General features: G+C 69.1%; 98 protein-coding genes, 1 tRNA gene, 1 pseudogene and 3 riboswitches (1 of these 103 running past the window's edge). Of the genes and pseudogenes, 57 read left to right on the plus strand and 43 right to left on the minus strand.

Annotated features, from left to right (window positions below):
• Positions 1–289 precede the first annotated feature (289 nt).
• The 3 genes from metE to ASD69_RS14635 all read right to left on the minus strand — a co-directional run bounded on the left by metE (position 290) and on the right by ASD69_RS14635 (position 4,733).
• Positions 290–2,569 carry a 5-methyltetrahydropteroyltriglutamate--homocysteine S-methyltransferase gene (gene metE / locus ASD69_RS14625; protein ID WP_056179391.1) on the minus strand — a complete coding sequence of 760 codons (2,280 nt, stop codon included), beginning with the start codon at positions 2,567–2,569 and terminating at the stop codon, positions 290–292.
• Between the two features lie 209 nt (positions 2,570–2,778).
• A riboswitch (cobalamin riboswitch) is annotated at positions 2,779–2,995 on the minus strand.
• Between the two features lie 76 nt (positions 2,996–3,071).
• Complete coding sequence (locus ASD69_RS14630) at positions 3,072–3,470, minus strand: acyl-CoA thioesterase (protein ID WP_162250663.1); 399 nt, start codon at positions 3,468–3,470, stop codon at positions 3,072–3,074.
• Between the two features lie 216 nt (positions 3,471–3,686).
• The gene (locus ASD69_RS14635; protein ID WP_056179398.1) at positions 3,687–4,733 is read right to left on the minus strand and encodes a ribonucleotide-diphosphate reductase subunit beta; all 1,047 of its coding nucleotides are present in this window, start codon (positions 4,731–4,733) and stop codon (positions 3,687–3,689) included.
• A 69-nt stretch (positions 4,734–4,802) separates the two neighbouring features.
• Between ASD69_RS14635 and ASD69_RS14640 the strand changes: the two genes are divergently transcribed.
• Complete coding sequence (locus ASD69_RS14640) at positions 4,803–5,156, plus strand: four helix bundle protein (RefSeq protein ID WP_056179400.1); 354 nt, start codon at positions 4,803–4,805, stop codon at positions 5,154–5,156.
• 46 nt (positions 5,157–5,202) lie between these two features.
• On the opposite strand, the gene ASD69_RS14645 is transcribed toward ASD69_RS14640, so the two are convergent.
• Positions 5,203–7,548 (minus strand): ribonucleoside-diphosphate reductase subunit alpha, encoded by a 2,346-nt coding sequence (locus tag ASD69_RS14645; RefSeq protein ID WP_235567237.1) that lies wholly within the window; start codon positions 7,546–7,548, stop codon positions 5,203–5,205.
• Between the two features lie 368 nt (positions 7,549–7,916).
• A riboswitch (cobalamin riboswitch) is annotated at positions 7,917–8,210 on the minus strand.
• 127 nt (positions 8,211–8,337) lie between these two features.
• Here ASD69_RS14645 and ASD69_RS14650 point away from each other — a divergent pair.
• From ASD69_RS14650 to ASD69_RS14670, 5 genes are all read left to right on the plus strand, one after another.
• Positions 8,338–11,118 carry a DUF2339 domain-containing protein gene (locus ASD69_RS14650; protein ID WP_056179403.1) on the plus strand — a complete coding sequence of 927 codons (2,781 nt, stop codon included), beginning with the start codon at positions 8,338–8,340 and terminating at the stop codon, positions 11,116–11,118.
• Positions 11,115–12,497 (plus strand): DUF3999 domain-containing protein, encoded by a 1,383-nt coding sequence (locus tag ASD69_RS14655; RefSeq protein ID WP_056179406.1) that lies wholly within the window; start codon positions 11,115–11,117, stop codon positions 12,495–12,497. Before ASD69_RS14650 ends, ASD69_RS14655 begins: the two co-directional genes overlap by 4 nt.
• A gap of 192 nt (positions 12,498–12,689) precedes the next feature.
• Positions 12,690–13,865, plus strand: a complete 1,176-nt coding sequence (locus tag ASD69_RS14660; protein ID WP_056179409.1) for a phosphoglycerate kinase — start codon at positions 12,690–12,692, stop codon at positions 13,863–13,865.
• A gap of 2 nt (positions 13,866–13,867) precedes the next feature.
• Positions 13,868–14,518 carry an HAD hydrolase-like protein gene (locus ASD69_RS14665; protein ID WP_056179412.1) on the plus strand — a complete coding sequence of 217 codons (651 nt, stop codon included), beginning with the start codon at positions 13,868–13,870 and terminating at the stop codon, positions 14,516–14,518.
• A 223-nt stretch (positions 14,519–14,741) separates the two neighbouring features.
• The gene (locus tag ASD69_RS14670; RefSeq protein WP_056179417.1) at positions 14,742–14,972 is read left to right on the plus strand and encodes a DUF6289 family protein; all 231 of its coding nucleotides are present in this window, start codon (positions 14,742–14,744) and stop codon (positions 14,970–14,972) included.
• 538 nt (positions 14,973–15,510) lie between these two features.
• Here ASD69_RS14670 and ASD69_RS14675 read toward each other — a convergent pair.
• Positions 15,511–16,098: a GNAT family N-acetyltransferase gene (locus ASD69_RS14675; protein ID WP_082576496.1), complete on the minus strand. Its 588-nt coding sequence runs from the start codon at positions 16,096–16,098 to the stop codon at positions 15,511–15,513.
• A gap of 71 nt (positions 16,099–16,169) precedes the next feature.
• Between ASD69_RS14675 and pyk the strand changes: the two genes are divergently transcribed.
• The 3 genes from pyk (at position 16,170) to ASD69_RS14690 (ending at position 19,639) form a co-directional block, all read left to right on the plus strand.
• Positions 16,170–17,636 carry a pyruvate kinase gene (gene pyk / locus ASD69_RS14680; protein WP_056179421.1) on the plus strand — a complete coding sequence of 489 codons (1,467 nt, stop codon included), beginning with the start codon at positions 16,170–16,172 and terminating at the stop codon, positions 17,634–17,636.
• Positions 17,637–17,808: 172 nt separating this feature from the next.
• Positions 17,809–18,819: a class I fructose-bisphosphate aldolase gene (locus ASD69_RS14685; protein ID WP_056179423.1), complete on the plus strand. Its 1,011-nt coding sequence runs from the start codon at positions 17,809–17,811 to the stop codon at positions 18,817–18,819.
• 295 nt (positions 18,820–19,114) lie between these two features.
• The gene (locus ASD69_RS14690) at positions 19,115–19,639 is read left to right on the plus strand and encodes a hypothetical protein (protein ID WP_056179426.1); all 525 of its coding nucleotides are present in this window, start codon (positions 19,115–19,117) and stop codon (positions 19,637–19,639) included.
• Between the two features lie 363 nt (positions 19,640–20,002).
• Here the strand turns inward: ASD69_RS14690 and ASD69_RS14695 are convergent, their stop codons facing one another.
• Both ASD69_RS14695 and cysK read right to left on the minus strand, forming a co-directional pair.
• Entirely contained in the window at positions 20,003–20,647 is a 645-nt protein-coding gene (locus ASD69_RS14695; RefSeq protein WP_343123760.1) for a DUF6498-containing protein, read from the minus strand.
• Between the two features lie 10 nt (positions 20,648–20,657).
• Positions 20,658–21,614: a cysteine synthase A gene (gene cysK, locus ASD69_RS14700; protein ID WP_056179432.1), complete on the minus strand. Its 957-nt coding sequence runs from the start codon at positions 21,612–21,614 to the stop codon at positions 20,658–20,660.
• Between the two features lie 284 nt (positions 21,615–21,898).
• Here cysK and ASD69_RS14705 point away from each other — a divergent pair, with 284 nt between their 5' ends.
• A complete protein-coding gene (locus ASD69_RS14705; protein ID WP_056179435.1) occupies positions 21,899–22,996 on the plus strand; it encodes an efflux RND transporter periplasmic adaptor subunit in 1,098 nt (365 codons plus the stop codon).
• A 49-nt stretch (positions 22,997–23,045) separates the two neighbouring features.
• Positions 23,046–26,171: an efflux RND transporter permease subunit gene (locus ASD69_RS14710; RefSeq protein WP_056179438.1), complete on the plus strand. Its 3,126-nt coding sequence runs from the start codon at positions 23,046–23,048 to the stop codon at positions 26,169–26,171.
• A gap of 34 nt (positions 26,172–26,205) precedes the next feature.
• Here the strand turns inward: ASD69_RS14710 and ASD69_RS14715 are convergent, their stop codons facing one another.
• The gene (locus ASD69_RS14715; RefSeq protein ID WP_056179441.1) at positions 26,206–26,595 is read right to left on the minus strand and encodes an Imm10 family immunity protein; all 390 of its coding nucleotides are present in this window, start codon (positions 26,593–26,595) and stop codon (positions 26,206–26,208) included.
• A 68-nt stretch (positions 26,596–26,663) separates the two neighbouring features.
• On the opposite strand from ASD69_RS14715, the gene ASD69_RS14720 reads away from it, so the two are divergent.
• Positions 26,664–27,224 (plus strand): GNAT family protein, encoded by a 561-nt coding sequence (locus ASD69_RS14720; protein ID WP_056179444.1) that lies wholly within the window; start codon positions 26,664–26,666, stop codon positions 27,222–27,224.
• A 373-nt stretch (positions 27,225–27,597) separates the two neighbouring features.
• Positions 27,598–28,377, plus strand: coding sequence for a TrmH family RNA methyltransferase (locus ASD69_RS22755; RefSeq protein WP_056179997.1), 780 nt, complete (start codon positions 27,598–27,600; stop codon positions 28,375–28,377).
• A gap of 532 nt (positions 28,378–28,909) precedes the next feature.
• Here the strand turns inward: ASD69_RS22755 and ASD69_RS14730 are convergent.
• From ASD69_RS14730 to ASD69_RS14750, 5 genes and pseudogenes are all read right to left on the minus strand, one after another.
• A pseudogene (locus ASD69_RS14730) lies at positions 28,910–29,230 on the minus strand (RebB family R body protein); the annotation flags it as partial.
• 169 nt (positions 29,231–29,399) lie between these two features.
• Positions 29,400–30,800, minus strand: coding sequence for a M28 family peptidase (locus tag ASD69_RS14735; RefSeq protein WP_157499222.1), 1,401 nt, complete (start codon positions 30,798–30,800; stop codon positions 29,400–29,402).
• 449 nt (positions 30,801–31,249) lie between these two features.
• On the minus strand, positions 31,250–31,657 hold the full coding sequence (gene mscL, locus ASD69_RS14740) for a large-conductance mechanosensitive channel protein MscL (protein ID WP_056179452.1): 408 nt from the start codon (positions 31,655–31,657) through the stop codon (positions 31,250–31,252).
• Positions 31,658–31,702: 45 nt separating this feature from the next.
• Positions 31,703–32,416 carry a fumarylacetoacetate hydrolase family protein gene (locus tag ASD69_RS14745; protein ID WP_056179454.1) on the minus strand — a complete coding sequence of 238 codons (714 nt, stop codon included), beginning with the start codon at positions 32,414–32,416 and terminating at the stop codon, positions 31,703–31,705.
• Between the two features lie 8 nt (positions 32,417–32,424).
• Positions 32,425–32,736 (minus strand): hypothetical protein, encoded by a 312-nt coding sequence (locus ASD69_RS14750; protein WP_056179457.1) that lies wholly within the window; start codon positions 32,734–32,736, stop codon positions 32,425–32,427.
• Between the two features lie 121 nt (positions 32,737–32,857).
• Between ASD69_RS14750 and ASD69_RS14755 the strand changes: the two genes are divergently transcribed.
• Positions 32,858–33,175 carry a Rieske (2Fe-2S) protein gene (locus tag ASD69_RS14755; protein WP_235567238.1) on the plus strand — a complete coding sequence of 106 codons (318 nt, stop codon included), beginning with the start codon at positions 32,858–32,860 and terminating at the stop codon, positions 33,173–33,175.
• Between the two features lie 184 nt (positions 33,176–33,359).
• On the opposite strand, the gene ASD69_RS14760 is transcribed toward ASD69_RS14755, so the two are convergent.
• The 4 genes from ASD69_RS14760 to thiS form a co-directional block, all read right to left on the minus strand.
• Entirely contained in the window at positions 33,360–35,207 is a 1,848-nt protein-coding gene (locus ASD69_RS14760; RefSeq protein WP_056179464.1) for an SLC13 family permease, read from the minus strand.
• 130 nt (positions 35,208–35,337) lie between these two features.
• Positions 35,338–36,078, minus strand: a complete 741-nt coding sequence (gene trmB / locus ASD69_RS14765) for a tRNA (guanosine(46)-N7)-methyltransferase TrmB (protein WP_056179467.1) — start codon at positions 36,076–36,078, stop codon at positions 35,338–35,340.
• Between the two features lies 1 nt (position 36,079).
• Complete coding sequence (locus ASD69_RS14770; protein ID WP_056179471.1) at positions 36,080–36,874, minus strand: thiazole synthase; 795 nt, start codon at positions 36,872–36,874, stop codon at positions 36,080–36,082.
• Between the two features lie 694 nt (positions 36,875–37,568).
• A complete protein-coding gene (gene thiS, locus ASD69_RS14775) occupies positions 37,569–37,769 on the minus strand; it encodes a sulfur carrier protein ThiS (protein WP_055903698.1) in 201 nt (66 codons plus the stop codon).
• Positions 37,770–37,982: 213 nt separating this feature from the next.
• On the opposite strand from thiS, the gene ASD69_RS14780 reads away from it, so the two are divergent.
• The 9 genes from ASD69_RS14780 (at position 37,983) to ASD69_RS14820 (ending at position 45,765) form a co-directional block, all read left to right on the plus strand.
• Positions 37,983–39,800, plus strand: a complete 1,818-nt coding sequence (locus tag ASD69_RS14780; protein ID WP_056179475.1) for an autotransporter domain-containing esterase — start codon at positions 37,983–37,985, stop codon at positions 39,798–39,800.
• Positions 39,801–39,879: 79 nt separating this feature from the next.
• Positions 39,880–39,950 (plus strand) — tRNA-Gly (locus ASD69_RS14785).
• Between the two features lie 319 nt (positions 39,951–40,269).
• Positions 40,270–40,599, plus strand: coding sequence for a metalloregulator ArsR/SmtB family transcription factor (locus ASD69_RS14790; RefSeq protein ID WP_056179477.1), 330 nt, complete (start codon positions 40,270–40,272; stop codon positions 40,597–40,599).
• Positions 40,596–41,078 carry an SRPBCC domain-containing protein gene (locus ASD69_RS14795; protein WP_056179481.1) on the plus strand — a complete coding sequence of 161 codons (483 nt, stop codon included), beginning with the start codon at positions 40,596–40,598 and terminating at the stop codon, positions 41,076–41,078. Before ASD69_RS14790 ends, ASD69_RS14795 begins: the two co-directional genes overlap by 4 nt.
• Before the next feature lie 20 nt (positions 41,079–41,098).
• Positions 41,099–41,512, plus strand: coding sequence for a GFA family protein (locus ASD69_RS14800; protein ID WP_056179484.1), 414 nt, complete (start codon positions 41,099–41,101; stop codon positions 41,510–41,512).
• Positions 41,513–41,866: 354 nt separating this feature from the next.
• A complete protein-coding gene (locus ASD69_RS14805; RefSeq protein ID WP_056179488.1) occupies positions 41,867–42,337 on the plus strand; it encodes a RimK/LysX family protein in 471 nt (156 codons plus the stop codon).
• Entirely contained in the window at positions 42,334–43,245 is a 912-nt protein-coding gene (gene rimK, locus ASD69_RS14810) for a 30S ribosomal protein S6--L-glutamate ligase (protein ID WP_056179491.1), read from the plus strand. Before ASD69_RS14805 ends, rimK begins: the two co-directional genes overlap by 4 nt.
• Before the next feature lie 485 nt (positions 43,246–43,730).
• The gene (locus ASD69_RS14815; RefSeq protein ID WP_056179494.1) at positions 43,731–44,411 is read left to right on the plus strand and encodes a response regulator transcription factor; all 681 of its coding nucleotides are present in this window, start codon (positions 43,731–43,733) and stop codon (positions 44,409–44,411) included.
• Between the two features lie 4 nt (positions 44,412–44,415).
• Complete coding sequence (locus ASD69_RS14820) at positions 44,416–45,765, plus strand: HAMP domain-containing sensor histidine kinase (protein ID WP_056179496.1); 1,350 nt, start codon at positions 44,416–44,418, stop codon at positions 45,763–45,765.
• Between the two features lie 21 nt (positions 45,766–45,786).
• Here ASD69_RS14820 and ASD69_RS14825 read toward each other — a convergent pair whose 3' ends face one another.
• The 4 genes from ASD69_RS14825 to metF all read right to left on the minus strand — a co-directional run bounded on the left by ASD69_RS14825 (position 45,787) and on the right by metF (position 49,086).
• Positions 45,787–46,473, minus strand: coding sequence for a hypothetical protein (locus tag ASD69_RS14825; RefSeq protein WP_056179499.1), 687 nt, complete (start codon positions 46,471–46,473; stop codon positions 45,787–45,789).
• Positions 46,474–46,498: 25 nt separating this feature from the next.
• Entirely contained in the window at positions 46,499–47,413 is a 915-nt protein-coding gene (locus ASD69_RS14830; protein ID WP_056179502.1) for a branched-chain amino acid transaminase, read from the minus strand.
• A 94-nt stretch (positions 47,414–47,507) separates the two neighbouring features.
• Positions 47,508–48,152 (minus strand): hypothetical protein, encoded by a 645-nt coding sequence (locus tag ASD69_RS14835; protein WP_056179504.1) that lies wholly within the window; start codon positions 48,150–48,152, stop codon positions 47,508–47,510.
• Between the two features lie 109 nt (positions 48,153–48,261).
• On the minus strand, positions 48,262–49,086 hold the full coding sequence (gene metF, locus ASD69_RS14840; RefSeq protein ID WP_056179507.1) for a methylenetetrahydrofolate reductase [NAD(P)H]: 825 nt from the start codon (positions 49,084–49,086) through the stop codon (positions 48,262–48,264).
• A 143-nt stretch (positions 49,087–49,229) separates the two neighbouring features.
• Between metF and ASD69_RS14845 the strand changes: the two genes are divergently transcribed.
• The gene (locus tag ASD69_RS14845; RefSeq protein WP_056179510.1) at positions 49,230–49,913 is read left to right on the plus strand and encodes a GNAT family N-acetyltransferase; all 684 of its coding nucleotides are present in this window, start codon (positions 49,230–49,232) and stop codon (positions 49,911–49,913) included.
• A gap of 401 nt (positions 49,914–50,314) precedes the next feature.
• On the opposite strand, the gene ahcY is transcribed toward ASD69_RS14845, so the two are convergent.
• Positions 50,315–51,745 (minus strand): adenosylhomocysteinase, encoded by a 1,431-nt coding sequence (gene ahcY, locus ASD69_RS14850; RefSeq protein ID WP_056179513.1) that lies wholly within the window; start codon positions 51,743–51,745, stop codon positions 50,315–50,317.
• A 67-nt stretch (positions 51,746–51,812) separates the two neighbouring features.
• Positions 51,813–51,892: riboswitch (S-adenosyl-L-homocysteine riboswitch) on the minus strand.
• A 158-nt stretch (positions 51,893–52,050) separates the two neighbouring features.
• Here ahcY and ASD69_RS14855 point away from each other — a divergent pair.
• On the plus strand, positions 52,051–54,579 hold the full coding sequence (locus tag ASD69_RS14855; RefSeq protein WP_056179516.1) for a prolyl oligopeptidase family serine peptidase: 2,529 nt from the start codon (positions 52,051–52,053) through the stop codon (positions 54,577–54,579).
• A gap of 47 nt (positions 54,580–54,626) precedes the next feature.
• Here the strand turns inward: ASD69_RS14855 and bchE are convergent, their stop codons facing one another.
• From bchE to metK, 3 genes are all read right to left on the minus strand, one after another.
• Positions 54,627–56,180, minus strand: a complete 1,554-nt coding sequence (gene bchE / locus ASD69_RS14860) for a magnesium-protoporphyrin IX monomethyl ester anaerobic oxidative cyclase (protein ID WP_056179518.1) — start codon at positions 56,178–56,180, stop codon at positions 54,627–54,629.
• Positions 56,181–56,201: 21 nt separating this feature from the next.
• A complete protein-coding gene (locus ASD69_RS14865) occupies positions 56,202–56,432 on the minus strand; it encodes a DUF3955 domain-containing protein (RefSeq protein WP_200943998.1) in 231 nt (76 codons plus the stop codon).
• 236 nt (positions 56,433–56,668) lie between these two features.
• A complete protein-coding gene (gene metK, locus ASD69_RS14870) occupies positions 56,669–57,892 on the minus strand; it encodes a methionine adenosyltransferase (RefSeq protein WP_056179524.1) in 1,224 nt (407 codons plus the stop codon).
• Positions 57,893–58,088: 196 nt separating this feature from the next.
• Between metK and ASD69_RS14875 the strand changes: the two genes are divergently transcribed.
• The gene (locus ASD69_RS14875) at positions 58,089–59,849 is read left to right on the plus strand and encodes a lysophospholipid acyltransferase family protein (protein WP_056179527.1); all 1,761 of its coding nucleotides are present in this window, start codon (positions 58,089–58,091) and stop codon (positions 59,847–59,849) included.
• Positions 59,846–60,670: a UDP-2,3-diacylglucosamine diphosphatase gene (locus ASD69_RS14880; RefSeq protein WP_056179530.1), complete on the plus strand. Its 825-nt coding sequence runs from the start codon at positions 59,846–59,848 to the stop codon at positions 60,668–60,670. The genes ASD69_RS14875 and ASD69_RS14880 overlap by 4 nt, the downstream gene beginning before the upstream one ends.
• 302 nt (positions 60,671–60,972) lie before the next feature.
• Here ASD69_RS14880 and ASD69_RS14885 read toward each other — a convergent pair whose 3' ends face one another.
• The gene (locus ASD69_RS14885; RefSeq protein ID WP_157489415.1) at positions 60,973–61,275 is read right to left on the minus strand and encodes a hypothetical protein; all 303 of its coding nucleotides are present in this window, start codon (positions 61,273–61,275) and stop codon (positions 60,973–60,975) included.
• Positions 61,276–61,867: 592 nt separating this feature from the next.
• On the opposite strand from ASD69_RS14885, the gene ASD69_RS14890 reads away from it, so the two are divergent.
• From ASD69_RS14890 to ASD69_RS14925, 8 genes are all read left to right on the plus strand, one after another.
• Entirely contained in the window at positions 61,868–63,769 is a 1,902-nt protein-coding gene (locus ASD69_RS14890; RefSeq protein ID WP_162250660.1) for a TonB-dependent receptor, read from the plus strand.
• Positions 63,766–64,488 carry a VTT domain-containing protein gene (locus ASD69_RS14895; RefSeq protein WP_082576499.1) on the plus strand — a complete coding sequence of 241 codons (723 nt, stop codon included), beginning with the start codon at positions 63,766–63,768 and terminating at the stop codon, positions 64,486–64,488. The genes ASD69_RS14890 and ASD69_RS14895 overlap by 4 nt, the downstream gene beginning before the upstream one ends.
• 83 nt (positions 64,489–64,571) lie before the next feature.
• Positions 64,572–65,480: a hypothetical protein gene (locus tag ASD69_RS14900; protein ID WP_056179539.1), complete on the plus strand. Its 909-nt coding sequence runs from the start codon at positions 64,572–64,574 to the stop codon at positions 65,478–65,480.
• 92 nt (positions 65,481–65,572) lie between these two features.
• Entirely contained in the window at positions 65,573–67,534 is a 1,962-nt protein-coding gene (locus ASD69_RS14905; RefSeq protein WP_056179540.1) for a hypothetical protein, read from the plus strand.
• Positions 67,531–68,583 carry a ferritin-like protein gene (locus ASD69_RS14910; protein ID WP_056179543.1) on the plus strand — a complete coding sequence of 351 codons (1,053 nt, stop codon included), beginning with the start codon at positions 67,531–67,533 and terminating at the stop codon, positions 68,581–68,583. Before ASD69_RS14905 ends, ASD69_RS14910 begins: the two co-directional genes overlap by 4 nt.
• A complete protein-coding gene (locus tag ASD69_RS14915; RefSeq protein WP_056179546.1) occupies positions 68,580–68,969 on the plus strand; it encodes a VOC family protein in 390 nt (129 codons plus the stop codon). The genes ASD69_RS14910 and ASD69_RS14915 overlap by 4 nt, the downstream gene beginning before the upstream one ends.
• Before the next feature lie 108 nt (positions 68,970–69,077).
• Positions 69,078–70,127: a metal-dependent hydrolase gene (locus ASD69_RS14920; RefSeq protein WP_056179551.1), complete on the plus strand. Its 1,050-nt coding sequence runs from the start codon at positions 69,078–69,080 to the stop codon at positions 70,125–70,127.
• Positions 70,128–70,334: 207 nt separating this feature from the next.
• A complete protein-coding gene (locus ASD69_RS14925; protein WP_200943999.1) occupies positions 70,335–70,784 on the plus strand; it encodes a PEGA domain-containing protein in 450 nt (149 codons plus the stop codon).
• Positions 70,785–70,848: 64 nt separating this feature from the next.
• Here the strand turns inward: ASD69_RS14925 and dusB are convergent, their stop codons facing one another.
• From dusB to ASD69_RS14965, 8 genes are all read right to left on the minus strand, one after another.
• On the minus strand, positions 70,849–71,847 hold the full coding sequence (gene dusB / locus ASD69_RS14930) for a tRNA dihydrouridine synthase DusB (RefSeq protein WP_056179554.1): 999 nt from the start codon (positions 71,845–71,847) through the stop codon (positions 70,849–70,851).
• Between the two features lie 82 nt (positions 71,848–71,929).
• On the minus strand, positions 71,930–72,265 hold the full coding sequence (locus ASD69_RS14935; RefSeq protein WP_056179558.1) for a YegP family protein: 336 nt from the start codon (positions 72,263–72,265) through the stop codon (positions 71,930–71,932).
• Between the two features lie 92 nt (positions 72,266–72,357).
• Entirely contained in the window at positions 72,358–73,452 is a 1,095-nt protein-coding gene (locus tag ASD69_RS14940) for a PepSY-associated TM helix domain-containing protein (protein WP_056179561.1), read from the minus strand.
• 28 nt (positions 73,453–73,480) lie between these two features.
• Complete coding sequence (locus tag ASD69_RS14945; protein ID WP_056179566.1) at positions 73,481–75,604, minus strand: TonB-dependent receptor; 2,124 nt, start codon at positions 75,602–75,604, stop codon at positions 73,481–73,483.
• Positions 75,605–75,799: 195 nt separating this feature from the next.
• Positions 75,800–76,765, minus strand: coding sequence for a ribokinase (locus tag ASD69_RS14950; RefSeq protein WP_056179568.1), 966 nt, complete (start codon positions 76,763–76,765; stop codon positions 75,800–75,802).
• Between the two features lie 3 nt (positions 76,766–76,768).
• Positions 76,769–78,145, minus strand: coding sequence for a nucleoside transporter C-terminal domain-containing protein (locus ASD69_RS14955; protein ID WP_056179571.1), 1,377 nt, complete (start codon positions 78,143–78,145; stop codon positions 76,769–76,771).
• Between the two features lie 141 nt (positions 78,146–78,286).
• Positions 78,287–79,423 (minus strand): GGDEF domain-containing protein, encoded by a 1,137-nt coding sequence (locus tag ASD69_RS14960; RefSeq protein WP_056179574.1) that lies wholly within the window; start codon positions 79,421–79,423, stop codon positions 78,287–78,289.
• Positions 79,424–79,530: 107 nt separating this feature from the next.
• A complete protein-coding gene (locus ASD69_RS14965; protein ID WP_056179579.1) occupies positions 79,531–80,106 on the minus strand; it encodes a TMEM165/GDT1 family protein in 576 nt (191 codons plus the stop codon).
• A gap of 440 nt (positions 80,107–80,546) precedes the next feature.
• On the opposite strand from ASD69_RS14965, the gene ASD69_RS14970 reads away from it, so the two are divergent.
• The 5 genes from ASD69_RS14970 to ASD69_RS14990 all read left to right on the plus strand — a co-directional run bounded on the left by ASD69_RS14970 (position 80,547) and on the right by ASD69_RS14990 (position 85,986).
• Positions 80,547–81,515, plus strand: coding sequence for an aldo/keto reductase (locus ASD69_RS14970; RefSeq protein ID WP_056179582.1), 969 nt, complete (start codon positions 80,547–80,549; stop codon positions 81,513–81,515).
• A gap of 225 nt (positions 81,516–81,740) precedes the next feature.
• Positions 81,741–81,875, plus strand: a complete 135-nt coding sequence (locus ASD69_RS22760; RefSeq protein WP_235567239.1) for a hemin uptake protein HemP — start codon at positions 81,741–81,743, stop codon at positions 81,873–81,875.
• Positions 81,876–82,087: 212 nt separating this feature from the next.
• Positions 82,088–84,403, plus strand: a complete 2,316-nt coding sequence (locus ASD69_RS14980) for a TonB-dependent hemoglobin/transferrin/lactoferrin family receptor (protein WP_235567221.1) — start codon at positions 82,088–82,090, stop codon at positions 84,401–84,403.
• 52 nt (positions 84,404–84,455) lie between these two features.
• Positions 84,456–84,986 carry a hypothetical protein gene (locus tag ASD69_RS14985; RefSeq protein ID WP_056179588.1) on the plus strand — a complete coding sequence of 177 codons (531 nt, stop codon included), beginning with the start codon at positions 84,456–84,458 and terminating at the stop codon, positions 84,984–84,986.
• Between the two features lie 55 nt (positions 84,987–85,041).
• A complete protein-coding gene (locus tag ASD69_RS14990; protein ID WP_056179591.1) occupies positions 85,042–85,986 on the plus strand; it encodes a DUF6607 family protein in 945 nt (314 codons plus the stop codon).
• 138 nt (positions 85,987–86,124) lie between these two features.
• On the opposite strand, the gene ASD69_RS14995 is transcribed toward ASD69_RS14990, so the two are convergent.
• From ASD69_RS14995 to ASD69_RS15005, 3 genes are read right to left on the minus strand one after another with little or no spacing between them, the layout of a single operon-like run.
• Positions 86,125–87,402 (minus strand): PDZ domain-containing protein, encoded by a 1,278-nt coding sequence (locus ASD69_RS14995; protein ID WP_056179594.1) that lies wholly within the window; start codon positions 87,400–87,402, stop codon positions 86,125–86,127.
• Between the two features lie 35 nt (positions 87,403–87,437).
• Positions 87,438–88,304: a hypothetical protein gene (locus tag ASD69_RS21995; protein WP_056179597.1), complete on the minus strand. Its 867-nt coding sequence runs from the start codon at positions 88,302–88,304 to the stop codon at positions 87,438–87,440.
• On the minus strand, positions 88,297–88,893 hold the full coding sequence (locus ASD69_RS15005; protein WP_235567222.1) for a sigma-70 family RNA polymerase sigma factor: 597 nt from the start codon (positions 88,891–88,893) through the stop codon (positions 88,297–88,299). Before ASD69_RS15005 ends, ASD69_RS21995 begins: the two co-directional genes overlap by 8 nt.
• Before the next feature lie 100 nt (positions 88,894–88,993).
• On the opposite strand from ASD69_RS15005, the gene ASD69_RS15010 reads away from it, so the two are divergent.
• The 6 genes from ASD69_RS15010 to gcvH all read left to right on the plus strand — a co-directional run bounded on the left by ASD69_RS15010 (position 88,994) and on the right by gcvH (position 93,472).
• On the plus strand, positions 88,994–89,950 hold the full coding sequence (locus tag ASD69_RS15010; RefSeq protein ID WP_056179603.1) for an SPFH domain-containing protein: 957 nt from the start codon (positions 88,994–88,996) through the stop codon (positions 89,948–89,950).
• Positions 89,951–89,959: 9 nt separating this feature from the next.
• Entirely contained in the window at positions 89,960–90,394 is a 435-nt protein-coding gene (locus ASD69_RS15015; RefSeq protein ID WP_056180002.1) for an NfeD family protein, read from the plus strand.
• Between the two features lie 34 nt (positions 90,395–90,428).
• Positions 90,429–91,004, plus strand: coding sequence for a hypothetical protein (locus ASD69_RS15020; protein ID WP_056179606.1), 576 nt, complete (start codon positions 90,429–90,431; stop codon positions 91,002–91,004).
• 231 nt (positions 91,005–91,235) lie between these two features.
• A complete protein-coding gene (gcvT, locus tag ASD69_RS15025) occupies positions 91,236–92,357 on the plus strand; it encodes a glycine cleavage system aminomethyltransferase GcvT (protein ID WP_056179609.1) in 1,122 nt (373 codons plus the stop codon).
• Between the two features lie 8 nt (positions 92,358–92,365).
• Complete coding sequence (locus tag ASD69_RS15030) at positions 92,366–92,986, plus strand: 2-hydroxychromene-2-carboxylate isomerase (RefSeq protein ID WP_056179611.1); 621 nt, start codon at positions 92,366–92,368, stop codon at positions 92,984–92,986.
• Positions 92,987–93,076: 90 nt separating this feature from the next.
• Positions 93,077–93,472, plus strand: coding sequence for a glycine cleavage system protein GcvH (gcvH, locus tag ASD69_RS15035; RefSeq protein ID WP_055903584.1), 396 nt, complete (start codon positions 93,077–93,079; stop codon positions 93,470–93,472).
• A 490-nt stretch (positions 93,473–93,962) separates the two neighbouring features.
• On the opposite strand, the gene ASD69_RS15040 is transcribed toward gcvH, so the two are convergent.
• A complete protein-coding gene (locus ASD69_RS15040) occupies positions 93,963–94,604 on the minus strand; it encodes a hypothetical protein (protein ID WP_056179614.1) in 642 nt (213 codons plus the stop codon).
• Positions 94,605–95,091: 487 nt separating this feature from the next.
• On the opposite strand from ASD69_RS15040, the gene ASD69_RS21310 reads away from it, so the two are divergent.
• Positions 95,092–95,517 carry a histone gene (locus ASD69_RS21310; RefSeq protein ID WP_082576505.1) on the plus strand — a complete coding sequence of 142 codons (426 nt, stop codon included), beginning with the start codon at positions 95,092–95,094 and terminating at the stop codon, positions 95,515–95,517.
• Between the two features lie 853 nt (positions 95,518–96,370).
• Here the strand turns inward: ASD69_RS21310 and ASD69_RS15050 are convergent.
• Positions 96,371–97,768, minus strand: a complete 1,398-nt coding sequence (locus ASD69_RS15050) for a serine hydrolase domain-containing protein (RefSeq protein WP_056179619.1) — start codon at positions 97,766–97,768, stop codon at positions 96,371–96,373.
• 72 nt (positions 97,769–97,840) lie between these two features.
• On the opposite strand from ASD69_RS15050, the gene ASD69_RS15055 reads away from it, so the two are divergent.
• From ASD69_RS15055 to ASD69_RS15065, 3 genes are all read left to right on the plus strand, one after another.
• Positions 97,841–98,434, plus strand: a complete 594-nt coding sequence (locus tag ASD69_RS15055; protein WP_056179621.1) for a LemA family protein — start codon at positions 97,841–97,843, stop codon at positions 98,432–98,434.
• 120 nt (positions 98,435–98,554) lie between these two features.
• Entirely contained in the window at positions 98,555–100,450 is a 1,896-nt protein-coding gene (locus ASD69_RS15060; RefSeq protein WP_056179624.1) for a M48 family metallopeptidase, read from the plus strand.
• Between the two features lie 767 nt (positions 100,451–101,217).
• Positions 101,218–101,496 (plus strand): hypothetical protein, encoded by a 279-nt coding sequence (locus ASD69_RS15065; protein ID WP_157489418.1) that lies wholly within the window; start codon positions 101,218–101,220, stop codon positions 101,494–101,496.
• An 86-nt stretch (positions 101,497–101,582) separates the two neighbouring features.
• Here ASD69_RS15065 and ASD69_RS15070 read toward each other — a convergent pair whose 3' ends face one another.
• Positions 101,583–103,169, minus strand: a complete 1,587-nt coding sequence (locus ASD69_RS15070; RefSeq protein ID WP_056180005.1) for a choline dehydrogenase — start codon at positions 103,167–103,169, stop codon at positions 101,583–101,585.
• Positions 103,170–103,428: 259 nt separating this feature from the next.
• Here ASD69_RS15070 and ASD69_RS15075 point away from each other — a divergent pair, with 259 nt between their 5' ends.
• The 5 genes from ASD69_RS15075 to ASD69_RS15095 are packed head-to-tail and all read left to right on the plus strand — an operon-like array spanning position 103,429 to position 107,817.
• Positions 103,429–104,763 carry an MFS transporter gene (locus ASD69_RS15075; protein ID WP_056180008.1) on the plus strand — a complete coding sequence of 445 codons (1,335 nt, stop codon included), beginning with the start codon at positions 103,429–103,431 and terminating at the stop codon, positions 104,761–104,763.
• Complete coding sequence (locus ASD69_RS15080; RefSeq protein WP_082576506.1) at positions 104,760–105,902, plus strand: NAD-dependent epimerase/dehydratase family protein; 1,143 nt, start codon at positions 104,760–104,762, stop codon at positions 105,900–105,902. The genes ASD69_RS15075 and ASD69_RS15080 overlap by 4 nt, the downstream gene beginning before the upstream one ends.
• The gene (locus ASD69_RS15085) at positions 105,899–106,786 is read left to right on the plus strand and encodes a metallophosphoesterase (RefSeq protein ID WP_082576507.1); all 888 of its coding nucleotides are present in this window, start codon (positions 105,899–105,901) and stop codon (positions 106,784–106,786) included. The genes ASD69_RS15080 and ASD69_RS15085 overlap by 4 nt, the downstream gene beginning before the upstream one ends.
• A gap of 54 nt (positions 106,787–106,840) precedes the next feature.
• Positions 106,841–107,407, plus strand: coding sequence for a DUF922 domain-containing protein (locus tag ASD69_RS15090; RefSeq protein ID WP_056179632.1), 567 nt, complete (start codon positions 106,841–106,843; stop codon positions 107,405–107,407).
• A 56-nt stretch (positions 107,408–107,463) separates the two neighbouring features.
• A complete protein-coding gene (locus ASD69_RS15095) occupies positions 107,464–107,817 on the plus strand; it encodes a DUF1304 domain-containing protein (RefSeq protein WP_056179636.1) in 354 nt (117 codons plus the stop codon).
• A gap of 282 nt (positions 107,818–108,099) precedes the next feature.
• Here ASD69_RS15095 and ASD69_RS15100 read toward each other — a convergent pair whose 3' ends face one another.
• The 3 genes from ASD69_RS15100 to ASD69_RS15110 form a co-directional block, all read right to left on the minus strand.
• On the minus strand, positions 108,100–108,477 hold the full coding sequence (locus ASD69_RS15100; RefSeq protein WP_056179640.1) for a hypothetical protein: 378 nt from the start codon (positions 108,475–108,477) through the stop codon (positions 108,100–108,102).
• Between the two features lie 82 nt (positions 108,478–108,559).
• Positions 108,560–109,027: a hotdog fold domain-containing protein gene (locus tag ASD69_RS15105; protein ID WP_056179641.1), complete on the minus strand. Its 468-nt coding sequence runs from the start codon at positions 109,025–109,027 to the stop codon at positions 108,560–108,562.
• Positions 109,028–109,189: 162 nt separating this feature from the next.
• On the minus strand, positions 109,190–111,667 hold the full coding sequence (locus ASD69_RS15110) for an acyl-CoA dehydrogenase (protein WP_056179644.1): 2,478 nt from the start codon (positions 111,665–111,667) through the stop codon (positions 109,190–109,192).
• Positions 111,668–111,894: 227 nt separating this feature from the next.
• On the opposite strand from ASD69_RS15110, the gene ASD69_RS15115 reads away from it, so the two are divergent.
• Both ASD69_RS15115 and ASD69_RS15120 read left to right on the plus strand, forming a co-directional pair.
• On the plus strand, positions 111,895–112,485 hold the full coding sequence (locus ASD69_RS15115) for a TetR/AcrR family transcriptional regulator (RefSeq protein WP_056179647.1): 591 nt from the start codon (positions 111,895–111,897) through the stop codon (positions 112,483–112,485).
• Between the two features lie 96 nt (positions 112,486–112,581).
• Positions 112,582–113,967 carry the 5' portion of a phosphoenolpyruvate carboxykinase (GTP) gene (locus ASD69_RS15120; protein WP_235567223.1) on the plus strand. It continues 348 nt past the right edge of the window, so the window shows 1,386 of its 1,734 coding nt (coding positions 1–1,386); the start codon lies at positions 112,582–112,584; its stop codon lies beyond the right edge, outside the window.

Here is a 113,967-nt window from a genome sequence, read left to right on the forward strand (position 1 = left end):
CCCTAGCCCCCCTTTTTCAAAGGGGGGAACTCGTGCGAAGGGCCGCTTTCGAGCTCGACATCAAACCGCCGTAGTCGCCGACTCGCGCAAACCCTGCGSCGCCTGCACCATCTCCATCGCCCCCTTTGACAAAGGGGGCGGGCGCCTTGTGTGAATCGATGTCGATTTGTGGCTAGCGGCGCCGGGGGATTTGCTGTTGCTGTTGGCACCGGGCAAAAGCAAATCCCCCCCTAGCCCCCCTTTTTCAAAGGGGGGAACTCGTGCGAAGGGGCCGCTTTCGGGCTCGACGTCAAACCGCCGCAGTTGCCGACTCGCGCAAAGCCTGCGCCGCCTGCACCATCGCCTTCAGCGCGGTGCGCACCTCCGGCCAACCGCGGGTCTTGAGGCCGCAGTCCGGATTGACCCACAACTGCGCGGGCGTGAGCACGTCCAGGGCTTTGTCCAGCAGTTCGCGCATCTCGTCCACGCTGGGCACGCGTGGCGAGTGGATGTCGTAGACGCCGGGGCCGATGCCGTTGGGGTAGCGGTAGCGCACGAACGCCTCCAGCAGCTCCATGCGCGAGCGCGAGGTCTCGATCGAAATCACGTCGGCGTCCAATGCGGCCACCGCCTCGATGATGTCGTTGAACTCGGCGTAGCACATGTGGGTGTGGATCTGGGTGGCGTCGTCGACGCCGCTGGCGGCCAGGCGGAAGGCTTCGCCTGCCCAGGCGAGGTAGGCCGGCCAGTCGGCGCGGCGCAGCGGCAGGCCTTCGCGCAACGCGGGCTCGTCGATCTGGATCACCGCGATGCCGGCCGCCTCCAGGTCCAGCACTTCCTCGCGCAAGGCCAGGGCGATCTGGCGGCAGGTGTCGGCGCGCGGCTGGTCGTCGCGCACGAACGACCACTGCAGGATCGTGACCGGCCCGGTCAGCATGCCCTTGACCGGGCGCGGCGTCAGCGACTGCGCGTAGCGCGCCCAGTCCACCGTCATCGCGCGCGGGCGGGCGACGTCGCCGTACAGCACCGGCGGTTTCACGCAGCGCGAGCCGTAGCTCTGCACCCAGCCGTGGGCGGTGAAGGCGAAGCCGGACAGTTGCTCGCCGAAGTACTCGACCATGTCGTTGCGTTCGAACTCGCCGTGCACCAGCACGTCCAGGCCCAACGCTTCCTGTTCGCGCAGGCACAGCTCGGTCTCGCGCTCGAGGAAGGCGCGATAGCCGGCGTCGTCCAGGCGCCCGGCCTTGTGCTCGGCGCGCGCCTGGCGCACCTGCGAGGTCTGCGGGAACGAGCCGATCGTGGTGGTCGGGAAGTCGGGCAGCTTCAGACGCTGCGCCTGCACCCGCGCGCGCTGCGCATAGGCCGAATCGCGTTGGGTCATCGCTGGCACCACCGCGGCCAGCTTGGCGCGCACCTGGGTGTCGCGCAGCAGCGGCGAGGCCAGGCGCGCGGCGCGCGCGCTCGCGGCCGCGCCCAAGGCGCCCGCCGCACGGTCGTCGTCGGCCAGGGTGTCGGCGAGCAGGCGCAGTTCCTCGAGCTTCTGCTTGGCGTAGGCCATCCACTGCTGCAACGGCGGCGGCAGCTTGCGTTCCAGGCCCAGGTCGATCGGCACGTGCAGCAGCGAGCACGACGGCGCCAGCCACTGCGCGCGCGTACCGGCGCGGCGCGCCAGACTGAGCGCCGCGTCGAGATCGGCGCGCCAGATGTTGCGGCCGTCGACCACGCCCAGACTGAGCGCGCGGTCTTCGGGCAGCTTGGGCAGCAGCGCTTCGAGCTGGCCGGGCGCGCGCACCAGATCCAGGTGCAGGGCCTGCACGGGCAGGGCGGCGGCCAGTTCGGCGTTGTCGCCCAGCCCGCCGAAGTAGCTGGCGAGCAGGCGCGCGGGCGCATCGACGCCGGCCAGCGCGTCGTAGGCGCGACGATAGGCCCGGCGATCGTCGTCATCGAGATCCAGCGCGAGGCAGGGCTCGTCCAACTGCACCCATTGCGCGCCCGCCGCCTTCAATCGGGTCAGCAGTTCGGCGTAGGCCGGCAGCAGCGCGTCCAGCAACTCGCGTGGATCGCCGCCGTCGCGGCGCTTGCCGAGCTTGAGCAGCGACACCGGCCCCAGCAGCACCGGCCGTGCCTGCAGGCCAAGCGCCTGCGCTTCGGCGAGCTCGGCCAGCGGCTTGTCGCCGCGCAGCGCGAAGCGCTGATCGCACTCGAACTGCGGCACCAGGTAGTGGTAGTTGGTATCGAACCACTTGGTCATTTCCAGGGCGCGCAGGTCGTGGCGCGCGTCCTGCAGGCCACGCGCGAGCGCGAAGTAACCGGCCAGGGGATCGGCATCCAAGGTATCGCGATAGGGTGCGGGCACCGCGTCGAACAGGACGGCGGTGTCCAGCACATGGTCGTAGAGCGAGAAGTCGTTGCAAGGCACGACGTCGGCGCCGGCGTCGCGCGCCAGCGTCCAGTGGCGTGCGCGCAGCGTGAGTGCGGTGTCGTGCAGATCGCCGGCCGCGATCTCGCCTTTCCAGAACGATTCCAGGGCTTGCTTGAGCTCGCGTCGCGCGCCGATGCGCGGGAAGCCGAGGTGGGTAACGCTGATCATTGAAGTCTCCTGCGATGCGTGTGGGCATGAGCAGGGCAACGAAGGAAGGCGGGTACGCACGCGCGACCGCCCGCCGCGGATGCGGCGACGCCGGAGCACGACCTGCCTTCGACCTTCGCCCCCGCGGGCGAACCGGTCCCGTGGAGGGCGAGGGCGAACGGCCATGGCCGCACGCACGCGCCGACCCGCGGGGCCGGAGTCGGACGGAGGGCGGACCCTCCGGTCATGGCAGGTCTTCGGGCTTGGGGCATGGCGTGGTTCGACGCCGCCTACTGTCCGTCGCTTCCCGGGCTCGCACCCAGTGCCTGACGGAGGTCGTTCCCTATACCGCTGCGGGGCAGCTCCGGAATTGGACGCGAGTCCGTACCGGATTCCCTCTAGCCGTCGCCGGCGCGAACCGGCGGCGTCTTGTCGCATCGCTTTATCTTTATGAAGCGATGGTCACCATGACGGCTGCCAAAGTACGCCTAGGAGCGGGGCCCGTCAATCGACGTTCGCGGGTTCAGGCCGCAGCGGATTCCAGCGCCGGCACCGGCGTCGGCACGCCGTCGCGATCGAGCGCGATCATGGTGAAGCGCCCGCGCGTGGCCAGTTGCGATTCGCCGCTGAGCAGGTCCTCGCAGTGCATCTCGACCTCGACCTGCATCGAGGTGCGACCCACCGAGACCACGCGTGCGATCAGCTCCACCAGCGCGCCCTTGGGCACCGCGGTGTGGAAGTCGATCTGTTCCGAGCGCGCGGTCACCACCGTGCGCCGCGCGTAGCGCGAGGCGGCGACGAAGGCGGCCTTGTCCATCCAGGCCAGGGCCTGGCCGCCGAACAGGGTGCCCAGGTGGTTGGTGTGATCGGGGAAGACGATTTCGATGATACGGGCTTCGGTCATGGGTTTGTTTCCCGGCAGAGCGAGGAGAGCGACGTCGTAGCGAACAGTTCCCTCTCCCGCTTGCGGGAGAGGGTTAGGGTGAGGGGCGCTTTTGCTTTAGCGGCTAGGAATCAAAGCAAAGGCATTCGCGCCGTTGGCGCTCACGCCCTCACCCCAACCCCTCTCCCGCGAGCGGGAGAGGGGCCTTAAGCAGGTCGGAGAGGTTTCGGCGCGCGGGTATCTCACCCGCCTGAATCAAAACGCCTCGTCGAACGCCACTTCGCCCTGTACGCCGACCTGATACGCCGAGACCCGGCGCTCGAAGAAGTTGGTCACTTCCTGCACGTCCTGCAGGTCCATGAAGCCGAAGGGGTTGGTGGCGCCGAAATGCTTGGGCATGCCCAGCTGGGCCATGCGCTGGTCGGCGCAGTACTCCAGGTACTGGCGCATGTCCTTCAGCGACAGGCCGACCACGCCGCCGGACAGCACGTCCTGGGCGAACTGGAGTTCGCAGTTCACCGCGTCCTCGAACATCTTCACCACCTGCGCGCGCAGGTCGGCGTCGAACAGGTCGGGCTCTTCCTCGCGCGCGGTGCGGATTACCTCGAACGCGAACGCCATGTGGCAGCTTTCGTCGCGGAACACCCAGTTGGTGCCCGAGGCCAGGCCGTTGAGCAGGCCGCGCGAGCGCAGGTAATAGACGTAGGCGAAGGCGGCGAAGAAGAACAGACCCTCGATGCAGCCGGCGAAGCAGATCAGGTTGAGCAGGAACTGGCGGCGCTGTTCGCGCGTCTCGATGCGCTTGAGGTCCTGCACTGAGTCGATCCAGCGGAAGCAGAACTCGGCCTTGGCGCGGATCGAGGGAATGTTCTCGACCGCGTCGAAGGCCTTGGCGCGCTCGTTCGGGTCGGGCAGGTAGGTGTCGAGCAGGGTCAGGTAGAACTGCACGTGCAGCGCTTCCTCGTACAACTGCCGCGACAAGTACATGCGCGCCTCGGGCGCGTTGATGTGCTGGTACAGGTTCAGCACCAGATTGTTGGCCACGATGCTGTCGCCGGTGGCGAAGAATGCGACCAGGCGTTCGACCAGATGCCGCTCGGCCGGGCCGAACTTGTGCTTGAGGTCGTTGACGTCCTGCGAGAAATCGACCTCTTCGACGGTCCAGGTGTTACGGATGGCGTCGCGGTACATCTCGTAGAAATGCGGATAGCGCATCGGCCGCAGGGTGAGATCGAAACCGGGGTCTAGAAGCTTAGGAGTGAGCGGAGAGGAGTGAGGAGCGAGCGGGGAGGTGACTGACATGGACATAAGGTTTTTCCGATTTCAGGTGTGCGAGAAAAAGCTCAGGCTCCGAAGACGACGGAGGAGCCGATGCACTACCAAGAGACTGTGATTTGGAACAAGTCCATGAGGCTGGCTGAAGTTGCGTGCCTGGTTTCGATGCGACTACCGGCTATGGAGCGATACGGGGTTCGATTGCAGATGACTCGTGCGGCGATATCCGTGCCGAGCAACGTAGCCGAAGGTTGGACCCGAGAGTCCAAGAGGGAGCGTGGCCAGTTCTTGGCTATCGCACAGGGCTCTCTGGCTGAGCTGAATACTCAGCTGTTGATCAGCGAACGGGTCGGCTGGTTGCTTGCGGCAGACCTCGTCGAGATAAAAGGACTCGTCGACGAGATCAGCCGCATGCTGACCGTCCTGCGCAGAGCATCCAGACCGAACTGATCGCGTCATAGCTCACTCCTCACTCCTACGCACTCGCTTCTCGCTCTTACTGGCAGGCTTCGCAGGACTCGGGGTTTTCCAGCGAGCAGGCGATCGCCTCGTCCTGGGTGTACTCCGGCTTGGGCGCGGCCACCGGCGCGCTGACCGTGCTCTTGGCGATCTTGGTGGCCGGACGCGAACGCAGGTAATACGTCGTCTTCAGGCCCTTCTTCCAGGCGTACATGTACATCGAGCTGAGCTGGCCGATGTTCGGGCTTTCGATGAACAGGTTCAGCGACTGGCTCTGGTCGATGTAGGCGCCGCGCTCGGCGGCCATGTCGATCAGCGAGCGCATCGGCAGTTCCCAGGCGGTGCGGTAGACCTGGCGCAGCGACTCGGGCACTTCGTGCACGGACTGGATCGAGCCTTCGGCCATCTTGATGCGGTCGCGCATCTCGGCGGTCCACAGGCCGAGCTTCTTGAGCTCCTCGACCAGGTACTTGTTGACCACCAGGAAGTCGCCCGACAGGGTCTCGCGCTTGAACAGGTTGGACACCTGCGGCTCGATGCACTCGTAGCAGCCGGCGATCGAAGCGATGGTCGCGGTGGGCGCGATCGCGATCAGCAGCGAGTTGCGCAGGCCGTGCTCGGCGATGCGCGTGCGCAGGGTTTCCCAGCGCTCAGGCTGCGACGGGGTCACACCCCAGGCTTCGAACTGCAGCTCGCCGACGCTGGCGCGGGTGTCGTCGAAGGACGGGTGCTTGCCGTGCTCCATCGCCAGCTCGTTGGAGGCCGACAGGGCGTGGAAGTAGATCGCCTCGGCGATCTCCTGGGCCAGCTTGCGCGCCGGCTCGGAGTCGAAGGCCAGGCGCAGTTTGAAGAACACGTCCTGCAGGCCCATGCTGCCCAGGCCGACCGGGCGCCACTTCAGATTGGCGCGGCGCGCGGTTTCGATCGGGTAGAAGTTCAGGTCGATCACGCGGTCGAGCTGGCGCACGGCCAGGCGCACGGTTTCGGCCAGCTTGTCGAAATCGAAGGCGCCCTTGCCGTCTTCGTACATCTCGACGTGGTGCGACAGGTTGATCGAGCCCAGGTTGCACACCGCGGTCTCGTCCTGCGAGGTGACCTCGAGGATCTCGGTGCACAGGTTGGACAGGTGGATGACGTTGCCGTCGCGCAGGGTCTGGTTGGACGCGCGGTTGGACTTGTCCTTGAAGTTCATCCAGCCGTTGCCGGTCTGCGCCAGGGTCCGCATCATCCGGCCGTAGATGTCGCGCGCCTTGACCTTCTTGACCGCCAGGCCGGCCGCTTCGGCGGCGTGGTAGGCGCGGTCGAAGGACTCGCCCCACAGGTCGGTCAGCTGCGGCACCTTGGCCGGGTCGAACAGCGACCACTCGGCATCGGCCTCGACGCGGCGCATGAATTCGTCGGGAATCCAGTTGGCCAGGTTGAGGTTGTGGGTGCGGCGCGCTTCGTCGCCGGTGTTGTCGCGCAGTTCCAGGAACTCCTCGACGTCGGCGTGCCAGGGCTCCAGGTACACGCAGGCCGCGCCCTTGCGCTTGCCGCCCTGGTTGACCGCGGCCACCGAGGCGTCCAGCGTCTTCAGCCAGGGCACGATGCCGTTGCTCAGGCCGTTGGTGGAGCGGATCAGCGAACCGCGCGAGCGGATGCGGGTGTAGCTCAGGCCGATGCCGCCGCTGAACTTGCTCAGCTTGGCCACATCCATGTAGCGCTTGTAGATCGCTTCCAGCGAATCGTCGGGCGAATCGAGCAGGAAGCAGCTCGACAGCTGCTCGTGGGTGGTGCCGGCGTTGAACAGGGTAGGCGAGGACGGGATGTAGTCGAGCTGGGCCATGCGGCGGTACAACGCGAGCGCGTCGCCGACATCCTCGCTGAGGGCGCAGGCGATGCGCAGGAAGAACTGCTGCGGGGTCTCGATCACGGTGCGCGCGGTCGGGTGGCGCAGTAGGTAGCGGTCGTACAGGGTGCGCAGGCCGAAGTAGTCGAAGCGCGCGTCCAGGCTGCGGTCGATGGCGTCGTTGAGCTTGCGCGCGTTGGCCTGCACGAAAGTCAGCAGGCGGTCGTTGATCAGGCCCAACTCGTGGCCGCGCACGACCGACTGCGAGAACGCGTGGATCTCGATGCCGGCGACTTCCTTCTCGATCACGTTGCTGAGCAGGCGCGCGGCGAGGCGGCCGTACTCGGGCTCCTCGGCGGTGAGCAGGGCGGCGGTGCGGATCGACAGTTCGTCCAGCTCGCGCGTGGTCGCGCCGTCGTACAGGCCGGAGATGGTGCGGGTGGCCACGCGCATCGGATCGACCGCGTACAGGCCCTCGCCGCAGCGGGTGACCGCGCGCACGATCTTGTTGAGGTCGACCGGTTCGCGGCGACCGCTGCGCTTGGTCACGCTCATGGTGAGGTTGGCCGCCGGCGGGGTCAGGGCGAAGCCGGGCGCGACGTCGGGCTTGCGCGCCGGTGCTTCGGCGGCGATGGGGGCGGGGGAGGTGCTCGCAACGGCGGGCGCTTCGGTGGTGGTGGTCATAGGGGCTCCGATGCGTGGGCGCACGGGTCGTCGGCCTTCCCACGAGGGCCGACGTGCGCGGACGCAGACGCAACGCCGAGGATCGGCGTTGCGGCTTGCGCCCCCGCGGGCGCGAAGTGTTCGAGGATGACGACAGGGTGTCGCGCGGGCCGAGACGGACCGCGGACCGCGACGGCGAACCGTGGCGGGGCGACACCGGCCGTCTTCCCCCGAAGACTCCTGAGCCGGTACCGCGCGGTGTGCGACGCGCGGTTGTCGGCAGGTCTTCGGGCTCGGGACTTGAAGCCAGAAGTGAGCGGGGAGAAGTGAGGAGCGAGTACCAAACCGCTCACCACTCACTTCTCTCCGCTCACTCCTGCTTCTCCTACTGGCGGCCGCTTCCCAGGCGCCGGGCGCCCAGTGCAATGACCGCGTTCGTTTCCCATACCGCTGCGGGGCAGCGCCGGCTTTGTCGCCGCCCTTTCGGGGCGGGTCCGCACCGGCTTCCCTTTTAAGCCGATCTCGCGATCGGCACCGACAGGCACAACATATTAGGGGTGCCCCGATCCGTCAACACGATATGTGGTGAGCGACCGCAGATTCGCAACAAAAACTTCGGCGCCGTTGCGGCGCCGCGCTTGGTGTTAACGTGCGTGGCGACAAGGACAGGGATGGGGCGCGATGGAGGGTCTGTTGGCGTTGTTGGTGCTGGTGCTGCTGGCCGTGCCGGTGCTGTTGATCATCGCCTTGGTATCGATCTCCGGGCTCAAGGCCCGGGTCGGGCTGTTGGAGGCGCGCATCGCCGAACTCGCGCAGCGCGCCGCCGCGCGGCCGACGGCGGCCGTCGCCGTGGCCGAAGAGCAGCCCGGCGAGCGCGAACCGACCCTGGGCGAGCTCATGCGCGACGCGCCGCTGCCGCCCGCACCCGTATCGCCGCCGCCCAGCCCCGTCTCGAGCACGCCTACGGGCCCGTCGCCGCGCACAATTCCCGGCGAGCCAGCCGTTCCGACGCCGGCGGCCGAACCGGCCTCGGCGCTGCCGCCGCCGTTGCCCGCCTCGGCGCCGCGTCCGATCTTCGAGGAGTCGCCGCGCGCCGAGCCCGCCCGCGCCGCGCGCGCCCAGGTACGCGCGCCCGCGCAGCCGGACCCTATCGAGCGCATGGTCGGCGCGGTCAAGCGCTGGTTCACCGAAGGCAACGTGCCGGTCAAGGTCGGCATGCTGGTGCTGTTCGCGGGCGTGGCCGCGCTGCTCAAGTACGCCACCGATCAGGGCTGGATGCGCTTCCCGATCGAGTTCCGCCTGGCCGGCATCGCCCTGGCCGCGCTGGCCGGGCTGGTGTTCGGCTGGCGCCAGCGCGAACGCAAGCGCAGCTTCGCGCTGAGCCTGCAGGGCGGCGCGATCGGCGTGCTGCTACTGGTGGTGTTCGCGGCGTTCAAACTGTACGGGCTGATCGAGGCCGGGCCCGCGTTCGCGCTCAGCATCGTGCTGGTCGCCGGCGCCGGCGTGCTCGCGGTGCGCCAGAACGCGATCGCGCTGGCGCTGCTGGGCATCTTCGCCGGCTTCATGGCGCCGATCTGGCTGTCGACCGGGCAGGGCAACCATGTCGCCTTGTTCAGTTACTACGCCGTGCTCAATGCGGCGATCTTCGTGATCGCCTGGTGGCGGCCGTGGCGCGCGCTCAACCTGCTCGGCTTCGTGTTCACCTTCGGAATCGGCACCGCCTGGGGCGTACTGCGCTATCGCAGCGCGGACTTCGCCAGCACCGAACCCTTCCTGCTGCTGTTCTTCGTCTTCTATCTGCTGATCCCCATCCTCTACGCCTGGCGCCAGGCCGCGGGACGGCGCGATTTCATCGACGGCTGCCTGGTGTTCGGCACGCCGCTGGTCGCGTTCTCGCTGCAGGCCGGCCTGCTCGAAGGCGAGCGCATGCCGCTGGCGTTCTGCGCGCTGGGCCTGGCCGTGCTGTATGCGGCGCTGGCCTGGTGGCTCAAGCGCCGCGAGCACTTCGTTGCGCTGGCCACGCCGTACGCCTTGCTCGCGGTCGGTTTCGCGACCCTGGCCGTGCCCTTGGCGCTGTCGGCGCAAACCACCGCCTGCGTGTTCGCGGTCGAAGGCGCGGCGCTGGTCTGGCTGGGCCTGCGTCAGCAGCGCATCTTGCCGCAGCTGGCCGGCCTGGCCTTGCAGCTGTTCGCCGCCGGCGGTTTCCTGATCGGCATCAGCGACGGCCCCGAACCGCTGACCGCGGTGCTCAACGCGCGCTTCATGGGCGCCTTGCTGATCGCGCTGGCCGGTTTCGCCAGCGCCTGGAGCTATCGCCGCGCCGAGCAGCGCAATCCGGCCTTGGCGTATTACCTGTGGGGCCTGGCCTGGTGGTGCGGCAACGCCTGGGGCGAGTTCGACCGCTTCCTGCTGTCCGATCTGCGCGCCGACGCCAGCCTGGCCTTCGTCGCGTTCACCGCCTGGCTGGCCGCGGAAGCCTACCGCCGCCTGCCCACGCGCGCGCTGTCGTGGACGGTCGCGCTGGGCCTGGCCGCGGCCTTGCCGCTGGCGATCGTGCAGGAAACCGCGCATCTGCATCCGTTCGCCGGTTATGGCCTCGCCGCCTGGCTGGTGTACGCGCTCGCGGGCTTGCGCGCGCTGCGCTGCCTGCGCGATCGCGCCGGCGCTGAGCTCGCGTTCGCGCACGCGGCCTGGCTGTGGGCCTGGCCGCTGGCGGCCAGTCTGTCGCTGCACGAGTTCGTCGGCCGCGCCACCGTCGGCGACGGCTGGACCTGGGCCGCGCTTGCGCTGCCGTTCCTGCTGATGGCCGCGGCCCTGCAGTGGCGGCCCGAAGCCGTCGCGCCGCCGCTGAGCGAGCGCTTCCGGCAATGGCGCGGCGTGGTCCAGGGCAGCTTCGTGTTCGCCCTTGCGCTGGGCGCCATCGTCGTGCTGGGCCAGCCCGGCGGCAGCGCGCCGCTGCCCTGGGTGCCGCTGCTCAATCCGCTGGACCTGATCCAGCTCGCGGTGCTGGCGCTGTTCGCGTTCTGGCTGGCCTCGCCGTCGGCGCCGGACGATCTGCGCGCGCGCCGGGTGCCGCTGCTCGCGGCCGCGGGCTTCGCCCTGATCACCGCGATCACCCTGCGTGCCACCCACCACTGGGGCGGTGTGCCTTGGGATGGGTCGATGTACCGCACCGGTCTGGTCCAGACCAGCCTGACCGTGGTCTGGAGCCTGCTCGGCGTGCTCGGCTGGGTGATCGGCTCGCGTCGCGGCCAGCGTGGGCTGTGGCTGGCCGGCGCGGTGCTGATGGCGGTGGTGCTGGCCAAGCTGGTGTTCGTCGACCGCACCCACCTGGGCAACCTGCTCGGAATCGCGTCCTTCATCGCTTACGGCCTGTTGTGCACCCTGGTCGGTTACCTCGCGCCGGCGCCGCCGGCGACGAGCGATGCACCCGCAGAGCCCCCTTCGGAGATGTCGGCATGAGCCTGGTCCGCGCAGTAGCGAGCATCGCCTTCGTCTTGTGGCCCGCGCTGGGCCTGGCCGGGCCGCGCGACGACTATGCCCAGCAATGGCCCTTGCAACTGAGCAGCGCGGACGCGGGCGCTTACCGCGTCGTGCTGGACGATGCGGTCTATCTGCAGGCGCGTCAGTCCGGCCTGCGCGACGTCGACGTGATCGACGGCACCGGCAATCCGGTGCCCGCGGCGATTTACCGGCCTGGCGCCAACGACGTGCGCGCGACCAGCAAGGTCAGCCTGCCCTGGTTCGCCTTGCCCGCGCGCGCGGCCGGCGGCGCGCAGGACTGGCAGTTGGTCAGCGAGGTCGAGGCCGACGGACGCCTGCGCCGGGTCGAGGCGCGCGGCATCGGCCGCGCTACCGCGACCGGCCCGCAGACCGCCTTGCTGATCGACGCCAGCACCGTGCGCACGCCGATCCGCGCGCTGGAGCTGGATTGGGCGCCGGGTACCGCGCTGGACGCGGCCTATCGGGTCGAGGCCAGCGACGATCTCGAGCGCTGGCGCGAGGTTGCCGCGAACGGGCGCCTGGTCGATCTGGAGCAGGGCGGTCGGCGTTTGCTGCAGCGCCGAATCGCGTTCGAGACCAATGGCCTGCGTGCGCGCTATCTGCGCCTGAGCCCGCTTAATCCCGATGCGGTGGCGCCGATCCGCGCGGTCAGCGCCGAGCTCAGCGCCAGTGCCGATCCCGCGCCGCTGCGCTGGCGCCAGCTCAAGGGCCAGCGCCTGGCCGCCGAAGGCGCCAAGGACAAGGGCGCGCGTTTCGAATTCGAACTCGACGGCCGCTTCCCGATCCAGCGCATCGACGTCGCGCTGCCCGGCAATTACGCGGTGCGCTGGACCCTGGAAAGCCGCGACCAGGCCGACGCGCCGTGGCAACGCCGCCTGGACACCTGGACCGCCTTCCGGGTCGGCGCCGACGGTCGCTCGTCCTCGCGCGCCTTGACGGCGCGTACCGACGACCGCTATTGGCGCCTGCGCGCCGATGCAGCGGTGCCGGCCGAGCCGACCCTGCGTCTGGGTTATCAATCGGAGATGGTGGTCTTCATCGCCCAGGGCGCGCCGCCTTACGCCCTGGTCGCCGGCAGCGCGCGCACCGCGCGCGACGATCTGCCGCTGCCGCAGGCGATGATGGCGCTGCAACAGGGCCGCGGCGCCGATTGGCGCCCGGCCGAGGCCAGCCTGGGTGCGATGAAGGCCCTGGCCGGCGCGGCCGCGCTGCAGGCGCCGGAGCCCGAGCGCAACTGGCGCACCTGGCTGCTATGGGCGGTGCTGGTGCTGGGCGCGCTGGTGGTCGCCGGCTTCGCTTTCAGTCTGTTGCGCGGGAGCGCGCCGCCGGCGGCGTGATTTAGGAGCCGGGATTTGGGATTCGGGAATCGGGATTCGTTACGGCAAGAGCAAAAGCCCGCGGTTGCGGGCTTTTCGCTTTTTCGAATCACAAATCCCGAATCCCAAATCCCGGCCTTTACACTATCGGGCTACGGCAGCCGACCCTGCGCGCGCCGCCTTCCCCTTATGTCCGTGCCCAGGAGGCCTTACGTGTCTATCGTCCGCATGACCGATCTCGATCTCGCCGGCAAGCGCGTGCTGATCCGAGAAGATCTCAACGTGCCGATCGACGCCGGCCGCATCACCTCCGAACAACGCATCCTGGCGGCGCTGCCGACCCTGAGGCTGGCGCTGGAAAAAGGCGCGGCGGTGATGATGACCTCGCACCTGGGCCGGCCCAAGGAAGGTGTGTGGAGCGAGGCCGATTCGCTGGCGCCGGTGGCCGCGCGCCTGTCGCAGCTGCTGGGCATCGAGGTGCCGCTGATCAAGAACTGGGTCGACGGTGTGGACGTGCACCCCGGCCAGTTGGTGCTGCTGGAGAACTGCCGCATGAACGTGGGCGAGGGCAAGGACGACGAAGCCCTGTCCAAGCAGTACGCCGCGCTGTGCGATGTGTTCGTGATGGACGCCTTCGGCACCGCCCACCGCGCCCAGGCCTCGACCCACGGCGTGATCCGCCAGGCCAAGCTCGCCGCCGGCGGCCCGCTGCTGATGGCCGAGCTCGATGCGCTGGCCAAGGCCTTGGACAACCCGGCGCGTCCGCTGCTGGCGATCGTCGCCGGCTCCAAGGTCTCGACCAAGCTGGAGCTGCTGTCCTCGCTGGTCGGCAAGGTCGATCAGCTGATCGTCGGCGGCGGCATCGCCAACACCTTCATCGCCGCGCTCGGCCACAAGGTCGGCAAGTCGCTGGTCGAAACCGACCTGATCGGCACCGCCACCCAGATCATGGCCGACGCCAAGGCGCGCGGCGCCGATATCCCGGTGCCCACCGACGTGGTGGTGGCGCCGGCCTTCGCCGCCGACGCGCCGGCCACGGTCAAGGCGGTGGACGCGGTGGGCGATGACGACATGATCCTCGACATCGGCCCGGACACCGCCGCGCGTTACGCCGAGCTGATCAAGAACGCCGGCACCGTGGTCTGGAACGGCCCGGTCGGCGTGTTCGAGTTCGACGCCTTCGGCCACGGCACGCAGGCCCTGGCGCGCGCGATCGCCGCGTCCAAGGCGTTCTCGATCGCCGGCGGCGGCGACACCCTGGCTGCGGTCGACAAGTACGGCATCGCCGACGACGTCAGCTACATCTCCACCGGCGGCGGCGCCTTCCTCGAGTTCCTCGAAGGCAAGGAACTGCCGGCGGTCGCCGCGCTCAAGCAGGCGGGCGCCTGAGCGTGGCCGCGGCCACGCCGACGCTGTTCTTCGACCTCGACGGCACCCTGATCGACTCGGCGGTCGGCATCACCCGCTGCGTCGCCCATGCGCTGACCCGGATGGACCAGCCGGTGCCGCCCGAGTCGGAACTGCGGCGCTGGATCGGCCCCTCGCTGCGCACCAGCTTCGGGCCGTTGTTCGCCGAGCCGGCCCAGGTCGAACGCGCGGTCGAGCACTACCGCGAGCGCTTCGAGAGCCACGGCTGGGCCGAGCATGAGGTCTACGCCGGCATCGAACAGACCGTGGAATCGTTGCACGCGGCCGGCCATCGCCTGGCGATCGTGACCGCCAAGAACGAGCCGCACGCGCGCAAGATCATCGAGCACCTGCCGTTCGGGCACCGCTTCGACGACGTGATCGGTTCGACCATGGACGGCAGCCTCAGCGACAAGCCCGAGCTGATCGCCGAGGCGCTGCGGCGCTTCGCGCTGACGCCGCAGGACTGCTGGATGATCGGCGACCGGCGCATGGATATCGAGGGCGCGCGCCACCACGGCATGCGCAACATCGGCGTGCTCTGGGGCTTCGGCGGCGAGCACGAACTGCGCCAGGCCGGCGCGCACCTGCTGGCGGCGACGCCGCAGCAGTTGCCGGCGCTGCTCGCGGCCTGAGCCCAGGCCTAAGCGACCGCGAGCTGCGCCAGCGCATTCCGTGGCGCAGCATTCCGGACCCGCCGACCGCACCGCGCGTCGGCGCGCGCGGCTGCGGATGTGCCGATGCACGCAATTTGTGCCATTCACGTGCCCTGCTGTGAAGCGGGTCAAGGTTTGCGACGCGCGCCGGGGGTAGCGTCCGGCTGCGGTCGTCCGATCGCGCAGACACGGAGTCCGCACCATGCGTCGCAAGGGCAGTGTGTTCCGGAATACCTCGATCGCCGTCGCCTTGCTCGGCTTGCTCATGGCCGGCGTCGCCGTCGCCGGGCGCGCCGGCGAAGGCTATTCGGTGATCTATTTCGACGACGCCGGCAACGAGGTCGGCGGCGCCACCGCCAACTGCGGCGGCCAGTACGTGTCCTGGGGCCTGCGCACCGCCCACTACACCCGCAATACCTGGATCTGCGACTGACGCCGACGCTGGCGTCGATCCCGCAGCCGCGCGCGGCATCGCGCGACGTTCGCGCCACCGTGAGCGCGAAGGCCGCATGCCGCGTCGCTTCCTCTCCCACGTAGGATGCGGTGAGTCCAGCGAATCCCGGTCATCGAGCACGGTCGGCGCGCGCGCTGGGTGCCGGCCTACGACGACGCCGCGCTTCGTGGCAGGACTCACCGCATCCTGCGGTTTCGCGGCGCGCCATCGCTGCTCGCACCCGCACGCCACACCGGCGCCTCGTGCCGGCGCCTCGTAGGATGCGGTGAGCGTAGCGAACCGCATCGTTACGCATGTCCCCCGGCCCAGGTGCCGCGTCCCGCAGACGCGCGACGATGCGGTTCGCCTGGCGGCTCACCGCATCCTACGGCGGCGTCGTGCGTGCGACTTCGCCTCGTAGGATGTGGTGAGCGTAGCGAACCGCATCGTTACGCATCTCCCCGGCCCAGGCGCTGCGCACCGTAGCTTCGCGACGATGCGGTTCGCCTGGCGGCTCACCGCACCCTACGGCGCCCGCTTAATCGCCGCGGGCCTGCCACTCGCGCGCGAGCAGGCCGTAGATCGCCGAATCCTGGCATTCGCCGGCGACCTGCCAGCGCTCCAGCAGCACGCCCTCGCGGCGGAATCCCAGGCGCTCCACCAGCCGGCACGAGGCTTGGTTGCGCGGGTCGATGTCGGCCTCGAGGCGGCGCAGCCCCAGGCGGTCGTAGGCATGCTCCATCACCAGCTGCAGGGCCTCCTGCGCGTAACCCCGGCCCCAATGCGCCGACCGCAGCGCATAACCGATCTCGGCCCGGCCCTGTTCGCGATGGATGTCGAACAGGGTCGCCGCGCCGATCAGGCGGTCGCTGTCGCGCAGCGCGATCGCCCAGCACAGCATGCTGTCGTTCGAGCGCGCGGCGATCGCGCGCGCCAGATAGTCCTCGGCCTGGCTGCGCTGGGTCCAGGCCGGGAAGCTCCAATAGCGCATCACCGCCGGATCGGCGTGCAGGGCGTAGAAATCGCCCAGGTCGTCGCTGCGGAAGCCGCGCAGGCGCAGGCGCTCGCCGCGCAGCAGGGGCAGGTCGTCGCGTTCGGCGGATTCGTCTCGGATCGGAGCGGACATGCGTGCGGAACCGATGGAAGGACGCGGCAGCTGTGCTAGCGTGGCCCGCAGTCACGGAACCGCAGTCTGCCATGCTCGCCAATCCTCGTCGCACCAAGATCCTCGCCACCCTGGGCCCGGCCACCGATCCGCCGGGCGTGCTCGACGCCCTGCTGACCGCGGGCGTCGACGTGGTCCGACTCAATTTCTCGCACGGCGATCCGTCCTCGCAGATCGCGCGCGCGACCGCGGTGCGCGAAGCCGCGCAGCGGGTCGGGGTGGAGGTCGGCATCCTGGCCGATCTGCCGGGCCCGAAGATCCGCATCGAGCGTTTCGCCGACGGCAAGGTCTTGCTTAAGGCCGGCGACCGCTTCGACCTGGTCGCCAGCACCGACGCGCCGCCCGGCAGCCTGCGCGAGGTCGGGGTGAGCTACCTGGGCCTGCCCAACGACGTCAAACCCGGCGACGTGCTGCTGCTCGACGACGGCCTGCTGCAGTTGCGCGTGGGCGCGGTCGAAGGCCAGCGCATCGTCACCACCGTGCTCAACGACGGCGCGCTGTCGGACCGCAAGGGCCTGAACAAGCAGGGCGGCGGCCTGTCGCTGGGCGCGCTGACCGAGCGCGACAAGGAGCTGATCGCGGTCGCGGCCGAGCTCGGCGCCGACTTCATCGCGGTCTCGTTCTGTCGCAACGCCGAGGACATGAACGAGGCCCGCCGGATCGCGCGCGCCGCCGGCAGCGACGCCGCGCTGGTGTCCAAGATCGAGCGCGCTGAGGCGATCGAGAACCTGGCCGAAATAGTCGAAGCCAGCGACGTGGTCATGGTCGCGCGCGGCGACCTGGGCGTGGAGATCGGCGACGCCGAGCTGCCCGGCCTGCAGAAGAAGATCATTCGCGAGTCGTTGGCGCGCAACCGCGTGGTCATCACCGCCACCCAGATGCTGCAGTCCATGGTCGACAGCCCGATCCCGACCCGCGCCGAAGTGCTGGACGTGGCCAACGCGGTGATCGATGGCACCGACGCGGTGATGCTGTCGCAGGAATCCGCGGCCGGCCGCTATCCGATCAAGGCGGTGGAGGCGATGGCGCGCATCTGCCTGGGCGCCGAGCGCCAGTTCGACCACGACACCGATTTCGAAGCCGCGCCGCGCAACCTCGAGCGCGCCGACCAGGCGATCGCGATGGCGGCGATGTTCCTGTCCGAGCACATCGGCGTGCGCGCGATCGTGGCCATGACCGAGTCCGGCGGCACCGCGCGCTTCCTGTCGCGCTTCCGCTCCAACTCGCCGATCTACGCCTTCTCGCGCCACGACGGCGCGCGCCGGCGCATGGCCCTGATGCGCGACGTCTATCCGATCGATTTCGACAGCCGCGGCCTGGCCTCGCGCGATGCCGCGCGCAGCGCGGTCAAGCAGCTGTTCGACAGCGGCAAGCTGGCGATCGACGAGCGCGTGATCTTCACCAGCGGCGACACCATGGAACAGCACGGCGCCACCAACACCCTGCGCCTGCTCCAGGTCGGCGCCGGCGGCTGCGCCGAGGGTCTGGGCGAGCTCTGAGCCTGGCCGGGCGTCCCGGCCCGCGGCACACCTTTGCGGTGCCGCGCGGCTCGACTTGAAAACGGTTACCGCCAGGCCCCGCAACGGACTGGCGGGTCTGAACGGCGTGCGGGGGCGGCTGTCGTCGCCAGCCGCTATAATTGCGGGCTTCCCACCGCTCCCCAGGACGTCCATGAGCATCGAACAGCTTGCCGAAACCGCCCAGGCCATGGTCGCCGCGGGCAAGGGCATCATCGCCATCGATGAGTCCAACGCCACCATCGCCAAGCGCTTCGCCGGCGTCGGCATCGAGAACAGCGAAGAGCAGCGCCGCGCCTACCGCGAGCTGCTGCTGAGCACGCCCAAGCTGGGCGACTACATCTCCGGCGCGATCCTGTACGACGAAACCATCCGTCAGTCGACCAAGGCCGGCGTGCCGTTCACCAAGCTGATGGCCGACAACGGCATCATCCCGGGCATCAAGGTCGACAAGGGCCCGCAGCCGCTGGCCGGTTTCCCGGGCGAAGTGGTCACCGAGGGCCTGGACGGCCTGCGCGCGCGCCTGGAGGAGTACTACAAGCTCGGCGCGCGTTTCGCCAAGTGGCGCGCGGTCATCAACATCGGCGACGACATCCCGTCCGGCACCTGCATCGAAGCCAACAGCCACGCCCTGGCGCGCTACGCCGCGCTCTGCCAGGAGCAGGGCCTGGTGCCGATGGTCGAGCCGGAAGTGATCATGGACGGCAGCCACGACATCGACACCTGCTTCGAAGTCACCGAGGTCGTGCTGCGCTCGCTGTTCGGCGCGCTGTACGAGCAGAGCGTGATGCTGGAAGGCACGATCCTGAAGGCCTCGATGGTGCTGCCGGGTTCGACCTGCGACGAGCAGGCTAGCGTCGAGGAAGTCGCCGCCGCCACCCTGCAGTGCCTGAAGTCGACCGTGCCGGCGACCCTGCCGGGCATCGTGTTCCTGTCCGGCGGCCAGTCCGACGAAGCCGCCACCGCGCACCTGGACGCGATGAACCGCATGGGCCCGAATCCTTGGCCGCTGTCGTTCTCCTACGGCCGCGCCATGCAGTCGGCCGCGCTCAAGCTGTGGTCGCAGGACCTGGTCAACAACGTCGCCTCGGCGCAGCAGACCGTGTTCGCGCGTGCGCGCGACAACGGCCTGGCCGCGCTGGGCCAGTGGCAGTCGGCCGCGTAATCCCGCCGCCCGCTGCAGCGAAAACGCCGGCCTCGTGCCGGCGTTTTCGTTTTCCGTTCCGTTTCCCTACTCCCGCAAGCGGGAGGAGGGCGCGCGCGGCGACCGATGAAGCGCGCGCGCAACGCCCTTGCGCGTCCCCGCCCAGCTCGCCAGAGCCGGCAGGGCAGGGGCCGGTGAACCTCGGCCGTCATGCGGCGGCGCGCGTATGACGGCCCCGCCTAGCGCTATCGGGCTAATCGGGTCTCCCGCCAAAGCCGAGTAGACTGACGCCAGTCGATGCGGGAGGCAGCGCGGCATGGCGGATTCCAAGAAGGTCGCGATTTCCCCGGAGGCCGCCGCGGCGGTCGCGCGTGGCGATCTGATCGCCGCGATCAAGCTGGTGCGCGACGCCAATGGCCGGATCGAGCTGCGCCTGGCCAAGGAAGCGGTCGAGGCCTGGCGCGACAGCCGACCCTTGCCCAGCGGCGGCACCTCGTCCCACGCCACGTCCAAGCCCAAGGCCGCGCCGACGGCGCAGGGCGGCCTTCCCGCGGCCGCCTTGCTGGCCTTGTCGCAGGGCAAGACCATCGAAGCGATCAAGGTCCTGCACCAATCCGGCCTGGACCTGCGCACGGCCAAAGAGCGCGTCGACGCGCATCTGCACGCGCACACCAAGACCGCAACGGTGGCGCACAATGCCGCCAGCGCGCGCCCCAGCGTGATCTCCGTGCGCACGCCGACCGTGCAGCACGACGAAAGCGACCGCAAGCTGGTGGTGTACGCGCTGCTGGCCGTCGCGATCGCGACGGTCGGCTATCTGTGGGAAGCGGGCTGGCTGTAGACGCCCGCGAAGCTCGGACTCGACCGTAAGGGGCGCAGCGAACCGCGTCGCTGTCGCGGCATCGCGGTGATGCGGTTCGCTGCGCTCACCGCATCCTACGGCCGGTGTCGCGGCTTTGCTTCCTGTAGGAGCGGGGTGAGCCGCGATTGGACTCCACCGGATCCGCGCAACGCCGCGACTGGGGATCGCGACTCACGCCGCTCCTACACGAGCGCCGGCGCTGGCGTCGCGCTGGATGCCGCAGCGCCTCGACTTCGACCACCCCGTAGGGTGTGGTGAGCGCAGCGAACCGCACCGTGCGGCGCTCCGATCGAGCGCGCGATGCGGGTCGCGGCGCTCACCGCATCCTACGAAGTCGAACGCCTACTCCTCGCGTGCGGCGTCGCCGCGCGTCGCCGGCCGCCGGAGCGCGGCGCGTTCGGCCATGCGCCGGTCGATCGCGTCCAGGCCCAGATCCGAGGCGGTCTTGAGGGCGCAGAACACCAGCAGCGCGAACGTGCCGTGGCCGCCGGCGCCGAACAGGATGGTCAGGTGCATCGGCAGTACGCGCAGATACGGCGTGAACATCAGCGCGCCCAGGTTGGGCCGTCCGCGCAGATCGGCCGCGTGCTGGACCTCGTAGGTCTTGCGCTGCGACAGCGCGAACGAGACGCCGCAGGCCACCAGCACCAGCCAGTCGAACATGCCGGATACGCGGTGCTGGGCGAACAGGAACACCAGATAGCCCAGGTGGAAGAAGCCGTAGTGGAAGACGAAGAAGCGCGCGGTCGAGCGCTTGCCGGCCTCGTTCTCCGGCACCCGCTGGCCGCCGGAGGTGAAGCCCTCGGTGCTGAACTCGCGCAGGTTCAGCATGCGCTCGCGGGCGTAGTAGCCCACGATCACGCTCTGTATCCAGTACGCCCACAACAGCCAACCCACGTTCCAGTGCAGCACCCAGGCCGCGACCAGGGTTGCGGCGTTGGACAGCAGCAGGTTGCGCGCCGAAGGCTGCATGCGTGCGCGGCTCAGCGCGCGGGACTCAGGACAGGCTGGCCAGCCATTCGTCGTCGGAGCCTTCGTTGACGCCTTCGAACAGGAGGGTGCTGAGGTAGCGCTCGCCGGTGTCGGGCAGCATGGCCAGGATCACCGAGCCCGGCGCCGCGCCTTGCGCGAGCTCGAGCGCGGCGGCCACGGTGGCGCCGGCGGAAATGCCGACGAACACGCCCTCCTCGGCCGCGAGCCGGCGCGCGGTGTCGCGCGCGAGCAGGTCGTCGACCGGCAGGATCGCGTCGGCGGCCTGCGGGTTGAGCACCTCGGGGATGAAGTCCGGGGTCCAGCCCTGGATCTTGTGCGGTTGCCATTCCTTGCCGCTGAGCAGCGACGCGCCGGCCGGTTCGGACACCGTCACGCGCACTTCCGGCCGCGCCAGTTTCAGCATCTCGCCGACGCCGGTCAGGGTGCCGCCGGTGCCCCAGCCGGTGACGAAGTGATCGAGCCGGCGGCCGGCGAAGTCCTGCAGGATTTCGGCCGCGGTGGTCTGGCGGTGATAGGCCGGATTGGCCGGGTTCTGGAATTGGCGGGCGAAGAACCAGCCGTGCTGCTTGGCCAGTTCTTCGGCGCGCCGGACCATGCCGCTGCCGCGCTCGGCGGCCGGGGTCAGGATCACCTTGGCCCCGTACGCGCGCATCAGCTTGCGACGCTCGATCGAGAAGGTTTCCGCCATCGTCGCCACGAACTTGTAGCCGCGCGCCGCGCACACCATCGCCAAGGCCACGCCGGTGTTGCCCGAGGTCGCTTCGACCACGGTGTCGCCGGGCTTGAGCAGGCCGCGCGCTTCGGCGTCGAGGATGATCGCGATCGCCAGGCGGTCCTTGACCGAGCCGCCGGGATTGAAGGATTCGACCTTGGCGTACAAGGTCACGTGCGAGGGCGCGATGCGGTGCAGGCGCACGATCGGCGTGCGGCCTATCGTGTCGAGAATGCTGTCGTGGATCATGGCGTACGGCTCCTGAGCGGGGGCGGGAGTAGGAGTGCAGGCGGGCGGGGCGGGCTAGCGCCGGCCCGAGGCGCGGTTGCGGGCGATCCGCCACATTCGGCAAACCTTACACGCGCCGAGCGGCTTCATCCGGCCACACGGGCATGTCGGGGCCCGCCAGGCGTCAACCAATGGCCCACGCGAACGTTAACGCAGGGCCGCTAGAATCGCCCGGCTGGGCCTACACGCGCCTGTTGCGGCCCTGCGTCCAGCCTCCCTCCCGTGTTCCCCGTTCAGAGAACCGCATGCGCCTTGCCCCCGGATTCCGTGCAGCTTGCTCCCGCGTCGGCTGCACGCTCGTTGTCGTACTGGCCTTGGCGGCCTGCAGCAAGGGCGAGGAACGCCAACCCGGTGGCGGCGGCGACCGGCCGGTGCCGGTGACCATCCAGGCCGCCGCGATGCGGCCCTGGAACGACACCGTGCAAGCGCTGGGCAACGTCAAGGCGCGCGAATCGGTGACCGTGACCGCCAAGGTCAGCGAGACCGTGCAGCGCGTGCATTTCGACAGCGGCGACGTGGTCGCCGCGGGCGCGCCGCTGATCACCCTGACCGGCCAGGCGCAGCAGGCCGCGTTGGAACAGGCCCAGGCCACCGCCAAGGAAGCCGACAGCCTGTACCAGCGTCAGACCGAACTGGCGGGGCAGCAGTTGATCGCGCGCTCGGCCCTGGATACCCAGCGCGCCACCCGCGACGCGGCGCGCGCGCGCGTGGCGCAGATGGCCGCCGATCTCGACAACCGGGTGATCCGCGCGCCGTTCGGCGGCGTGCTCGGCATCCGCCAGGTCAGTCCTGGTTCGCTGGTCACGCCGGGCACGCCGATCGCGACCCTGGACGACACCGCGCGCGTCTACGTCGATTTCCCGGTGCCGGAAACCCTGTTGGCCGACATCGCGCCGGGCCAGCACCTCAGCGGCACCAGCGCCGCCTATCCGGGCCGCGCCTTCGAAGGCCAGGTCAGCACCGTCGACGCGCGCGTCGATCCGACCACGCGCGCGATCACCGTGCGCGGCGACTTCGCCAACGACGACCGCGTGCTGCGTCCGGGCATGCTGGTCCAGATCACCCTGGAGCGTCCGCAGCGCCAGGCCCTGCTGATTCCGGAAATCGCGGTGGTCCAGGTCGGCAACGATTCCTTCGTGTATCGGGTCAAGCCCGACGGCGCGGTCGAGCGCGCCGACGTCAAGATCGGCACGCGCCGCGAAGGTCTGGCCGAGATCGTCGAAGGCCTCAAGGCCGGCGAGCGCGTTGTGGTGGACGGCACCGGCAAGCTGCGCGTGGGCAGCAAGGTGGTCGAGGGCGGCGCCAAGCCGGCCGCCGCCGCGAAGGGCGCCGGCAATGGTTGAGCGCCCGCGCATGGCTTGCCGCTTCAGCGCGTCGCGGGGCTGAGCGACGATGAACATCTCCGATCTCTCGATCCGCCGTCCGGTGTTCGCCACCGTGATGAGCCTGCTGCTGATCACCCTGGGCGTGATGGCGTTCTCGCGCCTGACCCTGCGCGAACTGCCGGCGATCGATCCGCCCATCGTCTCGGTCGACGTGACCTATCCGGGCGCCTCGGCGGCGGTGGTCGAAACCCGCATCACCCAGGTGCTGGAGGATGCGCTGGCCGGCATCGAAGGCATCGAAACCATCGAGTCGCGCAGCGTCAACGGACGCGCCTCGATCAGCATCGAGTTCACTCTGCAGCGCGAGATCGAAGCCGCCGCCAACGACGTGCGCGATGCGGTCAGCCGGGTCACCAACCGCCTGCCCGAGGAGGCCGACCCGCCGCAGATCGAGAAGGTCGAAAGCGACGCCGACCCCATCATCTGGCTCAACATGAGCTCCAAGCAGATGGACACGCTGCAGCTGTCCGACTACGCGGAGCGCTACGTGGTCGATCGCCTGTCGTCGGTGGACGGCGTGGCCCAGGTCCGCATCGGCGGCCAGCAGCGCTACGCGATGCGGATCTGGCTGGACCGCGACGCCCTGGCCGCGCGCGACATCACCGTCAACGAGGTCGAGGCCGCGCTGCGCGCCGAGAACGTCGAGCTGCCGGCCGGACGCATCGAATCGCAAACCCGCGACTTCACCCTGCGCGTGGCGCGCAGCTACCAGAAGCCCGAGGACTTCGCCCAGATTCCGCTGCGCAAGGGCGCCGACGGCTATGTGGTGCGCCTGGGCGACGTCGCCAAGATCCAGCTGGATTCGGCCGAGCGCCGCGCCTACTACCGCAGCAACGGCGAGCCCAACATCGGCCTGGGCATCGTCAAGACCTCCACCGCCAACAGCCTCGATGTGGCCCTGGCGGTGCGCAAGGCCGCCGACACCATCCGGCCCTCGCTGCCGCAGGGCACCGACATCTTCGTCGCCTTCGACACCACGGTGTTCATCGAGTCGGCGGTGGAGCGCGTGTATCACACCCTGGCCGAGGCGATCGTGCTGGTGCTGATCGTGATCTGGCTGTTCCTGGGCAGTTTCCGCGCCGCCCTGATTCCGGCGGTGACGGTGCCGGTGTGCCTGATCGCCGCCTTCATTCCGCTGTACCTGTTCGGCTTCTCGATCAACCTGCTGACCCTGCTCGCCCTGGTCTTGTGTATCGGCCTGGTGGTCGACGACGCCATCGTGGTGCTGGAGAACATCCAGCGCCGCGCCGACCTGGGCGAACCCAAACTGGTCGCCGCCGCGCGCGGCACCAAGCAGGTCGCGTTCGCGGTGATCGCGACCACCGCGGTGCTGGTGGCGGTGTTCCTGCCGGTGGGCTTCATGGAGGGCAATACCGGTCGCCTGTTCCGCGAGTTGTCGGTGGCCCTGGCCGGCGCGGTCGCGATCTCGGCGTTCGTGGCGCTAACCCTGACGCCGATGATGTCGTCCAAGCTGGTGCGTCCGCACAGCGAGGAAAAATCCAACCCGATCAATCGCTGGGTCAACGCGCGCCTGGACGGAGTGAGCCGCCGCTACCGGCGCTGGCTCGACCGCAGCGTCGAGCGGCCCTGGTTGTTCGGCATCCTGATGCTGGTCGCGATCGGGCTCAGCTACGGCCTGTTCCGCTACGTGCCCTCCGAGCTCGCGCCGCCGGAAGACCGCGGTTCGTTCCAGATCTCCATCATCGGCCCGGAAGGCGCCGGCTTCGACTACACCGTCAAGCAGGTCCAGCAGGTCGAGAAGATCGTCGCCGCGCACGTCGGCCCGGACAAGACCATCCAGCGCTACAACCCGCGCGTGCCCGGCGGTTTCGGCGCCAGCGAGGAAATGCACACCGGCCGCATCGCGGTGTTCCTGCAGGACTGGGACAAGCGCGACGTCAGCACCGCCGATGTCGCCGACGGCCTGCGCGCCGAACTCGGCCAGCTCACCGGCGTGCGCGCGCTGCCGCAGGTCAGCGGCGGCCTGGTGCGCACGCGCGGCCAGCCGATCCAGATCGTGCTGGGCGGCCCCGAGTACGCCGAGCTCGCGCAGTGGCGCGACAAGCTGCTCGCGCGCATCGAGAAGAACCCCGGTTTCTTCTCCGCCGACTCCGACTACAAGGAAACCCGGCCGCAGATGCGGGTCGAGATCGATCGCCAGCGCGCCGCCGACCTGGGCGTGAGCGTGACCGACATCGGCCACGCCCTGGAAACCATGATGGGCTCGCGCCGCGTCACCACCTTCGTCCAGAACGGCGAGGAATACGACGTGGTGGTGCAGTCGGACAAGGCCCTGCGCGCCTCGCCGGCCGATCTGGCCGCGATCCAGGTGCGCGCGCGCGACGGCGCGCTGGTGCCGCTGTCCAACCTGGTGACCCTGCAGGAGCTGGCCGAGCCCGGCAGCCTCAACCGCTTCAACCGCCTGCGCTCGATCACCATCAGCGCCGGCCTGTCGCCGGGCTACCGTATGGGCGACGCGATCACCTGGCTCAACCAGGCCGTGCACGAGGAGCTGCCGGACCAGGCGCAGATCGATTGGAAGGGCGAGTCGCGCGAATACCAGGCCGCCGGCGGCGCGGTACTGCTGACCTTCGCCCTGGCCCTGCTGGTGGTGTACCTGGTGTTGGCGGCGCAGTTCGAAAGCTTCATCCACCCGTTCGTGATCATGCTGACGGTGCCGCTGGGCGTGCTCGGCGCGCTGATCGGCCTGGCCCTGACCGGCGGCACGCTCAACCTGTTCAGTCAGATCGGCATCGTCATGCTGGTCGGCCTGGCGGCCAAGAACGGCATCCTGATCGTCGAGTTCGCCAATCAGCTGCGCGACGAAGGCCGCGCCATCCACGAGGCCATCGTCGAGTCCTCGGCGGTGCGCCTGCGCCCGATCCTGATGACCTCGATCGCCACCGTGGTCGGCGCGATTCCGCTGGTGCTGGCCGGCGGCCCGGGCTCGGCCAGCCGCGCGACCATCGGCATAGTGGTGATCTTCGGCGTGTCGTTCTCGACCCTGCTGTCGCTGTTCATCGTGCCGGCGTTCTACGTGCTGCTGGCCAAGTACACCAAGTCGCCGGAAGCGGTGGCGCACGAGTTGGAGAAGCTGGAGCGCGAGACGCCGCAGGCCGGCGGCCACGCCTGAGTCGGCGCGGGGGCGGTAGGCGCCGCTCCCGCGCTCAGGCCAGTTCGATCGCGCGACCGCTTTCGCACTCGCGCATGCGCCCCAGGATCCGCAGCGCTTCGGCCTTGCCCGCCAACTCGGCGGGCCAGAGCAGACACAGACTGTCCTCGAATTCGAGCAACGCGCGCCCGGCCTCGTTCAGTCGGACCTCGACCGCGCGTTCGTCGACGAGGATGCGCTGGGCGCCGCCGTAGCCGCCGCGGCTCTGGTCGTCGCGCTCCAGGTAGATCGCGTCCATGCCGTGTTCGCGGTCCTGCGGCTCCACCTCGTAGGCGCAGACGATATGGAGCACGTCCAAGGGATCGCTCTCGGAGACGAAGCCCAGGCTGACCCACAGGCAGTCGTCTTCGCCGGAATGGACTTCCTCGATCGGATAGGTCTTCATCGCCGCCTTTTCTTCCGCGCCCGCGCGCGCCGTTTGCAGCGCGACGGTCGCACATTTAGGCTACTTGCATGAACCCACCCGCCACCGTTGCCAGCCTGCCACCGGCGGGCGAGGGCTACGTCCTGCGCCCGTGGCGCGGCGACGACCTCGCCAGCCTGATCGCGCATGCCGACGACGCCCTGGTCGCGCGCGGCGTCAGCGACCGTTTCCCGCATCCGTATACGCGCGCCGACGGCGAGCGTTTCCTGGCCGGCGAGGTGGTCAACTTCGCCGATCCGGTCTACGCGATCGAAGTCGACGGCCAGGCCTGCGGCGGCATCGGCGCGCGTCCGGGCCAGGGCGAGCGCCGCCACGGCGCCGAGTTCGGTTACTGGCTGGGCCGCGCGCACTGGAACCGCGGCCTGATGACGCGCGTGGTCGGCGCGTTCGCGCCCTGGGTCATGCGCGAGCTGGAGCTGCATCGTTTGTACGCGACCGTGCTCGACAGCAACCCCGCTTCGGCGCAGGTGTTGTTGAAGAACGGTTTCATCGAAGAGGGCGCGCAACGCGGCGCCGTGGTCAAGTACGGCGAACTGCACGATCTGCGCGTGTTCGCCAAGGTAAGAAGGAGTCTGCAAGATGCGCCGTGATCCTCCCCGTGGTCCGCGCCCGCCTGGCGGCGGCGATCCCTGGCGCCGCGAGGGCGGCAGCGACGAGCGCGCGCCCGGCCGCGAACGGTCGGGACAAGAGCGTTCCGGCGCCGGACGCGGAAGCGCCGGCGGCCCCGAGCGTGCGAGTACCGAGCGTCCGCCACGCCCGGGCGGCCCTTGGGCCGGTCGTGGCGAGGACAAGCCGCGCGACGGCGAACGCGAACGCAGCGGCGATGCGCCGCGCGGGCGCGACACGCCCTGGCGCGAACGCGCGCCGCAGCCTGCGCGCGCTGGCGAGCGTCCCGCGCCGGCCTATGGCGAGCGCGCGCGCCCGCCGCGCGAACCCGCGCAAGGTTTCCAGGTCGGCGAGCGTCTGGACGAAGCGCAACTGCAGGGCGAGGCCGCGCCACGCCGCGCGCGCGATCTCGAGCTGCGTCTGTATGGCCTCAACGCGGTGCGCGCGGCCTTCGCGCGCCGGCCGCAGGCGATCCGCAAGCTGTATCTGAGCGAGGCGCGCATTCCGGCCCTGCAGCCCTTGCTGGCCTGGTGCGTGGCCCATCGCGTCGGCTATCGCGTGGTCGAGGACGCCGATCTGGACAAGCTGGCGGCCAGCAGCCATCACGAAGGCGTGGTCGCCGACGTGCTGCGCGAGGAAAGCGCGTCGCTGTCGACCTGGCTGCGCGATCTGCCGGCCGGCCCGCAGGCCGCGCTGTGGCTGGACGGCGTGGGCAATCCGCACAACCTGGGCGCGATCCTGCGCGCGGCCGCCCACTTCGGCGTATCCGCGGTACTGCTGCCCAAGCATTCGACCCTGGCCTTGTCCGGCGCGGCCGCGCGCGTGGCCGAAGGCGGCGCCGAAGCGGTGCCGATGGTGCGCCTGGGCCGCGGCGACAACGCCATCGCGCAGTTGCACGGCGCCGGCTTCGCGTTGGCCGCGACCCTGGTGCGCGGCGGTTCCGACCTGTTCGCCACTGCTTTGCCCGAGCGCGTGGTCTATGTGATCGGCGCCGAAGGCGAGGGCATGGACCGCGAGCTCGCGGCCAGCTGCGATCTGCGCCTGTCCATTCCTGGCAGCGGCGCGGTCGAAAGCCTCAACGTGGCTTCGGCGACGGCGGTGTTTCTGGCGGCCTGGGCGTCGCGACAGCGCGTTTGAGCGGGCGCCGCTGCGCGTTAGAAGCAAATCCCCCCTAGCCCCCTTTTTTCAAAGGGGGGAATGCTTGCCAGCGATTTGGCTGACGCGGGCAGGAGGGCACGAGGGCTTCCAAGGGGCTTGCGGGCATTCTCGAAACCATAAGCCCCTGCCGGCGAATTCGATCCCGCTGGTCGCCCACTAGCTCCCTTTGAGGAGGGGGCGAACGCTCGCGCAGCGGGCGTTGGGGGATTTGCTGTTGTTCTTGCTGTTGCTGCTGCCGCGCTAAAACAGCCGCCGCCGCTCAGCACAGACGCCGGATCGTATCCAGCACGCCCGCGTAGGCGTCGGCCTTGTCCGGGTCGGCGATCATCGCGCGCAGGCAGGACGCGGTCGCGGCCAGCTGCAGCGTGCGCATGCCTTCGTGATGCGCGGTTTCGCCGATGTCGTCCAGCGCCGCCTGCATCGCCTCGGCCGCGCTGCGCACCGCGTAGGAAAAATCGCCGGCGCTGTCGAGCACGCTGTGCAGGCTCAGCTTCACCGCGTCGACGATCTGCGAATTCACGCTGGTGCCAGCGACTGCGTTCTGCAGGTTGGCCGCGCTTTCCTGGGTCGCCGACTGCAACTGCTCGGCTCCCGCCGCCGCCATCGTGTCCACCGAGTAGATTTGCATCACGCCCTGGGTGACCGCGGCCTGCATCAGGACGTTCTGCTGCTGCTGCGCGCTTACCGCGTTCTGAAACAACAGCCCGGTCGAATGGGCCATGCTCTGGTAGATCGAGCCCATCGCCAAGGCCGGCGCTTCGCCGATGACTTTGACGTTGCTCTGGGTGACGGCATCGGTGATCTGATCGTTGACGGCGGTCGGGAAGGACATGGCGGCGTTCCTGGTCGGTGGATGGGCATTCCTTGCGCGGCCAGTCTAAGCCCGCGCAACGACGCGCGGGGCCGGCTGTGAAACCTTGCGACGATCGGCATCGGCGGAGGGCGTCGACGGTGCCGGCGCCCACGCGAGGTAGCCCACGCGTGGGGGCTGCGCTGCCTGCCTACTCCTCCGGGACCGGCGCCGCCTTGGGCTGGCTGCCGAAGTCGCCGTCGGCGGAGGCGGCCAGATAGGCGAACACCGCATAGGCGGCGACGTTCTGCGCCAGCGCCTTGGGATCGATCTTGTCGAAGGTGTCGTCGGGGGTGTGGTGCAGGTCGAAGTAATCGCTGCCGTCCTGGGCCAGGCGCGCCCAGGCCATGCCGCGCTCGGCGATCGGCCCGATGTCGGGGCCGGGGCCGCCCTTGCCCGGCGTGTACTCGATGCCCAGCGGCGCCAGCGCTTCGGCGATCTGCTTGTCGGCGCCTTGCGCGTGCGCGGGCGCCGAACTGGAGTAGGCGTAGATGCGGCCCGCGCCGAAGTCGCTCTCGGCGCCGATCTGGTGCTTGGCGACGGCGTTGGCGTGCGCGGCCGCATAAGCCTTACCGCCGTACAGACCCTGCTCTTCGTTGGCGTAGGCGATCACGCGCACGCTGCGCGCCGGGCGCTGCTTCATCTCGCCGATCAGCTTGGCGGCGGCCATGGTCAGGCCGACGCCGGCGCCGTCGTCGATCGCGCCGGTGCCCAGGTCCCAGGAGTCCAGGTGGCCGCCGATGATCACGACCTCATCGGGCTTCTTGCTGCCGCGGATCTCGCCGATCACGTTGTGCGAGGTGGCGGTGCCGTCCCAGCCGCAATCCAAGGCCACGCGGACCTTGACCGGGCCCTTGGCGACCAGGCGCGCGAGCTGGTCGGCATCGGGGGCGGCCAGCGCGGCGGAGGGGATCGGGGTCAGGCCTTCGTCGAAGCGGGTGATGCCGGTGTGCGGGGCGCGGTGCGAGTCGGTGCCGGCCGAGCGCATCAGCATGGCCGCCGCGCCGGCGCGGATCGCCGCCGAGGGCGCCCGGCTGCGCACGCGCGAGCCCGGGCCGTAGCCGGCGCCGTCGCGCGCGCGCTGCATGCGGTAGTCGACGAAGGCGATCTTGCCGGCCAGCGAGCCGGCCGGCGCGGCTTCCAGCGCGGCCAGGTCGGCGAAACGCACGACCTCGGCCTCGACCGTGCCGCCCGGGCTGCCGCCCAAGGCGGTCAGGGTCAGCGGCTGACGGTGCGCGCCCAGCACTTCGGCGCGTTCGTTGCGGCGCTGCCACTTGGGGAAGGTCACCGGTTCCAGCCAGACCTTGTCGAAGCCCAGCTCGCGGAACTTGGCTTCGGCCCAGGCGACCGCGCGCGCGTCGGCTTCGCTGCCGGCCAGGCGCGGGCCGACCTCGGTGGTCAGCGATTCGGTGATGCGATAGCCCAGGTCGCTGGCCAGCGCGCGTTCGCGCAGCTGGGCGACGTTGGCCAGGGCGGATTCGGGGATGCGGGTTTCGCGCTCGGCGGCGAAGGAGGGACCGCCCAGCGAGGCGACGGACAAGACGACGGCCATGGCCGCCCACAACGGTGCACGCATTCCCAACTCCCCGGCTGCAAAGACGAAGCGTCGAGCTTAGCAACCCGCGACGCGCAGCTTGCATGCCTCAAGTCACGCCGGACTTGAGCGTTTTTTGTCGCTGACTATCGCGGCGCTTGAGGCTGGCTCCTGCGTTTGCCGAAGTTGTCGTTTCGGGGCTGGAGTGCTCCTTGCCGTCCTATGGCGCCACAACCCCATAAGCCAGCTTCGGGGTAGGAGCGGCGTAAGCCGCGATCGCGGCAATCGGCGTAGACGAAAGCCGCGGCTCGTCTCGGCTTTCGATTGCGGCAGGCCTGCTTTGTCCACCTTGCGTCGTCGATGGGATGGGTGGTCGCGGCTCACGCCGCTCCTACCCCGCAGCAGAGCGAGCCCAGGCAGCGCAACGGCCGCACTAGGCGGCCGTTGCGGGCGTCGCGGCGAACCGCTTACTTCTTCAGCGAATCGCGGATCTCGCGCAGCAGCAGCACGTCCTCGGGCGTGGCCGGAGCGGCGGCTTCGGCCGGCTTGCGTACTTTGTTGTAGGCCTTCAGCACCAGGAAGATCACGAACGCGATCAGCAGGAAATCGATCGCGGTCTGCAGGAACAGGCCGTATTTGATCGCGACCTCGGCCGCGACTTCCTTGCCCGCCGCGTCCAGCTGCGAAGGCTTGAGCACGTACTTCCAGTCGCTGACGCTGACGCCGCCGCTGAGGAAGCCGATCACCGGCATCACGATGCCGTCGACCAGCGCGGTGACGATCTTGCCGAACGCGGCGCCGATCACCACGCCGACCGCGAGGTCGACGACGTTGCCGCGCGAAATGAATTCCTTGAACTCGCTGATCATGCCCATGGCGGTCTCCCTGGATTGAACGGCACGGGGGTGCCTAAGGCCCGACTATACCGTCGCGGGGACGATATGGCCGTGCAGTTCGGCCACGCCTTCGAGCACGGCGTGGTAGCGGTCGCCGGGTTGCAGCGCGGCCACGCCGGCCGGTGTGCCCATGAACACCAGGTCGCCCGCGCGCAGCGCGTACAGGCGCGACAGCTCGTGCAGGATCTCGGGCACGTTCCAGACCAGATCGTCCAGCGAGCCGCGCTGGCGCAACTGGCCGTTGACCTCCAGGCTGAGCGTGCGCGCGCCGAGCTCGCCGACCTCGGCCACCGGCACGATCGGGCTGATCGGGGCGGAACGATCGAAGGCCTTGCCGGTGTCCCAGGGCAGGCCCTTGGCCTTGGCCGCGGTCTGCAGGTCGCGACGGGTCAGGTCCAGGCCGACCGCGTAACCGAACACCAACGCGCCGGCGTCGGCCGGGTCGAGCTCGCCGGCGGGCGCGTCGCGGCCCAGCGCCACCACCAGTTCGACCTCGTGGTGCAGGTCCTGGGTGCCGCGCGGGTAGGGCACCGCCTCGTCGAGCGCGATCGCGTCGGCGGGCTTGAGGAAGAACACCGGACGGCCGCGATCAGCGGCCGAGGTGGGCACGGCAGCGCCCATTTCGCGCGCATGCTCGGCGAAATTGCGACCGACGCAGTAGATGCGACGGACCGGGAACTGTCCGCCGCCGCGGACCGGAATACGGGGCTGCGGCGGTGCCGCGATCACATCGGTCATTGCGGGCCTTACAGAGGTCGGGTGGTATCGCCGCGTTCGATGCGCGCGGCATCGACGACGCGGTATTCGCCTTCGACGATGCGCGGATCGCGCGCCGCCATCGGCTGGCCGCGGCGCTTCCACAGTTTGTAGACGATGCCGGCGACGATCATGGCCGTGCCGATGACGACGCTGAACATCACCAGCAATGCCAGCAATCCCAGGCCGACCACGCCCACGGCGAAGCGCAGCAGCCGGTGGCGCGGCTTGCGCGGCTCGAAGGCGTTGCGCATGCGCTGCTGGAATTGGTGATGGTCGAAGCGGAAGCTGTGGGCGAACATTTCTTGTGTCGTGACACAATGCGGCAACAAGGCCGGACGGATGAGTATCGGACCAGCGATGGACGAGGGTGTGAGAACTTCGTTAAACCATGCCGAAGCCGGCGGTTCGGCGGCGCAGCCCTTGATTTCATTGGAGCGCATCGCCGTTGGCGGCTTCGCCGAGGCCGAGGCCAGCATAGCCGGCGACGCCGAATCGCTGCTGCTGTACCGCGACGAAACCGGGGTGCGCGCCTGGCTCAACATCTGCCCGCACGCCGGCCGCCGCCTGGACTGGGCGCCGGGTCAGTTCCTCAAGAGCAAAGAGGGCCTGCTGGTATGCGCCGCGCACGGCGCCAGCTTCGAACTGGGCGGCGGTACCTGCGTGGCCGGCCCCTGCCGCGGCGAAGCGCTGCGCGCGATCGCGGTGGTGGTGCGCGATGGGGCGGTTTGGTTGGCGTAGGTGCTGCGGGGTTGAGAGCAAATCCCCCCTAGCCCCCCTTTTGCAAAGGGGGGAACTGATTCGCGGCGAACTGAGTCTGCGTTCGAGCAGCGGCTGTTTATTCCCCCCTTTGCAAAAGGGGGGCTAGGGGGGATTTGCTTCTGCTTTGCTCCTGCTTGCATCCAAGCAGCGCAGCCGCACCGACTCACTTACCCCAGAACAGCAGATTCACCATCAGCACCGCGATCAGCGTATAGATCAGCGACAGCGGCGCGCCGATCTTCCACAGCTCCTTGCCGGTGTAGCCGGCCGGGCCGGTGATCATCGAGATCACCGGATTGGACGCGGTCATGAAATTGTTCGAGGCCGACAGCGCCACGATCAGGGCGAACGCGGTCGGGTTGCCGCCCGCGGCCAGGGCCAGGTTGACCGCCAGCGGCACGACCACGATGGTCGCGCCGACGTGGCTGATCACCAGCGAGAACAAAGTAGTGAGCAGGCCGATCAGCAACTCCAGCAGCCACACCGGCGTGCCCGTGGGCAGGCGCTCGATGGTGTGGCCGGCGATCCAGGCCGCCGCGCCGCTGGAGTCCATGGCCCAGCCCAGCGGTATCAGGCAGGCCATCAGGAACACGGTCTTCCAGTTGATCGCCGCGTAGGCTTCGTCGATGTTGATCACGCCCGCGATCAGCATGCCGGCCACGCCGGTCATCAGCGCGATCGACACCGGCAGGCGCGAGGACAGCGCCAGCAGCATGGCCACGGCGAAGATGGTCAGCGCCAGCTTGAGCTTGTGCGGTCGCTGCTCGCCCTTGGGGTAGTCGGTGACCACCACCAGGTCCTTGCTGGCGGCGACGTCGGCCAGGTCGGTCCAGATGCTGTGCAGCACCAGCATGTCGCCGGCGCGCAGCGGGACGTTGCGCACGTTCTCGCGCAGCACCTGCTTGTCGCGATTGACCGCCAGCAAGCTCAGGCCGGCCTGCTTGCGCAGGTGCAGGTCGCCGGCGGTCTTGCCGATGTAAGCCGAGGTGGCCGGGATCACCGCCTCGGAGATGCCGGCGCGGCTGGGATTGAATAGGTCGCCGAAGGTGCGCAGGCGCGAGGACAGGCGCAGGAAATGGTTCTGTGCGAAGTCGCTGACGTGCTGCTTGGAGCCCATCGCGCCGAGCACGCTGCCGACCCAGATGCGGGCATCGGCCGGCGGCGACAGCCGCGACTCGTTGTCGCTCTTGAGCGCCAGCAGCAGCGGCGCGCCGCGCAGCGCTTCGGCTTCGCCCAGCGACATGCCCACCAGCGGGCTGTCGGCGGTGACGGTGAGCTCGTAGACATCGCCTTCGATGCCGTAGGCCTTGGCGAAGTAACTCTGGGTGCGTGCCGGGGTCGCGCCCTTGTCGCTGTCGTCCTTGAGCAGTTTGTCGCCGAAGAAATGGAAGTAGGCCAGCGATGCGGCCAGCAGGGCCAGGCCGATCGGCAGCGGCGCGAACATCTTCAGCGGTTCGATCGTGGCCGCGCCCGAGGGCAGGTTGCTGTTGGCGTTGAGCAGCAAGTCGTTGAGCAGGATCAGCGGCGAGTTGCCGACCATGGTCAGGGCGCCGCCCATCACGATCGCGGCGGCGATCGGCAGCAGCAGGCGCGGCAGCGACAGCCCGGTGCGCGAGGACAGGCGCGCGGCGACCGGCATGTACAGCGCCATCACCGACGGGTTCTGCATGAACGAGGAGTTGAGGCCGGCGACCGCGGTGGTCAGCAACAGCAAGCGCTGCTCGACGCCGTGCGCGCGCCGCAGCAGCCAGCCGGCCAGCCGGTTCAAGGCACCGGTGCGGTCCAGGCCGGCGCCCAGGATCATGGTCGCGATGATGCTGATCACCGCGTTGCCGGAGAAACCGTTGAACAGTTCGTCGGGTTCGACCAGCCCGGACAGACCCAGCAGCACCAGCACCACCAGGGCGACCACGTCGGCGCGGATGCGCTCGAACAGGAACATCGCCATCGTGAAGCCCACCAGCCCGAGAACGAGCTTCATGTCGGTGGTGAGCGTCAGCGCGGTGTCCATCAGGGCCGGGATTCGGGATTCGGGATTGGGGATTGGCGATAGCGGATGCGGCGATGCTCCGGGAGCATGCCTTCAGCGAAGCGTTGCGGATGCGCGATGACGTCCACTCCGAATCCCTAATCCCGAATCTCTAATCCCGGCTCTTGTCGTAGAGCAGATCCCAGACCCCGTGGCCGAGCTTCTGGCCGCGGGTCTCGAAATGCGTTTGCGGGCGCCAATCCGGCCGGGGCACGGCGCCGCGCGCGCCGGCGCGGTTGCTCAGGCCCTGGGTCGCATCCAGCACGTCCCACATCTGTTCGGCATAGTCCTGCCAATCGGTGGCGAGGTGCAAGCGACCGTCGCTGGCCAGCTTGCGCACCAGCAGCTGCGCGAACTCGGGCTGGACCAGGCGGCGCTTGTTGTGGCGCTTCTTGTGCCAGGGGTCCGGGAAGTAGATCCGGACCTCGTCCAGCGAGCCGTCGGCGATCTCGTTGTTCAGCACCTCGACCGCATCGTGGTGATACAGGCGCACGTGATCGCTACCGTCGGCGGCCAAGGCATTGAGCAGGCGGCCGACGCCGGGAGCGTGCACTTCGATCCCGATCAGATCGCGTTCGCGATCGTGCTGGGCGGCGTAGCGCAGCGCCTCGCCGTTGCCGAAGCCGATCTCGAGCACGCGTTTGGCGGAGCGCCCGAAGATCGCGTTGTAGTCGCGCGGCGCGCCTTGGTAGTCGATGCCGAAGCGCGGCCACAGCTCGTCGAAGGCGCGCTGCTGGGCCGGGGTGAAGCGGCCCTGGCGCAGCACGAAGCTGCGCACCTGGCGCCGGCCTTGCTCGACCGTGAACGGCTTGGGCGGGGTCTTGGCGCCGTCGCTGGAGAACGGGTCGGTCATCTCAGCCGATCAGCCCGTCTACCGGCGAGGACGCGCTGGCGTAGCGCTTGCGCGGGATGCGGCCGGCCTTGAACGCGGCGCGACCGGCCTCGACCGCCAGCTTCATGGCATGCGCCATCAGGATCGGATCGCGCGCGCCGGCGATGGCGGTATTCATCAACACGCCGTCGCAGCCCAGCTCCATCGCGATCGCAGCGTCGGAGGCGGTGCCCACGCCGGCATCGACGATGATCGGCACCTTGGCGTTCTCGACGATCTCCAGCAGGTTGTACTTGTTCTGCACGCCCAGGCCGGAGCCGATCGGCGCGGCCAGCGGCATCACCGCGACGCAGCCGATCTCTTCCAGGCGCTTGGCCAGGATCGGATCGTCGGAGGTGTAGACCATCACATCGAAGCCGTCCCTGACCAGGATCTCGGCCGCGGCCAGGGTCTGGACGACGTCCGGGAACAGGGTGCGCTGGTCGCCCAGCACCTCCAGCTTGACCAGTTTGTGGCCGTCCAACAGCTCGCGCGCCAGGCGGCAGGTGCGCACCGCGTCGTCGACGTTGTAGCAGCCGGCGGTGTTGGGCAGCAGGGTGTAGCGGTCCGGCGGCAGCACGTCGAGCAGGTTGGGCTCGCCCGGGTTCTGGCCGATGTTGGTGCGGCGGATCGCGACGGTGACGATCTCGGCAGCGGCGGCCTCGGTGGCCAGGCGGGTTTGATCCAAGTCCAGGAACTTGCCGGTGCCGGTGAGCAGGCGCGAACGGTAGGACTTGCCGGCGATGACCAGCGTGTCTGCAGCGGTGGGGGTCGTCATAGGCGGAATTATGAACGATCGACCGGGGCGCAGGGTGATCGCGAAGCGGCTTTGTCAGGGCTTTTTCAGCCCTGAGTGGGGTTCGAGCGGGGTCGCGCGTGGCGCCGGGGCTTTGGGGCTTTGGGGCAGGAGCGGCGCAAGCTGCGACGGCCTCCAAGGCAAGGCGAGGCTCGAGCCTAGAGGTAGGAGCGGCGCAAGCCGCGACCATCAACTACGGCTGCGGCGCGAACGCGATTCAGACTTCACTGAAGGCGCCGCGGCCTTCTGAAGGAGCGGCGTAAGCCGCGATGGACTGCAAGGACGAGGCGAAACTCGCGTCTCGGGGTAGGAGCGGCGCAAGCCGCGGCCGCCTACAGCAGCGGTGCGAACGCGATTCAGACGTCAGCAGAGGCGCGGCGGCCTTCTGTGGGAGCGGCGTAAGCCGCGACCATCAACTACGGCTGCGGTATGGATCAGGTTAGGGCGTCGTTGGAGCTGCCGCGGCCTTCTGTGGGAGCGGCGTAAGCCGCGATGGGCTGCGGGTGCGACGTGAGACTGATAGGAGGTGGTGTTGCGTCGTTGCCGGCGTCGCTTCGGGGTGATGCGCGTTGCCATCCATGGCGCGACTATTCGGCTTCGGATCGTCCGGCCCGGCCATCCTTGGCCGGGCGTTCGCCCAAACTGCGCGGCAGTGCCGCGCAAAGCTCGTTTGGGCTCACCCACCCCCCAACGCATGCACGATTTCCACTTTGTCCCCTGCGCCCAGCGCATGCGCGGCGTGCGCGCCGCGCGGGACGATTTCGCCGTTGACCTCGACTGCGACCCGGCGTTCGCCCAGGCCCTCGTCCAGCAGCAGTTGCGCGACCGTGGTCGCGGCCGCGATAGCGCGCGGCTCGCCATTGAGAGTGATGTCCATGCCGGCTATTGTCCCGCGCCGCCCGGCGCGCGGCCAGGGGCGGCCGGTCGCTGTGCCCAGGCTGGCCGCCCGCTGAGCGTTTTTGACGCACTGCGCCTTGTATGTCGCAGCGCCGCATGCTTCGATGCCGAGCCATCCGCGTGCGTACTGTCGCAGCGCGGCAAACGCCCAGTTCCGACACCAACACCACCTCACGATCTCGCAGGGAACCCCATGATCAAACCCGTTCGCACCGTGCTCGCCGCCGCCCTGGCGCTGGCGACCGCGCCGGCCTTCGCCCAGACCTATTCGCAGACGGTCTTCTTCGGCGACAGCCTGACCGACTCCGGCCACTTCCGCCCCGCGCTGATCCAGGCGGTGGGCCCGAACGGCGCCCAGATCGGCCGCTTCACCACCAATCCGGGCCTGGTCTGGGCGGAGTACCTGGCCGACTACTACGGCACCAACGCCGTCAGCGACAACCAGGGCGGCACCAACTACGCCGTCGGCGGCGCCCGCACCGGCACCAACACTGCCGGCGCGCTGGGCCCGATCCCGTCGCTGACCACCCAGGTCACCGGCTACCTCGCCGCCAACGGCGGCCGCGCCGATTCGCGCGCGCTGTACACCGTCTGGGGCGGCGCCAACGACCTGTTCGCGGTCGCCGGCGGCGGTTCGCCGACCCTGATCGGCGCCGCGGTCACCTCGCAGATCGGCCTGGTCGGCACGCTGACCAACGCCGGCGCCAAGTACATCCTGGTGCCGACCATCCCCGACCTCGGCCTGACCCCGCAGTTCCGCGCCGGCGGCGCCGCCCAGCAGGCCGCGGGCACGCAGCTGTCGACCACCTACAACAACGCCCTGTTCGGCGGACTGGCCACGGCCGGCTACCGCGTGATCCCGCTCGACACCTTCAACCTGCTGCGCGAGATCGTCGCCAACCCGGCGCCGTACGGCATCACCAACGTCACCGGCACCGCCTGCAATCCGCAGATCACCGCCTCGTCGGTCACCTGCAGCCCGCTCAACTACGTCAACCCGACCGCGCCGGACACCTACGCCTTCGCCGACGGCGTGCACCCGTCCTCGCGCGCGCACAAGATCCTCGGCGACTACGCCGTGTCTATCCTGGAAGCGCCGCGTCAGATCGCGCTGCTGCCGAACTCCGAAGCCATGGTCGGCCGTTCGCGCGCCGATCGCGTCGCCAATCATCTGGCCGGCAAGCCGGAAGGCGATGGCATGCGCTGGTGGGCCGACGCGCGCGGCGACTTCCAGCGTTACGGCAAGGGCGACGTCTACGACGGCAGCGGCCCCAGCATCGCCGGCGGCGTCGACTGGACCCGCGGCGACTGGGTGTTCGGCGGCTTCGCCGGCTTCGGCAAGCAGAGCCTGGACTTCGGCCGCAACGCCGGCGAGTTCGACCAGAGCGACGCCACCCTCGGCGGCTTCGCGGCCTGGTACGGCGCCAACGCCTGGGTCAACGGCCAGCTCAGCTGGACCAAGGTCGATTACGACATCGACCGCCGCGTCGTGCTGGGCCCGACCAGCCGCGTCCACCGCGGCTCCACCGACGGCAAGAACCTGACCGCCGCGATCAGCGCCGGTTGGGAATTCGGCGACGGCGCGCTGCGTCACGGCCCGGTGATCGGTTTTGTCGCCCAGCGCATCGATGTCGACGGCTTCAAGGAAAGCGACCCGGCCCTGGCCACTTCGCTGGCCTATAACGATCAGAGCTTCGACTCGCTGATCGGCAGCGCCGGCTGGCAGGTGAGCTACGCGATCAACGACCACCTCAAGCCCTACGCGCGTCTGACCTACGACCGCGAGTTCGAAGACGCCGACAAGGAAGTGTTCGCGCGTCTGCAGTCGATGCCCGGCACCGCGCCCTACGCCGTGCCCGGTCACGACTTCGATCAGAGCTACGGCACCCTGCTGATCGGCGCGCGCACCCAGCTGTTCGGGCTCGACGCCAACCTCGGCAGCAGCGTCACCGTGGGCCAGGCCGGCGGCAACCACGCCACCGTGTTCGCCACCATCGGCGCCGGCTTCTAAGCCGCATCGCAACCGCGCGGGTCCGCACGGGTCCGCGCGGTTTGCCAACCCGCGTAGGCGCGCATAGACTTCGCCGCATGCGGGTGTAGTTCAATGGTAGAACTGCAGCTTCCCAAGCTGCTAGCGTGGGTTCGATTCCCATCACCCGCTCGATCTTTCACCCGACGTTGTTCGACGGGTATTCGAAGCGCGTTCCGCGCGAGCCTCTATTTCTTTCAAGTCTCCGCGGCCGATCCGCATCGGGCCGCTGTAGCCGTTCGCTTACGCCAATCGTCCGCGGCTGCGGTCGATTGCGCGACGTCGCCAGCGTGCCGATGGGAATTCGTGCGGCTTGGAGGCACTGCGCCGATGCCGGGTGGAGCAGGGGGCACCTGTCTTTCGAAAGCGATAATCCATTATTTATCAATGACATGAGTTCGTTAGAATAATTAGTATTGACTAATTAATAAGCATTGGCTAATGTTTTCTCATGACCCAAGCCGCCCCCATCGACGTCGTCATGCGCTCGCTCGCCGATCCCACCCGTCGCGCGGTGTTCGAGCGCGTCGTCGGTAGCGACGAGATCTCCGTGGCCGAGCTCACGCGCGGGAGCGGGGTGACGCAAGGCGCCATTTCCCAGCACCTCAAATCCTTGAAGCAGGCCGGGCTGGTGATCGAGCGGCCCGAGGGTCGCAAGGTCTACTACCGCGCTCAGCCCGAGGGCCTCGCGCCGCTGGTCGATTGGATGAGCCACTACGGCGTGTTCTGGCGCGAACGTTTCGCCAGCCTGCGCACTCTCTTGAAGGAAATCGACCCATGAACGACGCGGCATCGCAGAGCGCCACGCAGGCGATCGTGCTGGACGAGGTATTTCCGCACGCGCCGGAGATCCTCTGGGCCACGCTGACCAGCGGCGCGCTGATGGCGCGCTGGCTGATGCCGCCGAGCGGATTCGAAGCGGTGGTCGGCAAGCGCTTCAGCTTTCAGACCACGCCCGGTGGCGCCTGGGACGGCGTGATCCACTGCGAGGTGTTGGAGGTAAGCCCGAACCGGCGCCTCGCGTTCGCCTGGCGCAGCGGCCACGCCAGCAACGTCGGCTACGGTGCCTTGTTGGACACCGTGGTGAGTTTCGACCTGTCGCCGGCCGAAGGCGGCACGCGCCTGCGCCTGGTTCACGCCGGTTTCGTCGCGCCCAGCAACGACGCCACCTACCGCAACCTCAGCGAAGGTTGGCCGAAGGTGTTCAAACAGCTCGACAGCGTCGCGGCCGAACAAGCGCCGCCGACTTCCCTGCACTGAAGCACAACCTGGATACGAACATGAGCGAGCCTTACACCGGCGGTTGCGCCTGCGGCGCGATCCGTTACGAAATCTCCGGCGAACCTTTGGCGATGAACGATTGCCAGTGCCGCGATTGCCAGCGCAAGAGCGGTACCGGGCACGGATCGTATCTGTCGTTCCCGAATCGAGCGCAGGTGAAGCTCAGCGGCGCGGCGACGCATTGGGATCTGCTGGGCGACAGCGGCAACGCCAAGACGCGCGCGTTCTGTCCCACCTGCGGCTCGCCGGTGTACCTGACCTTCTCGGCCATGCCCGACGTGTTCACCGTGCACGCGGCCAGTCTCGACGACCCCGGCCGTTACCGGCCGCAGATGGTCACTTATCGCGCACGCGGCCACGTCTGGGATCGCGTGGATCCGGCCTTGCCGCAATTCGACGGCATGCCCGAGTAAGCGAACCGCACGGGGATAGGCCGCGGCATCGTTCGCGCGGGGGCGATGCTTCGGTTCGTGTCCGCGAACCGGCCGCTCACGCCCATCGCTGGAGGTCCCCCGCGCTGTTGAGGTAGGCTATGGACGTGGTTTCAGGTGCGGTTTCCCGAGCGGTCGATCGTTAAGTTTTCGATCGTCCGCGGCGGGGATGGGCAAGGTCCGGTTGCTATCCACGGCCCGACCCTCCGCGCCACACTTCCACGGTTCGATGCGCGCCGCGACGGCGCGCCCGATCCGACAGCGACGGCGGCGCGTCCCTTGATCCGGACGGCCGCTGTTTTTTCTTGAGGGCGACCTCGACGCAGCGGAGACGCGATGGCAGCCCGTATCGTGCTCGGTTGGCGGGAATGGGTGGCGATGCCCGGCTTGGGCGTGGCCGCCCTGCGCGCGAAGATCGACAGCGGCGCGCGCAGCTCGGCGCTGCACGTCGACGCGCAGTGGCGCTTCAGCGAAGGCGGCGCACCCTGGGTCGGCTTCCGTCTCAGCCCCGGTGCGGTCGGGGCGGAAGTGGTGGAATGCCTGGCGCCGGTCCACGACGAACGCGTGGTCACCGACTCCGGCGGCCACCGCGGCGAGCGCGTGTTCGTGCGCACCGGTCTGCGTCTGGCCGGGGTCGAACGCGAAATTGAAATAAACCTCGCGGATCGTCGCGGCATGCGCTTCCCCATGCTGCTCGGCCGCACCGCGATGGCGCGGGTGTTCACGGTAGATCCGGCTCGCTCGTTCCTGCACGGCAAGGCGGCGCCCAATCCTGCCGCACCCCATTCGGACAACCCCCAGTCATGAAGCTCGCGATCCTGTCGCGCAACACCAAGCTCTACTCGACCCGGCGCCTGGTCGAAGCCGCGCGCCAGCACGGCCACAGCGTGCGCGTGCTGGACCCGCTGCGCTGCTACATGCGCATCGACTCGGACGGCTTCGAGATGCACTACAAGGGCCGCGAGATCGCCGGCTACCACGCGGTGATTCCGCGCGTGGGCGCCTCGATCACGCGCTACGGCTCGGCGGTGCTGCGCCAGTTCGAGCTGATGGGCACCTACACCCCGAACTCCTCCGACGCGATCCTGCGCGCGCGCGACAAGTTGCGCAGCCATCAGCTGCTGGCCGCCGAGCACATCGGCCTGCCGGCGACGGTGTTCGGCGACAACCCCGACGACACCGCCGACCTGCTGTCGATGCTCGGCCCGCCGCCGCACGTGATCAAGCTCAACGAGGGCACCCAGGGCGCCGGCGTGATGCTGACCGAGAAGCTGTCGGCCTCGCGCGGCGTGATCGAGGCGCTGCGCGGCCTGTACGCCAATTTCCTGGTGCAGGAATTCATCGCCGAGGCCAAGGGCGCGGACCTGCGTTGCTTCGTGGTCGGCGGCAAGGTGGTCGCGGCGATGAAGCGGCAGGCGCCCAAGGGCGACTTCCGTTCCAACCTGCATCGCGGCGGCACCGCCAAGGGCGTCAAGGCCAGCGCGGCCGAGCAGGACGTGGCGATCCGCGCCGCGCGCGTGCTCGGCTTGGGCGTGGCCGGCGTCGATCTGATCCGCTCCGATCGCGGCCCGCTGGTGCTGGAGGTCAACGCCTCGCCCGGCCTGGAGGGCATCGAGGAGGCCAGCGGGGTGGACGTGGCCGGCGAAGTCATCGCCTACGTCGCCGGCCGCACCAAGCGGCATTCGGCCCGACGGGCGGCAGCCAAGAAATCGTGACGGACCGCTCATTTTAGCGTTTTGCCGCGATCTGCCGCGAACGCCGGGTAACCGTCTGATTCGTCGGCCATCGCGCCCTGCCGGACGTCCCGGGCTTTGCCAGCGGCGCCAGCACGGACCTGAACGAAGCGCGATTTCAGGTTGTGTTTAACAAATAATTAATATTCGTTTTAACAGCCGTTTAATCGATTTCCGCGTAGCGTGTCCGGACCGCAGCATGCCGCTCTTCCAAGTCAGCGATCTGGTCGAAGCAGGTTACGGTAATCGGGGCAATACCCTTTTGGCCCAGGCGCGGTGGCCCCGCGCTTGGGCCTTTGTTTGCCGGTGCGGCCCGTCATGAGCGAGTGAGAAGCGCACAGCGCGGGCTCTGGCAGAATCGTGAGCCTCGCCGCCTCGACTTCATGATCGGCTGGCGCGCGTCGCCGCCGCTGAGTTCAGGAACCTTGCCGCGGCCCTCGGGTCGAAGGCTCAAACAGGAAGGTCCAATGCGCATACTCGTAATCGAAGACAACCAGGACATCGCTGCCAATCTGGGCGATTTTCTCGAAGACCGCGGCCACACCGTGGATTTCGCCGCCGACGGCATCACCGGACTGCACCTGGCGGTGGTGCACGACTTCGACGCGATCGTGCTCGATCTGAATCTGCCCGGGCTGGACGGTCTGGAAGTCTGCCGCAAGCTGCGCAACGAAGCGCGCAAGCAGACTCCGGTGCTGATGCTGACCGCGCGCGACAGCCTGGACAACAAGCTGGCCGGTTTCGACTCCGGCGCCGACGACTATCTGATCAAGCCCTTCGCCCTGCAGGAAGTCGAGGTGCGTTTGAACGCGCTCTCGCGCCGCGGCCGCGGCGTGCAGACGCGGGTGCTGAACGCCGCCGATCTGGAATACAACCTGGACACGCTGGAAGTGCGTCGCCAGGGCAAGCTGCTGCAGCTCAATCCGACCGCGCTGAAGATCCTGCAGGCGCTGATGGAAGCCTCGCCGGCGGTGGTCACGCGCCAGGAACTGGAAACCCGCGTGTGGGGCGAGGAACTGCCGGACTCCGACAGCCTGCGCGTGCACATCCACGGCCTGCGCGCGGTGGTCGACAAGCCCTTCGACACACCCCTGATCCAGACCCGCCACGGCATCGGCTACCGCATCGCGGCGCCCGAGAACGGTTGATCGCGTGGCGACAGGGGAATCGCCCGCGCCCGAGCGGCGCAAGAAACGGGTGCGCTATCGGCGGCGCTTGCGCAGCCGCATCATTCTGTCCTTCGTCCTGCTCGGCTTCGGGCTGACGACCATGTTCGCGTTCGCGACCAACTGGACCCGCACCCGGGTCGAGAACGCGCTGGTCGAAGACGTGATGAACCGCAACATCACCCAGTTCGCGTTGCAGTTCGAGAAGGATCCGAAGAACCCGGAGTTCGCGGTCGACCAGATCCGCGCCTTCGTCTACACCCCGGACAAGTTCGATTCGGTGCGGGTGAACCGGCCGGAGTGGTTCGAACTCAAGGACGGCATCCACGGCCTGCGCGGCCAGGACGAGAACGGCGAGTCCTTCGCCTACAAACTCGCGGTACGCAAGACGCCCAACGCCTGGTTCTTCCTCGCTTACGACATGAGCTCGACCACGCGCGGCGAGCAGCAATTCAACCGCGCCATCTACGGCTCGGTGCTGGTGTTCACCCTGCTGTCGTTGCTGGTCGGCTGGTGGGCGGCCTCGCGCGTGATGAGCCCGGTGTCGGAACTGGCGCGCCGCCTGCGCCTGTCCGGCCGCGCCTCGCAACCCGAAGGCCTGGCCACGCACTTCCCCGACGACGAGGTCGGCGAGCTCGCCAAGGCCCTGGACGATTACGCCGAGCGCCTCACCGACGTGGTCCAGCGCGATCGCGAGTTCAACGCCGACGTCAGCCACGAGCTGCGCACGCCGCTGGCGGTGATCAAGGGCGCGGTCGAGCTGCTGCTTACGCGCTCGGACCTGGACGAGAAGACCCGCATCCGCCTGGCCCGCATCCAGCGCGCCGAGCAGCAATGCACCGACTTGATCAGCGCGCTGCTGTTGCTGTCGCGCAACGAGCGCGGCCACGGCGCCACCGACATCGCGCGCCTGTCCGAGCAGTTGCTGGACGCGCACCGCGCCCAGCTTGCCGGCAAGCCGCTGGACCTGCGCGTGGAAGGCGAGCGTGGCCTGGTCGTGGACGCGCCGGAAGCGGCGGTCGCGGTGGCGCTGGGCAATTTGATCGGCAATGCGGTCAAGTACACCACCCAGGGCGAGGTGATCGTGCGCCTGCATCCGCGCTGGGTGGAGGTGATCGATTCCGGCCCCGGCCTCAGCGCCGAGGACGCGGCCAAGCTGTTCGAGCGCGGCTACCGCGGCACCCACGCCGGCCATTCGCAGGGCGGCGGCATCGGCCTGTCGATCGTGCGCCGCTTGTGCGAGCTCTACGGCTGGGACGTGCGAGTCAAGCCGGGCGAGGAGAAGGGCGTGGTGGCGACGCTTAGCTTCGGCGGTTCGACCGCCCTGGTCGGCTGAAACGCTGAGCGTCGTCGTCGCTCAGAACGGCAGCAGCCCTTCGGTGAGCGCGCTCAGCGGCACGCCGCCGGCGGCTTGGGCGTCCAGCGCGCCGAAACCGCCGCGATGCAGGATGACGGCGCGCAGGTAGTCGAGGAAATAGGCCTCGCGCGATTCGTACAGCAGCACGAAGTCGAAGCCGTCCTGCGGCAGGGCCACCGAGTAGGGCGCGCCGCCGCTGACGTTGTCCTTGTGGTAATCGTCTGGCGACAGCGCCAAGTGGAATAGGCCGTCGTTCTCGCGTTCGGCCTGCTCCGATTCTTCCAGCAGCGCCTCGGCCGGGTAGACCACCAGAGGGTCGAGCATGTCGGGGAAATCGGGGTGCGTGCCGGTGAGCGCGACCCCGCCCATCGCCTGCCAGAAGCATTCCAGCGTGACCGGCAACGCGCCGATCCGAGTTTTCAACATGGCCGGCGCTACGGCATCGGCGTCGAGCAAGGGTGCCGAGACGCCGCCGCCGTCGTCCGGGTCGCAATACACCGAGTAGGCATAGCCGTGCGCCGTCAGGCGCTGGACGAGCAGCCGGCAGTTGTGCGCCACCCGCTCCATCGCCAGTTCGGCGACCGCGCGCATCTGCATGCGCGCGTCGCCCTCGCGCGGGTCCAGCCGCGTCAGCTCCGCCGTCACCTGACGATGCTCGCCGTTGCGGTAGCGCTCGAGGTAATCCATCGCCGCCGTGAGCCGAGGATGCGGCTCAGTCGACGCGTTCGAGCCAGCCGTACTTGTCCGGCGTCTTGCCGCTGAACAGACCGAAGAACAGTTCCTGCATGCGCTGGGTCACCGGGCCGGGCTTGCCGGCGCCGACCTGACGGCCGTCGACCGAACGGATCGGGGTGATCTCGGCGGCGGTGCCGCACATGAACAGCTCGTCGCACAGGTACAAATATTCGCGCGGCAGATCGCGTTCCACCACCGTGTAGCCCGCGTCGCGGGCGAGAGTGATGATGGTGTTGCGGGTGATGCCGTTGAGCAGCGCGGCGCTGACCGGGGTGGTGTGCAGCGCGCCGTCGAAGACCAGGAACAGGTTCTCGCCCGCGCCTTCGGACAACAGACCGGTCGAGGCCAGGGCGATGCCCTCGCCGAAGCCCAGGCGCCGCGCTTCGCGCGCGACCAGCTGGCCCGACAGGTAGTTGCCGCCGGCCTTGGCGCCGGCCGGAATGGTATTCGGCGCGAAACGCTGCCAGCTGGACACGCAGGCGTCGATGCCCTGTTCGAGCACGCTGGCGCCCAGGTACTGGCCCATCTTCCAGGTCGCCACCGCCATGTCGGTCGGGGTGTCGGCGGACAGGCCGAAGCCGCCCAGGCCGCGGTAGGCGACCGGACGCAGGTAATCGGTGGTGTAGTCGTTGGCCTTGAGCACGTCGCGGCAGGCCTGATTGACCTGTTCGACCGTGTACGGCATCGGCATGTCGTAGATCTTGGCCGAGGCGAACAAGCGCGTGTTGTGCTCGGTCAGGCGGAAGATCTTCGGCCCGTCCGGCGTTTCGTAGCTGCGGATGCCTTCGAACACCGACGAGCCGTAATGCAGCGCGTGCGACATCACGTGGGTGGTGGCTTCGGCCCAGCGCTTGATCGCGCCGTTGTGCCAGATCCATTCGGGGTATTGCATCGCCGGCTTCCGTGGGGGGAGAAACCGCTATTGTGCCCTGTCGGCGCGGCCGGGCCCATCCGCACGCATCGGTACGCTCAGGGTGTGCCGACGCTCAGCCCTTGATCCACCAGCAGCCGAAGTGCCGGATCAGTCCGAACACGGTGTGCGAGGGCGTGCTGCCGTTGGCCAGGGTCTGCTCGACCCGCAGCGCCACCGGCAGGCGGCGGGCCTGCGGCACGTACTCGGGTTCGGGCGCGGCGGGTGCGAGCTCGGAGCCGGGCTCGATGTCGGCCGTGGGATCGACCTCGACCCAGCCCGGGTTCTGCGTCGGCGGCGCTACGACCGGCGGTGCGGCCGCGGCCGGCATGATCGGCACGATATCGACCAAGGGCCGCCGGGCGATGGTTTCCAGGCGTTCCAGCACCGAATAAGCGGTGCTGCCGGACATGCCGGTCCAGTGATAGACCCCGGCCAGCCGATTGCCGTCGTGGGCGTCGATCGCGCTGGTCATCTGGTACACCAGATCCTGCACGTTGCGCGCGCAGCCGCCGCGATAGCCGCCCTTGGATGCGGCCGCGCCGGCGGGCGCGCGTGGGAGGCTGTCGCTGCTGCCGATGTCCTCGCAACGGCGGTCGGTGAACACCGCCGCGCCGTCCGGGCCGACGCAGCGCCGGATCTGGGCCTGGCTTTCGCGCGGCCACAACAGGGCCGCGAGCGACAGCAGGGCTAGGGCGCAGACACGGACGTACCAAGGCATCGCCGCAGCGTAGCGCCGGCGCGTAACCGGCGACAGTGCGGCGGTCGCAGTCCGTTCACGCTGCGGCAGCCTGCGCGGCCCCGGCGCAAGCCGGAGCGCGCCGGTCGGTTCAGCTCAGGCGCGAGAGCACGCTCAGGGTCGGCTTGGACAGGTTGAGCGTGTAGAAGTGCAGGCCGGGCGCGCCGCCGTCGATCAGGCGCTGGCATAGCTGCGCGACCACGTCGGCGCCGAACTCGCGCAGGCTGTCGACGTCGTCGCCGTAAGCCATCATGCGCTGCTGGATCCAGCGCGGGATCTCGGCGCCGCACAGGTCGGAGAAGCGGCGCAGCTGGCTGAAGTTGGCGATCGGCATGATGCCCGGCACGATCGGCACCTCGATGCCGGCCGCGCGCACGTCGTCGACGAAGCGGAAATAGGCGTCGGCGTTGTAGAAGTACTGGGTGATCGCGCCGTTGGCGCCGGCGCGGACCTTGCGCTTGAAGTTCTCCAGATCGCTGTGCGCGTCGCGCGCCTGCGGATGCATTTCCGGATAAGCGGCGACTTCGATATGGAAGTGGTCGCCGGTTTCGGCGCGGATGAACTCGACCAGCTCGTTGGCGTAGCGCAGGTCGCCGGCGCTGGCCATGCCCGAGGGCAGGTCGCCGCGCAGGGTGACCAGGCGACGGCAGCCGATCTCGCGGTACTGGTTCAGCAGTTGGCGGATCTCGGCGCGGGTGCCGCCCACGCAGGACAGATGCGGCGCGGCGTCCAGGCTATGCGCATCGCGCAGATGGCGCACGGTGTCCGGGGTGTAGCTCAGGGTCGAACCGCCGGCGCCGAAGGTGCAGGACACGTAGTGCGGCTTGCGCGCCTTGAGCTTGGCCGCGGTCTTGTCCAACTGCGCGCGCTGCTCGTCGGTCTTGGGCGGATAGAACTCGAAACTGATCGGCAGCATGGGCGCGGGGCAGGCGACGGAGTGGCGTCCATGGTATCTCTTCATCGCGATGAAATAAAATCAAGTTGGGCCAGCCCTTGATCGCAGGCCCTGCCGGCCCAAACCTGGCTTTAGACCCCGCTGCGCGCATACGGTGAACACGCATGTCCGAACAGGTGCTCGACAACCCGATCTGGGAATCCCTGGCCAGCCGGCATCGCGCGCTGGCGCTGAGCGCCGGCGCGGCCGCGCGCTATCCCGCCCAGGTGGCGCCGTTCCTGGGCGTGCCCGAGGCGGGCGCCGCGGTCGAGGACGCGCTGGAAACCCTGGTGCCGGCCGGCGACACGGCGCTGGTGCTGGGGCGCGCGCCAGCGGTGTCCGCGCGCTGGCAGCTCACGCATCTGGCCGAGCTGGCGCAGATGATCTGCGAGCGACCGGTCGCCGCGGTCGAGGGTCCGCAGATCGTGCCCCTGGACGAGAGCCGGCGCGAGGACGTGCTGGCGCTGACCGCGTTGGTGTATCCGCATTATTTCAGGCCGCGCACGCCCGAGCTGGGGCGCTACTTCGGCATCTATCAGGACGGCCGGCTGGCGGCGATGATCGGCGAGCGCATGGGCACGCAGGCGTACACCGAGATCAGCGCGGTCTGCACGCATCCGGATTTCAACGGCCGCGGCTATGCGCGCCGGTTGCTGGTGTTCCTGTCCAACGATAACCACGCGCGCGGGTTGATCCCGTTTCTGCACGTGAGCCAGGAGAATCCGCGCGCGATCGGGCTGTACGAGCAAAACGGTTATCGGCTGCGGCGCGAGATTCCGTTCTGGTCGTTGCGGCGGGTGCAGGCGTAGCTTCGCTGGCTGGCGCGATCGCGGCTTACGCCGCTCCCACAGAGAGCCAGGCGTCCGCAGGCAATCATAGCGTTGCGTCATTCTCGAAGCCGCGGCTTTGGGGTAGGAGCGGCGTAAGCCGCGACCGCGTCGCTTCGGCCGCCTGCGCGGTCGCGGCTTGCGCCGCTCCTACAGGGGCCAGCGCGTAGCTTGCGACGGGGTAGGTTGGCGCATCGAAAGTGGATGCTCGCCATTGCCGTTCCTACAAGGGCGAGCGCGTAGCGTGCGGTGGCAACCGCACGGCCTCGCGATGCCATGACACGCGCGCGTCCTCCCGATCGCGCTACAACTCGCCCAAAAAAAACGGGCGCCGAGGCGCCCGCTTTCGTCTTGCTTCGCAACAGCCTCGCGGCCGGCGTCGATCAGTAGCGGTAGTGATCCGGCTTGTACGGGCCGTCGGCCGACACGCCCAGGTAGGCGGCCTGGTCGTCGGTCAGACGGGTCAGCTTCACGCCGATCTTTTCCAGGTGCAGACGCGCGACTTCCTCGTCCAGCTTCTTCGGCAGGATGTAGACCTTGGCCTCGTAGCTGTCCTTGTTCGCCCACAGGTCGATCTGCGCCAGGGTCTGGTTGGAGAACGAGTTCGACATCACGAAGCTCGGGTGGCCGGTGGCGCAGCCCAGGTTGACCAGGCGGCCTTCGGCCAGCAGGAAGATCGAGTTGCCGTTCTTGAAGGTGTACTTGTCGACCTGCGGCTTGATGTTGAGCTTGGTCGCGCCCGAAGCGTTCAGCGCATCGACCTGGATCTCGTTGTCGAAGTGGCCGATGTTGCAGACGATGGCCTGATCCTTCATCTGCGACATGTGCTCGAGCGTCAGCACGTCCTTGTTGCCGGTGGTGGTGACGTAGATGTCGCCACGGCCCAGGGTGCTCTCGACGGTGTTGACTTCGAAACCTTCCATCGCGGCCTGCAGGGCGTTGATCGGGTCGATCTCGGTGACCACGACGCGGGCGCCGTAGGCGCGCAGCGAGTGGGCCGAGCCCTTGCCGACGTCGCCGTAGCCGCACACCACCGCGACCTTGCCGGCCAGCATCACGTCCATCGCGCGCTTGAGGCCATCGGCCAGCGACTCGCGGCAGCCGTACAGGTTGTCGAACTTGGACTTGGTGACCGAGTCGTTGACGTTGATCGCCGGGACCAGCAGGGTGCCGGCTTCGGCCAGCTGGTACAGGCGGTGCACGCCCGTGGTGGTCTCTTCGGAGACGCCCTTCCAGTCCTTGACCACGGTGTGCCAGAAGCCCGGACGCTCCTTGGCGACGCGCTTGAGCAGGTTCTTGATGATCTGCTCTTCGTGCGAGGAGGCCGGCTCGTCGACCCACTTGGAGCCGTTCTCGAGCTCATAGCCCTTGTGGATCAGCAGGGTCACGTCGCCGCCGTCGTCGACGACCAGTTCCGGGCCCTTGCCGCCCGGGAAGGTCAGCGCGTCGAGCGTGCAATCCCAGTATTCCTCGAGGGTTTCGCCCTTCCAGGCGAACACCGGGGTGCCGGTGGCCGCGATCGCGGCGGCGGCGTGGTCCTGGGTCGAGAAGATGTTGCACGACGCCCAGCGCACGTCGGCGCCGAGGTCCTTCAGGGTCTCGATCAGGACCGCGGTCTGGATGGTCATGTGCAGCGAACCGGTCACGCGCACGCCCTTGAGCGACTGCGCGGCGGCGTACTTCTTGCGGATCGACATCAGGCCCGGCATCTCGTGCTCGGCGATATCGAGTTCCTTGCGGCCCCAATCGGCCAGCGAGATGTCGGCGACCTTGTAATCGCCGTCGGTGGAGAAGGTCTTGGCTACTGCGTTCATTTTTAGCTCCGATTTTTGGGGTCTGCCGCGTCGAGACCGGCATGGGGCCGGAATGCGCGGGGACCGCGGACATCGGGCGCCGTTACGTTTGGAATCCGCCAAGCCTGGCCGCGCTCTTGCGTCGCGGTCGCAGCGCCCCTCGGCGAACCGGCAGAATTGTACCGGTAGTCGCCGCCGGAAGCCGCTATTCTCGACTCAGGGGAGGGCTCTGGCGCCCGGCCCCGTTCATCGACGGACCGCCCGCCGGCAGGGGATCCACCGCCGCGGCGCGGCCGTTCCGCCATCACTACGCAAGCGGATCGCCCATGAAGAAGCCCTTACGGCCTGGTTGTGTCTCCCTGGCCCTGATCGCCACCCTGTTGCTGGCGCCGGTTGCCGTGTTCGCGGCCGCGCCGGCCAAGCCCGCCGCCGCCGACAACGGCTACCGCCTGCCGCCGGCCGCGCTGCAGGCCCTGGTCGACGCCCCGCGTCCGCCGCAGCTGATGCTGAGCCCGCGCCGCGATCTGGCGGCGATGATGCAGGTGCCCAATCTGCCCGGCATCGACGTGGTCGCGCAGCCCGAGCTCAAGCTCGCCGGCGTGCGCATCAATCCGCGCACCTACGCCCAGAGCCGATTCAGCTTCGGCACCGATTTGTGGCTGCTGGATATCGCGACCCGCAAGGACCTGCGCCTGCAGGGCCTGCCGCAGCCGCTGGCCCTGGCCAGCGTCAGCTGGTCGCCGGATCAGAGCCAGATCGCCTTCAACCACGTCGACGCCAAGACCGGCGCCAACGAGCTGTGGGTGGTCGATGTGGCCACGCGCAGCGCGCGTCGTCTGACCGCGCAGCCGCTCAACACCGTCAGCGGACGCGGCTACACCTGGATGCCCGACAGCCGCCGCCTGCTGGTGCAACTGCAGCCCGAAAACCAGGGCGCGCCGCCCGCGTCCGACGGCATCCCGACCGGTCCCGCCACCCAGCAGACCCAGGCCGGCGGCTCGGTGCGCCAGCTGCGCACCTACCAGGACCTGCTCAAGAACGAGGCCGACGCGCGCTTGTTCGCGCACTACCTGCGCTCGCAGCCGGCCCTGATCGATCTGAGCGGCAAGCTCGCCAAGGTCGGCCTGCCCGATCTCTACCAGTCGCTGACGCCGTCGCCGGACGGCAAGTTGCTGCTCGCGCAGCGGATCGAGCGGCCGTTCTCCTACGTGGTGCCCTCGTTCTACTTCCCGCGCCGGATCGAAGTGCTGGCGCTGGACGGCAAGCTGGTCAACGAAATCGCCAAGCTGCCGCTGTTCGAGGGACTGCCCAACGGCAACGACGCGGTGCCCACCGGCGTGCGCGATATCGGCTGGCGCGCCGATGCGCCGGCGACCCTGGTCTGGGCCGAGGCCCAGGACGGCGGCGATCCGGCCAAGCAGGTCGCGATCCGCGATGCGGTGCTGATGCAGGCCGCGCCGTTCGAGCAGCCGCCGGTGACCCTGGCGCGGTTGGGCACGCGCGTGTCCGACATCGAATGGGGCCGTGGCGACCTGGCCCTGATCAGCGAGTCGTGGTGGAAGACCCGCCAGACCAAGCAGTGGCGCGTGGCGCCGGACGACGTCGGCCGCGAACCGCAGCTGGTGTTCGAAGGCTCCTACGAGGACCGCTACAACGACCCCGGTACGCCGGCCACGCAGAGCGATGCGGCCGGCAATCCGCGCCTGATCCTGGAGGGCGACAACGTGTTCCTGATCGGCGACGGCGCCTCGGCCGAAGGCGACCGCCCGTTCGTGGACAAGTTGAATCTCGCCGACGGCAAGAAGACCCGTCTGTTCCACTCGCAGGCGCCGTACTACGAGTACCCGCGCGCGCTGCTCGACAACGCCGGCACGCGCGTCATCAGCACGCGCGAATCGCCGACCGAGCCGACCAACTACTACATTCGCGACCTGAGCCAGGCCGAGGCCGCGCCGACCGCGCTGACCCGCTTCGCGCATCCCACGCCGCAGCTCAAGGACGTCAAGAAGGAGCAGATCCGCTACAAGCGCGCCGACGGCGTCGAGCTCACCGGCACGCTCTACCTGCCGCCGAACTACGAGCCCAAGCGCGACGGCCCGCTGCCGCTGCTGATGTGGGCCTATCCGCAGGAGTTCAAATCCGCCAGCGCCGCCAGCCAGGTCACCGACTCGCCTTACCGCTTCAACGCGATCAGCTATTGGGGCCCGCAGGCTTTCCTGGCGATGGGCTATGCGGTGCTCGACGATCCTTCGATGCCGATCGTGGGCGAGGGCGACAAGGAGCCCAACGACACCTATCTGGAACAGCTCACTTCCAGCGCCCAGGCGGCGGTGGACGAGGTGGTGCGGCGCGGCGTCGCCGATCGCGAACGCATCGCCATCGGCGGCCATTCCTACGGCGCCTTCATGACCGCCAACCTGCTCGCGCACACGCGCCTGTTCAAGGCCGGCATCGCCCGCAGCGGCGCCTACAACCGCACCCTGACGCCGTTCGGTTTCCAGGCCGAGGAGCGCAATTACTGGCAGGCGCAGAGCACCTACGAAACCATGTCGCCGTTCAATTTCGCCGACAAGATCAAGGATCCGATCCTGCTGATCCACGGCGAGCAGGACAACAACTCCGGCACCTTCCCGATCCAGAGCGAACGCATGTACGCCGCGATCAAGGGCCTGGGCGGCAACGCCCGCCTGGTGATGCTGCCCAACGAGGCGCACGGCTACCGCGCGCGCGAGTCGATCCTGCACATGCTGGCCGAGTCGAACGACTGGCTGGAACGCTACGTCAAGAACGGCAAGGCCGAGGCCAAGGCGGGGCAGGCCGAGGGCAAGGGCGGAAAGAGCAAGGCCGGCAAGTAAGCGCCGGCAGCCGCGCGAGAAGGGGCGCCTAGGCGCCCCTTCTCGTTTCAAGGCGGGGGCGTGAGGCTGCGGATCGGAATCCGTCGCCGCTGCGGTTTGGCCAGGGCATACTCCTGCGCCGACAGCGAGGCACCCCAGAATTCCTCGACGCTGGGCCCGTTGCGGCTGCGTCCGCCGGCGAAGAAGAACTCGAACAGCTCGCGCAGCCACACCCGCCGGCCCATGCGCACGTACCAGCGCATGCCCTTGAGCACCTCGCGGTCGGGGTGCAGCAGGCTGCGGTGGAGCGCGCGCGGGCGCAACTGCACGATCGCCTCGATCGCCTTCACCCACAGCAGCACCCGCCACGGCGGCACCCGCGTGGTCGCCAGCACCTGATGCTTGTAGTCCCACTTGCGCGCGTCGGTCTGGATCACGCGCCGGTCGGCGACGCTGTCGTAATAGGGCGTCCAACGATGCGGGGTGACGTAGAGCAGTTGGATCTGGTCGGGGTCGTAGCGCAGCAGGTGGCGCAGCGAATTCCAGTAGTCGCGATCGCGCTCCTCGTCGAAGCCCACCACATAGGTCGCCATCGAGATGATCCCGTGCGCGCGCAGCAGACGGATCGCTTCGCGGTCCTCGCTGACGCTGGCGCCCTTGCGGATCTTGCTCAGGGTGGCTTCGGAATAGCTCTCGATGCCGAGCAGGAAACGGATCACGCCCGCGCGCTTGTACAGGTGCAGGATGTCGGCGTCGCGCACGATGTCGCCGGCGCGGGTCGAGCCGACCAGGGTCAGATCGACGTTCTCCGCGATCAACGCCTCCAGGAAGGCCTGCCAGGCTTTGCGCGAACCGGTCGGCAACTCGTCGGCGAAGTTGATCAGGCGCACGCCGTGTTCGCGGTGCAGGCGCGCGAGCTCGCGCGCGAATTTGACCGGATCGCGATGGCGCCAGCGGCTCCAGAAGCCGCGCTGGCCGCAGTAGCTGCACAGGTAGGGGCAGCCGCGCGAGAACTGCACCACCACCGCCTTCATGCCGCCCCAGTAGGAATAGCGGTCGTGGTCGATCAGCTCCCAGCCGACCCGGCACTGGTCCAGGTCCAGGATCATCTCGGCCTGGCCGGTCTCCAAGATGCGGCCGTCGTCGCGGCGATAGGCCAGCCCCGGCACGCTGGCCAGGTCCTCGCCGCGCGCCAGCGCCTGCGCGAGCAGGGTCGCGGTGCGCTCGCCCTCGCCGCGCACCACGATGTCCACCGCGGCTTCGCGCTCCAGCACGTCGCGCCAGTGATAGGTCGGATAGACGCCGCCGTAGACGATGCGCAGCTGCGGACGCTCGCGCTTGAGGCGCGCGGCGATGCGGGCGATGGTCGGATGCGCCGAGGTCGAGCCGGAGTGACCGACCATCAGCAGATCGGGCGCGGCCGCGAGTACGCGCCGCACGATCTCGTCGATCGTCAGCGGACCGAACTCGGCGTCCAGCAGTTCGACCGCGAAGCCTGCGTCGATCAAGGGTCCGCCGATGCTGAGCAGGCCCAGCGGCGGCAGTTGCTCGCGCGGGATGCGGCTGCCGATCGCGGTGTGCGGCGGATTCAGCAGCAGGATGCGGAAATCGTTGGGATCCATGGCGACCGCTCCTGGCTGCTATCAGCGGCGACGACGGGCGAGGGCGCCCAAGGCGGCGCGGACCAGGCCGACCGTGCCGACCACCGCGCCGCTCGCGATCAGCGCGTAGCCGATCGGTATCAGCGCGAACGGCTCGTGCAGCACGCCGTCTTCGTCGATGCTGACACCGATCAGGCGGAACGCGATCAGACACAGGCTGCCCAGGCACAGCAGCGACACGGCGACTTGCGAGGTTAGGGACGGGCTGGACACGACGACGGGCTCCTGAGCGGCGGTGGCATCAGGCTGGGCCCTGCGGGTGCGCGCAGGATGAGGCGTCTGTGAAGCGAAGGTGGCGCGCACCGGCGAGACGGGCGCCCCCAAAAGCGGTGCTTTGCCTCCCCCTTTGTTGAGGGGGATTGAGGGGGATTTGCTTTTGCGCCCCGCAAACAAAAACGGAGCGCCGAGGCGCTCCGTTTTCGTGGCGACGCCCGAAGGCGCTGCGCGGATTACTTCTTGATGCCGGCGTCCTTGCGCAGATCGTCGGCCTTGTCGGTCTTTTCCCACGAGAACGCGGTCGCGGTGTGCTTCTTGCCGGCGCCGTCGGTGTAGGTGACGTCGCGCGGCTTGCGGCCGAAGTGGCCGTAAGCGGCGGTCAGCTGGTAGACCGGGTGGATCAGGTCCAGCATCTTGACGATGCCGTACGGGCGCAGGTCGAAGTGCTTGCGGATCAGCTTCTCGATCTTGTCGTCGCTGATCTTGCCGGTGCCGAAGGTGGTGACCGAGATCGAGGTCGGCTCGGCCACGCCGATCGCGTAGGAGACCTGCACTTCGCACTTGTCGGCCAGGCCGGCGGCGACGATGTTCTTGGCGACGTAGCGCGCGGCGTAGGCGGCCGAACGATCGACCTTGGACGGATCCTTACCCGAGAACGCGCCGCCGCCGTGACGGGCCATGCCGCCGTAGCTGTCGACGATGATCTTGCGGCCGGTCAGGCCGCAGTCGCCCACCGGACCGCCGATCACGAAGATGCCGGTCGGGTTGATGTGGACCTTGCTCTTGGGCAGCTTTTCCAGCCACGCCTTCGGCAGCACCGGCTTGAGGATGTGCTCGTACACGCCCTCGACCAGGTCCTTCTGCTTGATGCCCGGATCGTGCTGAGTCGACAGCACGACCGCGTCGAGGCCGGCGACCTGGTGCTTGTCGTCGTAGCGCAGGGTGACCTGCGACTTGGCGTCCGGACGCAGCCACGGCAGCTTGGAATTCTTCTGCTTGCGGACCTTGGCCTGCTGCTCGACCAGACGGTGCGAGTAGTAGATCGGCGCCGGCATGAACTCCGGGGCTTCGTTGCAGGCGTAGCCGAACATCAGGCCCTGGTCGCCAGCGCCTTGTTCTTCCGGCTTCTTGCGATCGACGCCCGCGGCGATGTCCGGCGACTGCTTGCCGAGCATGTTGATGATCGCGCAGGTGTGGCCGTCGAAGCCGACATTGGAATTGTTGTAGCCGATGTCGTTGATGACCTTGCGCGCCAGCGACTCGATATCGACCCAGGCCGAGGTGGTGACTTCGCCGGCGACGATCGCCGCACCGGTCTTGACCATGGTTTCGCAGGCCACGCGCGCGCGCTTGTCCTGGGCCAGGATCGCGTCCAGCACTGCATCGGAAATCTGGTCGGCAATCTTGTCCGGATGGCCTTCGGACACGGACTCGGAAGTGAACAGGTAGCTGGACATCGGGCGAATATCCTTCGATTCGGATAAAAAGATGGCCGCCCATAATACAGGCTTGGCCGGTTCGGCGCATTGTGCCCATTTCCGGCGTTGCCGGGTCGTTAAGCGGCTGTCACACGCCTGAAGCCCCAGCGCCATCGGACTGTCTCCGGCGCGGCCCAGGCTGCGCGGCATACCGCCGCCACCGCGACGCCAGCACATGCTGCAACTCGAACGCCGCCTGCAAGAACGCTTCCCGCAGTGGTTTCGGGGCCGCCGCGAGCGGCTGGCCCGGCCGCTGCTGCGCACCATCGGGCGCTGGTCGAAGTTCGACGCGGTCGACGGTTTCCTGGCCGAGAACGGCCATCTGCGCGGTTTCGCCTTCGTCGGCGCGGCCCTGGAGTTCCTGCAGGCGCGTTACAGCGCCGATCCGGCCGAAAAGCAGCGCATTCCGGCCAGCGGACGCCTGCTGGTGGTCGCCAACCATCCCTCCGGCGCCATCGACGCCCTGGCCCTGCTGGATCTGGTCGGCAGCGTGCGCCGCGACGTGCGCATCGTCGCCAACGACCTGCTGCAGGCCCTGGACGGGCTGGAAGGGCTGATCCTGCCGGTCAAGATCCTCGGCGGCCGGCCCAGCGCCGAGAGCCTGCAGGCGATCGAGGCGGCGCTGGAGGCCGAGCAGTGCGTGATCGTGTTCCCGGCCGGCGAAGTCGCGCGGCTGGGTCTGCGCGGGGTCACCGACGGGCGCTGGCGGCGCGGTTTCCTGCGTTTCGCGCGCAAGACCGGCGCGCCGGTGCTGCCGGTGCGCATCGAAGCGCGCAACTCGGCCCTGTTCTACGGCGCCTCCGCCCTGTTCAAGCCGGCCGGCACCGCGCTGCTGGCGCGCGAGATGTTCGCGCGCGGCTCGCGCCGGATCGCCCTGCGCATCGGCCGTCCGCTGACCCTGCCCGCCGACGCCGACCCCGACCGCCTGCTGCGCGAGGTACGGCGCGAGCTGCACGCGATCGGCACCGTGCGCGAGCGTCCCGCGCCCGAGGGCCCGGAACCCCTGATCGACGCGGTCGATCCGCTCGCGCTGCAGATCGAGATCGCGGCCCTGAGCTCGCTGGGCCAGACCTTCGACGGCAAGCAGATCCGGGTCGGCCGGCTGCAGCCGGGCTCCAAGCTGTTGCGCGAGATCGGTCGCTTGCGCGAGCTCACGTTCCGCGCGGTCGGCGAGGGCACCGGGCGGCGCCTGGACGTGGACCTCTACGACAGCTGGTACGAACACATCGTGCTGTGGGACGCGGCCGCGGCCAAGATCGCCGGCGCCTATCGCATCGCGCGCGGTGCCCAGGTGCTGGCCGAGCGCGGCCTGGCCGGGCTCTACACCGCCTCGTTGTTCCGCTACGCCGACGACACCGTGCCGCGCCTGGCCCAGGGCATGGAGCTGGGGCGCAGCTTCGTCGCGCCCGACTACTGGGGCAGCCGCAGCATCGATTATCTGTGGCAGGGCATCGGCGCCTACCTGGCCCGGCATCGCAAGGTGCGCTACCTGTACGGCCCGGTCTCGATCAGCGCCGCGCTGCCGCCGGCCGCGCGCGAACAGATCGTCGCCTACTACGCGCACTACTACGGCGCCGAGGAGGGCGAGGCGGTGTCGAAGCAGCCCTTCGTCTACCGCGCTGCGCCGCCGCAGTTCGACGAACTCGACGCCGGCACCGCGTTCCGGGTGCTGCGCGGCAATCTGGACGCGCTGGGCGCGACCTTGCCCATGCTCTACAAGCAGTACACCGAATTGTGCGAGCCGGGCGGGGCGCGGTTCCTCGCCTTCGGCGTGGACCCGGCCTTCAGCGACGCGGTCGACGGCCTGATCGAGGTCGATCTGGAGCGCGTGCGGCCGAAGAAGCGCGAACGCTATCTGAGCGTGGTCGACCCGGCGGCCGAAGCGGCCGCGGCGCGCCACGACGATGCTTCCGTCGCCAGCGAGAGCCGCGTATGAGCCCGTCGATCGCCCAACTGCCGCCCCGTCGTCGCGCCGTGTTCCTGTCGGACGTGCATCTGGGCGCCAAGCATTGCCACGCCGCCGAACTGGCGGAGTTCCTCGGTCATCTGCGCTGCGACCGTCTGTATCTGGTCGGCGATATCGTCGATCTGTGGTGGATGGCGCAGCGGCGCATGACCTGGGGCGCGGCCCAGTACCGCGTGATCGAGGCCCTGCACGCGCTGCGGCGCGCGGGCACCGAACTGATCTACGTGCCCGGCAATCACGACCGGCCGATCCGGCGCTTCTGCGGCCTGGCCTTGCCGCGCATGTCGATTCGGCGCCGCAGCATCCACGTCACCGCCGACGGCCGCCGCCTGCTGGTCACCCACGGCGACGACTACGACGGCGTGACCCACTTCGGCGGGCTGCAGGAGCAGTTCGGCGACTGGCTGTACTACCGCATCCTCACCGGCAACCAGATGCTCAACCGCGTGCGGCGCCGCTTCGGCCTGCGCTACTGGTCGCTGTCGGAATTCCTCAAGCGCCGAAGCGGCGCCGCCGAGCGCTACATCGCGCGCTTCGTGCAGGCCGGCCTGGACGACGCGCGCCGACGCGGCCTGGACGGGGTGATCTGCGGGCATATCCACCGCCCGGGTCTGTTCGAACGCGACGGCTGCGTCTACGCCAACGACGGCGACTGGGTCGAGAGCCTGACCGCGCTGGCCGAAGATCCGGACGGCAGCCTGCGGCTGCTCTCGCACAACGGCGACACCCTGGCGATGCTGCCGGCGCGCGCGCCGCGCCTGCCGGACGCGCAGCTCCCGCACGCGGCTTGAAAGTTAGTCGAAACGTTCGATTCCTGGCGTGCGATTCAGGTAGACGCCGACCAGTCGGCGTCATCTCGATTCGTCATCCCCGCGAAGGCGGGGATCCAGTGACTTCAGCGTCATGTCGAGGCGTGCCGTCGAACGCCGAACTTCGTGAGCTCGCCTCAGAACGCAGCGGCCACACTAGACCAAACCCCGCGCAGCGCGCGAAGCTGTAGCCAACGAGCTCAGCCGCAAAACCCACCCCCGCATCCGCCAACCGCCCGCCCAAGCGTAGGGGAGGGCGGCAAGCGGTGGTGGATGCGTCGCGACTACTTGGCGGCTACGTCGCGGTCCTGCATGCCGCCCAGCGCGACCCGGTGCTCGCCGACCTGGATGGTCTGGCCGGCCATCAGGCGCTGGTAGCGTTCGTTGCCGAGCGCGCGCTTGAACTGCGCGAGCGAACGATCGTAGCTGCGGGTGTACTCGGCGAACGCGGTGCGGTTGCCGACGATCATCTGGACCTTGCGTTCGCTGAGGCCGGTTTCCTGCGACAGCGTGCCGACGACTTCATTCGCATAGACCGGTGCGGTAGCGGCCATCGCGACGACGAACAGTGCGGTTCTTGCGTTCATGACGTTCTCCGGTCGGGCCTCCTGGCCCTGTGGCTGCGACGTCGCCGCAGGCCGGTGTGGGGTGACTCCGGCACTCGTATGATTCGCGTTCGCGCGCAAGCGAACGAGTGCCGGAACGGCCCGTGACTGACGTCATGTAAGCGACGAAACCGACGAACGGCAGCAACGTACGCGCGCTTGGCGGCATCGCATCGCGATGTCTCGTCGCCGCGCATGCGCGCGCTGTACCGGCATCGATGCGCGCTTGCGCGCGATTTGCGAATACCGAAAATCGCGGCCTGGCGCCGCCGCTCCAGGCGCGCGCGAGCCAGGACCGCGGCGCCCGCCATGTCGCGATGCGACGCCTGCGCCATCGCCTGCTTGCACCGCGCGAGGGCATTGGCGTGGCGCGGGATTCTGTGCCAACCTCAGCCCCGCGGGAGGGTCCCCCAGCCGAACGGCGGGACACGGGCATCGGGGAGCGATGGCCGCGGACCGCGGACAGGGGATGCCGGCAGCGACGCGTAAACGCGGCGCGACCGCGCCGCCGGCCACAAAACGGCTTAGCGACCAGGGACGGTGCGCGATGGTTCGGAAGGATCCGGATGTCTTGATGCCTGTGGCGCGTTGCGCGCCCCCTCTTCTGGCTATCGCGCTGTTGCTGGTCGCGCCGCCGCTGCGCGCGGCGCAGGCCGCCGACGACATCCACACTCTGGACCGCGAGCGGGTCAGCGCCAGCGCCCTGCCGATCACCGCCGCGGCCGCGAGCCAGCACGTGACGGTGCTGGAGCGCGCCGATCTGGATGCGCTGCAGGGACTGAGCGCGGCCGACATCCTGTCGCGCCAGGCCGGCATCGTGATCGATCGCGGCGCGGGCAGCGGCGGCTTCGGCGCGCTGTATCTGCGCGGCGCCGATCCCAGCCACGTGGTGGTCCTGATCGATCACGTGCGCCAGAACGATCCCTTGTCTTCGCGCGGCAGCGCGGTCGATCTCAATACCTTGTCCAGCGACGACATCGAACGCATCGAGATCGTCCGCGGCAACGCCAGCGTGGTCAACGCCGAAGCGATCGCGGGATTGATCCATATCTTCACCCGCCGTGCCGCGCCCGGCGCCACCCTGGGCGCCAGTGTCGGCGGCGACGGCTTGCGCGCGGCGCAGGCGTCGTGGGCAGGCACGGCCTTGCGCGCTAGCGCGACCCAGCGCGAGGAAAACGGCGAAAGCGGCGCGCGCAACCGCGTGCGCGCCGCCAACCTCGGCTGGGACCGCGCCGTGGGCGAGCGCACCCGCCTGCACGCGGCCGCGCGCTACAGCGACAGCCGCAATCTGGCCTTCCCCGACGACAGCGGCGGCGACGCGTATGCCGCGATCCGCAGCCTGGACAGCCGCCGCAGCCGCAGCCGCCAGCTGTCCTTGCGTGGCGAATACCGGCTGCGCCGCGGCGGCGCGATCGAAGCGCAACTGGCGACGCTCGCGCGCGATGGCGACGAGGATACGCCGGGCGTCGCACCGGGCCTGCGCGATCCCTTCGGCCTGCCGGCGATGCGCAGCCTCGGCGACTATCGCCGCGACGAAGCCCAATTGCACTGGCTGTTGCGGGCCGGCGACGGGCTGATGTTCACCCTGGGCACGCAGTACCAGCGCGAGCGCGGCGACCTCGACAGCCTGATCGATTTCGGCGGCTTCGCGCTGCCGGCCGGCTTCTCGTTGCGCCGCAGTACCGCCAGCGCCTTCGCCGAGGCGCGTTGGCAAGCGGGGCCTTGGACCGCGCAGGGCGGCCTGCGTTACGAGCATCCCGATCGCGGCGACGACGCCACCCATCCCATGCTGTCGTTGCAGCGCGCGCTGGGCGGCGAGCACGGCGAATGGGGCCTGTCGGTCGCGCGCTCGTCCAAGCGGCCCAGCTTCTATGCGCTCGCGCATCCGCTGGTCGGAAACCCCGCGCTCAAGCCCGAGCGCGCGTTGCATCGCGAGCTCTACTACGCGACCGCGGCCGACGCACCCTGGAGCCTGCGTCTGACGCTGTTCGACGCGCGCTATCGCGACCTGATCGATTTCGACGCCGGCCCGCCGCCGCAACTGGTGAACCGGGCGCGCATCGAAACGCGCGGCCTGGAGTGGCGCGCGGGACGGCGCTACGCCAACGACTGGCGCCTGCAATTCGAAGGCAGCTGGATGCGCGTAAAGGCCTACGACGGCGACGGCGACGAAACGCGGCTGCGCTATCGGCCGCGCGCGCAGTGGAGCGCATCCGTGGGCATGCCGCTGGGCGAGCGTCGCGAACTGTCCCTGGCGTTGCGACACCTGGGCCGACGCTACGATTCTTCGATTCCCACCGGCGAGCGCCGGCTGGACGCGACCACCACGCTGGACCTGAGCCTGCGCCAGCAATGGGGGCCGGCGCAGCTGCTGCTGGCGATCGACAACCTCGCCGACGCGCGTAGCGAGGAAACCATCGGCACCGACTCGCCCGGACGCAGACTGCGCCTGGCCCTGCGTTGGCCGCTGCAATGAACCGTAACGCGCCCGCCGTATCGGCAGGCCGCGCGGCGTGGTGGCGCCTGGGGGTGTTCGCGGTCGTGTTGCTGGCCTGCGTGCTGGTGCCGTTCGCGCTGTGGGGCGATGCCCTCGACCGCGCCGCGCCGGCCTGGCTGTCCGCGCAGGACGCGCGTCTGTGGCTGGCCGCGTTGGGCATCGCGCTGCTGGTCGCCGATGTGGTGCTGCCGGTGCCGAGCAGCGTGATCGGCATGCTGCTGTGCTGGGAACTGGGACCGTTGTGGGGCGGGCTTGCGGTCGCGACCGGTGGCCTGCTCGCCTTCGCGCTCGGCTACGCGCTGGGCCGGGTCCTGCCCGAGGCGCGCCTGCGGCGCTGGATCGGCGCGGCCTTGTGGGATCGCGCGCGCGCGTCGGCGCGGCGCCAGGCGCTGTGGTGGATCGTCGCCGCGCGGCCGCTGCCGGTGCTGGCCGAACTCAGCGCCTTGCTGGCCGGGGTGTGGCGGGTGCCGCCGCTGGCCGCGTTCGCGCATGCGGCGCTGTCGTCCTGCGCGGTCGGTGCGCTGTACGGCGCCAGCGCCTGGCTGGGCCTGAGCGAACCGCATCCGGCCGCGATGCTGCCGACCCTGCTCGCCCTGCCGGCCCTGGTCTGGCTGATCCATCGCATCCTCCTGCGCCGGCTGCTGGCCGGCGCGGGCTCCGCTGTATCCCGTGAACACGATCGAGGAGTAACGCCATGAGCAGGATCTCCGCAAGCGCAGCGTCGAGGAACAGAACAGGGGCGTCGGCACGAGGCATCGCGGTCCGGTGCGCGCTGGCGCTGATGCTGGCGGCCGGCACGGCGGCGGCGTCCGGCCCCAGGATCGAGGCCGCGAAGCCGAAGCAGACGCCGGCCGAGCGCCACATCTACTACACCGGCGGCGTCCACAACGACAAAGGCTGCGTGCCCGCCTCGCGCTGCATCCATGCGCGCAAGCCCGGCGAGCCCAGCGACCCGCTGTATCCGAAGTGGTGGACCAGCGGTTGGACCATGTACCGGGTGTTCGCCAACTACGAGCAATACCCGCCGCCCTACACCTCGCCGCCGGCGGGCCTGACGCCGGCCGACTACCAGGTGTCCTACGGCGCGACCTACTACGACTCGACCTACGTGCCCGCCGACAAGGACGGCGAGGGCGCGATGATGGAGTACTACGAAAAGCAGTGCCTGCCGATCTTCCCCTCGGCCAACAACTTCACCTGCGCCTTCGTCTCGCTGGGCAACAAGGCCTATTTCCTGCGCTACGCCGACCGTCCGGCGGGCACGCCGCAGTGCTGCAAGTTCTCGCCCAAGAACCATCCGCCGCGCCTGGACTTCATCAAGCACCTGCCTTACGACGCCCAGCGCAGCACCCATCTGGGCGGCAGCGTGCAAGCCTATGCGCGCGAAGTCGGCCCGCAGAAGATCCTGTTCGGTTACGCGTTCTGGCGCGAGCCCACCTCCGACCATCCGATGGACGCGAACGCGCCGTCCTATCGTCATCCGCAGTCGTTCTTTTTCTCGGGCTATCCCGCCGATCCGCCCAACGCGCCGATCGTGAGCCAGAACTACAGCAGCTTCCGCGCCGAACGCCCCGATCCGGCCGCGACCTGGGACCAGGTCGCGCAGATGTGTCCGGTCGAGCCGGAGTGGTGCTGTCTGTTCGACGGCGACTGCCCGGACAAGGAGCAGGCGGGCAAGCAGAAGAAATAGCAGCCGCAGGACCGGCCGGGTTCTCGCGAACCCGAATCCCAGCAAGGACGCGGCCCGGACCCTCGGCGCCGCGATAGCCAGGAGCACACCCGATGAGTTACCTAGACGCGCCGCGCTTGCACTTCAGCGGCTGGTTCCAGGCCGACGTCTCTACCATCAACAACGACGTCCGCACCTTCCAGAACGACTCCTTCGTTCCCGAGTATCAGCAGTACAACCAGAACGGCAGTTGGAACCCCGAAGGCACCGGCATCTTCCGCTTCCTGGATTGCGCGGTGACCGGCGGCGCGCTCGCCGGCAAGGCCCTGCGCGGCGCCGGCGACGATCCCGCGATCGGCATGCTGCTGGAGAACGCCGACCAGCGCGCGCCCGGCAAGCTGGTCGATCTGGACCCGCAGCAGCAGATGGTCTCGCAGATCTGGGGCATGCAGCTGCGCCTGCTGGACGCGGCGCGCAAGGCGGTGCTGCAGGGCGAGTTCAAGCCGGTCGCGTTCTGCAACCTGTGGCAACGCCAGAAGAGCGGCGTGCCCATGGATCAGAAGCTGGCGGCGAACTACCAGTCGGTGCTGGAGGACATCGCCTGGGACGCGGCCCTGGATTCGCCGCTGCTGCGCGCATTGCGCGAGGCCACCGAGGACGGTCTGCTGTCGATAGCGTTCAACGTCTACGGCTACGGTCGCGACGCCACCATCCCGCGCTACACCATGGGCCACGTGGTCGGCAGCATCGGCCCCTATCTGCGCGGCGAGCCCAAGCATTTCGTGCGCGGCCGGCAGATGATCGCGATGCCGTCGGGGAAGTCGCCGCTGGCGCCCAAGAACGGCGTCTACGATGCCCAGGGCCAGGTCGCGTCCGACCTGAGTGCGTTGACCCTGGACCTGGGCAACACTCTGCCGATCAAGAGCGCCGACAGCGGCTTCGAAGATCTCGGCCCGCTGGTGATCGGCGTATTGAGCTTCAATCCGCCGGCTGAGCTGGTCGCGGACATTCCGGCCAACTCGGTCGCGCTGATCGGCGAAGTGCCGTACCAAACGCCGGACTGGTACGCGCAGACCGCGGGCGTGATCGATTTCGACCTCAGCGCGAACCCGCGCGCGCAGAGCTTCCTGCCGGCCTGCCCCTTGCTGTTGCTGTCGCCGCAGCCCTCGGGCTTCTACAAGGTGCTAATGCAGGAGTCGCTCGACGGCCAGTACCTGCGTGCCGACGACTTCGTGTTCCGCCTCGATCCGGGCGAGCGCGACCGTCTGGAGTTCTACGCCACCCGCTACGGCCAGCCGCTGGCCGGGGCCGGGATCGCGCTCAGCGCCACCGAGGGTTTCATGGGCGGTTCCGGCGGCGGCGACACGATGACGCCGCCGACGCGGCCGCATGCGGCGATTCCCGACATCGGCACGCCCACAGACGCCATCGCCTACGCCGCGACCGCGACCACCGATGCGGCCGGCCGCGCCCAGGTCGAATTGCGCGCGTCCGACGCCGGGCCGGGGCGGCCGCGCGGCTACATCGCCGGCCAGCTCTACGGCATCGGCTACCAGCTCGCCGCCCAGCCCTCGGGCTATGTCGCCAATCCGCTCAACTACGTGAGCGTGCTGGTCTACAGCAAGACCGAGCCGCCGGCGGCGCCGACCTGGTACGACGACATCCAGCCCTTGTTTACCCAGTACGGCAACCTCTATCCGATCATGAGCCGCTACGTGGTCGATCTGCGCAGCTACGACTCGGTGATCACGCGCTTGAAGGCGCTGCGCCTGGCATTCTCGCTCCCGCGCCGCGATCCCAACCACATGCCGGTCACGCGCGACCTCAGCGCCGGCGATCGCGCCACCATCCTGCGCTGGCTGGACACGCCCGCGCCCGACGGCTTGCCCTTGCTCGGCAAACCGCCGCTGGCGCCCACCGTCGCCGAGACCCCCGTCGCCGCCGCCGCCGTCGCGCAGGAACCCGCGCCGGTCGATCTGGCGCCGCTGCAAAGCGCGGGCAAGTCCGCGTTCGTCCTGCAGTACCTGGCGCGCCGCAAGGCGGGGCAGGGCCAAGAACCGGGAGACACGCCATGATCCGCCTGCGTCCGGAAATCCTCAGCGGCATCCGCGCCGCCGAGACCGCGGTCGATCTGCATAAATACCTGCAGAACGCGGTCGAGCTGGAACACAGCACCATCCCGCCCTACCTGACCGCGATGCTGTCGCTGCGGCCGGGCAGCAACCGCCGCATCGCCGCGATGATCCGCAGCATCATCGTGCAGGAGATGCTGCACATGAGCATCGCCGCCAACATCCTGATCGCGATCGGCGGCAGCCCGCGGATCAACACCCGCGACTTCGTGCCCAAGTACCCGGGCCCGCTGCCGATGGACATCGGCGACGGATTGCGGGTCGGCATCGAGGCGTTCTCGATGGGCCTGGTCAAGCACGTGTTCATGGCCATCGAGCAGCCCGAGGAGGAGATCCCGATCCGCCAGCGCATGCTGCAGGCCGGCACCGAACCCGAATACGCGACCATCGGCGAGTTCTACGACGCCATCCAGCAGCGCATCCGCGAACTGGGCCAGGACATCTTCGTGCACACCAGCGCGCCCCCGCAGGTGGTGAACAGCGCCTGGTTCCCGCCCGACAAGCTGTTTCCGATCGAAGGCCCGGAGTCGGCCTGCCACGCCATCGAGATCATCAAGCTGGAAGGCGAGGGCAGCTCGGTCACGCCGTTCCAGTCGCCGGGCGATCCCGCGCATTTTTATATGTTCGGATCGATCGTGGCCGGACGCGAACTGATCACCACGCCCGAGGGCTACGCCTACGCCGGCGTACCGATCGAGTTCGACCCGTCGGCGATCTGGCCGCTGAAACCGAACTGCAAGATCGCCGACTTCGCGCCCGGTACCCAGGCGCGCAGCCGCATCGAGCAATTCGCCTATAACTACAGCGCCTTGCTCAACGCCCTGCATCAGGCCTTCAACGGCACGCCGCAGGCCTTGGATCGCGCGATCGGCCTGATGTACGACCTGCGCGTGCTGGCGGTGGCGATGATGCAGACCGATATCGGCGACGGCACGGGCCGCACTGTAGGCCCCAGCTACGAGTACATCGAAACCCAGGGGGGTATGGGATGAGCGACAGCGACGCGTCCGTGAACCGGCATCCGGTGGCGATGTTCGAGATCATCGCCCGGGACCAGGCGGCGATGCAGCGCTTCTACAGCCAAGTGTTCGGCTGGCGCTATGAGAACGGCGATGCTGGCTTCGCTTACGTGCATTTCCCGGTGCGCATGCAACCGCTGCTGGGCGGTATCGGCCAGGCCGACCCGAACACGCCCGGCTTCGAACCGGGGCACAACTTCTATCTGTTGGTCGACGATCTGCAGGCCACCATCGACGCGGCGATCGCGGCCGGCGGGCGTCAGTACATGGCGCCCGCCGACGCCGACGGCTACAGCTTCGCGATGATCCAGGACCCCGAGGGCAATCCGGTCGGTTTGATCCGGCCGTTCCAGCGCTAGCGTGATGCGGGTCGGCCGCAGCGCGCGCCGGCCCGCCGCTGAACCGACGCGTACGACGCGGCGCTGCCGCCCGCGTAGCGGCAACGCCGTGCGCGCTAGCATGCGGGCATGGATTCCCTGACTCAGATCGTGCTCGGCGCCGCGCTCAGCGCCGCCATCGCCCCGGCCGGCCATCGTCGCGCCGCCCTGCTGGCCGGCGCCGCCCTCGGCACCTTGCCGGACCTGGACGTGATACCGGTGAACCTGCTCACCGACGATCCGGTCGCGCGCATGACCTGGCACCGCAGCCTCAGCCATTCGCTGCTGGTGCTGCCGTTCGTGGCCTGGGCCGTGTGGGCCTGGTTCCGCCGTCGCGGCGGCCGCGTGGCGCAATCGCCGCGGCGTTGGTTCTGGGCGATGCAGGCGGCCTTGCTCACGCATCCCATCCTGGACGCGTTCACCGTTTACGGCACGCAGTTGCTGTGGCCGCTGACGGTGCGACCGGTCATGTGGTCCAGCATCTTCATCATCGATCCGCTCTACACCGTGTGGCTGCTGGCGGCCTGCATCTGGGCCTGGTTCGCGCGCGTGAAGGCCAGCGCGCAGCCGGCGTTGTTGTTGGGCCTGGCCTTGAGCACGCTGTACCTGGGCGGTTCGCTATGGGCCAAGCAGCGCGCCGAGCGCGCCGCGCAACCGGCGTTGCTGGCGATGGGCCTGGCCGATGCGCCACGCTTCTCGGTGCCGATGCCGTTCAACATCCTGCTATGGCGGGTGGTGGCGATGACGCCGCAAGGCTATGTCGAGGGCGAACGTTCGCTCTACGCGGATCGCGGTCCCATGCGTTTTCAGGCCTACCGCTCCGACGTGGACGCCTATCGCCAGGTCGCGGCATACCCGGCCGTCGCGCGTCTGGCCTGGTTCAACCACGGCTTCATGAAGGCCGAGCAACGCGACGGCCAGCTGGTGCTGAGCGATCTGCGCATGGGGCTGGAGCCGGACTACAACTTCCGCTTCGTGGTCGCCCGACGCGGCGCCGACGGTTGGAGCGAGGTGCCCGCGCAGCAGCTGCAATGGCCGTGGCAGGCCGCCGATCGCTTGCCGGCGATGTGGACGCGCATCTGGAACGAGCCGTCGGCGGCCGTTGGCACAGCCGACGCGGGCGCGCCCTCCGCGCAATGAAGGCACACGTTGTGTGCCATTGATGTTGAGAGCGAATGCGCTTTGCGTGCGGGCGTTTTCGTGCGCGTACGTCGCAGTTGCTAGCGCCGATTCGCTGTGCTGATATGCGACCGCGACTGGGGGTCGCAGGACGCATGCGTCCTTCATGCACAGGGGAACAATATGCCGATTTTCCTACGCCGACTCGGGTTGGCGACGGGCGTCTTCATGACGCTGGCCAGCGTCGGTTGCGCCACGATCACGCGCGGCACGACGCAAGCGCTCACCATCGACAGCACGCCGATCGGCGCGACGGTCTCGCTATCCAATGGCGAGCGCTGCGAAACGCCGTGTACCTTGACCCTGAAGCGCAAGTATCCGCTCGCCGTGGAACTGTGCAAAAGCGGATTCCGTCCGGTGCTGACTCAAGTGCACAGCCAGATCGCGGGTTCGGGCGCGGCCGGCATGGCCGGTAACGTGCTTGTCGGAGGGCTGATCGGCGTGGGCGTGGACGCCGCCAGCGGCGCCACCAAGGACCTGCGTCCGAACCCGCTCGCGGTGACGCTGGTCGAGGAAACGCCCGGTTGCGCCGCGCCGAGTTTTCCAGCGGTGCCGGAGGGCGGTCAGACCCCGGAGGAATACGCCCAGAGCAAGAGCAAGGCGAAGAAGAAGCGCTGACGTCCTGACGACAGGGTTCATGGCGGCTCGAGCGACATGCGCCGAGCCGCCGCGAAGCCCGCGATCAGGCCGCCGCGGACAGTTGCGGCGCCACGCCGGCGATCAGCGCGTCGAAGTAGTCGCGGGTCAGGCGCAACTGCGCGTCCGCGCTCTCGGCGCGATTGACCACGGCGCGGAACGCGGCGTTCTCGGGCCGGTCCTTGGCGTACCAGCCCAGGTGCTTGCGCGCGATGCGCACGCCCGAGACTTCGCCGTAGAACGCGTGCAAGTGTTCGAGGTGGCCGAGCAGCCAGTCGCGGATCTCGCGCAGCGACGGCTCCGCCAGCAGCTCGCCGTGGGCCAGGTAATGCGCGATCTCGCGGAAGATCCACGGCCGCCCCTGCGCCGCGCGGCCGACCATCACCGCGTCGCAACCGGTGCGCGCCAGCACCATCGCGGCCTTGTGCGGCGTATCGATATCGCCGTTGGCCAGCACCGGGATGCGCAGTTCCGCCTTGACCGCGGCGATGGTGTCGTACTCGGCGCTGCCGGTGTACTGCTGATCGCGGGTACGGCCGTGCACCGCCAGGGCCTGGATGCCCGCGGCCTGCGCGATGCGCGCGATGTTCAAGGCGTTGCGCTGATCGTGATCCCAGCCGGTGCGGATCTTGAGCGTGACCGGCACATCCACCGCCCGCACCACCGCATCCAGAATTCGGCCGACCAAGGCCTCGTCGCGCATCAGCGCCGAACCGGCCCAGGCGTTGCAGACCTTCTTGGCCGGGCAGCCCATGTTGATGTCGACGATCTGGGCGCCGTGGCCGACGTTGTGGCGCGCCGCCTCGGCCATGATCTCGGGCACGGTGCCGGCGATCTGCACGCTGATCGGCGCCGGTTCGCCGCTGTGGTCCATGCGGTGACGCGACTTGGCCGTGTTCCAGAAGCGCGCGTCGCTGGTGGTCATCTCCGACACGCACAGACCGGCCCCCAGACGCTTGCACAGCACCCGGAACGGCTTGTCGGTGACGCCGGCCATCGGCGCCAGCACCACGCGGGGATCGATGTCGTGGGGACCGATGCGCATGCGGCCATTGTAGCGGGCGCCGGGCGGCCCGCTTCGCGTGCGCTCAGGGGCCCGGCCGGCCTGAGCCGACCGGGCAGGGAACTCAGTCGGTCTGATCGTCGACCGTGGCACCCGGCGCGTTCAGCGTCACCGAGGCGATGCCGTTCTCGCGGCCGCTTTCGTCGGCGTACATCTGGCTGGTGCCGATCACCTGGCCGTTGGTGGCGGTCAGGTTGAAATAGAGCTTGGCGTTGCTGGCGGTCTTGCGGTCGTAGCGCTTGGGATCCTGGCTGTTCTTGCGCACGGACTCGATGCCGGCGGTGCAGGACGCCTTGGCCGCATAGCCTTCGCTGGTCAGGATCACCTGGCCGTTGCCGGCCTTGAGCACGAACTGGAACTCGCCGTTGGAGCGTTTGCTGATCTCGAACTTGCCGGCCATCGTGTTTCCTCCTTGGAAGGGTTAGGACCCTAGTCAAGCACACTAGACCAGGCTTTGTTACCGGTCCATCGGGAGCCGGCCGCCAGGGCCGCTCAGCGCCGGGCGGTGCGGCGGCGCCAGAACAGGAAGCCGGTGACCAGCAGGAAGCTCGGCACCAGGCCGGTGAAGGCGACCAGCGCCTGCCAGACCCGGCCGCCGACGAAGCCGCCGTGCAAGGGATACAGGGCTTCGCTGACGCGCGCGCCGCGGTCCTGGGCGGTGGCGTCGTGCACGCCGAGCACGGCCACGCGGTAGGGGTCCAGCCAGACCACGCTGCGGCCGACGGGGTGCCATTCGCCGGCCGCGCGCATGCGGATCGAGACCAGGCCGCTGTCGGCCTTGGGCAGGCCGATGCGGCGCAGTTCGGCGCCGGCCAGGCGGCCGTCGGCCGCACGCAGCACCGCCGGCCAATCGATCGCGCGTGCGCTGGCGGCCAGCTTGGGCGGCTTGCGCGCGTCTTCGCCGTCGCCGAACGCGAAACGCAGGCCGCTGCGGGTGGCGCCGTCGTAGACCATGCCGACGCCGGTCAGCACCGCCAACAGGGTCAGCGGCAGCCACAGCACGCCGGCGCCGCGGTGCCAGCTGAACCAGCGTCGGGTCGGCGGGCCGCGGTACCAGCGCAAGCTTGCGCCGAGCGCGGACCAGCGCGGCCACCACAGGTACAGACCGCTCAACAGCAGAAACAGCGCGATCAGGCCGACCACGCCCAGCACTTGTTCGCCGGCTTTGCCGCTCAGCAGATGGGTATGCCAGTCGCGCAGCCACAGCACCCAGTCGTTGCCCTTGTTGCGCACCAGCAGCAGCTCGCCGCTGGCGCCGTCGAAGTAGCGCCGCTCGCCGTCGGGGAAATAGCCCTGCCATACCGGCAACTGCGCGCTCGGCAGGTCCAGCGAGCTCAGGCCCTGCGCCTGCCAGTCGGCGACGATGCGCGCGAGCGCGGCTTCGCGCTGCGCGGGCGACGGCGGTGCGTGTTCGATCAGTTGCGGATGCGACCACGCCAGCAGCTCGCGCTGGAACGCCAGCACGGTGCCCGACAGCGCGACCAGCGCGAACACCAGGCCTGCGCCGAGGCCCAGCCACAGATGCAGCCACTTCAGCGTCGCCCGCAGGCGGCGCTTGATCGGATGGGATGCCTGGCGCGACGTCATGCTGGGCTCGAATGGTGTGGGCTTGCGCTTAGAAACGGTGCGACCAGCTCGCGCTGAACACGCGCCCGCGACCGGCGACATAGGTGTCGGCGCGCGGCGTGCTCTGCGAGTAGTAGGTGATGTACTGCTCGTCGAACAGATTCTCGATGCCCAGGCTCAGGCTGCCCAGCGGCAGCGCGAAACGCGCCTGCAGATCGACGGTGGTGGTGCCGTCGGCGCTGGCGACTTGCGTACCGCGCAGGTCGAAGTCGCGGTCCAGCGAGCGGCTGCCCTGCAGGCGGGTGGAGATCGTCGGCGTCCAGCGCTGGTCCCAGAACGCGGTCACGCGGTCGGGGCTGATGTTGATGCCGGGCAGGTCGCTGTCGACGCGGTCGTCGCCGTTGCTGTCGTAGCGGCCCTTGGCGCCGGCGTAGCCCAGGCCGACGCGGCCGGCCTCGGAGAACTGCAACGCGACGTTGCCTTCGATGCCGCGGATTTCGGTGCGCTCGCGCACCACGTTGTAGCTCTGGGTGGCGGTGTCGAAGGCCAGGCGCGAGCCCAGGTCGGAGTCCGACCAGTACGCGGCCAAATGCGCCAGCCAGCGGCCGTTGTCGAAATCGACGCCGATCTCGCGGTTGTCCGACACCACCGGCGACAGATCGACCAGGTTGTCGACGCGCTGGTTCGGCGCGGTGATGCCGCGCAGCACGCGGCCGATGTCGGCGACGGTGTAGCCCTCGGCGTAGGAGGCGTAGAACTTCAGCGAATCGGTGGCCTCGAACACCACGCCGAAGTTCGGCAGGGTCTCGCTGGTCTTAGGCGTGCCGCCGGCGACGAAGCGGCTGCCGCCGGCGTTGGCGGGAATGGTGGTGAAATCGTCGACCTTGAGCTTGCCGCGCTCGTAGCGCAGGCCGCCGGTCAGCATGATCTTATCGGTGAGCCACCACTCGGCCTGCACGAACGGCGACCAGGATTCGTACTGGGTTTCCGGCACCCAGTTCATGCGCGCGACCACCAGTTCCTGATAGGTGGTGTCGCGTCCCCAGTCCAGGCCCAGGGTCACGCGCAGGCGCTGGTCGAACAGGTTGTCGCGCGACCAGCTGAACTTGCCGCCGAGCTTCTCGGACACGTTCTGCGACTGGTCCCACCAGTTGAGGTCGCGGCCGTCGCGCCAGAAGTCGCCCCAGTCGGACGCGCCGTACAGGCCGTTGAAGTCCACCCAGTACACCTGCGCCTGGAAATAGCCGCCGGCCAGCGACTTGTCGCTGTAGTCCAGCGCCACCGAGGTCGAGCGGTTGCGCGCGCCTTCGCCCTCGCGGCTGCCGCGCGCCGAGGTCGCGAGCTGGCCGGTGGCGAGGCTGCCGTTGACGGTGATGTAGTCGTTGTTGCCCTGCAGCTCGTAACGGCTGGCGGTGAGCTGCAGGCGGCGCTCGTCGTCGAGTTCCCAGCCCAGCTTGGCGAACAGGTTGTGGCTGCGCGCGTCCATCAGGTCGCCCTGGATGTCGTTGACCGCGATCGCGTCGCCGTTGCCGTCGTAGTACAGGCCCTCGCTGGCGTAGGACAGGCCGCCGACGAAATCGAAGGCGCCGCTGCGGGTGCCGAACAGATAGGAGGCGCGATAGCCGGTGCTGTCGCTGCGGTTCGGCAGCGCGGTGCTGGCGCCGATGCTGACGTCCTGGAACGTTTCGCCGTCCTGGCGCGGGGCGCGCTTGGTGATGATGTTGATGATGCCGCCCGAGGCGCCCAGGCCCTGCAGCGCGTTGGCGCCGTGGATGACCTCGATGCGTTCGATCATGGCCGGATCGACGGTGTGGCCGTCGCGTCCGCCTTCGCGCAGCGGCGTGGACTGCGGCACGCCGTCCACCAGGTACAGCGGCTTGCGCCCGCGCAGGGTCTCGCCGCCGTTGGTGAGCTTCTGGCGCGAGGGCGAGAACGAGGGGATCAGGTTGGCCAGCACCTGCGAGATGTCCTGGGTGACCGCGAGTTGCTGGCGCAGCTGCTCCTGGTCGATCACGGTGATCGTGTTCGGCAGCGCGGCCTCGGAGTTCGGCATGCGGCTGGTGCTGGCCGAGACGGTGACGCGGTCGAGGTCGGTGGCCGCGTCGGCGGCGTGGGCGACGGGTGCGGCGAGGACGGCCAGCAGGGCGCTGGCGAGCAGGTGGCGAGGGGGCATTACCGAGTCCGGGAACTGCAGGGGACCGTCATGATAATGCGAGTTATTCTCATTTGACAGCCGGAGGTGGGGTCGGCTGGCAGCCCGGAGTTGGCTACGGCGGGCTTTGAGACATGCGGGGCGTTCCCGTGCGCCTGGCGTATGGCGAGGGCTGGGGCGCTTGCCAGGCGGAAAGCGGGCCGCGGCCCGCCGTGTTTACGCGCCGAAGCGCGCGCGCAGCTCGCTGTCGCGCGGCATCGCCGAGGCGGCGCCGGAGCGCTCGGTGGACAGGCCGGCGTAACGGGTGGCGTAGGCCACGTGGTCGGCGAAGGCGGCGTCGGGCGCGCGCGCCAGGGACGCGGCCAGGGCGCCGTTGAAGGCATCGCCGGCGCCGGTGGTGTCGACCGCGCGCACCGGTGCGGCCGCGACCCGGTAATAGGCCTGGACATCGCTGTGCAGGCGGCCGTCGGCATGCGAGACGAAGCAGCCGGCCGAGCCCAGGGTCACCACCACGCTGCCGTGCGGCAGCAGGCGCCGGCAGTCGGCATGCAGCTCGTCGTCGGCCAGCGTGGCCAGGCGCTCGGGATCTACCACCGCGCCGGTGTGGCGCTTGAGCTGGGCGCAGAACTCGGTTTCGTTGGGCGTGACCACGTCGGCTAGCGTCCACAGCTCCGGCGTGGCCACCGCGTCGGCCGGAGCCGGGTTGAGCAGGGCCAGCGCACCGACGCCGCGCGCATGCGCGAACGCGGCCGCCACCGAGGCCGGCGGCGATTCCAGCTGCCCCAGCACCACGCGTGCCTGGGCGATGGCTTCGCGTTGCAGATCCACGAACACGGTCGACAGTTCGGCGTTGGCGCCGGGACCGATCACGATGGAATTGCGGCCGTCGCGATCGACGTAGATGCCGGCGGTGCCGGTCGGCGCGTCGCTGCGCAGGTCGCGCAGGTCGATGCCGTCGGCGGTGGCCAGCGCGCGTGCGAGTTGGCCGCCCGCGTCCTCGCCCAGCGCGCACACGAAGCAGGTGCTGGCGCCGGCCCGCGCCGAGGCGGTGGCCTGGTTGAAACCCTTGCCGCCTGGGCCGGTGTGGTACTGCCCGGCCAGCGTCTCGCCGGGTCGCGGCAGCGCCGCGACCGACCAGACGTGATCGACGTTGAAGGAACCGACGACGACGACCTTGCTCATGGTTCAGGACGAGAAGTGGGTGAGCACGCCGGCGATGGTCGCGGTCATGAAGGTCGCGATCGAACCGCCGAGCACCGCGCGCAGGCCGAAGCGGGCCAGGTCGGCGCGACGCTCGGGGGCCAGGCCGCCGATGCCGCCGATCTGGATCGCGATCGAGCTGAAGTTGGCGAAACCGCACAGGGCGTAGGTCGCGATCAGGCGGCCTTCATCGGTAAGCGACACGCCGGCGGTCTTGCCGTTGACGATGTCGGCCAGCTGCAGATAGGCGACGAACTCGTTGATGACGACCTTCTGACCGATCAGCGAACCGACCGTGGTCGCGTCCTGCCAGGGCACGCCGATCACCCAGGCCAGCGGCGCCAGCAGATTCCCCAGCAGCGACTGCAGCGACAGTTCCGGGCGCGTGCCGAACAGCGAGAACCAGCCGTCCTGCAGGCTGGGCGCGAGCCAGTAGGTGAACTGGCTATGGGCGGTGTCGTACCCACTGGGGATCATCAGATGCGAGGCCCAGACGCCGCCGATCAGGCCGTTGACCAGCGCGATCAGGGCGATGAAGGCCAGCAGCATCGCGCCGATGTTCAGCGCCAGGCGCAGGCCGTCGCCGGCGCCGGCCGCGGCGGCGTCGATGATGTTGCTGGAAGTCTTCTCCACTTCCATCTTGACCGTGCCGCGCGTCAGCGGTTCGCCGACCTCGGGGATCAGAATCTTGGCGACCACCAGGGTCGCCGGCGCGGCCATGATCGAGGCCGCGAGCAGGTGCTTGGCGTAGAACGCCTGCTGCTCCGGGTCGCCGCCGCCGAGCATGCCGACGTAGGCCGCGAGCACGCCGCCGGCGATGTGGGCCATGCCGCCGATCATCATCGTGATCAGCTCGGACTCGGTCATCTTCGGAATGTAGGGGCGCACGGTCAGCGGCGCCTCGGTCTGGCCGATGAAGACGCTGGCGCAGACGCTGGTGGTCTCGGCGCCGGACACGCGCATGACCTTGGTGATCGCCCAGGCCATGCCGCGCACGATCGCCTGCATCACGTTCAAGTGGTACAGCACGCCCATCAGGGCGGCGAAGAAGATGATGGTCGGCAGCACCTGGAAGGCGAAGATGAAGCCGTAGGTGTTGATGTCCATCAGGCCGCCGAAGATGAACTTCGAGCCCTCGCCGACGAAACTCAGCACCGTCACGAAGCCATGGCCGATCCCATCGAACACGTCCTTGCCGCCCGGCACCAGCAGCACCAGCGACGCGAACGCGATCTGCAGCGACACGCCGGTCGCCACCAGCTTCCAGTCGACCCGGCGCTTGTTGTTGGAGAACAGCCACGCGATGCCGACCAGCACCGCCAAACCAAACAGGCCGAATAACACCCGGACGATCGAATCCACTCAGTTCTCCCCGAGCCGTCCGGGACCCCGGCGGCGAAATTATCGTTATTGGACCACGCCGAGCGCGGCCGCCGGCCTTTTTCGCGGCCGGAGGCGCAGCCTAGTCCACGGGTCCGCGTCGCGGCAAGCCGCGAGCCCGGTTCAGGTGTCGCGCGCGACCACGCGGTTGCGGCCCTGCTGCTTGGCCTGCTGCAGGCGGCGGTCGGCGCGGCGCAGCAGGCGCGACAGGTCCGAGCCCTCCTGCGGGTAGCCGGCCAGGCCGGCACTGAAGGTCAGGTACAGCGGCTCGGCGCCGCGGCTGGGCTCGAACGGGCGCTCGGCCAGGACCTGGCGGATCGCGTCGACCTGCTCCCAGGCCGTGCCCAGGGGCTTGCGCAGCAGCAGCACGAATTCCTCGCCGCCCAGCCGCACCAGCCATTCGGTCGAGCCGGACTGCTCGCGCAGCACCGAAACCACGTGGCGCAGGGCGCGGTCGCCGGCATGGTGGCCGTTGTCGTCGTTGATGCGCTTGAAGTGGTCCAGGTCGATCAGGGCCAGGGTCAGGCTGCCGCCGTCGTGGCGCACGGCGTCGAACAGGCGCTGGATGCGGTGCACCAGCCAGGTCCGGTTGGGCAGCCGGGTCAGGCCGTCGGTGCCGGACATCTCGATCAGGCGCTGCATGCGGTACACGACCATGGCCGTGATCAGGGCCGCCATCATCAGCAGCACCACGCGCTGGCCCTGGCCGCCGGGGGTGACCGCGCCGTAATCGCTGGAAATCAGCTGCTCCGGCGAGGACGCCAGGCCGAATACCGCCAGCACCAGCGCGGTGTATTGCACGATCGCCAGGCCGCCCGCGAACAGGGTCACGCGACCGTCGCTGCGCAGCGCGGTGAGCACGATCGACAGCAGGTAGCCGCACCACACGATCAGACTGTTGAGGCCGGCCGGCAGGTGCTGCAGGGCCAGTGCGATCAGCACCAGGGTGGTGGCGGTGACGTCGAAGGCGGCGGTCGCGAACGGCAGCCAGCGGTAGCGTCGCGGCCGCCGCGCCAGCGCCAGCCACAGCTGCGCGAACACATTGACGAAGATAGCCCCGCCCAGGCCGATCAGGGTTTCCTGGATGGTGCCGCCGCCGATCGCGTTGAGCGGCGGCAGTATCAGCAGCATCGCCGCGAGTACGGCGCGCAGGCGCGCGACCAGCAGTTCGCCGCCGGCGCCGATCTCGAGCATGATCTCGTCGGGTCGCGACAACAGCGATACCGCGATGTCGCGCAGGCGTTCGCCCGTGGCGTGCATGGTGTCTCCCCGTTGAGCCCGCCGAGCATAGCGCGCGTGCGGCGGCGAGGGCAGGGCGCCCGCCGCCGCGTCGCGGCCCTGCCGGATCCGGGCCGCGCGGGCCCGAATCAGATCCCGCGCACCGCCACCCACAGCGCCAGCGCCGCGAACACCACCGCCGCGACCGTGCGCGCGGCCTTCAGCGGCAGGCGGTCGGCGAAGCGGCTGCCCAGCAGCACCACCGGCACGTTGGCCAGCAGCATGCCCACCGTGGTGCCGGCCACGACTTCCCACAGCGGCGAATAGCGCGCGGCCAGCAGCACGGTCGCAACCTGGGTCTTGTCGCCGATCTCGGCGACGAAGAAGGCGATGGTGGTGGCGATGAAGGCGCCGCGCGCGGGCAGGCGCTCGCCTTCGCCGTCCAGCTTGTCCGGCTTCAGCGTCCACAACGCCACCGCCAGAAAGCTGCCGGCGACGATCCAGCGCAGCGTCGAGGGTTGCAGCCACTGTGCGACCAGGGCGCCCAGCCAGGCCGCCAGGGCATGGTTGAGCAGGGTCGCGACCAGGATGCCGGCGACGATGGGCCAGGGGCGGCGGAAGCGAGCGGCCAGCAGCAGGGCCAGCAATTGGGTCTTGTCGCCGATTTCGGCGAGCGCGACCGTGCCGGTCGACAGGGCGGCGGTGGCCAGCGGGAAGGTATCCATGGGAACTCCGGGGCCGGGCTTCGCGCGGAGGCGAAGGCAAACGCTGCACGGCCCGACCCGGCTCTCGCCTGAGTAATCGCGCAACGCCTGCCTTCGGTCTTGCCCGTGGTCGCTGGCGCGGACGCGAAGTCTCACGCTGGCTGCCGCTCCTGCGCCATGGCCGGTGGGCCAAGTGTGTTGACGCAGGTCCCCGCATGCCGGATCGGCGGCGGGTGGGCTACTCCCCGGAGGAGGAAGTGCGGGCATTGTAGCGGGTTGCGCCGGGCCGTGGCTTAACGATGGAAGGCAGGAACGAGTGGAAAGCAGTAACTAGAAGAGCAGTAACTAGTAACCAGTAGGAGCCGCTTTTACTCGTTACCGGTTGCTCCTCTTCTCTAGTTACTGCCCTAACGCCCGCCCGGTTAGCATGCGTACCTGAACGAACGTCATCGGAGCACGTCATGCACTACCGCCGCCTGGGTTCCTCCGGTCTGCAACTGTCGGCGCTGTCCTTCGGCGCCTGGGTCACCTTCGGCACCCAGATCGGGCGCGGCCCGGCGCGCGAGTTGATCGCCACCGCCTGGGACCACGGCGTCAATTTCTTCGACAACGCCGAGGGCTACGCCAACGGCGAGGCCGAGCGGGTGATGGGCGACGTGATCGCCGACCTGCGCCTGCCGCGCGACGGCTATTGCGTGTCCAGCAAGGTCATGTTCGGCTCCGCCGCGGATCCGCTGCCGACCCAGAAGGGCCTGTCGCGCAAGCACGTCACCGAGGCCTGCCACGGCGCGCTGCGGCGCCTGCGCGTCGATCATCTGGACCTGTACTACTGCCATCGCCCCGATCCGGAGGTGCCGATCGAGGAAACCGTGTGGGCGATGGACGCGCTGATCCGCCAGGGCAAGGTGCTGTATTGGGGCACCTCGGAATGGTCGGCCGCGCAGATCCGCGAGGCCCACAAGATCGCGCGCCAGCAGCATCTGCATGCGCCGACCATGGAGCAGCCGCAGTACAACCTGTTCCATCGTGAGCGCGTCGAGCTGGAATACGCCTCGCTGTACGCCGAGCTCGGCTTGGGCACCACGATCTGGTCGCCGCTGGCCTCGGGCCTGCTGACCGGCAAGTACAACGACGGCGTGCCCGAGGATTCGCGCCTCAACCACGAGGACTACCGGTGGCTGCAACGCAGCGTGCTCAGTCCGGAGCAGCGCCGGATCGAGCGCGCGCGCGCCTACACCGCGGTCGCGCGCGAGCTGGGCGCCGAGCCGGCGCCGCTGGCGATCGCCTGGTGCCTGCGCAATCCGCACGTGTCCAGCGTGATCCTGGGCGCGACCCGTCCCGAGCAGCTGCTGCAGAACCTGCAAGCCCTGGAACTGGTCGACCGCTATTCCGAGCCGGATTGGGACCGGGTCGAGAAAGCCACCGCCTGAGCCTTCGTCGAGGCCGATCCGGCAACCTGGCGACGGGGTGCCGCCCGCTTGCGTCCGACCAACGGCGCAAACGGGTGTTGACTGGCAAATGAGAATCATTATCATCAAACTCGAATCCCGATCGAGTCACCTGCCATGTCCCTGCGCCAGCCGGTGTTGCAGCTCAAACCTCGTACTGATCGCTCCCTCCCCCCGGTCGTCGCCGCCGCCGTAGCCGCCCCCGCGGTGTCGGCGGCCAACGCGATGCTGGTCGAAAGCGGCGCGCTCCTGCGCGGCGCGCGCGAAGTCCTGATCCGCCACGGCGGCGAGGTCTATCGCCTGCGTCATACCCGCAACGACAAGCTGATCCTCACCAAGTAAGAGCCGCCCGCGGTAGCCGTGCGGCATGGCCGCGCCGCGTTCCCAAGGACGGGAGGCGGTGCGGCCATGCCATGCCGGTTGCGCCTCGGCCATGCGCCGCGCTCATCGGATTCCGCGCCAAGGACGGCGCACCCAATGCTCTCTCCAGGTCGCCAGCAACGCCTGCACGGCATGCCAGCCAGCCTCCGAAACCACCTTTCGAGTCTGACTCCATGCATCGCCTCCACCGCATCGCCGGCCCGCGCCGTTCCATCCGCACTCCCTACGTCCCCAGCGCCCTCGCGTTGGCCCTGATGCTGGCCCTGCCGGCCACCGCGCCGGCTGCGCCCGCCGAGGCGGACGGCGAATCACCCGACGGTTCCGGTGCCGGCGCGCGCGAGCTCGAACGCATCGTGGTCACCGCCACCCGCACCGAGCGCGAGGCGCAGGACGTGCCGGCGGTGGTCACCGCGATCGACCGCGAGCGCATGGACGAGGAGATCGTGCGCGATCTCAAGGACCTGTTCCGCTACGAGCCCGGTATCGGCGTGAGCAACGTGGTCGGCCGCTTCGGCATCGGCGATATCCGCATCCGCGGTCTCGGCGGCAACCGCGTGCGCGTGGAGACCGACGGCATCTCGGTGTCCGACAGCTTCAACATCGGCAGCTTCTCCAACGCCAATCGCAACTTCGTCGATCTGGACACGCTCAAGCGGGTCGAGATCGTGCGCGGCCCGAGCAGCGCGCTGTACGGCTCCGACGCGCTGGGCGGGGTGGTGTCCTTCGTCACCAAGGACCCGTCCGACTATCTGCTCGACGGCAAGCGCAGCTACTTCGGCTTCAAGCTCGGCTATCAGGGCGAGAACAGCGGCCTGTTCGGCGGCGCCACCGCGGCCTTCGGCGGCGAGCGCTGGTCCGGTCTGGTCGCGGTCGGCCACCGCCAGGGCAAGGAAACCGAAAGCATGGGCACACGCCGCAGCGACGACGCCACCCGCACCGCCGCCAATCCGCAGGACAGCGACGGCCGCAGCCTGCTGGCCAAGCTGGTGTTCGCGCCCAGCGCCCACCAGCGCTTCAAGCTGACCGTGGAAGGCAACGAGGACCAGACCGACACCGACGTGCTGAGCGCGCGCGGCAACGCCCTGAGCGCGCCGGGCGCGCCGACGGTGCGCACCTTGTCGCTGCTGGGCGACGATCGTCAGACCCGCGCGCGGGTGTCGTTCGCGCACGAGATCGATACGCTCGACGCCGCGTTCGCCGATTCGCTGCAGTGGCAGATCTACCGCCAGGACAGCGAGACCACCCAGCGCACCACCGAGGAGCGCGTGACCCTGATCGGCGGCCGCCCGACCAGCCCGACCCGACGCGAGCGCGAGTTCAACTTCGACCAGCGCACCGTCGGCGCCGAGGCCACCTTGCACAAGGACTTCGCCACCGATGCGGTCGCGCACACGCTGACCTACGGGTTCGAGTACAGCCGCACCGACACCCGCCAGAAGCGCGACGGCCAGGCCACCAACCTGACCACCGGCGTGGTCACCAAGACGATCTCGCCGGACGTGTTTCCGGTGCGCGATTTCCCGGTCAGCGAAACCACGGTCGCGGCCTTGTTCATGCAGGACGAGATCCGTTTCGCCGACGGCGCGTTCCGCCTGGTGCCGGCGCTGCGCGTGGACCGTTACGAACTCAAGCCCGAACTGGATCCGATCTTCCTCGGCGACAACCCGGGCGTGGCGGTGAGCCGGCTCAGGGAAACCGCGGTGTCGCCGAAGCTGGGCGCGGTCTGGCATTTCGCCGAAGACTGGTCGCTGTTCGGCGGCTACCAGCACGGCTTCCGCGCGCCGCCCTACAACGACGTCAACCTGGGCTTCACCAATCTGCAGTTCGGCTACACCGCCATCCCCAATCCCGATCTCAAGCCCGAGACCAGCAACGGCGTCGAACTGGGCCTGCGCTATTCGGGCGAGGCGGTCTATGTCGAGGCCTCGGCCTACTACAACCGCTACGACGACTTCATCGAATCGCAGCGCTACATCGGCAACAACGCCCAGGGCCTGATGGTGTTCCAGTCGCAGAACGTGGCCGAAGCCGAGATCCGCGGCGTCGAGCTGCGCGGCGGCGTCGAGTTCGGCGCATTCTCGCCCGCGCTGGCCGGCTGGTCGCTGCGCGGCGCCGCGGCCTGGTCCAAGGGCGAGGACCGCGGCACCGGCGCGGCGCTGTCGTCGATCGATCCGCTGCGCGGCTCGCTGGGCCTGGCCTACGACCGCGACGATTGGGGCGTCGAACTCGCCGGGCGTTTCGCGCGCCGCAAGAGCGACCTGCCGCAGGCCGGCCTGTTCGCCGCACCCGGCTACGGCGTACTCGACCTGCTCGCGCACTTCAGCTTCGCGCCGGGCGCCCAGGTCAACGTCGGCGTGTTCAATCTGGGCGACAAGAAGTACTGGGACGGCGGCGATCTGCCCAGCACCTTGGCCTCGACCAGCGCCACCATCGACCGTTACAGCGCCTCCGGCCGCAACCTGGGCGTGAGCCTGGCGGTGAACTGGTAAGCGCATGCGCGCCGCGCGATCGCCAACGGCGGGGAGCACGGACGCGGGCGAATTGCCCGCGCCCGAGCGGCTGGCCGCGGTCGCGACGGTGCTATGCCTGTACCCGCGCCGTCACCGCGACGTGCTGGCCGGCTGGCTGGCCAGCGTGAGTGCGCAGCGCCGCATCGGCGAAGGTGTTGGGGCGGCAGGCGAAGCCATCGTGTTCCGCGATGCGCGCGGACGCGCGTGCTGGCGCCTGCACCTGCTGCCCGACAGCGATTTCCTGGCCTGGGATCTGGCGGTCGTCGGTTTGCCCGCGGCCGAGGCCCAGCGCAGTCGGGGCCGCCTTGCGCGCGCCCTGCGAGGCTGGCTCGGCGGCGGCTGGAACGCGCAGGCCCTGCGCCTGCAATTGGCCAGCGACCCCGCCGGTCGGCGCATCCTGGTCGCCGACGCCAGCGAACCTTCGGCGCTGGGTCTGGAACACGCACGCCGCATCGCCGCCGCGGAAGGCGCGACGCTGCGGACCGGGCCGGACACCTGCTGCTGCATGGCGCGTCGCGCCGCATCCGACCTCTCCAACGCGCCTGCGCCCGCGTCGCGGTGAGCGACGGCGCTTTTTCTCTTTCTTTCCATCCCTGCCCTCAAGCGAGAACCCATCCATGAAGCTCCGACCGCTAGCCGCCTGCCTGGCGCTTTCCTGCGCGGCAACGCCAGCCTTCGCCGCGGCGCCCGCCGCGGCCGATACCGCGCGCGACCGCGCCTCGATCCTGGCCATGCAGGGCGAGTACATCGTCGATTTCGCCTTCGACGAAACCGTGCTGCTGCGGCCCGGTTACGAGCGCGCGCCGGCCATGCGCAGCGGCGGCAACGAGACCGTGATCGTGGTCGAGGACAGCCCGACCCGGATCGTCCTGCAGCACATCCTGGTCGACGGCAAGAGCGGCCATGTCACCAAGCATTGGCGTCAGGACTGGACCTTCGAGGCGCCGACCCGATTCGAGTTCAGCGCCGACCAGACCTGGCAGGTGCGCGCGATTCCGGCCGAGCTCAATCGCGGCGCCTGGACCCAATGCGTGTTCGAGGTCAGCGATGCGCCGCGCTACTGCGGTACCGGCCGCTGGGAGTACCGCAATGGCATCGCCACCTGGACCAGCGACCTGAGCTGGCGGCCTTTGCCGCGCCGCGAGTACACCAAGCGCAGCGACTACAACGCGGTGTCGGCGATCAACCGCCACACCCTCACGCCGGGCGGCTGGACCCACGAGCAGTTCAACACCAAGGTGTTGCGCAAACCCGACGGCAGCCAGGTCGAGTTGGCGCGCGAGTTCGGTTTCAACGATTACCAGAAGACCAAGGACGTGGACTTCAAACCGGCCTACCGTTACTGGGACGCGACCCGTGGCTATTGGGCCAAGGTGCGCCAGCGTTGGGACGGCTTTCTGGGCCAGGCGCCGGGCGTGCATCTGAAGACCAAGATCGACGGCATGGCGATGATCATTCCGCTGTTCGAACAGGCCGGCAGCCTGGAGCAGGGCAAAGCGGTCGCCGACGAGGAGATCGATGCGGTGTTCGCCAAATGGGTGGAGGCGGCGCCGCGGGAATAGCGCTGAGGTCGCTGCGCGCTCGAGCGGTGCGCGGGTTTGAATCGGTTTGCCGGGATCCGGCTGGCGATGCGAGGTCTGCGCTGGATGCCATGAACGAACGGCGTCCCGAGGGACGCCGTTCGCGTAAGCGAGATCGACTCAGACCAAAACCGGCGGCGTCGGGGGCGGCGGCGGAACCGGGGGCGGCGGCGGAGGAGGCGGCGGTGGTGCCGGTGCGGCGACCGAGGGTGCCGCTATCGGCGGAGCGGGCGGCGCGGGAGGTGCAGGCGGTTTCACCGGCGGCGCGGGCGGTGCGGGCGGTGCCGGCGGCGCCGGCAGCAACAGGCGCACCGTACGCGGCACCTTGATCCGCGTGCTGGCTTCCTTGCGGTCGCGCAGATAGGCGACCGATACCTCGCTGCCGTCCGGACGCGCGCGCAAGGCCTCCATCGCATCGCGCGGCGTACTCACCGCCACCCCTTCGATGCTGCGGATCACGTCGCCCGGCTCCAGGCCGGCCAGATCGGCGCCGGCGCTGAGCACCAGCACGCCGCGATCGGCGCCGAAGTAGCGGCCCAGGCCGCGATCGACCGAGGCCAGGTTGAGGCCGTTCCAGCGGAAGGCTTCGATCAGCGCCGGGGTCGGGCAGTCCTCGCCCTTCTTGCAGGTCGCGATCGGGCCCAGGCGCGCGATCTCCTCGCGCACGCGTTGCTTGATCGCCGGCACCTGCTGCATGTCGTAGGCGAAGTTCTTGGCGTTCTCGGGGTCGAAGGCGAAGCGGCGCATGACCACGTCGCCGTCGGGCGTGAGCATGCCGCCGTCGTCGCTGTCGAACACCAGCACATGCTCGCCCAGCCGCGGGGTGACCTGGACCGTGCTCTTGCGGCCGTCGCGCTCGTAGTCGATCGCGACCGGCACTTTCACGTCCAGCGCATCCAGGGCCGAGCGGGTCGCGGCCAGGCGGGTTTCGCCGTCGCTGCCGCGCAAGGCGGTGCCGTTGACGCTGACGATGCGGTCGCCGCTGCGCAGGCCGGCCTTGGCCGCCGCGCTGTCGGGGGTGACCGCGACGATGCGCGCGCCGGCGCTGGGATCGGCGTTCAGGACCACGCCCAGCAGCGGCCGGCGTTCGGTCTGGCGGATCACCACCTGGCGTTGCGCGTCGAGCGCGGACAGACGCGCCAGGCCGGCGCTTTCGCGCGCGAGTTCGGCCTGGCCGCGCGCGCTTTCGCCGCGCGCGCGCGCCAGTTCGGCGACCCGGCGCTGAGCCTGGCGCAACTCGTCCATGGCGGCCTTGAGTTCGGCGTCGGTCTTGGCGTCGCTCTTGCTGGCGACCATGGTGCGCGTGCGCACCTGGGCGTCCTGGGCGATCGCCACCGAGGCGACGGTCGCGGCGATCGCGAACGCGAGCGCGGTGATGCGGAGGCGGCGGGATGTCATACGGACCTCTGGATGAAGTGGACGAGACGTAGGGATCAGTCGACGCGCACCAGCGCGCCGTCGTAGCGCTCGCCGTGCACGGCGAGCCAGCGTTGGGTGCTCTCGACACCGGCCAGGTCGCGCAGCGTCTGCACGCGTTGCTCCCACAGCGAGGCGCGTTGCGCGAGCGGTAGCGCGTCCTGGCGCAGGGCGGCATCGATCACGCCGATCTGGCTGTCGAGATCGGCGCTCATCAAGGTCGCGCCCGCGTTGCCGACGCGTTCGTCGCGCGCCAGCGCCACCAGCGCTTCCAGTTGCGCCGACTCGGACTGCCAGCGCGCGATCGCGGTGATGTCGGCGCTGTCCACAGCGATCGCGGCGTCGGCGTCGGCCGGGGTGTCGGTCGCGGCGAGCGCGGGCGCAGGCGCGCCGTCGCGGCGCACGGCCTTGCCCCGCGGCCGGTGGGCGGAGGCGAGCTTGCGTGGCGGCGTGGCCTCGCTGCGGATCGCGTCGGCACTCGCGACGGCGGTGGCCGGTGCGGTCGTGGCGGCGGGCGGGTCGCGCCGTTCGGGTGCGGTCAATGCGGGCGCATCGGTGCGCGGCGCGCCAGCCGCGGATGCGGCGGGCGCGGTCGTGGCGGCGGTGCGCGCGGCGTCCTGCGCCGGCCGCTCGCCATCGCCCATGCGCGCGATCGGCAGCGCGACGACCAGACCGAACAACGCGGCCGCCACGGCCCATTGCGGCCAGCGCCGGCGGCGCGCGAGGCGCGGGTCGCGCGGTGCGCTTGCGGTGCCGCGCGCGTCGAGGGCCGCGGACAGGCGCGACCAGCCGTCCGCGGGCGGCGTCTCGGCCGGCAGCGCGGCGAACGCGCCGGCCCAGTCCTGCGGCGGGGGCGGGCCGTGACGGGAACTGGCGTCAGGCATGGGAGGCCTCCTTAGTGGGTTCCAGCAATTCGCGCAGGCGGCGTCCGCCGCGCGCGAGCTGGGATTTGGAGAAGCTGGGCGTGCGCTGCATCAGCGCCGCGATCTCGTCGTGGGTATAGCCCTCGGCGTGGTACAGCCAGAGCACGCTGCGGGTGGCGGCCGGCAGCTGCGCCAGAGCGCGTCCCAACGCCGCGGCGTCGGCGGCGGCCGGCGGCGGTGGCGCATGCTCGTCGGCGAGGCGGTCGTCCTCCAACACCAGCGCATGTTCGTGCCGGCGTTGGCTGCGCAGGCGCATCAACGCTTCGTTGATCGCGATCTGGCGCAACCAGCCCCAGAACGGGCTGTCGCCGCCGCCGCCCTGGCCACGGAAGTCCTGGATCCGGCCCAGCACCTTGAGCATGGTGTCCTGCAGCACTTCCGAAGCCTCCTCGCGATCGCCGCCACTGCCGCCCAGGATCCGCAGCGCCAGGGTGTAGACCGGGCGCTCGAACCAGCGGTAGATCTGCTCGAACGCGGCCCGCTCGCCGGCGCGCGCACGGGCGAGCAGGGCATCGGGCACATCGATCGCGAAGCTGGACGTGGCGGGCATGGGTCGGGCTGTCATTACCGGACTGGATGCGGCCGGGCGGCAAACCGTCGCAGCCGCTGGCGGACGCCTATACTCCGCCTATCTATAAGGAGGGGACACCATGGGACCGATTCTGATCGTCGTGCTGCTGGTAGCCGGCGTGATCATCCTGTTCAAGACCGTGCGCATGGTGCCGCAGGGCTACGAATGGACCGTCGAGCGCTTCGGCAAGTACACCCACACCATGACCCCGGGGCTGCATTTCCTGATCCCCGTGGTCTACGGCGTCGGCCGCAAGATCAACATGATGGAGCAGGTCCTGGATGTGCCGTCGCAGGACGTCATCACCAAGGACAACGCCGTGGTCAAGGTCGACGGCGTCGTCTACTTCCAGGTGCTGGACGCGGCCAAGGCCGCGTATGAGGTCGCCCAGCTCGAGGTCGCGACCCTGAACCTGGTCATGACCAACATCCGTACCTCGATCGGTTCGATGGACCTGGACGAATCGCTGTCGCGCCGCGACGAGATCAACGCCAAGGTACTGGTGGCGGTGGATCAGGCCACCCATCCCTGGGGCCTGAAGGTCAACCGCATCGAGCTCAAGGACATCCAGCCGCCGCGCGACCTGGTCGATTCGATGGCGCGTCAGATGAAGGCCGAGCGCGAGAAGCGCGCCAACATCCTGGAGGCCGAAGGCCATCGCCAGTCCGAGATCCTGCGCGCCGAAGGCGACAAGCAGGCCGCGATCCTGGAGGCCGAGGGCAAGCGCGAGGCCGCCTATCGCGAGGCCGAGGCGCGCGAGCGTCTGGCCGAGGCCGAGGCCAAGGCGACCGAGATGGTGTCCAACGCGATCGCCCAGGGCAACGTGCAGGCGATCAACTACTTCGTGGCGCAGAAGTACATCGAGGCCTTCAAGTCGCTGGCCGAGGCGCCGAACGCGAAGTTCGTGATGATGCCGATGGAGTCGGCCGGCGTGATCGGTTCGCTGGGCGGTATCGCCGAGCTGGCCAAGGAAGCGCTGGAGCGCCAGGGCGGACGCGCCGCCGTGCCGCCGGTGCCGACGCGCACGGGAGGCTGAGCGATGCGTCTGGACTGGCAGATCGTGACCTGGGCCGCGGTGGCCCTGCTGTTGTTCGCGGCCGAAGCGCTGGCGCCGGGAGCGTTCATGCTCTGGCTGGGCTTCGCGGCGGCTGCGGTGTTCGTGGGCGTGCTGGTGTTTCCCGGCATGCCGGTGTTGGCGCAAGTCGCGGCCTTCGTGGTGTTGAGCTTCCTGTCGATCCAGATCTACCGCGTCTGGTTCCGCGGCCGCGAGCGCAGCAGCGACCAGCCGGCGCTGAACCGTCGCGGCGAGCAACTGGTCGGGCGCGTGGTCGCGCTGGACCGCGCCATCGTGCAGGGCCGCGGCCGGGTCCAGATCGCCGACGCGTACTGGGAAGTGATCGGTCCCGAACTCCCGACCGGCGCCAACGTGCGCGTGGTCGCCAGCGAGGGCATGAGCCTGCGGGTCGAGGCGGTCGAATAGTGCGGCTCCGCGAGCGTGCGCGGAAGGGGATGCGATGAAGCGGCGTGAAGCCCAATGGATCGGCAGTGGCCTGGTCGCGCTCGCGGCCTGGGCCCTGGCTTGCCCGGCCTGGGCCGGTCCGCCGGTGGCGGCGACCGCGCAGGCGCCCGCTGCGGCGCCGGCGCCGAGCTGGATCGGCCGGGTGGTGCCGCCGTACCCGGACGGGCTGAAATCCAACACCGGCAGCTGCGTCGGCTCGGGCAGCGCGCCCGAGCAGATCTGCGCGCGTTCGATCGGCACCCTGGACGACGCCGAGGACCGTTCGCTGAAGTTCTACGCCGGCGAGTTCGCCGGCCGCGAAGGCAACGAGCCGCGCTGGAAGATCACCGACGTGGTGCCCTATCCCAAGCTCAAGCGCGGCGAGTACGTCTCGGTCGCGACCTGCCAGCGCGACGGCGTCGACGATCCGGGCCTGATCGCGATCGTCGATACCGCGGTGCCCGACGCCGCCGCGCAGGAAATGTTCGAAGCGCGGCGCTGGGCGCTGCGCCTGGATCGCGACACCGGCAAGTTCGTCGAAGTGCCGCCAGCCAGCGTGCGCTGCTACAACGAAGGCTTCGGCGCCGAGTAGGGCGCCCGTCGCCCAGCCTGCTTCCTGCAGCCTGCTTCCTGTGGGAGCGGCGTGAGCCGCGATCGGATTCCACCTGCGACGACAACCGCAACGCGCATCGCGACTTGCGTTCGCATCGCTGGCGCTGACGTAGGCCCGCATCCATGCGCCGGCGTACCGTCGCCCAGGGCGCATCGCAGCGGTTCTCCATGGGATAATCCTGGGCTCCCCACCGTCCAGGCCCCGCCGCTCATGACCCAGAAGACCATCCTCAACGACGCCCACCGCGCACTCGGCGCCAAGATGGTCGACTTCGGCGGCTGGGACATGCCGATCAGCTACGGCTCGCAGATCGAGGAGCACCATCAGGTCCGCCGCGACGCCGGCATGTTCGACGTCAGCCACATGACCGTGGTCGATCTGCGCGGCGCGCGCACCCGCGATTTCCTGCGCCACCTGGTCGCCAACTCGGTCGACAAGCTGCAAAAGTCCGGCAAGGCGCTCTACACCTGCATGCTCAATCCGCAGGGCGGCGTGATCGACGATCTGATCGTGTACTTCCTGGCCGAGGACTTCTTCCGTCTGGTGGTCAACGCCGCCACCCGCGAGAAGGACCTGGCTTGGATCGGCGAGCAGGCGCGCGCTTTCGACGTGCAGGTCACCGAGCGCCCGGACTACGGGATGATCGCGGTGCAGGGCCCGAACGCGCGCGACAAGGTGATCGGCCTGCTGCGCGAGGAGGACCGCGCGCGCATCGGCAAGCTCGGCAAGTTCGTCGCCGGCGAGGCCCAGACCCTGGACGGCACCGCGCTGTTCGTCGCGCGCACCGGCTACACCGGCGAAGACGGTTTCGAAGTGGTGGTGCCGGAAACCGCCGCGGTGGCGTTGTGGAACGCGCTGCTGGAGGCCGGCGTCAAGGCCGCCGGCCTGGGCGCGCGCGACACCCTGCGCCTGGAAGCGGGCATGAATCTGTACGGCCAGGACATGGACGACGGCGTGTCGCCCTACGAGGCTGCGCTGGCTTGGACGGTGGCGCTGGACGGGAGCGCTGATGGAACGCCGCGCGACTTCATCGGCCGCGCCGCGCTGGAGCAGCAGAAGGCCGCCGGCGCCCCGCGCCAGATGATCGGCCTGGTGATGGACGAGAAGGGCGTGCTGCGCCACGGCCAGAAGGTGCTGACCGCCAACGGCGACGGCGAAATCCTGTCGGGCACTTTCTCGCCCACGCTGAACAAATCGATCGCGTTCGCGCGCGTGCCGGCCGGCGAGCCGGGCCAGGTGCGCGTGGACATCCGCGGCAAGGAAGTGCCGGTGCGCGTGGTCAAGTTCCCGTTCGTGCGCGACGGCCAGCCCCAGGACGGCGTGTTGGGCTGAGCACGGGCATGGCCGCGCGCGTCGACTACTACTTCAGTCTGATCTCGCCCTACGCCTACCTGGGCCACGCCGCGTTCCTGGACGCGGCGCGCGAGGCCGGCGCCGAGGTGGTCTATCGGCCGGCGCGGATCTTCGAGCTGTTCAAGGCCAACGGCGGGCTGCCCCTGGGCCAGCGCGCGCCCGCGCGTCAGCGTTACCGTCTGATCGAGCTTCAGCGTTGGCGCGAACGCCGCGGCCTGCCGCTGAACCTGGCGCCCAAGCACTTCCCGCTGGATCCCGGCCTGGCCGACCGCTGCGCGATCGCGCTGGTCGCCGCCGGTGCCGACCCGGCCGCGTACATGGACGCCGCGTTCCGCGCGCTGTGGGCGCACGAGGCCGACATCGCCGCCCCGGCGGTGCTGGCGGAATTGCTAGCCCGTCACGGTTTCGACGCCTCGTCGGTGCTCGCCGCCGCCGACGGCGCCGATAGCGTCGCCGCCTACCAGCGCAACACCGACGACGCGATCGCCGCCGACCTGCCCGGTCTGCCCGGCTACGTCCTCGACGGCGAGCCGTTCTGGGGCCAGGATCGCGTCGACGATCTGCGTCAGGCCCTGCTCAGCGGCCGCGCGCCATTCCGGGTAGCGTGACCTCCGTGTCCGCACCCTCTCGCATGTTGCGTCAGCGCCGCTAAACTAGGCGCAATTCCCCAGCCGCCCCCGCAGAGTTCGAGGCCAGCCATGAGTGAAATCCCCGGCGATCTGAAGTTCATGAAATCCCACGAGTGGGCCCGCGTCGAAGGCGACGGCAAGGTCACGGTCGGTATCTCCGACCATGCCCAAGGCCTGCTCGGCGACCTGGTCTACGTCGAGCTGCCGAACATCGGCGACCGCGTCGAGGCCGGCACCGCCTGCGCCGTCGTCGAGTCGGTGAAGGCCGCCTCCGACGTCTACGCGCCGATCAGCGGCACCGTCACCGCCGTCAACGCCGCCCTGGCCGACAAGCCGGAGACGATCAACGAAGACGCCTACGGCGAAGGCTGGATCTTCACCGTCGAGGTCGAGGAGCCCGATCAGCTCAACGAGTTGCTGGCGCCGGACGACTACGCCGAGCTGCTCGAAGACGACGATCACTGAGTAAGCCCGCGTCGCCGGACCTTCGCGGTCCGCGCCCCGGGTATGGCCGGACCGCCACGCGGATCCGGCCCACGCAACGGCCGCCTAGTGCGGCCGTTCGCGTTTCCGCAGCCGCGCGCCGTGCGCCAGACACCCCTCGCGCCCTTCGAGGACGCGTCCGCCACGCGACCGGCCACAGGACCTGCGCGCGCTCCGAAGCCTGCTACGCGCCGACCGCGGACGAACGGCGGGGACGCCTTCGCCGCGCCGATCGAGGCTTGCGCGCGCGATCGGAGCGTCGGCGGCGTGGGCGTCGGCGGGCGGGGACGACGCGATCGTGGCGGCCATCGCGCGCTCCGCGCTCCGACGTTCGCGCCGGCGCAAGAGCGCCTTCGCCGGCGCCGTCGCGAGACGCGACACCGGTTGCGCGGCGCATTCGCGGGCGGTCGCCGACGCGCGCGGCGACCGGCGCGATCGTCGCGGCGAGCCGCTTCACCCGCTCCTCACGCACTCAACGCGCTCGCGTCGGCTTGGCGGCCGCGTGTCCGCGCGCGGCCATCGAAGCCGGTCCGACGCGCCGATGCGGCGCCGTCGAGCGTCCGAGTCGGTCGCGCGCGGGGCGGTTGGGGCGCGTCGGCGTCGTTGCGATCCGCTCGCGCGCCCGCCGAGTCGGCGGACGCGGCTGGCGTCGCGCCCGCGCGACGATCCGGCGTTCCGTCGAAAACCCCTTGTTTTCAGCGTTCGCGTGCGTGCGTCGCGAGCTTCTCGAACGGCCGCGGGCGAGGTGCGCGCCGGCACGCGCGCCGGCGATCGGCGCCGCGCGCGTCCGCCGTCGGCGAGTTCGCGCGAACGCGTCGACGCCGCCGCTCGCGCCGCCGCGGCGGTCGCGGTCGGCGTCCGCGGCGACGGAAAAAGTTCGCGCACTTTCGCGCAAATCGGCTTGTGCGGCGCGAAACGCGGCGCCTTTCGGCGGCGCCGCCGACGGGCGCGAATGGGCGCTCGGAACGCGCTCGAACGCGCTGCGTCGCGACGCGCGCGATGCGACGCGCGCGCACGATAAAAAAATTTCGATGCGCTGGAAGCCGCGCCAAATATAGCTTTCAGCGTGTTCGAAAAAAAACGATGCGTTGTCGTGCGCGCGATCGTCGCGCATTGACGTGGTCGCCGACGACGATTTCCGGCGGGGGCGGCGGAGGCCGGCCCGGAAAAAATTTTGCCGGAGTTGTTGACAGTGCGAAAAAGCGTGATTAGGTTTCGCCCAGCAGACGTTTCCTGCGGAAGAGAGTGAGTACAACGAACGCGACAACGCGCAGCAAAAAACGAACCTCCGCCCGGACAGTCAAAACGGTGGACGCAGGATTCGTTTCCCTCGCGAAAACGCAATCGTTCTTCTCGGCCCCGTCGGCGTCGCACCCCATACGACCCGGTTCGCCCTGCGCGGATCGGGTTTTTGTTTGGCCGCCGTACGCGGCCGGACGCGTTCCCGCCCCCGGGGACCGCGTCGAAGAATCCGTACCGGCACGCTCCGCGCGTCGGCGGCTGCTCGCGGGTCCGACTCCCGCGGCTCTGGTTCAACTGGGCTTTAAAACCGGCAATACCCCTGATCAATCGCTGATCAACCACTGACGAGGAGCCATCACATGGCCACGAAGAAAGCTGCGAAGAAGAAACCCGCCGCCAAGAAGGCTGCGAAGAAGGTCGCCAAGAAGCCGGCCGCCAAGAAGGCTGCGAAGAAGGTAGCCAAGAAGCCGGCGAAGAAGGCCGCTAAGAAGGTCGCCAAGAAGCCGGCCAAGAAGGCCGCGAAGAAGGTAGCCAAGAAGCCTGCTAAGAAGGCCGCCAAGAAGGCTGCTAAGAAGGTAGCCAAGAAGCCGGCTAAGAAGGCCGCCAAGAAGGCGACCAAGAAGGCCGCTAAGAAGGTAGCCAAGAAGCCTGCTAAGAAGGCTGCTAAGAAGGCTGCTAAGAAGGCTGCCAAGAAGCCTGCCAAGAAAGCGAAGAAGGCCTCGAAGAAGTCGGCTCGCAAGCCGGCCGCGACGGCCCTGCCGGCAACCCCGGCTCCGCTGATCTAATAAAGCCCCGATAGCCGTAATCCCGCTCTCTCCCCGCAGCCCAGGCGGGGGGAGAGTTTTTTATTTGGGCCCCCGAAAGTTCTGCGGGCCCGTGTCGACCGGCGGAGCAGGACAACGCCCGAGGCAGCGCCGATGAGAGACCCTGGCTCTGGCGTTCGATGGCTGCCGTAGGCGCGCGCACCGCTGCCGCCGGCCTGCCGACCGTGGATCGCGGCCTCGCCGTTCCCGCCGACCGCGCCTCGCCATCGCCTTCGCGCGCGCCAGAATCATCGACGCCCATGCGCCGTAGGGTGTGGTGAGCCGAAGGCGAACCGCACCATCGCGCCACCCCAACGCCCCGCGCCGATGCGGTTGCCACCGCATCCTACGAGCCCCGTCCGATCCGCTCGCGCGCGGCTACGTTCGCCGTAGGGTGTGGTGAGCCGAAGGCGAACCGCACCGTCGCGCCACCTCGATACCCCGCGCCGATGCGATTGCCACCGCCTCCTGCGAGCCCCGTCCGATCCGTTCGCGCGCGGCTACGTTCGCTGTAGGGTGTGGTGAGCCGAAGGCGAACCGCACCGTCGCGCCACCCCGACGCTCCGCGCCGATGCGGTTGCCACCGCATCCTACGAGCCCCGTCCGATCCGCTCGCGCGCGGCTACGTTCGCCGTAGGGTGTGGTGAGCCGCAGGCGAACCGCACCATCGCGCCACCCCGRYRCCCCGCGCCGATGCGGTTGYCACCGCATCCTACGAACGGCGCAGGGTCGTGCGGCCGACGCATCGCCCTTGGCCTCGCGCCGTCGCTGACGCGCGCGCAAACGCCGCCGCGCTTGCGCGCAGCGACTGATAGGGAAGAACGCGGCGCGCCGCTTAGCGCGGCGCGGCGGTGGCCGTGGAGGCTTCGCTGCCCGGCGGGTTGGCCGGCGGACGGCCGCTGGTGCCGGCGTCGACGTACAGGGTCGGGTCGTCGAAGTCGACGTCGAGCCAGCGCTCGGGCGACAAGCCGATCGCGCGGTCGAGGATGGTCGGCAGCAGGCCGGAGGGCAGGGCGCTCTCGCTGTTCCAGAGCACGGCGATGCCCAGGTCGCGTTCGGGCAGCAGCGCGACCAGGCCGCGATAACCCTGCACCGCGCCGCCATGGAACACGAGCTGGTGGCCGGCGTAGTCGTACACGCGCCAGCCCAGGGCGTAACCGGCCGAGCTCACGCGCGAACGGCGCCAGGCCGAGCCGCGGGTTTCGCCGGGCGTTTCGACCAGCGGCTGGTGCAAGGTCGCCAGCAGCGGCGCCGGCAGCACGTCGGGACGATGCCCGGTCTGGGCGAGCAGCCACTGCGCCATGTCGCTGGCGCTGGCGTTGACGCCCGCGGCCGGCGGCAGCTGGTAGTAGGTCGGCTTCGGCGTCACCGAGGTCCAGCCGCCGCGCGCGCGCACGTGCGGACGCGCCCAGCGCGCGCTGGCGGTGATGCCTTCCAGGCCGAGGCTGGCATCGTTCATGCCCAGGGGCTTGAACAAGCGGCGCTGCACTTCCTGACTGTAGAAATCGCCGGTAGCCGCGAACACCACGTCGCCGATCAGGCTGAAGGCGATGTTCTGGTAGCCGTAGCAGGTACCGGGCTGGCAGGACATCGGCGCGTAGGCCAACTTCTGCGTCAGCGTGCGGTAGTCGGTGTAGTTCTCGAGGTCGCGGTCGTAGGTGTTGTGGGTCAGGCCGACGCGATGGCTGAGCAGGTCGGCGACGGTGATCTGCTGCGCGGCATAGGGATCGACCAGTTGGAAGCCGGGCATGTAGTCGACCAGCTTGCTGTCCCAGCGCAGGGTGCCATCGTTGACCAGCACGCCGGCCATGGTCGCGGCCACGCCCTTGGACAGCGAGGCCAGGCGGAACACGGTGTGGGCGTCGACCGGCTCGGCCGCGCGCACGTCGGTGATGCCGTAGCCGCGCGCGCTGAGGATGCGGCCGTTGTGCACGATCGCCATGGCCAGGCCGGGCACGCGTTGGTTGGCGACCAGTTGCTGGGCCATGTATTCGAACTGTTGCACGTCGAAGCCCGAGGCCAGCGGCATGATGTTGCCGCGTCGCATGACCTGGGTCGATACCGGCTGCGGCAGACCCTGTGCGGCGTGCGCGTTGGTGGCCTGCGCATTCGTCGGCGGGTTCCAGCGCAACGAGGTCTGCGCGGCCGAACCTAGGGTGAGCGTGAGCAGTCCGGCTAGGCTAGCCACGCGCCAGAAGATGCGTCGCGACCGCGGGTTCGGCTCGTCTTTCATCGGTCGCAGCGCCTGCGTATGCTGGGGTTGCGTTCGATCATAGCGCCGATCTAAGGGGATTGGGGAACAACCATGTTCAGCATTCTGATTTTGTTGGCTTTAGTGGTGATCGTCGCAGTTTGGGTCGTAGGCATTTACAACGCCCTGGTGACGTCCCGGAACGCCTATAAAAACGCCTTCGCCCAGATCGACGTGCAGCTGCAGCGGCGCTTCGACCTGATCCCGAATCTGGTGGAGACGGTGAAGGGCTATCTGAGCCATGAACGCGAGACCCTGGAAGCGGTGATCGCGGCCCGCGGCGCGGCCGTGTCCGGCCTGGCCGCGGCCAAGGCCAACCCGGGCGATCCGGCGGCGATGGAGCAGCTGGCGGCGAGCCAGGGCCAGCTGAATGGGGCGCTGGGTCGTTTGCTCGCGGTCTCGGAGGCCTATCCGGACCTCAAGGCCAACCAGAACATGATGCAGCTCACCGAGGAGCTGACCAGCACCGAGAACAAGGTCGCGTTCGCGCGGCAGGCCTATAACGACTCGGTCATGGCCTACAACAATCGGCGCGAGATCTTCCCCTCCAGCGTGGTCGCCGGCATGTTCAATTTCGCCGCCGCCGCGCTGCTGGAGATCCCGGCCGACCGCGCCGAAATGCGCGCAGCGCCGAAGGTGCAGTTCTGACAAGCCGGGAATCGGGAAAGTGAATAGGGAATCGCCAGAGCCAATAGGGCGGTGGTCCCGCGGCGATGTCGCCGTCGCTCTTTTCGATTCCCCATTCCCGATTCCCTATTCCCGTCCGCAATGAATTTCTTCGAACACCAGGCGCAAGCCCGGCGTACGTCGACCCGGCTGGTGTTGCTGTTCGGCGTGGCCGTGCTCGGCATCGTGCTGGCGGTGGATCTGGCGGTGCTGATATTCGCCGGCGCGCATCCCGGCCTGCTGAGCCTGGCCACGCTGGGCACGATCGGCGTGATCGCGCTGGGCTCGCTGTACCGCATCTCCAGCCTGCGCGGCGGCGGCGAATCGGTCGCGCTGCAGATGGGCGGCACGGCGGTGCCCGAGGATACCCAGGATCTGAATTTGCGCCGCCTGCGCAACGTGGTCGAGGAAATCGCGATCGCGTCCGGCGTGCCGGTGCCCAAGCTGTACGTGCTTGAACACGAGGCCGCGATCAACGCCTTCGCGGCCGGCTACTCGCCGTCCGACGCGGTGGTGGCGGTGACGCGCGGCGCGCTGGACCGGCTCAATCGCGACGAGCTGCAAGGCGTGATCGCGCACGAGTTCAGCCACATCCTCAACGGCGACATGCGCCTCAACATCCGCCTGATCGGCGTGTTGTTCGGGATCCTGATGCTGGCCATCATCGGCCGCAAGATCCTCGAAGGCGGGCGCGGCGGCGGGCGCAGCAGCAAGGGCGTGGGCGCGGTCCTGGTCGCGGCGCTGGTGGCGATGCTGGTGGGCTACGTGGGCCTGTTCTTCGGCCGCATGATCAAGGCCAGCGTGAGCCGCAGCCGCGAGCGTCTGGCCGACGCCTCGGCGGTGCAGTTCACCCGCCAGACCTCGGGCCTGGCCGGCGCGCTGAAAAAGATCGGCGGCCTGCACGAGGGCGCCAAGCTCAACGACCGCGCCGACGCCGAAGAGGTCAGCCACATGCTGTTCGGCGACGGCGTGGGCTTCAGCGGTTGGTTCGCGACCCATCCGCCCTTGCTGGAACGCATCCGCGCGCTCGAACCGTCGTTCCGCGCCGATCAGCTCGAAGGGCTGACGCGTCGTTGGGCGATCGAACCGCCGCAGGGTCTGGACGAGGACCGTGCGATGGGCCTGGCCGGTCCGGCCCAGGCGCCGCCGCTGCCGCGGAGCGACAGCCAGCATGCGCTGACGCCGCCGATGGTCGCGGCCCAGGTCGCGCATCCCGGCGCCGACGACTATCGCCGCGCCGATAGCATCGTCGCCAGCCTGCCCGATGCGCTACGCGCGCTGGCGACCCAGCGCGACGCGGTGGTGCCGCTGCTGCTGGCCCTGCTGTTGGACGAGGACGCGCGGATCGCCGCGCGCCAGCATTACGAGATCGCCGCGCGCCTGGGCCCGGAGCTGGCCGATGCGGCGCGCGATCTGCGCGCGCGGTCGCTGGTCGGCCTGCATCCGATGCTGCGCCTGCCGTTGGCCTCGCTGGCGTTCCCGGTGCTGCGTTTGCGCCCGCGGCCGCAGCTGGATGCGTTCATGGACGCGGTGCAGGCGGCGGTCAACGCCGACGGCCGGGTCTCGCTGTTCGAATACTGCCTGGCGCGTTTGCTGACGGTGCAGGTGACCGAGTCGTTGGATCCGTCGCGGCATGCGCGCTTCGGGCGGCGCAAGCCGCAGGCGGTGGCGGCCGAGCTGGCGACGTTGTTGGCGGTGGTCGCGCAGAGCGGTCACGCCGATGCGACGTTGGCGCAGCGCGCGTATCTGGCCGGTCTGCAACGCATTCTGCCGCAGGAGCACCGCCCCTATGCACCTCCAGTAGATGGGGTGCTGGCCTTGGATCGGGTGTGGGAGGCCTTGGACGCGCTGGATCCCTTGGCCAAGCAGTCGCTAGTGGAGGCGGTGACCGCGGCGATCAGCCACGACAACCGCGTGGCGGTGGCGGAAGCGGAGTTGCTGCGCACGATCTGCGCGGCACTGCATTGTCCGTTGCCGCCGATGTTGGCCAAGGCCTGAAAGCGTTCGCCAGTTGCTTTTTTTGCTCGTCATCCCCGCGAAGGCGGGGATCCAGTGCCTTTAGCGTCCTCCTGCACGCAAGTCCGCCTGTGACTCCCTCCTTTGCTTTTAGCTCCCTCCTTTGGAAAAGGGTGAAGCCGTGCGGCTTACGAACCGCAGGTTCGTGCACGGGTGAACGCCGGCAGGCTATGCCTGCTGGCCGGGCGGGTTGGGGAGGATTTGCTGTTGCTTTGCTTTCGTCTTTTCTGGCCGAAGGTCAACGGCTTCCGCCTGCTGCGCATGCAGGTCACTTTCTCTTGCTCCTAGCTCCCTCCTTTGAAAAAGGAGGGTTGGGGAGGATTTGCTCTTGCTTTGCTTTCGTCTTTTCCGACCGAAGGTCAAAGGCTTCCGCCTGCTGCGCATGCGGGTCACTTTCTCTTGCTAGCCCAAGAGAAAGTAACCAAAGAGAAGGGCTGGCGTGACCAACCCTCCCCTGCGAGTCGCCGCCCTTCGGGTCTACGGTTGGTCGTGTGAGTGCGGGGCTTTTGGATTCCAATGCAACGGCAACGGCAACGGCAGCGGCAGCGGCAGCGGCAACGGCAACCGCAGCGGCAGCGGCAGCGGGGTCGTTGCACCGTGCTTCTGACCGGCCAGCGGAATCTGCTAGCGTGTGGCTCCGACTAGCGTGCGGAGGCCGCCGCTGCCTCCCTGAGCGGTTCGCTGGGGCTGTCTGTCAGTAGGAGCGAGCGCTTTCGTTGCCCGGTAGGGACGATGTTCAGCGGCTTTCAATGGAGGAAACCGCAATGAAAGGAAGGGCTGCAAAACGCGTGGGATTGGCGCTGTTCGTCGGTGCGATGCTGTTGGCCGCTCCGGTCGCGGCGGAACCGACTTATGCGTGCACCGCGGAAACGGAAGGGCATATGTTCCTGGTGCCCTACGATCATCCGGTCGATCCGGGCTACTACTACCAGTGCCGCGGCGGTGCCTGGCGTCTGGTAGGCATCTGCACGGCGAGCAACGGCTGTCCGCCCGAGCCGGATCCGAACGGGCCGATCGTCGAGATGTAAGGGCTTGTTGCGGGCTTGGGCCCGCGGTGGCCGCTTTACGGTCTTCGGTTTGGCGCGATGGCGGGCTCCGGCCCGCCATCGCGCTGTTACTGCGTACGCCCGCGAATCAAATCCGCGGCACGCTCGGCGATCATCATGGTCGGCGCGTTGGTGTTGCCGCCGATCAGGGTGGGCATCACCGAGGCGTCGACCACGCGCAGGCCTTCGACGCCGCGCACGCGCAGCTGAGGGTCGACCACCGACGCCTCATCGCTGCCCATGCGGCAGGTGCCGACCGGGTGGTAGACGGTCTCGGCCTTCTCGCGGATGAACTCGATCAGCTCGGCATCGCTGTAGTCGTTGCGCGTCGGGAAAATCGGCGCGCCGCGGTAGGCATCGAAGGCTTTCTGCGCGAACACCTCGCGCGAGAGCTTGGCGCACTCCAGCATCATCTTCAGGTCGAAACCTTCCGGGTCGGTCAGGTAACGCGCCTCGATGCGCGCCTTGTCGGACGCGCGCGCACTGACCAGCGAGATGCGGCCGCGGCTGCGCGGACGCAGGAAGCAGGCGTGCAGGGTGTAGCCATCGCCGACGAGGCGGCGGCGGCCGTGGTCGTCGAGCATGGCCGGTACGAAGTGCAATTGGATGTCGGCGCGCTCGTCCGGCGCCAGCGCCGAGCGCACGAAGGCGCCGGCCTCGGCGATGTTGCTGCTGCCGGGGCCGCTGTGGCCGCGCAGGTAGTAGTCGAAGGCGATGCGCACATCGCTGACGCGGTCGTAGGTGACGCGCTGGGTCGAGTGCTGCAGGGTGCAGATGTCGAGATGGTCCTGCAGGTTCTCGCCGACCTGGCCGAGGTCGGCGACCACGTCGATGCCGAGCTTGCGCAACTGCGCGGCCGGGCCGACGCCGGACAGCATCAGCAGCTGCGGCGAATTGATCGCGCCGCCGCTGAGCAGGACCTCGCGCGAGACCTCCTGGTGGAAGGCCTGGCCGCCGGCGGTGTAGATCACGCCGCTGGCGCGGCCTTTGTCGAAGGTGATGCGGTTGACCTGGGCGCCGGTGACGATGGTCAGGTTGTGGCGTTCGCGCGCCGGGTCCAGGTAGGCGACCGCGCTGGAGCAGCGCGCGCCGTTCTTCTGGGTGACCTGGTAGAAACCGAAGCCCTGTTGCGCGGGGCCGTTGAAGTCGCGGTTGGCGGCGTAGCCGGCCTCGCGCCCGGCCTCGATGAACACCTGCGACAGCGGGTTGGTGTAGCGCAGGTCGGACACGTACAGCGGGCCGTTGGCGCCGTGCAGGGCGTCGTCGCCACGGCTGTTGCGCTCGGAGCGGCGGAAGTAGGGCAGTACGTTCTTCCAGTCCCAGCCGCTGGCGCCCTGGGCCGACCAGTCGTCGTAGTCGCCGGACACGCCGCGGATGTAGCACATGGCGTTGATCGAGCTCGACCCACCCAGGACCTTGCCGCGCGGCCACCACAGGGTGCGGTCGTTGAGCTCGCGCTCGGGCGCGGTGTCGTAATCCCAGTTCACGCCCTTCTTGCCGACCAGCTTGGCCAGGCCCGCGGGCATGTGGATGAAGGGGTGGCGATCGCGCGGCCCGGCCTCGAGCAGCAACACCTTGGTGTCGGGGTCTTCGCTGAGACGATTGGCGAGCACGCAGCCGGCCGAGCCGGCACCGATGATGATGTAGTCGTACACGCCCACGCCCTGTCTGTGACCGGGCGACCGTAAGCCCGGCGATTAGAGCAAATGCTCCCAATCGCTCCGGTTCGCCGCGCTGGCGGGGTAAGGCGGCTTGGGCTAACGTTCCGCCAGCACGTGCCGGCCAGCGCGCACGGGAGCGAGGACATGACGCGCGACCCCCGCCAGCCGATCCCCGGCCGCCGCCGACCGCAAGGCCGCGGGCGTGACTGATCCGGTCCGCGCCGCCGCCGACCCCGCCAGCGGCGCGGCCGCGATGGCGGGCCGCTGGGGCCGTTTCCGCGCCGCCGTGGCCGAGTCGCCGCCGCTGCTGTGGTCGCTGCTGTACTTCTTCAGCCTGCTCTGCGGCTACTACGTGTTGCGCCCGGTGCGCGACGCGATGGGCGCTTCGGGCGACATCGAGACCGTGTTCCCGCCCGGCCTGATCGCCTGGGCCCTGAGCCATGGCGTGTCGTTGAAGGAGTTCACCCTGCAGGTGCTGTTCACCTGCACCTTCCTGGCGATGCTGGCGCTGCAGCCGATCTACGGCGCGCTGGTGTCGCGCTTCCCACGGCGGGTGTTCCTGCCGGTGGTGTATCTGATCTTCGTGGCCTGCCTGATCGGCTTCTACTGGGCCTTCCACCGCGAACTGCCCGGGCGCGGCGCGTTGTTCTTCGTCTGGGTCGCGGTGTTCAACCTGTTCGCGGTCACGGTGTTCTGGAGCTTCATGGCCGACGTGTTCGATCACGAGCACGCCAAGCGCGTGTACGGCTACATCGGCGCCGGCGGCACGATCGGCGCGTTGGTCGGGCCGCTGATCACCGGGCTGCTGGTCGGACGCCTGGGCGTGGCCAACCTGCTGCTGGTGTCGGCGGCGTTCCTGGGCCTGTGCCTGCTGTGCATCCTGCGCCTGCGGGTGTGGGCGATCCGGCGCGAGCAGGTCACCGGCGCGGCCAGCGGCGAAGTCGCGATGGGCGGCTCGGTGCTGGCTGGCCTGAAGCTGGTCTGGCAGCGGCCGGTGCTGCGCGCGCTGGCGCTGGTGATGTTCTTCGGCGTCGGCGTGGGCACGCTGCTGTACAACGAACAGGCCGCGATCGTGAAGCAGTTCTACCCGAACGCGCAGGCGGCGGCGCGCTACTACTCGATCATCGACGGCTTCGTGAACGGCACCACCATCCTGGTGCAGCTGCTGCTCACGCGCTTCCTGCTGCGGCGCTGGGGCGTGGCGCCGACCCTGCTGGTGCCGGCGTTCGCGATCCTGTTCGGCTACGCGCTGCTGGCGTTGTCGCCGCTGCCGTTGCTGGTGGCGATCGTGCAGGTGGCCACGCGCGCGGGCGAGTTCTCGCTGGCCAAGCCGGGCCGCGAGACGATCTACACGCGGGTCGACCGCGAGTCGCGCTACAAGGCCAAGGCGGTGATCGACACCGTGGTCTACCGCGCCGGCGACCTGACCTTCGTCTGGCTGCACAAGGCGCTGGCCGTGTTCGGCACGCGCATGGTGTTCCTGGCCGGCATCGGCGTGGCCCTGGGCATGACCTTCGGCGCATGGCGGGTGATCCGCGCCCAGCGCACGCTGCCGGTCGACGCCACCACGCCGGGGACCGACCGATGACCGACCGCCGCGACTTTCTCGTTGCCGGCCTCGCCGGCGCCAGCCTGCTGGCCTTGCCCGCATTCGCGCGTACCAAGCTGCGCCCGAAGGCGCTGAAGATCCTGGTCATGGGCGGTACCGGTTTTCTCGGCCCGCACTTCGTCGAGGCCGCGCGCAAGGCCGGGCATACGCTGACCCTGTTCAACCGCGGCAAGACCAACCCGGAGCGTTTCTCGGGCGAAGATTTTCGCGACATCGAGCAGCTGCACGGCGACCGCAAGACCGACATGAAGGCGCTGGAAGGCGAGCGCCGCTGGGACGCGGTGCTCGACACCTCGGCCTATCTGCCGGCCGACGTGACCCGCTCGACCCAACTGCTGGGATCGCGCGTGGGCCAGTACCTGCTGGTGTCGACCATCTCGGTCTACGCCAAGACCGATACCCCCAATCAGGACGAGAGCGCGCCCCTGGCGCAGCTGGCCGATCCCAAGGTGACCGAGGTGACCGGCGAGACTTACGGCGGCCTCAAGGCGCTGTGCGAGCGCGCCGCCGAAGCGCAAATGCCGGGCCGCGTGACCGTGGTGCGGCCGGGCCTGATCGTCGGCCCCGGCGACACCACCGACCGCTTCACCTATTGGCCGGCGCGCGCCGACCGCGGCGGCGAGATCCTGGCGCCGGGCAGCGCCCAGGATCCGACCCAGTTCATCGACGTGCGCGATCTGGCGGCCTTTCTGCTGCGCACTCTGGAGCAGCGCAACCTCGGCATCTACAACGCCGACGCACCGGCCGGCAAGTTGAGCATGGGCGAGCTGCTGAGCACCTGCCAGCAGGTCGCGGGCCGGATGCAGGCGCCGAAATCCAGCGTGACCTGGGTGCCGGCGGCATTCCTGGAAGCGCAGAAGGTCGGGCCCTGGCAGGACATGCCGGTGTGGATTCCGGCGCAGGGCGAGTACGCCGGTTTCGGCCGCATCAGCAGCGCCAAGGCCCAGGCCGCGGGCCTGCGTTACCGGCCGCTGCCCGACACCGTGCGCGACACTCTCGCGTACTGGCGCGGCCTGCCCGCCGAACGCCGCGCCAAGCCCAAGGCCGGCCTGTCCGCCGCGCGCGAGGCCGAAGTGCTGGCGGCCTGGCACGCACAGGCCAAGTCCAAGGCGGGATGAGCGCGCCGCGCCGGCGGTGGATGTGGCGGCCGCGCTGGAGCGCGCGCATCCTCGCCCTGCTGGTGCTGAGCTTCGCGGTCTGGGGTTGCGTGATCGAGCCCGGGTCGCTGACCCAACGCGACTACGCGTTCGCGCTGCCGAACTGGCCACGCGAATGCGACGGCCTGCGCGTGGATCTGGTGTCCGACCTGCACGTGGGCTCGCCGCGCAACGGCGTGGAGCAGTTTGACCGCCTGGTCGCGCGGCTCGCGGCCAGCGATGCGCAGGCGGTGCTGATGGCCGGCGACTACGTGATCCTGAGCGTGTTCCTGGGCACCTACATCCCCGCCGAGACCGTCGCCGAGCACCTCAAGCCGCTGACCGCGCGCAAGCCGGTGTACGCCGTGTTGGGCAACCACGATTGGTGGAAGGACGGTGAGCGCGTGCGGCGCGCGCTGGAGTCGGCCGGGGTGGTGGTGCTGGAGGACCAGGCGCGGGAAGTGCGGCTGGGCCGCTGCCGCCTGTGGATGGTCGGCGTGGGCGATCTGCTGGAGGCGCCGCACGACGTCGCGCGCGCGTTTTCCGCAATCCATGACCAAGCCCCGGCCCTGGCGATCACGCACAATCCGCTGGTGTTCCGGCGCATGCCCGCGCGCGCGTCGCTGGTGGTGGCCGGGCATACCCACGGCGGCCAGATCGCGTTTCCGCTGCTGGGGCGGCCGGGTTTGTGGAAGGAGGCCGACGGCGCGTATCCGGTCGGGCATTTCGTAGAGGGCGGGCGGCAGTTGTTCGTGACACAGGGCATCGGCACCAGCATCCTGCCGATCCGCTTCGGCGTGCCGCCGGAGATTTCCAGGCTGCATCTGTGCGGGCAGGGCCGCGATCGCGACCGGGCCTGTCGTTAGTACGACGAGGAGCGCTGAGGCATGGCCGCAGGCGGACGCGCGTGGCGATGGACGATGACGTTGTGGGCGCTGGCGCTGCCTTGCGCCGCGCAGGACGCGCCGACCGCCGAGGTCTCGATCGAGGAGCGCATCGCCACCTACCGCATCTTCGGGCGCAGCGCGCTGGAGCTGGCCGGGCAGATGCGCCAATACGGCCCGCAGCATGCCTACGGCGGGCGCCGCCTGGCCGGCAGCACCGACTGGAACGTGACCTGGACCTATCAGTCGCTGCCGCGTCGCGACCGCTGCGAGCTGATCTCGGTGACGGTGGGCGCCGAGATCGTGACCACCCTGCCGGAATGGAGCGGCGCGCGCGTCGACAGCGATCTGGCGCGCGAGTGGCGGCGCTTCTACAAAAACCTGCAAGCGCACGAGGCCGGCCACGTCCAGCACGGCCGCGAAGCGGTGATCGCGGTGCGCGATGCGATGCTGGCGCGGCGATCGGCGCCCGACTGCAAACTGCTGCGGCGCGCGCTGGACGATGCCGCGCGCGCGCAGCTGCGGCGCTACACCGGCCTGACCCGCCGCTACGACGCGCAGACCGAGTTCGGCCTGCGCCAGGGCGTGCAGCTGCGGCCTTGAGCGCGCGGCCGGTTCCGGCCCTAGACTAGGCCGGATATAACCTCGCCGGAGTCGCCATGTCCTTGCTCGCCGTCTCGCTGATCCTGCTGGTCGCCGCGCTGCACGCCGGCTTCCTGGTCCTGGAGATGTTCCTGTGGACCCAGCCCGCCGGCTTGAAGGTGTTCCGCCAGTCGCGCGAGAAGGCCGAGCAATCCAAGGTGCTCGCGGCCAATCAGGGCTTGTACAACGGCTTCCTCGCCGCCGGCCTGATCTGGGCCGCGGCCGGCGGCCGCCGCGACGTGGCGCTGTTCTTCCTGGGCTGCGTGGTGGTGGCCGGCGTCTACGGCGCGGCCACGGTCAACCGCCGCATCTTCTTCGTGCAGGCGGTGCCGGCGCTGGCCGCGATCGCGGCGCTGTATCTGGCGGGTTGATCGGGTCCGTCGAGCGATGCGGCAGGCGATGGGCGGCTGGCGATAGGCGGCAGGTGCGGCGCTTCGCGCGCCGGGTCGGCCCGCGATGTCTTATTCCACCGCCCTGAGAATGCTCCGCTTCGTCATTCCCGCGAAAGCGGGAATCCAGCGACTTCAGCGGGCGTGGTTCGACACGTTGCGCACTCGCCCAAGTCGCTGGATGTTCGGTTCAGCCGAAGCAGAGCGGAGCCCGCCTTGGCGGGAATGACGTGCAAAAGGGCGATGGTTCGGCCTGCGAACGCGTCAACCCAGCAACGGCATCGCGAACACCGCCGCGCCCAGCACGAACAGCGCGGTCAGCGCATGCACCAGCGGCCGGTTGATGCGCAGGAACACGAACTGCTCGATCGTGCGTCCGACCCAGAACAAGGACATGCCGGCCAGCACGGCATGCCCTAGCGCGCTGGTCTGCAATTCGTCGGTGTAGAAGAAGCACAGCACGGCCACGCCCAGGAATACGTAGATCAGGCGCAGGTTGAGGATCTGCAGGATCGCGCGATCGGCCACGGTCGCGGTCTTCAGCGTGTCTCGCCAGCGGAACAGTTTCCAGAACGCCAGGTGGAAGCCGGCGAAAGCCAGGCTGTGCAGGCCGCCCAGCCAGATCCAGGTATGCGCGCTCATGGCCGCACTCTAGCCGATGCCCACGGCGCGGATTGTGCCGCCATCGACCGAATGTCCGGCATCGGACGACCGGGAATCGCGCTCACTTGCGCGGCGACACCCACATCGCGATGCGGGCGCGGAACACCGCTTCGCCGGCATCGTTGTTGACCACCACGCTGACCGGCAGGTCGTAGCTGGACGCGGCTTCGACCACCGGGATATCCGGCGTGGCGATGCCGTGCATGGTGCCGGTGGCCTTCTTCAGGTACTCGACCGTCATGCCCTTGGGGATCCAGCGCATGCTCGGCGGGATCGTGGCGTCGGTCATGACCCCGGCGGTGAGTTCGGCCAGGTTGCACAGCGCGATCGCGTGCACGGTGCCGAGGTGGTTGGTGACGCGGCGGCGGTGGCGCAGGGTCGCTTCGCAGCGGCCCGGTTCCAGCGCTACGAAGCGCGGCGAGATGCTGGCGAAGTAGGGCGCCTTCAGACAGACCGCGCGCGAGAACAGCCAGCGCCCGGCGGGCATGCGTTCGAACTTGCGGTAGAGGGCGAGGACGTTGCTGCTCATGTCGGGATTTCCGCTGGGGCGCGTTCGTCGTGTCGAACGGCGACGCGCGCTGCATCGATGGGATGGGCGGCCAGGCGCATCTCGCCGCCGCATGCGAAAACGGCGGGCCCGAGGGCCCGCCGTCGCGATCATGCGTGGTGGCGTTGCACGCCGGCGCCCGCGTCAGGCCGCGGCGCGCGCGTCGTGGCCGTGGTCGTGCAGGCCGCGGTAACCGGCCGAGCGCAGCTCTTCGGCGTCGAAGTCGTCGACGCTGATCGCATCGATCGTCATCTCGCGCAGTTCTTCCAGCTGCTTGCGCTCTTCGGCGGTGATCCAGCCCTCGCGCACGCCCTCGTCGAGCTGGCTGGGGAAGTCCAGCGCTTCGATGTCGCTGTTCTTGAGCGCCTTGAGGAACTTGCGCTCCACCGGCTCGGCCAGGATCACTTTCTGCAGATAGCTGTTGATGCGGCCGGCCGGGTTGTTCGCGCAAGGCGTGGTGAACACACCCTCGGCGAGACGGTCGCGGGCATCGTTGGGCGACATCAGCAGCGCCGCGGCGCGGTGGCCCAGGCGATCGCTGGGCGCCTGCGCGCGGCGGCCCCAGGGGAAGATCAGCGCCCACAGCAGCCAACCGACCGGACGGATCGGGAAGTTGCGCAGCGCGCCGGACAGCGCCAGCTCGATCTTGTGCACGGCGTCGTGGAAGGCCCAGGCCAGCAGCGGCTGGTCGCCGACCGGACGGCCCTGGTCCTCGTAGCGCTTGAGCATGCTGCTGGCGATGTAGAGCTGGCTGAGCACGTCGCCCAGGCGCCCGGACAGCGACTCCTTGAACTTGAGCTTGCCGCCCAGCAGCAGCATCGAGGTGTCGGCCATCACCGCCAGCGTCGCCGAATAGCGGTTGAGCTTGCGGTAGTAGCGGCGGGTGTAGCTGTCGCCCGGGGCGGCGCCGATGCGCGAGCCGGTGAAGCCGTACCACCAGCTGCGCACCGCGTTGGAAATCGCGAAGCCGATGTGGCCGAACAGGTTCTTGTCGAACTCGCGCAGGGCTTCCTTCTTGTCGGGCAGCATCGCTGCCTTCATTTCCTTGAGCACCCACGGATGGCACAGGATCGCGCCCTGGCCGAAGATCATCAGCGAGCGCGTCATGATGTTGGCGCCCTCGACCGTGATCATGATCGGCAGCGCCTGCCAGTTGCGGCCGGCGTAGTTCTTCGGGCCCAGGATGATGCCCTTGCCGCCGTGGATGTCCATCACGTCCTTGGCGACTTCGCGCGCCATCTCGGTGCAGTGGTACTTGGCGATGGTGGAGGGCACGGCCGGGTTCTCGCCGCGCGCCACCGCCGCGGCGGTGGCCTGCGACAGCGCGCTGACCGCGTAGGCATGGCCGGCGATGCGCGCCAGCGCTTCCTCGACGCCTTCGAAGCGGCCGACCGAGAGGCCGAACTGCTTGCGGATGCGCGCGTAGGCGCCGGTCACGATCGCGCCCATCTTGGCGCCGCCGCTGCCGGTGGAGGGCAGGGTGATCGAGCGGCCGATCGACAGGCACTCGACCAGCATCTGCCAGCCTTTGCCGGCATAGGCTTCGCCGCCGATCAGCTGGCTGAGCGGGATGAACACTTCCTTGCCGTGGATGGGGCCGTTCTGGAAGGTGCTGTTGAGCGGGAAGTGACGGCGGCCGACTTCGACGCCGGCGGTGTCGCGCGGCAGCAGCGCCAGGGTGATGCCGATGTCGCGCTTGTCGCCGATCAGGCCGTCCGGGTCGTACATGCGGAAGGCCAGGCCGATCAGGGTCGCGACCGGCGCCAGGGTGATGTAGCGCTTGTCGAAGGTGAGCTTGACGCCAACCACGCGCGCGCCGTTCCAGTCGCCCATGGTCACGATGCCGTAGTCCGGAATCGAGGTGGCGTCGGAGCCGGCCCAGGGACCGGTCAGGCCGAAGCAGGGCACTTCGCGGCCGTCGGCCAGGCGCGGCAGGTAGTGTTCCTTCTGCTCCTGGGTGCCGTAGTGCATCAGCAGCTCGGCCGGGCCCAGCGAGTTGGGCACGCCGACGGTGGAACTGACCACGCTCGACACCGAGGCCAGCTTCTGGATCACCTTGTGGTTGGCCAGCGCGCTGAAGCCCAGGCCGCCGAACTCCTTGGGAATGTTGAGACCGAAGAACTTGTTCTTCTTGATGTAGTCCCACAGTTCCGGCTGCAGATCGGCGTAGACGTGGGTGATTTCCCAGTCGTTGGTCATCTTGCACAGCTCTTCGACCGGACCGTCGAGGAAGGCCTGTTCCTCGGCGCTCAGCTCGGGCTTGGGCTGCGACAGCAGCGCGTCCCAGTCCGGCTTGCCGGAGAACAGTTCGCCCTCGAAACCGACCGTGCCGGCTTCCAGCGCGGTGCGCTCGGTTTCCGACAGCGGCGGCAGGATCTTGGTGTAGAAGCCCAGCAGTGGCTTGGTGATCAGCGGCAGGCGGATCTGCGGGATCAGCAGCGGCACTGCGATCAGGGCCACGATCGCGGCCGCGACGATGGTCGCGATCGGATTGGCGCCGAACAGCCAGCACGCGACCAGCACGGTCGCGGTGAGGGCGGCCCAGACCGGCAGACGCAGCCGGTGGTAGGCGGCGATCGCACCAACAAGGAGGAAAGCGAGGAAGGGAATGGCGATGCTCATGGCGACGCTCCAGCGGTATTACGACGTGTTGGCTAGGCTCAGGCTAGTCGGGCGGGCGTGATGCGAGTGCCTTAGCGCGTGGGCTTGCGGGCCGCGCCGCGTTCAAACGCCAGCATCAAACGCTCAACATACGCACGAGTATGGTAAGGTTCCCCGGCCGCTGTCAACTCGCCGATGCTGCGGTGCATACTGTTCCCGTCGGTGGCGTATGGTTACACTTGTCATCCATGAGCCAGCCCGTCCAGACCAAGCAAGAACGCAACGGCCGCCTGAGCGCCGACGATTGGGCGCAGGCCGCCCTAGACCTGATCGCCGAACAGGGCGTGGCCGCGGTCGCGGTCGAACCCCTTGCGCGCAGGCTCGGCGTCACCAAAGGCAGCTTCTACTGGCATTTTCCGTCGCGCGACGCCTTGCTGGTCGCGGCGTTGGAGCGCTGGGAGAAAGTCGAGCAGGAGACCGTGTTCGGTCAGCTCGAACCGATCCCGGATCCGCGCCAGCGTTTGCGCTCGCTGTTCCACCTCGTCGCCCACGAGGTCAAGTCGCACATCATCTATTCCGAGCTGCTCAAGGCGCTGGACCATCCGGCCGTGCAGCCGGTGATCGGCCGCGTCTCCGAGCGCCGATTGGACTACCTGACCGCATCCTTCCGCCAGGCCGGACTCAGCCGCACCGACGCGCAACATCGCGCGCGACTGCTGTACGCCGCCTACGTCGGTTTCCTGCAGCTCAATCTGCAGTTGCACCAGACGCGGATGCAGCACGACGAATTCGAGGCCTATGTCGAGCACATGATGGCCACGCTCATCCCTAACTCTTAAACAGTCCCCCGGCTGGAGGCCCTTGCCGTGAATGCCATTTCCAAAGACGTACCGACTGCGCCCGCGCTGGGGAGCGCAGGCAGCCGGTTAGCCGCATTGAACGAGTGGGTCGCGCAGGTCGCGGCCCTGACCCGTCCCGACCGCATCCAGTGGTGCGACGGCAGCGATGCGGAAAACGCCGCGCTGATCGAGGGCATGCTCGCCGACGGCACCCTGGAGCAGCTCAACGAGCAGACCCATCCGGGCAGCTATCTGCACCGCTCGCATCCGGACGACGTGGCGCGCGTGGAGCACCTGACCTTCGTGTGCACGCGCTCGCCCGAGGACGCCGGTCCGAACAATCATTGGATGGCGCCGGCCGAGGCGCACGCCAAGATGGACGCGCTGTACGCCGGCTGCATGCGCGGCCGCACCCTGTACGTGATCCCGTACTGCATGGGCCCGATCGATTCGCCGCTGTCGCGTTGCGGCGTGGAGATCACCGACAGCCCCTACGTTGTCGCCAACATGCGCATCATGACCCGCATGGGCGCGCCGGCGCTGGCGCGGATCGAGCGCGAGGGGTCGTTCGTACGCGGCCTGCATTCGATCGGCGAGCTCGATCCCGAGCGTCGTTTCATCATGCATTTCCCCGAGGAGCTGACGATCAAATCGTTCGGTTCCGGCTACGGCGGCAACGCCCTGCTCGGCAAGAAGTGCCACGCCCTGCGCATCGCCTCGCATCAGGCGCGCAGCGAAGGCTGGCTGGCCGAGCACATGCTGATCCTGGGCATCGAGAACCCGCAGGGCGAGACCCATTACGTCGCCGCCGCGTTCCCCTCGGCCTGCGGCAAGACCAATCTGGCGATGCTGATTCCGCCGCAGGGCTATCGCGACGCCGGCTGGAAGGTGTGGACGGTCGGCGACGACATCTGCTGGATGCGCCCCGGCGCCGACGGCCGCCTGTACGCGATCAATCCGGAAGCCGGTTTCTTCGGCGTCGCCCCGGGCACCTCGAGCAAGTCGAACCCGAACGCGCTGGCGACGATCCAGCACGACACCATCTTCACCAACGTCGGCGTCACCGCCGACGGCCAGCCCTGGTGGGAAGGCCTGGACAACGGCCAGACCCCGGTCACCGACTGGCGCGGCAATCCCTACGATCCGGCCAAGGGCCCGGCCGCGCATCCGAACTCGCGCTTCACCGTGTCGGCCAAGCAGTGCCCGAGCTATTCGGACAAGGCCGAGGACGCCCAGGGCGTGCCGATCTCGGCGATCGTGTTCGGCGGCCGCCGCGCCTCGCTGGTGCCGCTGGTGTTCGAAGCGCGCGACTGGACCCACGGCGTGCTGGTCGGCGCCGCGATGGGCTCGGAAACCACCGCCGCCGCGACCGGTGCGGTCGGCGTGATGCGCCGCGATCCGATGGCGATGAAGCCGTTCTGCGGCTACAACTTCGCCGATTACTTCAGCCATTGGCTGTCGTTCGGCGGCGCCCAGGCCCAG

Origin of the sequence: Lysobacter sp. Root604 (genome assembly GCF_001427505.1) — a bacterium.
Lineage (GTDB): Bacteria > Pseudomonadota > Gammaproteobacteria > Xanthomonadales > Xanthomonadaceae > Lysobacter.

Coding starts and splice junctions, on each gene's coding strand:
- metE (WP_056179391.1), bottom strand. CDS start 2,569: ATGATCAGCGTTACCCACCTCGGCTTCCCGCGCATCGGCGCGCGACGC.
- ASD69_RS14635 (WP_056179398.1), bottom strand. CDS start 4,733: ATGTCAGTCACCTCCCCGCTCGCTCCTCACTCCTCTCCGCTCACTCCT.
- ASD69_RS14640 (WP_056179400.1), top strand. CDS start 4,803: ATGCACTACCAAGAGACTGTGATTTGGAACAAGTCCATGAGGCTGGCT.
- ASD69_RS14645 (WP_235567237.1), bottom strand. CDS start 7,548: ATGAGCGTGACCAAGCGCAGCGGTCGCCGCGAACCGGTCGACCTCAAC.
- ASD69_RS14650 (WP_056179403.1), top strand. CDS start 8,338: ATGGAGGGTCTGTTGGCGTTGTTGGTGCTGGTGCTGCTGGCCGTGCCG.
- ASD69_RS14655 (WP_056179406.1), top strand. CDS start 11,115: ATGAGCCTGGTCCGCGCAGTAGCGAGCATCGCCTTCGTCTTGTGGCCC.
- ASD69_RS14670 (WP_056179417.1), top strand. CDS start 14,742: ATGCGTCGCAAGGGCAGTGTGTTCCGGAATACCTCGATCGCCGTCGCC.
- ASD69_RS14675 (WP_082576496.1), bottom strand. CDS start 16,098: ATGTCCGCTCCGATCCGAGACGAATCCGCCGAACGCGACGACCTGCCC.
- pyk (WP_056179421.1), top strand. CDS start 16,170: ATGCTCGCCAATCCTCGTCGCACCAAGATCCTCGCCACCCTGGGCCCG.
- ASD69_RS14685 (WP_056179423.1), top strand. CDS start 17,809: ATGAGCATCGAACAGCTTGCCGAAACCGCCCAGGCCATGGTCGCCGCG.
- ASD69_RS14690 (WP_056179426.1), top strand. CDS start 19,115: ATGGCGGATTCCAAGAAGGTCGCGATTTCCCCGGAGGCCGCCGCGGCG.
- cysK (WP_056179432.1), bottom strand. CDS start 21,614: ATGATCCACGACAGCATTCTCGACACGATAGGCCGCACGCCGATCGTG.
- ASD69_RS14705 (WP_056179435.1), top strand. CDS start 21,899: ATGCGCCTTGCCCCCGGATTCCGTGCAGCTTGCTCCCGCGTCGGCTGC.
- ASD69_RS14710 (WP_056179438.1), top strand. CDS start 23,046: ATGAACATCTCCGATCTCTCGATCCGCCGTCCGGTGTTCGCCACCGTG.
- ASD69_RS14715 (WP_056179441.1), bottom strand. CDS start 26,595: ATGAAGACCTATCCGATCGAGGAAGTCCATTCCGGCGAAGACGACTGC.
- ASD69_RS14720 (WP_056179444.1), top strand. CDS start 26,664: ATGAACCCACCCGCCACCGTTGCCAGCCTGCCACCGGCGGGCGAGGGC.
- ASD69_RS14735 (WP_157499222.1), bottom strand. CDS start 30,800: ATGGCCGTCGTCTTGTCCGTCGCCTCGCTGGGCGGTCCCTCCTTCGCC.
- mscL (WP_056179452.1), bottom strand. CDS start 31,657: ATGGGCATGATCAGCGAGTTCAAGGAATTCATTTCGCGCGGCAACGTC.
- ASD69_RS14745 (WP_056179454.1), bottom strand. CDS start 32,416: ATGACCGATGTGATCGCGGCACCGCCGCAGCCCCGTATTCCGGTCCGC.
- ASD69_RS14750 (WP_056179457.1), bottom strand. CDS start 32,736: ATGTTCGCCCACAGCTTCCGCTTCGACCATCACCAATTCCAGCAGCGC.
- ASD69_RS14760 (WP_056179464.1), bottom strand. CDS start 35,207: ATGGACACCGCGCTGACGCTCACCACCGACATGAAGCTCGTTCTCGGG.
- trmB (WP_056179467.1), bottom strand. CDS start 36,078: ATGACCGACCCGTTCTCCAGCGACGGCGCCAAGACCCCGCCCAAGCCG.
- ASD69_RS14770 (WP_056179471.1), bottom strand. CDS start 36,874: ATGACGACCCCCACCGCTGCAGACACGCTGGTCATCGCCGGCAAGTCC.
- thiS (WP_055903698.1), bottom strand. CDS start 37,769: ATGGACATCACTCTCAATGGCGAGCCGCGCGCTATCGCGGCCGCGACC.
- ASD69_RS14780 (WP_056179475.1), top strand. CDS start 37,983: ATGATCAAACCCGTTCGCACCGTGCTCGCCGCCGCCCTGGCGCTGGCG.
- ASD69_RS14790 (WP_056179477.1), top strand. CDS start 40,270: ATGACCCAAGCCGCCCCCATCGACGTCGTCATGCGCTCGCTCGCCGAT.
- ASD69_RS14795 (WP_056179481.1), top strand. CDS start 40,596: ATGAACGACGCGGCATCGCAGAGCGCCACGCAGGCGATCGTGCTGGAC.
- ASD69_RS14800 (WP_056179484.1), top strand. CDS start 41,099: ATGAGCGAGCCTTACACCGGCGGTTGCGCCTGCGGCGCGATCCGTTAC.
- ASD69_RS14805 (WP_056179488.1), top strand. CDS start 41,867: ATGGCAGCCCGTATCGTGCTCGGTTGGCGGGAATGGGTGGCGATGCCC.
- rimK (WP_056179491.1), top strand. CDS start 42,334: ATGAAGCTCGCGATCCTGTCGCGCAACACCAAGCTCTACTCGACCCGG.
- ASD69_RS14815 (WP_056179494.1), top strand. CDS start 43,731: ATGCGCATACTCGTAATCGAAGACAACCAGGACATCGCTGCCAATCTG.
- ASD69_RS14825 (WP_056179499.1), bottom strand. CDS start 46,473: ATGGATTACCTCGAGCGCTACCGCAACGGCGAGCATCGTCAGGTGACG.
- ASD69_RS14830 (WP_056179502.1), bottom strand. CDS start 47,413: ATGCAATACCCCGAATGGATCTGGCACAACGGCGCGATCAAGCGCTGG.
- ASD69_RS14835 (WP_056179504.1), bottom strand. CDS start 48,152: ATGCCTTGGTACGTCCGTGTCTGCGCCCTAGCCCTGCTGTCGCTCGCG.
- metF (WP_056179507.1), bottom strand. CDS start 49,086: ATGCTGCCGATCAGTTTCGAGTTCTATCCGCCCAAGACCGACGAGCAG.
- ASD69_RS14845 (WP_056179510.1), top strand. CDS start 49,230: ATGTCCGAACAGGTGCTCGACAACCCGATCTGGGAATCCCTGGCCAGC.
- ahcY (WP_056179513.1), bottom strand. CDS start 51,745: ATGAACGCAGTAGCCAAGACCTTCTCCACCGACGGCGATTACAAGGTC.
- ASD69_RS14855 (WP_056179516.1), top strand. CDS start 52,051: ATGAAGAAGCCCTTACGGCCTGGTTGTGTCTCCCTGGCCCTGATCGCC.
- bchE (WP_056179518.1), bottom strand. CDS start 56,180: ATGGATCCCAACGATTTCCGCATCCTGCTGCTGAATCCGCCGCACACC.
- metK (WP_056179524.1), bottom strand. CDS start 57,892: ATGTCCAGCTACCTGTTCACTTCCGAGTCCGTGTCCGAAGGCCATCCG.
- ASD69_RS14875 (WP_056179527.1), top strand. CDS start 58,089: ATGCTGCAACTCGAACGCCGCCTGCAAGAACGCTTCCCGCAGTGGTTT.
- ASD69_RS14880 (WP_056179530.1), top strand. CDS start 59,846: ATGAGCCCGTCGATCGCCCAACTGCCGCCCCGTCGTCGCGCCGTGTTC.
- ASD69_RS14885 (WP_157489415.1), bottom strand. CDS start 61,275: ATGAACGCAAGAACCGCACTGTTCGTCGTCGCGATGGCCGCTACCGCA.
- ASD69_RS14890 (WP_162250660.1), top strand. CDS start 61,868: ATGCCTGTGGCGCGTTGCGCGCCCCCTCTTCTGGCTATCGCGCTGTTG.
- ASD69_RS14895 (WP_082576499.1), top strand. CDS start 63,766: ATGAACCGTAACGCGCCCGCCGTATCGGCAGGCCGCGCGGCGTGGTGG.
- ASD69_RS14900 (WP_056179539.1), top strand. CDS start 64,572: ATGCTGGCGGCCGGCACGGCGGCGGCGTCCGGCCCCAGGATCGAGGCC.
- ASD69_RS14905 (WP_056179540.1), top strand. CDS start 65,573: ATGAGTTACCTAGACGCGCCGCGCTTGCACTTCAGCGGCTGGTTCCAG.
- ASD69_RS14910 (WP_056179543.1), top strand. CDS start 67,531: ATGATCCGCCTGCGTCCGGAAATCCTCAGCGGCATCCGCGCCGCCGAG.
- ASD69_RS14915 (WP_056179546.1), top strand. CDS start 68,580: ATGAGCGACAGCGACGCGTCCGTGAACCGGCATCCGGTGGCGATGTTC.
- ASD69_RS14920 (WP_056179551.1), top strand. CDS start 69,078: ATGGATTCCCTGACTCAGATCGTGCTCGGCGCCGCGCTCAGCGCCGCC.
- ASD69_RS14925 (WP_200943999.1), top strand. CDS start 70,335: ATGACGCTGGCCAGCGTCGGTTGCGCCACGATCACGCGCGGCACGACG.
- dusB (WP_056179554.1), bottom strand. CDS start 71,847: ATGCGCATCGGTCCCCACGACATCGATCCCCGCGTGGTGCTGGCGCCG.
- ASD69_RS14935 (WP_056179558.1), bottom strand. CDS start 72,265: ATGGCCGGCAAGTTCGAGATCAGCAAACGCTCCAACGGCGAGTTCCAG.
- ASD69_RS14940 (WP_056179561.1), bottom strand. CDS start 73,452: ATGACGTCGCGCCAGGCATCCCATCCGATCAAGCGCCGCCTGCGGGCG.
- ASD69_RS14945 (WP_056179566.1), bottom strand. CDS start 75,604: ATGCCCCCTCGCCACCTGCTCGCCAGCGCCCTGCTGGCCGTCCTCGCC.
- ASD69_RS14950 (WP_056179568.1), bottom strand. CDS start 76,765: ATGAGCAAGGTCGTCGTCGTCGGTTCCTTCAACGTCGATCACGTCTGG.
- ASD69_RS14960 (WP_056179574.1), bottom strand. CDS start 79,423: ATGCACGCCACGGGCGAACGCCTGCGCGACATCGCGGTATCGCTGTTG.
- ASD69_RS14965 (WP_056179579.1), bottom strand. CDS start 80,106: ATGGATACCTTCCCGCTGGCCACCGCCGCCCTGTCGACCGGCACGGTC.
- ASD69_RS14970 (WP_056179582.1), top strand. CDS start 80,547: ATGCACTACCGCCGCCTGGGTTCCTCCGGTCTGCAACTGTCGGCGCTG.
- ASD69_RS14980 (WP_235567221.1), top strand. CDS start 82,088: ATGCATCGCCTCCACCGCATCGCCGGCCCGCGCCGTTCCATCCGCACT.
- ASD69_RS14990 (WP_056179591.1), top strand. CDS start 85,042: ATGAAGCTCCGACCGCTAGCCGCCTGCCTGGCGCTTTCCTGCGCGGCA.
- ASD69_RS14995 (WP_056179594.1), bottom strand. CDS start 87,402: ATGACATCCCGCCGCCTCCGCATCACCGCGCTCGCGTTCGCGATCGCC.
- ASD69_RS21995 (WP_056179597.1), bottom strand. CDS start 88,304: ATGCCTGACGCCAGTTCCCGTCACGGCCCGCCCCCGCCGCAGGACTGG.
- ASD69_RS15005 (WP_235567222.1), bottom strand. CDS start 88,893: ATGCCCGCCACGTCCAGCTTCGCGATCGATGTGCCCGATGCCCTGCTC.
- ASD69_RS15010 (WP_056179603.1), top strand. CDS start 88,994: ATGGGACCGATTCTGATCGTCGTGCTGCTGGTAGCCGGCGTGATCATC.
- ASD69_RS15020 (WP_056179606.1), top strand. CDS start 90,429: ATGAAGCGGCGTGAAGCCCAATGGATCGGCAGTGGCCTGGTCGCGCTC.
- gcvT (WP_056179609.1), top strand. CDS start 91,236: ATGACCCAGAAGACCATCCTCAACGACGCCCACCGCGCACTCGGCGCC.
- ASD69_RS15030 (WP_056179611.1), top strand. CDS start 92,366: ATGGCCGCGCGCGTCGACTACTACTTCAGTCTGATCTCGCCCTACGCC.
- gcvH (WP_055903584.1), top strand. CDS start 93,077: ATGAGTGAAATCCCCGGCGATCTGAAGTTCATGAAATCCCACGAGTGG.
- ASD69_RS15040 (WP_056179614.1), bottom strand. CDS start 94,604: ATGCGCGACGATCGCGCGCACGACAACGCATCGTTTTTTTTCGAACAC.
- ASD69_RS21310 (WP_082576505.1), top strand. CDS start 95,092: ATGGCCACGAAGAAAGCTGCGAAGAAGAAACCCGCCGCCAAGAAGGCT.
- ASD69_RS15050 (WP_056179619.1), bottom strand. CDS start 97,768: ATGAAAGACGAGCCGAACCCGCGGTCGCGACGCATCTTCTGGCGCGTG.
- ASD69_RS15055 (WP_056179621.1), top strand. CDS start 97,841: ATGTTCAGCATTCTGATTTTGTTGGCTTTAGTGGTGATCGTCGCAGTT.
- ASD69_RS15060 (WP_056179624.1), top strand. CDS start 98,555: ATGAATTTCTTCGAACACCAGGCGCAAGCCCGGCGTACGTCGACCCGG.
- ASD69_RS15065 (WP_157489418.1), top strand. CDS start 101,218: ATGGAGGAAACCGCAATGAAAGGAAGGGCTGCAAAACGCGTGGGATTG.
- ASD69_RS15075 (WP_056180008.1), top strand. CDS start 103,429: ATGGCGGGCCGCTGGGGCCGTTTCCGCGCCGCCGTGGCCGAGTCGCCG.
- ASD69_RS15080 (WP_082576506.1), top strand. CDS start 104,760: ATGACCGACCGCCGCGACTTTCTCGTTGCCGGCCTCGCCGGCGCCAGC.
- ASD69_RS15085 (WP_082576507.1), top strand. CDS start 105,899: ATGAGCGCGCCGCGCCGGCGGTGGATGTGGCGGCCGCGCTGGAGCGCG.
- ASD69_RS15090 (WP_056179632.1), top strand. CDS start 106,841: ATGACGTTGTGGGCGCTGGCGCTGCCTTGCGCCGCGCAGGACGCGCCG.
- ASD69_RS15095 (WP_056179636.1), top strand. CDS start 107,464: ATGTCCTTGCTCGCCGTCTCGCTGATCCTGCTGGTCGCCGCGCTGCAC.
- ASD69_RS15100 (WP_056179640.1), bottom strand. CDS start 108,477: ATGAGCGCGCATACCTGGATCTGGCTGGGCGGCCTGCACAGCCTGGCT.
- ASD69_RS15105 (WP_056179641.1), bottom strand. CDS start 109,027: ATGAGCAGCAACGTCCTCGCCCTCTACCGCAAGTTCGAACGCATGCCC.
- ASD69_RS15110 (WP_056179644.1), bottom strand. CDS start 111,667: ATGAGCATCGCCATTCCCTTCCTCGCTTTCCTCCTTGTTGGTGCGATC.
- ASD69_RS15115 (WP_056179647.1), top strand. CDS start 111,895: ATGAGCCAGCCCGTCCAGACCAAGCAAGAACGCAACGGCCGCCTGAGC.